This is a genomic window from Mesobacillus subterraneus (assembly GCF_003937825.1).
GTDB lineage: Bacteria > Bacillota > Bacilli > Bacillales > Cytobacillaceae > Mesobacillus > Mesobacillus subterraneus.
This window is the reverse complement of sequence record NZ_RSFW01000013.1, coordinates 173,014-288,356: the sequence shown is the minus strand read 5'-3', so window position 1 is coordinate 288,356 and position 115,343 is coordinate 173,014. Positions and strand designations below refer to the sequence as shown.

Sequence of the window (115,343 nt, the reverse complement as noted above, 5' to 3'; positions counted from 1 at the left end):
CGACGGCTTCATGCACATCGCGGAAAGCGACAACCAGTATGATGTCATCATGGTTGACTCCACTGAGCCAGTCGGTCCGGCCGTGAACCTGTTCACAAAAGGCTTCTACGCTGGAATCTCAAAGGCATTGAAGGAAGACGGCATTTTCGTTGCACAGTCTGACAACCCATGGTTCAAGGCGGACCTGATCCGCAATGTTCAGAAGGACGTAAGGGAAATCTTCCCAATCACTCGACTGTACACAGCGAACATCCCAACATACCCAAGCGGAATGTGGGCGTTCACACTTGGATCCAAGAAGTATGATCCACTTGAAGTGAGCGAGGACCGTTTCCACGAAATCGAAACAAAGTACTATACAAAAGAGCTTCACAAAGCGGCTTTCGTATTGCCTAAATTCGTAAGCGACCTTGTAAAATAAATCATTCTAGCTGAAGTATACAATACGGCTTCCCGGTAATTCCGGGGGCCATTTTAATGTAATGGCTGTGTTAAGTTTATACTATTGTTTTTTCCCCTGTTGATTGGAGTGGAAGGCGCGAAGACTCCTCCGAAAATGCTGCCGCATTTTCATCGTGCGTGGGCGAACTCGAAGAAGCCTATTCAATGTCCTGCGGGATATACGGACCAGGGGAGACCCCGCAGGAGCGAAGCGACGAGGAGGCTCCACGTCCCGCCTGGAACGAAAAACAACAGCCAAAGTTAACACAGCCAGTGTAAAATCATATGAAAGAGGTGCTTGATATGCGATTTGATGAAGCATATTCAGGAAATGTATTTATCGGCAGCCATTCTAACTATCAGGAAAGCAAAGCAGTATTATACGGCATGCCAATGGACTGGACTGTCAGCTACCGTCCGGGTTCACGCTTCGGCCCGACCCGCATCCGCGAGGTTTCTATTGGTCTTGAAGAGTACAGCCCGTATCTTGACCGCGAGATGGCGGACCTTAACTATTTTGACGCTGGAGACATCCCGCTGCCATTCGGTAATGCCCAGAAAAGCCTTGATTTGATCGAGGAATACGTGGACAAGCTTTTGGCTGAAGAGAAATTCCCGCTTGGAATGGGCGGAGAGCACCTGGTTTCATGGCCGGTCATGAAGGCATTTGCCAAGAAGTACGAAGACCTTGCCATCATCCATTTTGATGCGCATACGGACCTGCGCGAGCATTATGAGGGTGAGCCGCTTTCCCACTCAACGCCAATCCGCAAGATTGCTGAACACATCGGACCAAAAAACGTCTACTCTTTCGGAATCCGTTCCGGCATGAAAGAAGAGTTTGAATGGGCGAAAGAGGTGGGCATGCACATCTCCAAGTTCGAGGTTCTTGAACCTTTGAAGGAAGTATTGCCACAGCTTGCCGGTCGACCGGTCTATGTTACGATCGATATCGATGTCCTTGATCCAGCTCACGCGCCAGGAACAGGAACAGTCGACGCTGGCGGTATCACTTCCAAAGAATTGCTGGCATCCATCCACGCCATTGCCAATTCTGAAGTGAACGTTGTGGGCGCAGATTTGGTCGAAGTGGCACCAATCTACGATACATCGGAAATGACAGCAAACACAGCAAGCAAAATCATCCGTGAAATGATGCTTGGGTTTGTAAAATAATTTGAAGCCGTCTCAGATTGCAAGAGACGGCTTTTTTATGGGTTAAGTGGCGTTTAGGATGAGCTGATAAATACTATTTTAAAATTGAATATATTTATATCCTATTAGAAGGAATATTCATAATTATCTAGAAAGTATAATGATTATGTAAGTGACTACTAATAGGAGGTACAACAGGATGAAAATGCTCGTTTCATTTTTCAACCGCATCATGCAGCGGTACTTGCCTGATCCATTTCTTTTTGTCATTATCTTAACTTTTGTTGTTTTCGGATTAGGCCTTATTTTTACCGACAGCGGTCCGTACCAGATGGTCCAGCACTGGGGCGGCGGGTTCTGGGGCTTGCTGACGTTCTCGATGCAGATGGTGCTCGTCCTTGTGACAGGCCACGTACTCGCGAGCAGCAATATTTTTAAAAAAGGATTGGGCGCACTTGCCTCTCTCGCTAAGTCTCCGGGCCAGGCAATCGTGATTGTCACCATTGTATCGATGGCTGCTAGCCTGATTAACTGGGGCTTCGGGCTGGTCATTGGTGCTCTGTTTGCAAAGGAACTGGCGAAAAAGGTTAAAAATGTCGATTACAGACTATTAATTGCAAGCGCTTACAGCGGTTTCATTGTCTGGCACGGCGGCATATCGGGTTCGATTCCGCTGACGATTGCGACAGAAGGCCATTTTTCACAGGATTTGATTGGAATCATTTCAACAGATCAGACCATCTTCGCAAGTTTCAACCTGCTGATTATCTTGATCATGCTATTGGTTCTGCCGGTTGTGAACCGCCTGATGATGCCTTCAAAGGATCAGACGATCACAGTCGATCCGGTTTTGCTGGAGAATGATGTCCAGGCGGCTGCGCTTGAGCACGCAGAAATGACACCTGCAGAGAAGCTGGAAAACAGCACGATCATTTCAATGCTGACTGGTGTGTTCGGACTTGTATTCTTATTTTACTATTTTGCTACAAACGGATTTAAGCTGAACCTTGATATTGTTAACTTCCTGTTCCTGTTCCTTGGCATCTTGTTCCATGGAACGCCAAAGCGCTTCCTCGAGGCGGTGGTGAATGCGGTAAAAGGGGCAAGCGGCATCATTATCCAGTTCCCGTTCTATGCCGGAATCATGGGAATGATGACAGCATCAGGACTGGCAGCGGTCATGTCGGAAGGCTTCGTTTCCATCTCAAATGAATTCACCTTCCCGTTCTTCGCGTTCCTGAGCGCGGGCCTTGTCAACTTCTTCGTCCCTTCCGGAGGCGGACAGTGGGCAGTTCAGGCGCCAGTCATGCTGGAAGCAGCGCAGACACTGGGCGTATCCATCCCGAAAACAGCGATGGCCGTGGCCTGGGGTGATGCATGGACCAACCTGATCCAGCCATTCTGGGCATTGCCAGCACTGGCGATCGCTGGGCTCAAGGCCAAAGATATAATGGGATACTGTGTGCTAACCCTGGTTGTTTCTGGGATTGTTATTTCGATTGGAATGCTGTTTTTCTAAATAGAGGATTCTAGGAGGAGCTGATTGCTTCTCCTTTTTTAATGATTGTAATCCAAGGCAGTTTCTGTTTATATCAATGCACATTTTTCAGGTCAAAAATAAAAACAGGATGGCAAATCGCCATCCTGTCTCTCCTTACTCTTCGAATGTATCACAAATTGTTTCACGTTCATCATCAGCTTGTCTGCCTCTGTTAGCAACGACAAGAATCGAATCAGCCACACATTGGTCACCTTGAGCCCAGTATTTACAATTCTCTACTTCACATTTCACTTCAATTCTCATTCCGGCCACCTCCTTAAAAGGTTTTGATAATCAATACCCGCTTAGGAAGAAGGCTAATCCTAAAGGCTAATTTTCCCTGCTGAATTTACCCGGCTAATCCCTGCAAACCTTGCACTTTCAAAGGAGAATATTTATACTTATAAAGTTATAATAGGAAGTAGAATGGACAAGAAAAGGACGTGTTAACGGTGTCAACTGGACCCGCTGAACAGATTCCTGTAAAGGTTACGGTAAAAACGGTGATTTATAGTGGCAGCGAGAAGGAAACTTTTGAATTGACCACTTTTGGCCGATACTATAAAAAGGCGAACAGCTCGTACCTCCAATATGATGAAGTGATGGAGGAAGGGGATGTTCATACGACGGTGAAAATATCGGGGAATGAAGTGCTGATTATGCGCTCAGGTGCCATCAAGATGCGGCTTCATTTTCTGCTGAATAAAAAGACCCCTGGCAATTACAAGACACCTTATGGATTGCTGGAGACTTCGGCGCTCACGAAGAGGCTTGACCTTGGTTATAACGATGAAAAGCACGAGGGCCAGGTGGACTTGCTTTATGAAATGGCGATTCAGGGTGCGAATGCAGGTACATATCATTTGACGATCAATTTTAAGGAGGAAGGCAAATGAACATAGTAGAACAGGTTCAATTGAAGCTGAAAGAAGAAATCAAACAGGCAATCATCAAAGCGAATCTTGCTGAAGAAGCTCAGATTCCTGCGGTCATCCTTGAGACTCCTAAGGAAAAAGCGCACGGTGATTACTCGACGAACATGGCGATGCAGTTGGCACGGGTCGCAAAGAAGGCACCGCGCCAAATTGCGGAACAGCTGATCGAGAATTTCGATAACAGCAAGGCATCCATTGAAAAAATTGAGATCGCGGGACCAGGCTTCATCAATTTTTACATGGATAACAGCTACTTGACTGATTTGATTCCGGCAGTTCTTGAGGCAGGCGAAAAGTACGGTGAATCAAAGGTTGGCAATGGCCAGAAGATCCAGGTCGAGTTTGTTTCCGCCAATCCGACAGGCGACCTTCACCTTGGACATGCTCGCGGTGCGGCCGTTGGCGATTCTTTATGCAATGTGCTTGCTAAGGCTGGTTACGATGTTTCACGTGAGTACTACATCAATGATGCTGGAAACCAGATCAATAACCTAGCCCTATCTGTTGAGGCACGTTACTTCCAGGCGCTCGGCATGGACAAGCAGATGCCGGAGGATGGCTATCATGGTGAGGATATCATCGGAATCGGAAAGAAGCTTGCTGAAGAATTCGGCGACAAGTATGTAAATGTGCCTGACCAGGAACGCTTTGATGCTTTCCGTGAGTACGGTCTGAAATTTGAAATGGAAAAGCTTAAGCAGGACCTTGAGAATTTCCGCGTGAAATTTGACGTATGGTACTCTGAGACTTCCCTATACAACAATGGCAAAATCGATGTCGCACTGGATGCGCTCCGTGCAAATGGTCACATTTATGAGCAGGATGGCGCGACATGGTTCCGCTCCACTGAGCTTGGAGACGACAAGGACCGCGTGCTGATCAAGCAGGATGGCTCATACACTTACCTGCTGCCGGATATCGCTTACCATAAGGATAAGCTGGAGCGCGGTTTTGAAAAGCTGATCAATATTTGGGGAGCGGACCACCATGGGTACATCCCTCGTATGAAGGCGGCGATCGAGGCACTTGGCTATGGACGTGATGCACTTGAAGTCGAAATCATCCAGCTTGTTCACCTCTATAAGAACGGCGAGAAGATGAAGATGAGCAAGCGTACAGGTAAAGCTGTCACGATGCGTGACCTGATTGAAGAGGTAGGCCTGGACGCAGTTCGTTATTTCTTCGCAATGAGAAGTGCGGACACTCACATGGACTTCGACCTTGACCTGGCTGTATCCCAGTCAAACGAAAACCCTGTATTCTACGCACAGTATGCACATGCGCGTATTTCAAGCATCCTGCGTTCAGCTGAGGAACAAGGCTTCTCAGTTGCTAACGATGCTGACTACAAATTGATCGAGGCAGAAAAGGAAATCGACCTTCTGAAAAAGATTGGCGAATTCCCGCTTGCGGTAGCAGAGGCAGCTGAAAAACGCATGCCGCACCGCATCTCTAACTATATTTTCGAGCTGGCATCTGTATTCCACAGCTTCTACAATGCAGAAAAAGTATTGGATATGGAAAACAAAGAAAGAACCCAGGCCCGTCTCCTTCTGATCAAGTCAGCGCAAATCACGCTTAAGAATGCCCTTGCGTTGATTGGGGTATCTGCTCCTGAGAAGATGTAGTAAGAATTAAGACCCAGATATACTCAACTGGGTCTTTTTTTCGTCCATAAAATTGTCTTTAATGGACCTTCTTCGGTTATTGGTTTTATTGAATCTTTAAAAGTAAGGTTTATAATTTAAGCATAAAGTCCATATATTATAAAAAAAGAGATCCCGGCTGCAACCGAGATCTCGATACACAGCAAGTTGCTTGAAGTGCAGCGGCCAGTTCCGGATAGAAGTAATCTACTCACATTTGCGATGTGCAGGGTAGGTTACTTCTTTTTATTTGAAGAAATGCCTATAGGAATTACGGCAACGATCAATGTGGCAAAGCTCACCATCAAATTCATTGCTTCATACGTAACCATCAGCGGCACCCCCTTTCCTGAAGGATTGGGGACGGCCGCTGCTCACCCTGCATTTTACTGTGCTAGATAATTATTCCGTATAGACCTTTTGTTACCCAATTCAGTCTTCTCAAAATGATTGGCCATCTAACTAGTTTTCAGGATTAACAGCATATTTATTTCCACTCCAAAACAGCTCCGCCAATCCGTTTCACTCCGCGGATTTTAGCCAGATCCTCGATGAGCTTTAGCGCTGCTTTGTCTTTCTCCTTCGCTTCAATCATAAAATCGACATCCTGGCCGATGCTTTTCAAAATATCAATCAGCGGCAGCAGGAATTCCGGGTCGACGTAATCGGCATGAGAACGGTACGCTTTTTCGGATTTAGGGGAGGAGATATGGATCTTTGGCTTGAGGCCAGTCCGTTCCCAGGTTGCGAAACCGGCAGGGAGCAGTTTTTCCAGGGTTTCCTCACCCAGGTTCGCCATGTGATGATGATAATCAAACATGAAAGGTACGTCTTCCTTTAAGCAGGCAGAAAGTGTTTCTTCTGCATTGTAGGTTTTATCGTCGTTTTCAAGAGTGGTGATTTTTTTAATATGGGCAGGGAGTTTGGCGAAGTTTTCGTGGAAGCGCACGATCGTTTCTTCCTTGTTTCCATAAGCACCGCCGATATGAATATTGATGATCGCTTTGTTCTCCAGCGCCATTGCTTCGAGCATGCCATAATGATATTCCATGTCGATGATTGCGTTGGCAGTCACTTCCTCACGCGGTGAAGTGAACAGCGTGTATTGATTTGGATGAAAACTCGTCCGCATCTGGTGCTTCTTCACCAGGTCGCCTATTTCCAGCCATTTGTCCCGGAATGGAGTGACATAATCCCATTTCACCTCCGGGTGGGTGGCCAGCGGGGCAATCGAGCTGGAAAACCGGTACAAGGGGATATCATGGGCGATATTGTAGTGAATCATTCTTTCTGTGTTCACCAGGTTCTGGTAGGTGACAGAAAGGAGTTTTTCATAGCGCTCTTCTTTTGGCAGCTGTCCATAACGGGCAAAGGTGAGTGCTTTCGACGGGGAAGCATCCCACAGGCTGATGGCGGTGGAGACATATCCAAGCCGAATGATCATGGCGACACTCCTTCATTGCATTTGCCCGGCTTTATTTACAAGAAGTAAGAAATAGTCCGGGCTGTGGTTTCTTTTAGTGAAACAAGGACGCTGACCGGACTGAAATCCTCAACTGTTGCCTTTCGGGAATTAAGGAGATCCTCCGTCAGAATCGTTTTCACTTTTTTAATAAACTCCTTATCATAGATCAGGCAATTCAACTCATAATTCAGGAACATACTCCGCTTGTCAAAATTGGCCGTTCCCACATCACAGACAGAATCATCGACAACCAGGACCTTTGCATGGTAAAAGCCCTTCAAATACTGGTACACATCTGCGCCGTCTTTGATAAGGGTACGCAAGTAAGGGTGGGAAGCTTCTTTTACAAGGATATGGTCCGAAACGAGCGGGACGAGGATCGTGACGGATACGCCCCTTTTAATGGCAGCTCGCAATAATTCAAATACCCGTTTGCTCGGAATGAAATACGGTGTTCCGATAAAAATGGATTGGTTTGCGTTATTAATCAGATCTGACATCATATCCTCAAGAAGAAGGCCTTCGGTTGGTACAAGCTGCTGACGGCTCGAGCCTTTTTCCAGAGATGGAAAATATGCTTGATTTTGAAGCAGATTCACTTTCGCAGCCGCCTGCCAATCCTCAAGAAACTCAGATTGCAGATCTGTGACACCTTCGCCGGTCATTTTTAAATGGTAATCCCTCCAGGGCGAGAGCTTTGGATCCTGATTATTATATTCTTTCCCGATATTGAAGCCGCCGAGATAGGCGGTTTGGCCGTCAATCACAGTGATTTTACGGTGGTTTCGCACCTGCGAAGAATAAAACAGGAAAGGCAATTTAGGCATTTGGGAATAGGCAAACTCAACTCCTGCAGCCTTAAGGTCCTGGATTGTCTTGCGCTTCAAACCGTTGCCGACCCAATCGACCATAAGGCGCACCTCGACCCCAGCCTTAACCCGGTCTTTTAAAATCGAGAGGAACTCCTGGCTTATTTTATCATCCTGGACGATGTAAAACAGAATATGAATGTGCTCCTTCGCGTTCTTTAACTCGGAAAATAGGTCCTCGAACAATTTAGGCCCTTCGGCAAAAATGGCAAGATTGCTTTCCCGGACTGGAAGCGTATTGGTTTTGGCACTTGCCAGATGCTTTTTCCTGCCAAGCGTGAAGTCTGCATACACCCACAGGACAAGCGCTGCTATTATGGCAATCAAGATCGATCCTATTTCCATCACAATTCGGCTCCCTTAAAAAGTATTTTCTTTATTTTTGCCGAAATTGCTTCTTATATGTTAAATTCCTGTAAAAGGGGAAGTGTAAACAATTTTCTGAAATGATAGGAAATAAGTTGACTGAATGCTCATTCATTATATAATGGAGTTAAAGGTAAATTCAGAAAATTTATTGGGTTGAAAATTTTCGTCCAACAATCAGCATCGAAAGGGGTTAATGATTTATGAACGGTCTGCTTTGGATTAATCTTCTTGCGTTCTTGCTTGTAACCGCTTACGCAGTCAGCTTGTTCGTTTATGTGGTGAAAACGAGAATCGAATACATCAAGCTCGGCAAGAAGTCAGAGTTTGATGATGATGTCAAAGATCGCATGAGAAGAATCTGGGTCCATGTATTTGGCCAGAAAAGGCTTTTGAAAGACAAGAAAAGCGGAATTATCCATGTCATGTTTTTTTATGGATTCATCCTTGTCCAATTCGGGGCAATCGATTTTATCTGGAAGGGAATCAAGCCTGACTCCCATTTGCCGCTAGGTCCGCTCTATCCTGGCTTCACATTCTTCCAGGAAATCGTCACGCTGACGATTTTAGTGGCAGTCGTCTGGGCTTTTTACCGCCGTTATGTTGAAAAGCTTGTCCGTCTGAAGCGCGGATTTAAAAATGGGCTGGTATTGCTGTTCATCGGCGGATTGATGCTTTCCGTACTGCTTGGAAATGGAATGAGCATGATCTGGCATGGCCATGAAGGAACATGGACAGAACCAGTTGCATCCATGATCGCGGCTGCATTCAGCGGTATCCCACAGACAGCGGCCATTACTATTTTCTATATCGCATGGTGGGTTCACCTGCTGTTCCTGCTTGCATTCCTTGTATACGTGCCACAGTCCAAGCACGCACACTTGATTGCTGGACCAGCCAATGTCTATCTGACAAGGGTTGATTCCCCGGGGAAAATCACGAAGATTGATTTTGAAGATGAAACACAGGAAACATTCGGCGCCGGGAAGATCACTGATTTCTCCCACGAACAAATGATTGATTTCTATGCCTGTGTTGAATGTGGACGCTGTACGAATATGTGTCCGGCAACAGGAACTGGAAAAATGCTGTCACCAATGGACCTGATCGTCAAGCTGCGTGATCACTTGACACTTACCGGAGCGGCTGTCACATCTAAGCAGCCTTGGGTACCGACATTCGCTTTCTCCAACACAAAGGGCAACCAGATTGCTCTAGCAGCTGCTGGGCAGGGTGCGAATGAAGCGGCAGCAGGTCTTGCCTACAGCCCTAGCATGATCGGCGATGTCATCACAGAAGAGGAAATCTGGGCATGTACGACTTGCCGTAACTGTGAAGACCAGTGTCCGGTAATGAACGAACACGTTGACAAGATCATCGACCTTCGCCGTTACCTTGTACTGACAGAAGGAAAGATGGACGCTGACGCACAGCGTGCCATGACGAATATCGAGCGCCAGGGAAATCCATGGGGCTTGAACCGTAAGGAAAAAGAAAACTGGCGCGAGCTTCGCGACGATGTTGTAGTTCCGACGGTAAAAGAAATGAAGAAGGCAGACGAAGAATTCGAGTACTTATTCTGGGTTGGCGCGATGGGTTCATTTGACAACCGCAGCCAGAAAATTGCCCTGTCATTCGCGAAGCTTCTGAACGAAGCAGGCGTCAAGTTCGCGATCCTTGGAAACAAGGAAAAGAACTCCGGGGATACTCCTCGCCGACTGGGCAACGAGTTCTTGTTCCAGGAGCTTGCAACGAAGAATATCGAAGAATTCAAGAAAAATGAAGTAAAGAAGATCGTCACGATCGACCCTCACGCATACAATATCTTTAAGAACGAGTATCCTGATTTCGGCTTTGAAGGCGAGGTTTACCACCACACTGAACTTCTTGCGCAATTGGTGAAAGAAGGAAGGCTGACTCCAAAGCATGCAGTGAACGAAACGATCACATTCCATGATTCCTGCTACCTTGGACGCTATAACGAAGTGTATGACGCACCGCGTGATATCCTCAAAGCGATTCCTGGTGTGGACCTGAAGGAAATGGAACGCAATCGCGACACGGCGATGTGCTGCGGAGCCGGCGGCGGCTTGATGTGGATGGAAGAAGAAACTGGCCACAGGATCAACGTAGCCCGTACAGAGCAGGCACTCGCAGTGAACCCATCCGTCATCAGTTCCGGATGTCCATACTGCCTGACAATGCTATCCGATGGAACGAAAGCGAAAGAAGTAGAAGAAACCGTCGATACACTTGACGTAGCCGAACTTCTTGAGAAATCCGTCTTCGGAGAGATTAAACCGCTTGTTTCTTAACACAGATTAATACCTTAAACATGAATAGTAGAAGTTGACTCACCTTAAAAATTCGACATAAGACAGAATTTTTAGCAAAGTGTTTCAATTTCTACTATTTTTAAGATAAAATGAATATATTAATAAAGCGCTTACATTAAACTTCAGTCACACACCACGATCCACCCTCATGAAAACGCACCAGGTATATTTTTTTGGACCAGTTTCGAGCGAGCGTTCAGTCACTCAAACAGCTGGAAGCAATTCCATTATGAAAATTAATAGATTACAAGGGAGAGATGGCAATGGGAAAGACAGTCATTTTAGCAGGGGCAAGAACACCAATCGGCAAGATGGGAGGAGCGCTCAGCAGCTTCACGGCAAGCCAGCTTGGCGGAATCGCGATTAAAGAAGCACTAGCTCGTGCAGAAGTTAAACCGGAAGAAGTCGGCGAAGTCATCCTCGGCACCGTCCTGCAGGGAGGCCAGGGGCAGCTTCCTTCACGCCAGGCAGCAAGGGCAGCAGGAATCCCGTGGGAAGTGAAAACAGAAACCATCAACAAAGTTTGTGCATCCGGCATGCGCAGCCTGACACTTGGAGACCTGATGATCCGCGCAGGAGAAGAAGAAGTCATTGTAGCGGGCGGTATGGAGTCCATGAGCAACGCACCATATATATTGCCAAAAGCACGCTGGGGTTTCAGGATGGGCGATGGCCAGGTGAAGGATTTGATGATTCACGACGGACTCACTTGCAGCTTTAAGGGAGTTCACATGGGCACTTATGGAAATGAAGTGGCGAAGGAATTCGAAATCAGCCGCGAAGAACAAGACGAGTGGTCTTACCGCAGCCACCAGAAAGCGATTGAAGCCATTGAATCCGGGAAGCTTGCTGAGGAAATCGTTCCGGTTGAGGTACCGCAGCGCAAGGGAGAACCAATCCTTGTTGAGCATGATGAAGCACCAAGAAAGGATACCTCGCTTGAAAAGCTGGCGAAGCTCGGTCCTGTGTTCAATTCAGATGGCACGATCACTGCCGGAAACGCACCAGGTGTCAATGACGGTGCGGCTGCCCTCGTCTTGATGAGCGAAGAGCGAGCACAACGTGAAGGCAGGAAGCCGCAGGCTGTCATCCTTGCCCATGCGGCGATCGCCACAGAAGCGAAGGATTTCCCGAAAACTCCAGGAATTGTCATCAACGAACTGTTGAAGAAGACAGGCAAGTCACTTGAAGAGATCGATCTTTTTGAAATCAACGAAGCTTTTGCGGCAGTAGCGTTGACAAGCGGCCGCATTGCAAACCTTGATCCGGAAAAGATCAACGTGAATGGCGGTGCGGTTGCCCTCGGCCATCCAATCGGAGCGAGCGGAGCGCGCATCATCCTGACTTTGATGCACGAATTGAAGCGCCGCGGCGGCGGGGTCGGCATTGCGGCTATTTGTTCAGGCGGAGGCCAGGGGGATGCAGTGATGATTGAGGTACCTAAACAGTAAAAACTGAATTCAAAGGGGAGTGTAAGGAACTGCCCTCCACCTGAGAAGTTTTTTAATAACTAAGATTAGTGTCTAGCTCCAACGCCTAGCCCCTCGAGTCGCTTGTCTAGTTTCGCCTCCTGGAAACTCCGAAACTTCAACTCCGCCGGCAGAAGCAAAAAGCGCTTCTTTGTCGGAGTCTCCAGTTTCTGCGTTTCTGGGCAGTCGGCTATACATTTCGATTTCGGTCTGCCCAATGAAGTCAAAAAACGACTTCACTGGTCGGCCCTCCAGCGCTTGTCGGGGCTAACCAAGGCGCTTGCGCTTTTCAAATAGGAGGAGAAAGAATGAGTGTGAAAACAATTATGGTTATTGGCGCTGGACAAATGGGCTCAGGTATAGCCCAAGTGTGTGCGCATGCTGGATACAATGTGTTTTTGAATGATCTGAAGCCTGAATTCGTTGAACGCGGTTTGGCTGGAATCAAGAAAAACCTTAACCGCCAGGTAGACAAAGGCAGGATGACAGCTGAGCAGCTTGATGAAGTGGTGGGAAGGATCACGTCTTCATCCGATCTGCATGATGCTAAGAATGTGGATCTGGTAATTGAAGCAGCGGTTGAGAACATGGACATTAAAGCAAAAATCTTCGCCCAGCTCGATGAAATCGCACCGGCACATGCCATCCTTGCTTCCAACACATCCTCATTGCCAATCACTGAAATTGCAGCAGCGACAAAACGTCCGGAGAAAGTCATCGGCATGCACTTCATGAATCCGGTTCCAGTGATGAAGCTGGTTGAAATCATTCGCGGCCTTGCGACGGCCGATGAAGTGTATCAGACAATCGAAGACATCACGAAGACATTGAACAAAGTACCGGTTGAGGTGAACGATTTCCCAGGTTTCGTCTCCAACCGCATCCTGATGCCGATGATCAACGAAGCGATCTACACATTGTACGAGGGAGTCGCGACGAAAGAAGCGATTGACGAAGTCATGAAGCTTGGCATGAACCACCCGATGGGGCCACTGACACTTGCTGACTTCATTGGGCTGGATACTTGCCTTTATATCATGGAGACGCTTCACGAGGGCTTCGGCGATGATAAGTACCGCCCATGCCCGCTGTTAAGAAAGTATGTCAAAGCAGGCTGGCTTGGCAAAAAATCTGGCCGCGGCTTCTACACATACGAATAAAATCCGTGGAACATTCTGTCCATACATAACCGGTCTGGACATGGGAGGGTTATCAATGAATCTCAGATTTACAGAAGAGCAGGAAATGATGCGTAAAATGGTGCGTGATTTCGCGCAAACCGAAATCGCTCCGTTTGTTGAAAAAATGGAAGAGGGCGAGTTCCCGAGGGAGATTTTAAAGAAGATGGGCGAGCTCGGCCTGATGGGAATCCCAGTTCCTGAAGAGTATGGCGGATCGGAAATGGACTTCATCTCCTACATTATCGCCATACATGAAATCTCTAAGGTCAGCGCCACTGTCGGGGTCATTTTGTCGGTCCATACATCAGTCGGCACCAATCCAATCTTATATTTTGGTACTGAAGAACAGAAACAAAAATACGTTCCGAAGCTGGCATCAGGTGAATACCTCGGGGCATTCTGCCTTACGGAGCCGAGCGCAGGCTCTGACGCAGCCAGCCTGAAAACACGTGCTGTCAAAAAGGATGGCCATTATGTCCTGAACGGGTCCAAGGTGTTCATTACGAATGGCGGCGAAGCGGATGTGTATATCGTGTTTGCCTCCACTAATCCGGAAGCAGGTCCGAAAGGTGTATCCGCCTTTATCGTCGAAAAAGATACTCCTGGATTCATCGTCGGAAAAGATGAACACAAGATGGGGCTTTACGGCTCACGTACGGTGCAGCTTACATTCGAAGATATGAAGGTTCCGGAAGAAAACCTGCTTGGAAACGAAGGGGATGGCTTCAAGATTGCAATGAGCAACCTCGACTCTGGCCGCATCGGCATTGCCGCACAGGCACTCGGCATTGCAGAAGCAGCCTTAGAGGCCGCAACTGGCTACGCAAAAGAAAGAGTCCAATTCGGCAAACCAATTGCTGCCCAGCAAGGTGTCGGATTCAAACTGGCCGACATGGCAACGTCCGTCGAAGCTGCGAAGCTATTAATTTATCGAGCAGCCCAGCTAAGGTCAGAAGGCCAAAAATGCGGAATCGAAGCCTCAATGGCTAAGCTTTTCACCTCTAGAACAGCAGTAGAAGTCACCACAGAAGCCATCCAGGTATTCGGCGGCTACGGCTACACGAAAGAATACCCGGTAGAACGCTACTTCCGCGACGCCAAAGTAACCGAAATCTACGAAGGCACCAGCGAAATCCAGAAGATTGTTATTAGCAAGCAGTTGTGAAGCCCTCAACATTAGGTTGGCGGTCGAAAATAGGAAGATCGGATGATAAGGGCTCCAATCGGTTTTTAAAGCTAGTATAAAGCCTAAATATTTAAGGTGTTTATTAGAATATTGAGGTTTTTAAAACTGATTTTTAACAATGTTTTGGCATAAGTTGACTGGAACGGAAGATGCGAGACTCCTCCGAAAATGCTAACGCATTTTCATCGTGCGTGGGCAGTTTCGATGAAGCCAATTCAATGTCCTGCGGGATCAGCGGGACAGGTGAGACCCCACAGGCGCTAGCAGCGCAGAGGAGGCTCACCGCCCGCCCCGCGGAAAGCGAGCATCCTGGAGTGGAAGTCACAATTACTCTAATAGCAACAACAATATGAACGCAGCCTTAGACAAAAGAATATCAATTTAAAACGACAAGTAACGGAGGAATGAAAAATGAATTTCCGATTATCCGAAGAGCATGAAATGATCCGAAAAATGGTCCGTGATTTTGCAAAGAACGAAGTGGCTCCGACAGCTGCTGAGCGTGACGAAGAGGAACGCTTTGACCGTGAGATTTTTGACAAGATGGCAGAGCTTGGCCTGACAGGAATTCCATGGCCGGAAGAATACGGCGGAATTGGCAGTGACTATCTTGCTTACTGCATCGCCGTTGAAGAGCTTTCCCGCGTCTGCGCATCCACGGGTGTCATGCTTTCCGCTCATACTTCACTTGCCGGCTGGCCGATTTACAAGTTTGGCAGCGAAGAGCAGAAGCAAAAATACTTAAGGCCAATGGCTGAAGGAAAGAGCATTGGCGCTTATGGCTTGACTGAGCCTGGCAGTGGTTCTGATGCAGGTGCGATGAGAACGACTGCGAAAGAAGACGGCGACCACTATGTATTGAATGGTTCCAAGATTTTCATCACAAACGGCGGCGTGGCTGATATCTATGTTGTGTTCGCGCTGACTGATCCGTCTAGCAAGCATAAAGGAACCACAGCTTTTATCGTGGAAAACGACTTCCCTGGATTCTCCGTCGGCAAGAAGGAGAAGAAACTCGGCATCCGTTCATCTCCTACAACGGAAATCATTTTTGAAGACTGCCGCGTTCCAAAGGAAAACATCCTTGGTGAAGTTGGCGAAGGCTTCAAGATCGCGATGATGACGCTTGATGGCGGCCGTAACGGAATCGCTGCCCAGGCTGTCGGTATTGCCCAGGGTGCGCTGGATGCGGCTGTTGGTTATGCGAAAGAGCGCCAGCAATTCGGCAAGCCGATTGCGGCTAACCAGGGCATCGGCTTCAAGCTGGCTGACATGGCTACTTCCGTCGAAGCTTCAAGACTATTAACCTACCAGGCTGCATGGCTCGAGTCTGAGGGACTTCCTTACGGCAAGGAATCCGCGATGTCCAAGTTATTTGCCGGCGATACGGCAATGAAGGTGACAACGGAAGCTGTTCAGGTATTCGGCGGCTACGGCTACACGAAGGACTATCCGGTTGAGCGCTTCATGCGCGATGCAAAAATCACGCAGATTTACGAAGGTACTCAGGAAATCCAGCGTCTCGTCATCTCCAGGATGCTGACGAAATAAGGCGTAGGACAAGGCGGGTAGAAGAGAGATGAAAAAGCGAGAAGTGCAGGCGTCCGTAAAAGATGAGCGACTTGTGAAAAAGAGGCGCGACCAGATGATCAAAGGGGCCGTAACCCTCTTCAAAGAGAAGGGCTTCCATCGTACGACCACCAGAGAGATTGCCCGGGCTTCAGGCTTTAGCATCGGCACGCTTTATGAATATATCCGTACGAAGGAAGATGTGCTTTACCTTGTCTGCGACAGCATTTATGACGAGGTGCGAGACCGCCTTCAGGAAAACCTCGACCCGAACAAAGGGACACTCGAGGGACTGAAGGTCGGAATCGCCAACTATTTCAAGGTCATGGATGACCTCCAGGACGAAGTGCTTGTCATGTACCAGGAGGTCAAGTCGCTGACAAAGGACGCCCTTCCATACGTGCTGAAAAAGGAAATCGAAATGGTGGGGATGTTTGAGGACGTCATCCAGCGCTGCGTCGAAAATGGCGAGCTGGACCTGGATGAAAAACAGGTCAAAATCATCGCCCATGATATTTTCGTCCAGGGGCAGATGTGGGGATTCCGCCGCTGGGCACTAAGAAAGCTGTATACGCTCGAAGAGTATACCGAGCTGCAGACCGAACTGCTTTTTAAGGGGATAAAGGGGTCGGAAATGAAATTAGGAACAGGAGGAACAAAATGAGTATGCCGGAAATGTATAAGCCAAAGAACCATATTCGCTTTGTGACAGCTTCAAGCTTGTTTGACGGCCACGATGCCTCAATCAATATCATGCGCAGGATCCTCCAGTCATTAGGGGCTGAGGTCATCCACCTTGGACATAACCGTTCTGTTGAAGAGGTTGTAAATGCTGCGATCCAGGAAGACGCACAGGGAATTGCGATTTCTTCCTACCAGGGAGGACATGTCGAGTATTTTAAATATATGTATGACCTTCTGAAGGAGAAAGGATCTTCCCACATCCGCATTTACGGCGGAGGCGGAGGCGTCATCATTCCTCGGGAAATAAAAGAACTTCATGAATACGGCATCGCGAGGATTTTTTCGCCGGAAGACGGCAGGAAATACGGGCTTAATGGCATGATCGAGCAGATGATCAAGGAATGCGATTTCCCAACGGTCACAGCAGAGGGTGTTGAGGAAATCGAAAAGCTTGAAGCAGGTGACCCGAATGCGGTTGCCAAGCTGATCACGCTTGCCGAGCAGCATGTCGGTTCGGAAAAAGAAATAGCAGCTGCTGTGGAATCCTTGATGGAAAAAGTCAAGACGATGACAAAATCAGTTCCTGTAGTCGGAATCACAGGTACTGGCGGCTCTGGTAAAAGCTCATTGACGGATGAATTGATCCGACGCTTCATCAATGAAATTCCTGAAAAACGGGTAGCGATCCTGTCAGTTGATCCAACCAAGCAAAAAACAGGCGGAGCTCTCCTTGGAGACAGAATCCGCATGAACGCGATTTTCTCTCCTCGCGTATACATGCGCAGCCTTGCAACAAGAAAATCGAAATCGGAGCTTTCGCTGGCGATCAGAGATGCGATTGATGTGGTCAAAGCGGCTGGCTTTGATTTGGTCATCGTCGAAACGAGCGGAATCGGCCAGGGAGATGCAGGAATTACCGAGGTCTGCGATGTTTCAATGTATATAATGACGAGCGAATTCGGCGCTCCTTCACAGCTGGAAAAAATCGATATGATCGATTACGCTGACTTGATTGTCATCAATAAATTCGAGCGTAAAGGTTCTGAGGACGCAAAGCGCCAGGTACAGAAGCAGTATCAACGAAGTCATGTCCTTTTTGACAAAGACCTTGATGAAATGCCTGTATACGGCACCATTGCCAGCCAGTTCAATGACCCGGGTACGAACGCTTTGTTTGCAGCATTGGTCAACAAAATCAATCAAAAGGCCGGCACGGACTGGACAACATCCTTCTCGACAAATGCAGTAGTAGAGAAGCAAAATGTCATCATCCCGAATGACCGTCGTTATTATCTCCGTGAAATCTCGGAAACGGTTCGCGGCTACCATAAGCATGCAGCAGAGCAGGCAGAGCTTGCGCGCAGATTTTTCCAGATTGAAGGAACGATCGAGGCTGTAAAAGAACGTGAAACAAACAGCGAAGTGCTTTCCTCCCTTCAGGTACTAAAAGAAGAAGTCGAGAAGAAACTGACACCTGAATCGAAAAACATCATTGAAAACTGGGAAACATTGAAGGAAAAGTATAGTGCCGACCAATTTGTGACGAAGATCCGCGACAAGGAGATCGTCACTGAGCTAAGAACAAAGAGCTTGTCGGGTTTAAGCATCCCTAAAGTGGCATTGCCAAAGTATAAAGATTACGGCGAGATTTTGCGCTGGGTTTATCTTGAGAATGTACCAGGCAGCTTCCCGTATACAGCGGGAGTATTCCCTTTCAAGCGCGAGGGCGAGGATCCAAAGCGCCAGTTTGCAGGTGAAGGTACACCAGAACGGACAAACCGCCGTTTCCACTATTTGTCGAAGGATGATAACGCGAAGCGTCTCAGCACTGCGTTTGATTCGGTTACTTTATATGGTGAAGACCCAGATTACCGTCCGGATATTTATGGCAAGGTCGGCGAGAGCGGCGTCAGCGTTTGTTCGCTTGACGACATGAAAAAGCTGTATGCCGGTTTTGACCTTTGCCATCCGTCCACGTCTGTGTCGATGACCATCAATGGTCCGGCGCCAATCATCCTGGCCATGTTCATGAACACGGCAATCGAACAGCAGGTGGAAAAGAAGGAACAAGAGCTTGGCCGCAAGCTGAACGATCAAGAGTTTGCACAAGTGAAGGAAATGACGCTCCAGACCGTCCGCGGAACTGTACAGGCAGATATTTTAAAAGAGGACCAGGGACAAAATACGTGTATCTTCTCTACGGAATTCGCTCTCCGAATGATGGGCGACATCCAGCAGTATTTTATCGATGAGAAGGTGCGAAACTACTATTCTGTATCGATTTCCGGCTACCATATCGCAGAAGCAGGCGCGAACCCGATTTCCCAGCTGGCGTTCACGCTTTCCAACGGCTTCACATATGTAGAGTACTATTTGAGCAGAGGCATGAAGATCGATGACTTTGCACCGAATCTGAGCTTCTTCTTCTCAAATGGCCTTGATCCTGAGTATTCAGTGATCGGCCGTGTTGCTCGCAGAATTTGGGCGACAGTCATGAAGAACAAGTATGGTGCGAACGAGCGAAGCCAGAAGCTGAAGTACCATATCCAGACATCTGGCCGTTCCTTGCATGCACAGGAAATCGACTTCAATGATATCCGTACGACACTTCAGGCATTGATGGCACTGCATGATAACTGCAACTCGCTTCATACAAATGCCTATGACGAGGCAATAACTACACCGACAGAGGAATCTGTACGCCGTGCGATGGCGATTCAGATGATCATCACGAAGGAACATGGATTGACGAAAAACGAGAATCCGCTGCAAGGGGCGTTCATCATTGAAGAACTGACCGATCTTGTTGAAGAAGCAGTCCTTCAGGAATTCGAACGGATCAATGACCGCGGAGGCGTTCTTGGTGCAATGGAGACACAATACCAGCGCGGAAAAATCCAGGATGAATCCATGTACTATGAAATGAAGAAGCATTCAGGAGAACTGCCAATCATCGGCGTGAACACATACCTGAATCCAAATCCTCCATCCGAAGAGGAAATCGACAAGATGGAGCTTGCTCGTGCAACAACTGAGGAAAAAGAAACCCAGATCCGCAACCTTGAAACATTCAAGGATAAAAACAAGGATCAATCCGAAGAAGCACTTAAGCGCCTGAAAGAAACAGCAGTCAACGGTGGTAACATCTTCGCCGAACTCATGGAAACCGTAAAATACGCAAGCCTTGGCCAAATCACAAGAGCCCTTTACGAAGTAGGCGGCCAGTTCCGCAGGAATATGTAATGTGTTGATTATTAAGGAATAGTTATTTTAAATCTCTCGATTGTAGTGGAAGGCGCAAAGACTCCTCCAAAAGTGCTAACTCATTTCCATAGTGCGTGGGCGGATTCGAAGAAGCTGCTCAATGTCCTGCGGGAAGAGCAAGTCATGGAAGACCCGCAGGCGCGTTTAGCGCCGAAGAGGCTCCCAGACTGCCCGCGGAAAGCGAAGCGCCTGGAACGGAAATCAATAGTCTGCATATCCAGAGTTTAAAAAAACTGAGATGGTGTATATATGTAGAACGTGGCACCGAAATCCTTTGCAATTGGATCAAGATGCAAGATGGCTTATAGGCAACTATGAGCCATCTTGTTTTTATTGTTTTTTTCAAAAGGGGTTTGTAAAAGTGATTGTTGTTATTATACTTTGTTTATTGTAGTGGAAGGTGCGAAGACTCCTGCGGGAGCATGGGACAGGGGAGACCCCGCAGGCGGTATCAACGCCGAGGAGGCTCCCCGGGCCACCCCCGGAAAGCGAAGCACCTGGAACGAAAATAAAAGCCTTCCTGAACTAAAATAGACATTCTAGAAGAAGAAAACAGTCATAAAATTAATTTTTTCATATCTTTTTCCATATAATCTTTTATATAATCGAGTTATTACTTGATACATACGAACTACTTCAGGATGTGAAAATATTGAGATCGGTGTTGCTTACGGCTGTAGCTGTGATGGCGGCTGCAGCACTTTACTATTTGTATCAGCGTCAGCTTGGGGCGGTATCATTTTTCATCCTTTCCATCGTTTTCTTTTCCCTGGCTTACTTGCAGCTTTCAAAAAGAAAAAGGGCAGGCTCTGGAAAAGCTGGAAAGGGAAGCGAAAAAAGACGGGAAAACGGCAGATAAAACTAGCATAAAGGTTTAGAATTTGTTTATAATGTAGAATATGCATTCTGGGATATTTTCCTTGTTTTTCGGACGCAAGGCCAATATTGGCCTGGAATAGAGAAAGGAAGTGCGAAGGTTGAGCGTAAACCAATACTCAAAAGAAGAGCTTCAAGAGATGTCTATGATTGAAGTTGCCTATGAAATTTTAAAAGAGAAGAAGCAGGCGATCACTTTCCAAGAACTGATGGCAGAGATCAAGAGTGTCATGGAATTGGACGAGGCTGAAGCTACTGAAAAAATGGTTCAGTTTTATACAGATATAAACATAGATGGACGCTTCATGTCCCAGGGAGAAGGGCGCTGGGGACTTCGCGTCTGGTATCCTGTTGACCAGATCGAGGAAGACAATGTCACAACCGTCAAGCCTAAGAAGAAGAAGGCGAAGAAAGCGGTCGATGAGGATGATCTCGATCTTGACGAGTTCGATGAAATCGACGAGGAAGATCTGGATTACGATGATATCGATGACTTCGAGGAAGACGATGATGAAGATGATCTTCTCGATGACGATGATGATGATGATGAGGAAGAATTCGACGAAGACCTCGAAGATACAGAAGACTTTGATGAAGACGAGGAGCTTCTGGACGAAGAGGACGACGAAGAACTGCCGCTTGAAGATGAGGACCTGGACGAGGACGAAGAACTGTAATTACCGGCTTGACTTTTGCTAAGTCCGCCTGTAGAATACTTTTTGGGCTCCTTAAAAAAGGACAATTATGTAAAACATTAGCAAAACGCTCCCCATACGATGTATGCGGGGCGTTTTTTTATTTTGTGCAAATTGTTGAAAACCCCCGGTCAAAATGGCTTGCGGGCCAAGTGAACAGGTGAAAAATTTTATTAATAAATCAATTAAACAGGTACATATTGTACAAACTGTTTGATGAGGGGGATTACACAAATGGCAAAGTATATTTTTGTAACAGGCGGCGTCGTTTCGTCTCTAGGTAAAGGAATCACTGCAGCATCTCTTGGAAGATTGCTGAAGAACAGGGGCATGAATGTAACAATCCAGAAGTTCGACCCATATATCAACGTCGACCCGGGGACAATGAGCCCTTACCAGCACGGGGAAGTATTCGTGACAGACGATGGCGCTGAAACGGATCTTGACCTTGGCCACTACGAGCGCTTCATCGATATTAACCTGAACAAATACTCAAACGTGACAACAGGAAAAATCTATTCCACTGTCCTGAAAAAGGAACGCCGCGGCGACTACCTGGGCGGTACGGTACAGGTTATCCCGCATATCACGAATGAAATCAAAGACAAGGTTTTCCGTGCAGGCAAAGAAACAGGCGCAGACGTGGTCATCACGGAAATCGGCGGTACAGTAGGGGACATCGAATCTCTGCCGTTCCTTGAAGCGATCCGTCAGATCAAGAATGATGTCGGCCGTGACAATGTCATGTACATCCACTGTACATTGGTTCCTTACATCAAGGCAGCCGGCGAAATGAAGACAAAGCCAACCCAGCACAGCGTAAAAGAATTGCGCAGCCTGGGTATCCAGCCAAACATCATCGTTCTTCGTACAGAAATGCCAATTTCACAGGATATGAAGGACAAGATTGCTCTTTTCTGCGATATCGATAAGGAAGCAGTAATTGAAGCGGCAGATGCGGATACACTTTACTCGATTCCGCTTGCGCTTCAGGAGCAGAACATGGACCAGCTTGTTTGTGATCACTTCAAGCTTGATTGCGGTGAAGCAGACATGACCGAGTGGAATGCGCTTGTTGAAAAAGTAACACACCTTTCGGATAAAACAAGAATCGCGTTAGTCGGTAAATATGTTGAGCTTCAGGATGCTTACATTTCTGTTGTTGAATCTCTGAAGCACGCAGGATATGCATTTGACAGCGACATCGAAATCAAATGGGTCAACTCTGAGGAAGTAACGCAAGAAAACGTCGAGCAGCTTCTGAATGACGTGGATGGAATCCTTGTGCCGGGCGGCTTTGGCGACCGGGGAATCGAAGGGAAAATCCTTGCGACGAAATATGCGCGCGAGAACAAAGTGCCATTTTTCGGCATCTGCCTTGGCATGCAGCTTGCGACCGTTGAATTCGCACGCCACGTTCTTGGCCTGAAGGATGCTCACTCAGCAGAAATCCTGCCAGGAACGCCATACCCAATCATCGACCTTCTGCCAGAACAGAAGGACATCGAAGACCTTGGCGGAACGCTTCGCCTGGGACTATATCCATGTAAACTTGCTGAAGATACAAAAGCCTTCGCTGCTTACAATGACGATCTCATCTATGAGCGCCACCGCCATCGCTACGAGTTCAACAACGAATACCGTCAGGCAATGGAAAAAGAAGGCTTCATCTTCTCTGGGACAAGCCCGGATGGCCGTCTAGTCGAAATTATTGAACTGAAGGACCACCCTTGGTTCCTTGCATCCCAGTTCCACCCGGAATTCACATCAAGACCAACACGCCCACAGCCATTATTCAGGGACTTCATTGAAGCATCAATCAAGTCACGTAAGTAATTGGCTGGAAAACAGGAAAAAAGCCGGTGATAAGCACCGGCTTTTTTGCATTGTGAGAGAAAACTTATTTTGATTACAGGTCTGGACAATTAGTACTCCTCTAAAATTTCCTCAATCGTGAACTTCAAACCGAAGTACACATAAAGTGCAGCCATCGAAGTTGGGTAGCCGACTCTGTTCCCAGATTCGTCTGGAAGAAGTCCTTTCTTGATCCGCAAATCAATGTGGACATCGGCTAACCCATTCAGGCTGTCCGCCTTATCTTCATGCCGGACTGTGGAAATCGCTACAAATGGGATTCCATTTTCCTGTAACTGGCGCGCAATCCCTACAGCTTCTTCGTCATCATTGTAGCGGCTGACAATCAAGACACGATCTGCCGATTCCAGTTCAACTTCCCCTGTAAAAATAGCAGCAGCTTGCAGCGGTTCTTCGCCGTAAACGGCTTCAACTCCGACTGCCTGCATTTCTTTTGTCCCGAAAATATAAATCTTGCCTTGTCCGGCAGCAGCCTGTGCGAGCAGGCGCGCTCCATCCTCGATCGAGAATTCTTCTTTATCCTGGAGCCTGTTGAACAAGCCTGTCAATTGTGTCGAAAACATTTTTAACATAATAGCACCTCCGTCTTTGCCAATTCTGATTATAAAGTACTACAATGAAAATAAAAAAGCATCTGCCGAAAAATACTTTGAATATATGGCAGGAATTTCAAGATTTTTAACGAATAGTGTAAATGGTGATAAGACGAAAACCGTTTCCAGGACAAAAACATTTACCAATATACTACATTATTAGGGGGAAGAGGCGGCATGAAAGAAAAAATACTTATAGTTGACGACCAGTTTGGCATCAGAATTCTACTTAATGAAGTGCTGCAAAAAGAAGGTTATCAAACATATCAGGCTGCAAATGGCGTCCAGGCCCTGGAAATCGTTAAAAACATCCACCGGATCTGGTCCTTTTGGACATGAAGATTCCTGGAATGGATGGAATTGAAATATTAAAGAGAATGAAGGTCATCGATCCAGACATCCGCGTCATCATCATGACGGCTTATGGTGAGCTTGACATGATCCAGGAAGCCATGGATTTGGGTGCACTGACACACTTTGCCAAGCCGTTCGATATCGACGACATTCGTGCAGCGGTAAAAAAATATTCACAAACTGTATCCTAAATACATAAAAGCCCTCTCATTGTTTGGGAGGGTTTTTTCGACCGGAAAAGCGAGTTTCCAGACTAGTGAAACTATTGGTAGCGCTTGCTTTATAGCATTTTTATGACACTTGTAAAATCAGGGCCTGAACGATGGCAATTCTGATTTTCTTTTGGTATGATACATATGAATTCCAAAGGATCATTTCGTTTTGGCGAAAGCCTTCTCGGGTACATAATCAAAAGCAGAGAAGGAAAACCTTTAAAAGGGCAGTATAGTCAAAAGTAGTATGATCATAACGAAGGAGGAAAAACGATGCCTTTAGTTTCAATGACAGAAATGCTGAAAAAAGCGAATGCAGAAGGCTACGCTGTTGGGCAATTTAACTTAAATAACCTTGAGTTCACTCAAGCGATCCTTCAGGCTGCAGAAGCTGAGAAGTCACCAGTTATCCTTGGTGTTTCCGAAGGTGCTGCACGCTACATGGGCGGCTTCAAGACAGTTGTAAAAATGGTAGAAGGTTTGATGGAGGACTATAAAATCACAGTTCCTGTCGCAATCCACCTTGACCATGGTTCAAGCTTCGATAAGTGTAAAGAAGCAATCGACGCAGGCTTCACGTCTGTCATGATCGACGCTTCCCACGGTCCTTTCGAAGAGAACGTTGAAATTACTTCAAAAGTGGTAGAATACGCTCATTCAAAGGGTGTTTCTGTTGAAGCTGAATTAGGAGTAGTCGGCGGACAAGAAGATGACGTCGTTGCAGATGGTGTTATCTATGCTGATCCTCAAGAGTGTGAAGAACTTGTTAAGCGCACAGGTATTGACTGCCTTGCTCCAGCACTGGGATCTGTTCACGGCCCTTACAAAGGTGAACCAAACCTTGGTTTCAAAGAAATGGAAGAAATCAACAAAACTGCTGGCGTACCATTGGTATTGCACGGCGGAACTGGAATCCCAACAAAGGATATCCAGAAGTCCATCTCTTTCGGAACAGCTAAAATCAATGTTAATACTGAAAACCAAATTGCTTCAGCGAAGGTTGTCCGCCAGGTATTGGCTGAGAAGCCTAACGAGTATGACCCACGTAAATACCTTGGACCAGCTCGCGACGCAATCAAGGAAACTGTAATCGGCAAAATGCGCGAATTCGGTTCTTCCAACAAAGCGTAAAAGCAATAAAAGTTTGTTATAATAAAACCGCCTTAAATAAGGCGGTTTTTATCCATTTATAAAATTATGAATGTTTTAAATTCACTTAGAGAAGTGTCCAGCTTCAGCGCCTAGCCCCTCGAGTCGCTTCGGTCCGCCCAATGAAAGTCAAAGAACGACTTCACTGTTCGGCCCTCCACCGCTTGTCGGGGCTGACCAAGGCGCTTGCGCATTTCTTGATATGATTGAAAATTTTGTCGACTGGAGGCGTTTACAAATGAAGTTTTTTATCGATACTGCCAATATGGAGGAAATTCGCGAAGCATACTCCCTGGGAATCCTATCAGGTGTCACAACCAACCCATCCCTTGTGGCAAAAGAAAAGAATGTTAAGTTTGAAGACCGACTGAAAGAAATCACTGAGCTGGTACCTGGTTCCGTCAGTGCAGAAGTCATCGCGCTTGATGCAGAGGGAATGATCAAAGAGGGCAAGGAGCTAGCGGCAATCGCTCCAAACATTACCATCAAGGTTCCAATGACCCCAGACGGTCTCAAGGCTGTTTCCGCTTTTTCAAAAGAAGGAATCAAGACAAACGTAACCCTTGTATTCAGCGCCAACCAGGCATTGCTGGCAGCAAGAGCGGGAGCTACATTCGTATCTCCATTCCTTGGACGCCTGGATGACATCGGCCACAATGGACTCGACCTGATTTCAACGATCGCCGACATCTTCACGATCCACGGAATCGAAACAGAAATCATCGCTGCTTCCATTCGCCACCCGCAGCACGTCACAGACGCAGCACTAAGAGGCGCACACATCGCAACCGTGCCATACAAAGTCATCCAGCAAATGTTCAGCCACCCGCTCACAGACAAAGGAATCGAAGCCTTCCTAAAAGACTGGGAAACACGCGGACAGTAACTTTTTTACTATGCTAAAGAAATGCGCTATTGCATTGATCAGCGGCCTAGGTGAGACCCCGCAGGAGCAAAGCGACGAGGACGCTTACCGGTCGCCCCGCGGAAAGCGAGTACCCGGAGCGGAAAACAACGGTCATCTCAGGAAGTTTTCCCCAATTCAAACTTTTTTGCATTTTATTACATGAAATTGGGAATATCGTGTAAACTAGAGGAATAGAAAACTCCCGGAATCTGTCTATATTAAATGGAAAAATATGACTTTTATGATTTCGGTATAATTCAAATTAAAAGACGAGCCTATATCGGTCTTAGCTGTACATTGTTTGCATCTCCAGCTTGACCTTAATACATCACGGCTTAGAAGGGAGTCAAAAATGGAAAAGCTTAAGATTGCAGGCGGTTATCCTTTAAAAGGAACTGTTCGGGTCAGCGGCGCGAAAAACAGTGCCGTAGCCTTGATCCCCGCAACGATTTTAGCTGAATCGCCTGTAACCATAGAAGGTTTGCCGGATATTTCCGATGTTCATATGCTCAAGGACTTGATGGAGGAAATCGGCGGTTCTGTTGAATTCTCTAACAATGAAATGACGGTGGATCCGTCTTCCATGATTTCCATGCCTTTGCCGAATGGAAAAGTGAAAAAGCTGCGAGCTTCTTACTACTTGATGGGAGCGATGCTTGGCCGTTTCAAAAAGGCTGTCATTGGACTGCCAGGCGGCTGCCATTTGGGGCCAAGGCCGATCGACCAGCATATAAAAGGATTTGAAGCACTTGGTGCGAGTGTCACGAATGAGCAGGGCGCAATCTACCTGCGTGCAGATGAGCTCCGCGGCGCGCGCATTTACCTGGACGTCGTCAGCGTAGGGGCAACGATCAACATCATGCTTGCCGCTGTCCGCGCAAAAGGTCGCACGATCATTGAAAACGCGGCGAAGGAACCGGAAATCATTGATGTCGCAACTTTGCTTACCAATATGGGAGCTAAGATCAAAGGGGCGGGAACTGACGTTATCCGTATCGATGGCGTCGACGAGCTTCACGGCTGCCGCCACACGATCATCCCTGACCGTATCGAGGCGGGGACTTACTTAATTCTTGGTGCAGCGATTGGCGATGGGGTAACGATTGATAATGTCATCCCGCAGCATATTGAGTCACTTGTGGCCAAGCTGAAGGAAATGGGCGCCCGTATCGAAGCGAGTGACGAGCAAATCTATGTCGCACCTGCTGAGAAATATAAAGCTGTTGATATCAAAACGCTTGTTTATCCTGGTTTTCCGACAGACTTGCAGCAGCCGTTCACGTCACTGCTTACGAGGGCTGAAGGTTCCAGTGTCGTAACAGATACGATTTATGGAGCACGCTTCAAGCATATCGACGAGCTTAGAAGAATGAATGCCAATATCAAGGTGGAAGGCAGATCGGCGATTATCAGCGGACCTGTCAAACTGCAGGGAGCCAAAGTGAAGGCAAGCGACCTCCGTGCCGGAGCGGCATTGGTCATTGCTGGCCTGATGGCAGAGGGAGTCACTGAAATCACGGGTGTCGACCATATCGACCGAGGCTACAGCCATATCGTTGATAAGCTGAATGGGCTCGGTGCCACAATTTGGCGTGAAGATATGACATCTGAAGAGCAAGAAGAAGTAAAAAAATCATAAAAAGTATAGTACAATAGAGCTGTACAATACAAATAGTGGTGCTAATGCTTACCGAAATCGTAGAATGGTATAACCTATTTGATTATCAAGCCGTTGACTTCGGCTGTATCAAAGCTTCACTTCCTAATCAGTTCGGGACTTAAACGGCAGCGAGGAGAATGCTGATTTATGATAGGACTGTATACGAAGCGAATGAGAGGTATACCTTTTTCGGCAGACATTAGCCCTTTCATGATTAGGGGATGATCATATGGAACGTAGCTTAACGATGGAGCTTGTCCGCGTGACAGAGGCGGCCGCGCTTGCTTCAGCCCGCTGGATGGGCCGCGGGAAAAAAGATGAAGCTGATGATGCGGCAACGTCGGCAATGAGAGATGTGTTTGACACCATCCCGATGAAAGGTACAGTCGTGATCGGTGAAGGAGAAATGGATGAAGCGCCGATGCTGTATATCGGCGAAAAGCTTGGGACAGGCTATGGCCCTCGCCTTGATGTGGCGGTCGATCCTCTGGAAGGAACGAACATTGTCGCGTCTGGCGGCTGGAATGCCCTTGCAGTCCTTGCAGTTGCAGATAATGGCAACCTGCTTCACGCGCCGGATATGTACATGGATAAACTTGCGGTAGGTCCGGAGGCGGTAGGAATGGTTGATATCAATGCTTCCGTTCTTGATAATCTGAAGGCTGTGGCAAAAGCGAAGAACAAGGACATTGAAGATGTAGTGGCAACAGTATTGAATCGTCCTCGCCATGAACACATCATTGCCCAGCTTCGCGATGCAGGAGCAAGAATCAAGTTGATCAATGACGGCGATGTCGCTGGCGCAATCAACACAGCGTTTGATTTTACTGGCGTGGATATCCTGTTCGGTTCAGGCGGAGCACCTGAGGGTGTAATCGCAGCAGTTGCTTTAAAAAGCCTCGGCGGCGAAATCCAGGGTAAATTGCTTCCACAAAATGAGGCAGAACTTGAGCGCTGCAAAAAGATGGGCATCGATGTCAATAAAGTCCTTCTTATGGAAGACTTCGTCCGCGGAGATGACGCGATTTTCGCAGCAACCGGCGTAACAGATGGCGAATTGCTCAAGGGAGTCCAGTTCAAAGGCTCTTACGGCTCTACACACTCTGTTGTCATGCGCGCAAAATCAGGCACAGTCCGCTTCATTGAAGGCCAGCACAGCCTGAAGAAAAAGCCGCATTTGGTCATGAAATCATAATGTTTTTTTAAAACTGCATGCAAACCCTTACAAATCAGCTTCCTTTATCGCATTCTGTAGATAAAGGGAGCTGATTAAAAATAGATTGATTATTTTTCCTGTTTAAGGGTAAAATGAGAATTTGAAAGCACACTTAACGTAAACCTTCATTAAATCCTTCTTACATCCTTCAAAGGAAACTCATTTCTTCTTTTTCCATCCATACGCTAGAAATCTTAATACTTTTTATGGGGGAAATCGAAATATTTTAAGGCGTGGTGACATTATGGAAGTAAATATTTCAAGCTTAGAAAATATGAAATTAAAAGAGCTTTATGAACTCGCAAAGGAATATAAAGTTTCTTACTACAGCAAATTGTCGAAAAAAGAACTCATTTTTGCGATTTTAAAAGCGCGTGCGGAACAACAGGGTTATTTTTTCATGGAAGGTGTCCTGGAAATCATCCAGTCGGAGGGCTTTGGCTTCCTGCGCCCGATCAACTACTCACCGAGTTCTGAGGACATTTACATCTCGGCATCGCAGATTCGCCGCTTTGATCTGAGGAACGGTGACAAGGTTTCAGGGAAAGTTCGTCCTCCTAAGGAAAATGAACGCTATTTCGGCCTGCTTCAAGTAGAGGCAGTCAATGGGGATGACCCTGAATCGGCGAAGGAAAGGGTTCACTTCCCGGGCTTGACGCCATTGTATCCTGACCGCCAGATGAAGCTGGAAACCACACACAACAAAGTTTCCACAAGAATCATGGATGTCCTGGCACCTGTCGGCTTCGGTCAGCGCGGGTTGATCGTCGCTCCGCCAAAGGCCGGTAAGACGATGCTGATCAAAGAAATTGCCAACAGCATCACGACGAACCATCCTGAAGCGGAACTGATTGTCCTGCTGATCGATGAGCGTCCGGAAGAAGTAACCGATATCGAGCGTTCTGTTGCCGGCGATGTCGTCAGCTCGACGTTTGATGAAGTGCCTGAAAACCATATCAAGGTCGCGGAGCTTGTACTTGAGCGCGCGATGCGCCTTGTCGAGCATAAGCGCGATGTCATCATCCTGATGGACAGCATCACTCGTCTCGCTCGAGCCTACAACCTTGTCATCCCGCCAAGCGGACGTACTTTGTCCGGCGGTATCGACCCTGCGGCGTTCCACCGTCCAAAGCGCTTCTTCGGTGCGGCGCGTAACATCGAGGAAGGCGGCAGTCTGACCATCCTTGCGACAGCACTAGTGGATACAGGTTCCCGTATGGACGATGTCATTTATGAAGAATTCAAGGGAACAGGCAACATGGAGCTTCACCTTGACCGTTCACTTGCTGAGAGAAGGATCTTCCCGGCAATCGACATCCGTCGCTCTGGAACACGCAAAGAGGAGCTGCTCATTCCGAAGGATCATCTGGACAAGCTCTGGGCAATCCGAAAATCGATGTCCGATTCACCGGATTTCGCGGAAAAGTTCCTGCGTAAGCTGAGACAGTCCAAGTCCAACGAAGACTTCTTCGCTGTTCTTGGTGAGGAAATGAAGGGCAATGCCAAGCGCCAGTAATTTCCTTTTTGTGGAATAGAAAACAAGCTTGAAAAATATAAGAACAGTTGTTATACTATGTACAGTGTGTTTTTACAAAAACGGTATGAACATGGTTCGCCGTTGATTATAACTCTGTTTCGAATGATTCAGGGCGGAAGGAGATGAAAAGAATGAAATCAGGAATTCATCCAAACTACAAAACAGTTAAGGTGACTTGCGCTTGCGGAAACGAATTTGAAACTGGTTCTGTAAAGAACGAGATCAAAGTTGAAACTTGCTCTGAGTGCCACCCATTCTATACTGGACGTCAAAAGTTTGCTGAAGCTGGCGGACGTGTTGACCGCTTCAACAAAAAGTACGGTCTTAAAAACAACCAGTAATATAAGAAATCCTAAAACAGGCAAGAAGCTTTGTGACTTGCCTGTTTTTTATTTTGACTCTTTTTGAGAATGATATAGGGTACATAAATCCGAAAAATTTAATTTTATGAACTTTATTTTTGTATCTGGATTCAGCGTCGTTTTTTGTTATAATGGAAAAAGCTGAAAAAAAGTGTCGACTTTTTGCCCAGGCTTTTTTCGTACCTTTATGGCATGAAGAAGCCGTAACTCTACGAAAGCAGCTTTTTGTTTAAAGCCCCGTTCCCGCGCCAAAAGCGCTTGAGCGATTCATTTTTTCCAAGCGAGGAAGGAGAGGCCGACCATGTACGTTATGAAACAAAGCGGTTGGATCGAACTGATCTGCGGCAGCATGTTTTCCGGAAAATCCGAGGAACTGATCCGCCGCGTACGCAGAACGCAATTTGCCAAGCAAAAAATTGCTGTTTTCAAGCCTGCGATTGATAACCGCTACAGCGAAGAATCGGTTGTATCACACAACGGAACTGCAGTTACTGCAAAGCCTATTGCCAACTCTACTGATATTTTCAAGCATATCACCCCAGAAATCGATGTGATTGCCATCGATGAAGTCCAATTCTTTGACAATGAAATCCTTCCGGTCGTCCAGCACCTGGCGGACAGCGGATACCGCGTGATCGTCGCCGGTCTTGATCAGGATTTCCGCGGCGAGCCATTCGGGCAGATGCCGGCATTGATGGCTGTTGCTGAAAATGTGACCAAGCTCCAGGCTGTTTGTGCCGTTTGCGGATCGCCTGCAAGCCGTACACAGCGCCTGATCAACGGTAAGCCAGCCTCTTATGATGATCCCGTCATACTCGTTGGTGCGTCAGAAGCATATGAACCACGCTGCAGGCACCATCACGAAGTCCCAAAGTCACCAAACGAACTGAAAATCGAGAAAACGACAGAAAGCTTAACATAAATGAAGGAATCCTCCCGTAATGGGGGGATTTTTTTGTGGGAATTTACAGCTGGCAAAATTATTCTTTTAATAAAGCAGGTTATTTGCACGAACATAGGCCATAATTGCACAAAACAAGTTTGGATTCTCTCGATAATCCACAATAATTGCACGAAACTCCTGCATAATTGCGTCTTCATCCAAAAATAGGAAATAGAAACCTCCTTCAGCCTTCCGCATGCAGTGCAGAAAAAAGGGCAAGCTAACAACGGGAGGTGCCATAATTTGAAAAAATTAATGATGTTCCTTATGTTAGCGATGCTGTTTGTTTCAGGATGTGTGCAGGATAACGATGAGTCGGTTTATGACAAGGGTGAGGACCAGGCGGGTATGGACTTGAACAGGGAAAATGACGGTGTCCGCCGTGGAGATGGACCGAACTTTGCCCGCGACCTGAATGACGGTATGACGATGGGCGATCAAAACCCTAATTTGCTGAATACCGACAACGAGAACCACCACAGTTTTTCCCAGGATGTCCAGAAAGCGAAGGATGTTATTTCCGAGGCGGGCTATGAGCCGGAGCAAATATGGATCAACGGTGGGGCCATGAATATAACGGCCAGGCCGGAAGAGCGCGTGGCGAGAAAAGAACGGAATCGTGCCGAGAAACTGTTGCAATCCAAGCTGACACAAGCATTGCCGCGCTATGAAATTAACTTGAATGTTGAGTATTAATTGCAATGACAAAAGCATGCACTGGCATGCTTTTTCTATTTGGCTTTGACTGAGGGTAGCTCCTATACTATAATTAGAATGTTATGCTGTGCAGAATTTAGAGCCTGAACAGGCCAGTTTTTATAAAATTGTATGCAAGGATATGAAAATAGAGGTGAGTGTCCGTGTTTGATCGTCTTCAAGCAGTTGAGGATCGTTATGAAAGATTGAATGAGCTGTTGAGTGACCCGGAAATTGTCAATGATTCGAAAAAACTCCGCGAGTATTCGAAGGAGCAGTCTGACATCCAGGAAACGGTCATGGCTTATCGTGAATATAAGGAAGTAAAAGAGCAATTGTCAGAAGCGAAAGCGATGCTCGAGGATAAGCTCGATGCAGATATGCGCGAAATGGTAAAAGAAGAAATCTCCGAGCTTGAGCCGCGTCTTGAAGAGCTTGAAGCTCGCATTAAAATTCTTCTGATTCCAAAGGACCCTAATGATGACAAGAACGTAATCATGGAAATCCGCGGTGCTGCTGGCGGTGACGAGGCTGCCCTGTTTGCCGGCGACCTTTACAGAATGTACAGCCGCTACGCGGAATCGCAGGGCTGGAAAACGGAAGTCATCGACGCTTCAACTACTGGAGTGGGCGGCTTCAAGGAAATCATTTTCATGATCAACGGAAATGGCGCGTATTCAAAATTGAAGTTCGAAAATGGTGCGCACCGAGTCCAGCGTGTTCCTGAAACAGAATCAGGCGGCCGGATCCACACGTCCACTGCGACTGTAGCGTGCCTTCCTGAAGCAGAAGAAGTGGAAATCGAGCTGCATGACAAAGACATTCGCTTTGATGCATTTGCATCAAGTGGTGCCGGCGGCCAGTCCGTTAACACGACGATGTCAGCTGTCCGTCTGACTCACATTCCAACAGGGATCGTGGTATCCTGCCAGGATGAAAAATCCCAGCACAAGAACAAAGACAAGGCGATGAAGGTACTTCGCGCGCGTGTTTACGACAAGTTCCAGCAGGAAGCACAGGCAGAGTACGACCAGGTGCGTAAATCGGCCGTTGGTACTGGTGACCGATCCGAGCGTATCCGTACGTACAACTTCCCGCAAAACCGTGTGACCGACCACCGCATCGGCCTGACCATCCAAAAGCTTGACCAGATTCTTCAGGGCAAGATGGATGAAATCATCGACGCATTGATTTTAGAAGACCAGTCTCAACGACTTGAGAGTGCGAACAATGAGTAATCTCAAAATGTATGAAGCCCTCAATTGGGCTTCTTCTTTTTTAAAAGAGAATAATCGGGAAGAGTTCGCCGGCGAGCTCCTGCTTCGCCACTATTCAGGGTTGTCCCGCACGTCGATGCTGGCGATGATGCGCGATGAACTTGATCCGGATGTCTGGATTGAGTTTCAGGCAGCAGTAAAAAGGCATGCGGAAGGTGAACCGATCCAATATATCATCGGCTCTGAGGAGTTTTACGGCCGCTGCTTTGAGGTGAATGAGTATGTGCTGATTCCAAGGCCGGAGACTGAAGAGCTTGTTTATGGCACGCTTCAGCGGCTGGAAAAGCTTTTTCCAGGAAGAAATGATATCGAGCTGGTCGATGTCGGCACTGGCAGCGGAGCGATTTCAGTGACCTTGAAGCTGGAAAATCCGGAATTGAAGGTAAGTGCTACCGACCTTTCAGAGGATGCACTGGGGATGGCGCGGAAAAACGCCAGCAAGCTCGGCGCGGAAATCTCGTTTCTCCAGGGCGACCTATTGCAGCCGCTGCTTTTACAAAAGAAGAAAGTCGATGCAGTCATCTCGAATCCGCCGTATATCCCGATTGCCGACCAGGAGTGGATGTCGGACGTCGTCACCGAGCATGAGCCGCATTTGGCGCTGTTTGCCGGGGAAGATGGTCTCGACCTTTATCGCCGGTTCATGGACGAGCTGCCGCTTGTGTTGAAGGAAAAGGCACTCGTCGGCTTTGAAATCGGGGCCGGCCAGGGTGAAGCGGTTCGTGCGCTTCTGGAAAAAACCTTCCCACATGCAAAGGTGGAAATTGTGTTTGATATCAATGGCAAGGACCGGATGGTATTTGCTGAAATGGACTCCTGATAAAAAAGGAGTCCATTTTTTTTCAAAATTACTAGTTTAAGAATCTATCAAACTGTCCACACTGTGACTAGTGAAGGGATGGTGCGAAAGATGATGATGAAAAAATCAGCAGCAATCATATATATACTCCTATTATGTGCAGGTACGATGTTAAGTTTATATACACCTAAAAATGAAGTGACTGCGAAGGAAGCAATGGTGATCCCGAACGAGGCAATCAGGCTGAGGATCCTCGCGGAAAGCGACCTGGAAAAAGACCAGGAGATCAAGAGACTTGTCCGTGATGCGGTAAACGCGGAAATCACGAAATGGGTCCAGGACCTGACATCGATCGAAGCGGCAAGAGACGTGATCAAATCAAAGCTGCCGGAAATCCAGGCAATTGCGGAAGAGGTTGTAGCTGCCCAGGGTTCGAACCAATCAGTAAAAACGGAATTTGACAAAGTGCAGTTCCCGACGAAACTATACGGCCAGTTCTTATACCCGGCAGGAGAGTATGAAGCCATCCTGATCACACTGGGCGAAGGGGAAGGGGCCAACTGGTGGTGTGTGCTCTATCCGCCGCTATGCTTCCTCGATTTCTCAAACGGCGAAGCAACAAGTGAAGGCTTCGATGAGAACGAAAGCAAAGGCGATGTAAAAGTAGATGCAGAAGAGGAAGAAGCAGACCGTGAAAAAGATGCAAAAAAAGCTAAAAAAGATAAAAAACCAGTCTATGAAGGCAGCGAGGAAGAAGAAGTAGAAGTTTCATTCTTCCTGGTGGAGATTTGGAACAGGATTTTCGGTTAAAAAATGCCCCTGCGGTATCCGCAGGGGCATTTTACGTCTCGTTTTCAGCGAATCTAAAAATATATCGACCACATTATCAAATATATCAGCGGATTTTAAATTATATCGACCACATTATCAAATATATCAGCGGATTTTTGAATATATCGACCACATTTTCAAATATATCAGCGGATTTTTAAATATATCGACCAGATCCATGTAGATATCGACCAGGCTGGATTTTATGGGTGAAGAATCAGCAAGCAAACTTCTTAAATATTCTGCGCATACCTGTCATCCGGAATCTTGTTGAGCATCACGTATAGAGTGACAGGCTCGGACCCGGTGTTTTTATAGGCAAGCTCTTCGCTGCCGCTCACATGGACGGTTTCGTTCGCCGCAGCAGCTATTTCCTCTCCATTGATGGTAAAAGTGCCTTCACCCTGCATCGTTAAAATGAACACTTCTGTGCCGGGATGGGTGTGCTTTGGAAGCTCCTGGCCTGGCATGAAGTTTAATAGAAAGACGGTACTTTCTCCTTTTTTAAAGACGATGCGCTTCGTAAAACGTTCCTCACTGAATTCCTGATATTGGGTTAGCGATTGTTTTTCCATGTTAAGCTCCTCCTTATGGTCTGTTGATCATGATCGGTGCAATCTGGCTCAGGCGCTCGAATAAGGCTTTACCTCCCTCGGTCTTGATCAATCCAGTCTCTGTCAATGTTTCTTGCATCAGCTTCAGCCATGTCTGGGCGCGAACCGGAGTGATTTCGAATGGCATATGCCTGGCCCTCATATTGGGCGGCCCGAATTCCTCGCTGTACAGAGCACCGCCGCCGGTCAGCTGCGTCAGGAACATCCATTGTTTCCTTTTGATTTCATCGATATCCCCTTCAAACAATGGACTGAGTTCTTCATTTTCATATACCTTTGGATAAAATGTATCGACAATTTTGCGGATGGATGCATCTCCGCCAATCTTTTCGTAAATTGTGGTTATTTCCATGACGGTCCTCCTTCTTGAGAAAGGTTTTCATTTAATTGGTTTTATTATAACCATACTTATCAGGCGGGATAGTGACCTAAATCACTCACTTATGAAATTTTCACTATGAGAAGCTAGGAAACATTAGCTAGCTTCTCTTAAGAAAAACATGGAAACAAAGGAAAAACGCCCGTCTAAATTACCAAATTTATTACAATGTTTAGACAAGCAGATTACATTCCCTTGTTTCTAGTTTCATGGGGCCGAAACCCGGATATTCAAGGTAGTGTAACATCGACACTAAGATTTCAAGAGGAGGATGAGTAAAATGGCTAACAAAAACAATAACAATAATGGTAAGATGTCACGTGAAGAACGAGGACGCATGGGCGGCGAAGCAACAAGCCAGAACCATGGCAGCGACTTCTATCAGGAAATCGGCCGTAAAGGCGGCGAAGCAACTTCCAACAACCACGACAAAGACTTTTATCAGGAAATTGGCCGCAAAGGCGGAGAGGCTACTGCCGAGAGCCATGACAGCGAATTCTACCAGGAAATCGGACGTAAGGGTGGCGAAGCAACATCAGAAAGCCACGATAAGGACTTCTATCAGGAAATCGGCCGCAAAGGCGGAGAAGCGACTTCCAACAACCATGACCGAAGCTTCTATGAAGAAATCGGTGAAAAAGGCGGCAATGCCCGCAATAACAATAACAACAACAACAACAGTAATAACAACAAATAATTACGCTTAAAGAAGCAAGGATCCACGGCAGCTATCATCTTCAAATGATGGCTGCCGTGTTTTCGTTTCTTCCTCTTTTTCAAGGTTCTACTTTTTTCAAACCTCTCATATCAATCTACTAGAATCTTATTTTTGAGGTGAAAGAGATGACGTGGAAAATCAGAAGTGCAAATAGAGAGGACCTTCCCAGGCTGGAGGCATTTTTAACAGAGGCGGGTGTAAGCCCGGAAGGATTGAGTGAGTCAATCGAGAACTTTTCGCTTATGGAAAATACGGCAGGAGAATTGAAGGCGTGCCTTGGAGTCGAGCCTGTCGGCAAAGCAGGATTGCTGCGCTCGTTTGTTGTGTCGCCGCAAATTGCCCAGCCGGATTTGATGCTCCTTTTTAAACGGGCTTTTCTTACAGCTAAAAATCAAGAACTCGATGAATTGTATTTAGTGACGAATAAGATGAGCGCGGTGTCCTTTTTCGGGAGCCTTGGATTTGAGATGGTCAATCAGTCAGAACTTCCAGAGGAACTTCTGGAGCATAGCCATTTAAAACAAGTGCTAACTGTGGATAACTCCGCAATTATGAAAATTATTTTGTGAATTGTGGATTAATCCACAAAGTTATCCACTGATTCCCGTAGTTTATGCACATTTTGTGGATAAAAACTTGTGTTCGCCTTGTTCTTCTTTTATACTTTCATAGAAATAGACTAGTATAGCTTAGAAATAAAAGGTGGATGGACATGCAAACACAAATGTGGACAGTGGATAAGAATGTGGATAATTTAAAAACATATCCACATATCATCGAAGCCGCACAAAAACTGAAGCAAAATGAAGTCGTCGCTTTTCCGACTGAAACGGTTTATGGACTTGGAGGCAACGCGGAAAATGATGATGCCGTCTTAAAAATATTCGAAGCAAAAGGAAGACCTGGGGATAACCCGCTGATCATCCATATCGCGGACCGTGAACAGGTTTTTTCCTTTGTAAAAGAAATTCCTGAACAGGCTTCACGATTAATGGACGCATTTTGGCCGGGACCGCTGACCCTGATTCTGAACAAAAAGGATGGCGTGCTTTCAGAAAAAGCAACGGCACGACTTTCAACAGTGGCGGTAAGGATGCCTGACCATCCGGTTGCCCTCGCGTTGGTTGAAGCATCCGGATTGCCGCTCGCGGCGCCAAGTGCGAACTTGTCAGGCAAGCCGAGTCCGACAACCGCGGCTCATGTTGCTGATGACCTGACAGGCAGGATTGCCGGGATTGTTGATGGCGGAGCGACTGGTGTCGGCCTGGAATCGACTGTAGTTGATTGTACCGGGGAAATTCCAGCGATTTTAAGACCGGGCGGGGTAACGAAGGAACAGCTTGAGGAAATCGTTGGCGAGGTACTGGTCGACCCGGCACTGAAGGACGCGAAGCAGGCGCCGAAGTCTCCAGGGATGAAATACCGTCATTACGCACCGAATGCCCCTTTCTATCTGGTGAATGGTACAAAGGAAGAAATCCAGCAGCTGGTGAATGAAAAACGGAACGAGGGTATGAAAGTCGGCGTCATGACCACAAAGGAAAACAAGGCTTTCTATGATTCCGATGTGGTCATTGCCTGCGGAGAACGGATGAAGCTGGAAACTGTAGCTGAGTCACTTTATGACACACTCCGCGCCTTCAACCAGCAGGATCTCGACCTCATTTACGGGGAAATTTTTCCGGAGGAAGGCGTCGGCCAGGCAATCATGAACAGGCTGACCAAAGCATCAGGATTGCCGGTTATTGAAAAATAAAGGTTGATTGAAAAGCGCGTCGATTAGTCGGTGCGCTTTTTTCGTTTTACGAACAAGCCATGCTTCTAAATCCATTTGGACGTGCATATGCTGAATTAGCAAGTCCGAGGGGGCGAAGACATGGCAGCAATAGCCGGTGAATTACTAACATTGATATTGATGGCATTCGCGTTGGGAATGGATGCTTTTTCGGTAGGTCTTGGAATGGGCATGTTCCGTCTGACTAAAAGGCATATTTTCAAGATTGGCGTCACCATTGGCTTGTTCCATGTGTGGATGCCGCTGCTGGGGATGGTGGCCGGCAGATTTTTGTCCGAGCAGTTCGGGGCCATCGCCGGATATATCGGCGGCCTGCTTTTGATTGTGCTCGGTGTACAGATGATTTGGGCAAGCTTTAAAGAAGACGAGACAAGTTTGATCACTCCGGTCGGGAAAGGCTTATTTATTTTTGCCCTGAGTGTCAGCCTGGATAGCTTCTCGGTCGGTCTTACCCTGGGGATATATGGAGCCAGGACGCTGCTCGTACTCGTATGCTTTGGTGTCGCGGCGATGGTCCTCACCTGGGCAGGCCTCCTGGTAGGCAAAAGAGTCCAGGGGTGGATGGGTACATACAGCGAAGCGCTGGGAGGAAGCATTTTGCTCGCATTCGGGATTAAATTGCTCCTTCCTTTATAAAACGTTTGTGCACCTGTTCGGCAGGTGTATTTTTTTATGGAAAAATTAAAGATTATCTTATAATGGAGAAAAAGTTCTTCACAGGAGGGAAAGGCATGGCACGCATCTTATTCGTCTGCACCGGAAATACATGCAGGAGCCCGATGGCGGAAGCAATTTTAAAAAGCAAGGAAATACCCGGAGTTGAAGTGAAATCAGCAGGGGTTTACGCTCCAAATGGGGCGGAGGCATCCTTGAACGCGAAAATCGTGCTTGAGGAGAACAACATCAGCCATGATCATCGCTCCTCGACATTGACGAAGGAACAAATCGAATGGGCGACCTTGGTCCTGACGATGACACAGAGCCATAAGCAGCTGATTTTAAGCCAGTATCCGCAAGCTGCCGATAAAACTTTTACCCTGAAAGAGTTTGCTGAAGTGAAGGAAAACCTAGATGTCGCAGATCCATTCGGCGGGAACGAACAAATTTATCGCGAAGCTTTTCAAGAAATTCAGGAAAGTATCGAAAGAATCCTTGATAAAATCCGATAATACCTTAGAGGAGTTCTAATACTTTTTCAGGGGGATTATCAGTGGGGTCTAAACGCAGCTACAAAATGGGATTAAGAAAGAAAATGGTCATGCTGACGACGGTGTTGGCGATCATCACTTATTCAACAAGCGCATTCTTTATTTATTTCCTTCAGCCTTATGTAAAACAATTCACCGAAATCAATTCGGTTGTCTACAATGTGGCGGTCCTGGGGATGGGGATTTTCTGGTCAGGCTTGCTTGCCTATATGGCAGCAGGATTGATCATCAAGCCGTTGCAAAAATTGGAGCAATCAGCGCTGAAAGCCGCACAGGGTGAGATTGGTGAGGATGCTGAGGTTTCAAAGTCGGACGATGAAATCCGTTCGCTTGGACTAGCTTTCAACAATATGCTTGCCAATCTGCGCGAGATGGTCAGCCAGATTGACTCGAACTTCAAAGAAACAAATGAAAAGGTCATCCAGATTTCCGGCCAATCAAAGGCTGCATCGGAACAGGCAGCGATTATCTCGACAACCATCAAGGAAATTGCTTCAGGTGCAGACCAGTCGGCATTTTCGACGCAAACCACAGCTGAGTCAGTGGATGAAGTCATCCGCATTGCCGAGGACGTCCAGGAAAAAGCGCGGGTGTCAGAAGGGATTTCAGTTGAAATGGTCAAAGACCTTCAGGAATCCAAGAATGCCATCCACTCGCTGATTTCCGGGATTGAAAGACTGGCGAATGATAATCGTGAATCGCTGGGCACTGTCAAACGTCTGGAAGAAAACGCAACAAAAGTGGAGCAGATCATCCAGCTCGTCGGCGATATCGCGGCACAAACCAACCTGCTGGCTTTGAATGCTTCGATTGAGGCAGCGCGTGCCGGAGAACATGGAAAAGGATTCGCGGTCGTGGCCGAGGAAGTCAGGAAGCTAGCCGACCAGAGTGCGGACGCCGTCCAGGGGATTTCGGAATTGATCCAGAACATCCAGTCAGAGGTCCAGAACGTCGTTGGCCAGATCAGCAGACAGGTAGAAACGGCGAACAGCGAAGCGAAGAAAGGCGAGAAAACGAACCAGGTCATCGATGAAATGACGAACACCATCCACGAGATGGCCGAAGTCATCCACACGATTACCGGACTCGTCGAAACGCAGATGAACACGATCCAGCATACATCCACACAATCACAGGAAATGGCTGCAATCGCCGAAGAAACCTCAGCCGGTGCCCTGAGCGTCGCGTCTGCAGCGGAACAGCAGGCTGAAGTTATCGGTAATGTTGAAGAACTGGCCGTCGTACTGCGGGATCAGGCGGAAAAATTAAAGAACACGATCACGAAGTTTTCATTATAGGATGCGAAACCACAGCTGAGGCTGTGGTTTTTTGCTGCTGGAAAAAATCGCGTAGAATTTCCAGTTCGCTATAAAAAAGAAGATTTCGCTATTAAAATTTTGTTTTCGCTATAAAAATAATTTTTTCGCTATTAAAAGTTGATTTTCGCTATAATAAATTTTTTTCTCTGCTAAAAAAATCTTTTCGTATGAAAAATTCGTTGTTCTCTACACCAATCAAAGGGTTCAGTTATAAAACTCGTATTCAGATTCACCAATGTTCGATTTCTTTATAAAATCGAGGGAATATGAGAAAATAAACGGTAGAAATCATCGCCCCGGACAGCCGGGAATACATAGGAGGATTTTACAATGAAGGTTGCTATTGCTTCAGATCATGGCGGAGTGAACATCCGCGAGGAAATTAAGAATTTGATGGACGAAATGAAGATTGAATACGAAGATTTCGGCTGCGAATGCGGCACATCTGTTGATTATCCAGACTATGCTCTTCCGGTTGCTGAAAAAGTGGCGAACGGTGAGTTTGACAAGGGAATCCTGATTTGCGGAACGGGTATTGGCATGAGCATTGCCGCGAACAAGGTAAAAGGCATCCGTTGCGCACTTGTGCACGATGTATTCAGCGCGAAGGCGACACGCCAGCATAATGACAGCAATGTGCTCGCAATGGGTGAGCGCGTCATCGGGCCAGGACTTGCCCGTGAAATCGCAGCAGCCTGGCTGTCCACAGAATTCGAAGGCGGACGCCACGAAAACCGCGTCGGAAAAATTAAAGAATACGAAAGCAGATAAGAAAACCGAAGCGACTCCAGGGGCTAGGCGCTGGACATTTCTCGAAGTAAAAAAATATACTTTCTAATCACGTAAAAATCAGGCCGGAGCGTTTCCGGCTTTTTTAGGACGCTTTTTCATAAGTCGCTTTAAACAAAAAAAGGAGGCGTTGACACTGGCGATTGAACAATGGGAAGCAGAATTGAACTCCATCCTTACTGAATTCAATGAACAGGTGCAGCTGAAAAAGGGGCATGTGCTCGTGGTCGGTTGCAGCACGAGTGAAATCATCGGGCAGAAAATCGGCACGGCCGGAACGGAAGAGGTCGCGGAGATGGTATTCCGCCAGCTTCGTGAACTGCAGGCAACAACTGGTGTCCAGCTGGCTTTCCAGTGCTGCGAGCATTTGAACCGGGCCATTGTCGTCGAGCGGGGAACGGCGGAACAGAAGAGGCTGGATGAAGTCACGGTCATTCCGGTAAGGAACGCAGGCGGCGCGATGGCGGCCTATGCCTACCAAAATCTCCAGGATGCCGTGGTCGTCGAATTCATTAAGGCAGATGCCGGCATCGATATCGGCGACACATTAATTGGCATGCAATTGAAGCATGTGGCAGTGCCAGTCCGAGTCGCGCAGAGAAGCATTGGGCATGCGCACGTCACGCTCGCAAAAACAAGGCCGAAGCTGATCGGCGGCGTTCGGGCGGTTTACGAGAAAACGAACGAAAATGAATCTTGCTGACTTGATTAAGTTAACAGGCTTTACTTATAGGGGAAGGCAACGGAGGAAAAAGCAGGTCAGATATTCAGAGCTTCTTGTGCCTTCGTCCTTTCCTTTCATTATAATATCGGCTAAAATAAGAATGAATTTTCTAATAACGGAACTACGCAATACATATTAGAGGGGGAACTTAAGTGAAGCACTTGTCACAGCAGGACAGCCAGCTATTTGCAGCAATGCAGGATGAATTGAAGCGCCAGCGCACGAAAATCGAACTGATTGCATCTGAGAACTTTGTCAGCGAAGCCGTCATGGAGGCACAGGGTTCTGTGCTTACGAATAAGTACGCAGAAGGCTATCCAGGCCGCCGTTATTATGGCGGATGCGAACACGTCGATGTTGCCGAAAACATTGCCCGCGACCGCGCGAAGGAAATCTTCGGTGCCGAACACGTAAACGTCCAGCCGCACTCCGGTGCCCAGGCGAACATGGCGGTTTACTTTACCATCCTTGAACAGGGTGACACGGTCCTAGGGATGAATCTTTCCCACGGCGGACACTTGACGCACGGAAGCCCGGTCAACTTCAGCGGCATTCAGTATAATTTCGTTGAGTATGGTGTCGACGAAGAAACACATGTTATCGATTATGATGTTGTTCTTGAGAAAGCGCGCGAGCATAAGCCGAAACTGATCGTTGCTGGTGCAAGTGCGTACCCAAGAGCGATCGACTTCAAGCGTTTCCGCGAAATCGCAGATGAAGTGGGCGCATACCTGATGGTCGACATGGCGCACATCGCCGGATTGGTTGCAGCCGGCCTGCACCAGAACCCGGTTCCATACGCTGATTTCGTCACGACGACTACCCATAAGACCCTTCGCGGACCGCGCGGCGGGATGATCCTTTGCAGAGAAGAATTCGCGAAGAAAATCGACAAGTCGATCTTCCCTGGCATTCAGGGCGGACCGCTTATGCACGTCATCGCTGCTAAAGCAGTAGCTTTTGGCGAAGCGCTGCAGGATTCTTTTAAAGAGTACGCGAAAAATATTATTTCGAATGCCAACCGCCTTGCAGAAGGCTTGAATAAAGAAGGCATCGATCTGGTTTCAGGCGGAACAGACAACCACTTGCTGCTTGTTGACCTGCGTTCACTTGGCCTGACAGGGAAAGTAGCGGAGAAGGTGCTTGACGAGGTTGGCATCACCGTCAATAAAAACACGATTCCATTCGATCCTGAAAGCCCATTCGTAACTAGCGGAATTCGCATCGGTACAGCAGCCGTCACAAGCCGCGGCTTTGGCCATGAAGAGATGGACGAAATCGCATCACTGATCGCGTTCACTCTGAAAAATCACGAAGACGAAGCGAAGCTTGAAGAAGCACGCCAGCGCGTCGAAGCTTTGACAGGAAAATTCGAATTATATCCGGAGCTATAAGAGTTTTTACCAGCTAAGAATGAAGACAGCGGCCCTCAAGGAATGAGGGCCGTTTTTTCATAAAAATTGAAATTGTTTATTTCACTCTGGGAAATGTCCAGCTCCAGCGCCTAGCCAGTTTTCATCTTTGAAATTCATCCATGAGTATCTTGCGAGAAGCGTTAGCTTTGAGCAGCTCGAGACGCTTGTCCAGTGTCGCCTCCTAGAAACTCCGAAACTTCGACTCCGCCGGCAGAAGCAAAAAGCGCTTCTTTGTCGGTGTCTCCAGTTTCTGTGTTTCTGAGCAGTCGGCTATACATTTCAATTTCGGTCCGCCCGATGAAGTCAAAGAACGACTTCACCTTTCGGCCCTCCAGCGATTGTCGGGGCTGACCAAGGCGCTTTCGCTTTTCCAACAAAAATCATTATGCTGAGCGGTTGCTTGTATGGGTGTTTTTCTGTAAAATTATACGAAGTGTGATTTAACAGACCTTACATAAACAGACAGGTGTTCACAACTCATTTACCTTTAAAAGGAGCGATACACATGGCAAAAGTATACGTATTTGACCATCCATTGATCCAGCATAAACTTACTTATATCCGCGACAAGAGCACGGGCACGAAGGAATTCCGCGAGCTTGTGGACGAAGTCGCGACGCTGATGGCTTTCGAAATCACGCGTGATATGCCTCTTGAGGAAATTGAAATTGAAACACCAGTCGAAAAGACAAAATCGAAAGTACTATCAGGCAAGAAGCTTGGGATCATCCCGATTCTTCGAGCAGGCATCGGAATGGTTGACGGCATCTTGAAATTGATCCCGGCAGCGAAGGTTGGACACATTGGACTATACCGCGACCCGGAAACCCTAATGCCGGTTGAATACTACGTAAAGCTTCCTAGCGACGTTGAAGAGCGCGATTTCATCGTAGTCGATCCAATGCTTGCAACAGGCGGTTCCGCTGTTGAAGCTATCAACTCCCTGAAAAAGCGCGGCGCGAAGCACATCAAATTCATGTGTTTAATTGCAGCTCCAGAAGGCGTAGAAACGGTAAAAGAAGCCCACCCTGACGTAGATATCTACATTGCTGCACTGGATGAAAAGCTGAACGACCACGGATACATCGTTCCAGGCCTGGGAGACGCAGGCGATCGTTTATTCGGGACGAAATAAGGAGTGTTTAAGATGAACCAGCCAATTAAGGTCATGACGATTTTCGGGACACGTCCTGAAGCGATTAAAATGGCCCCGCTTGTCCTGGAATTGCAGAAACACCCAGAGCATTTTGAATCGATTGTAACCGTCACTGCCCAGCATCGCCAAATGCTGGACCAGGTATTGAATATTTTTAACATCACCCCGAATTACGACCTTAATATCATGAAGGACCGCCAGACACTGATTGATGTGACGACCAGAGGTTTGGAAGGTCTAGATAAGGTCATGAAGGAAGTCAAACCAGATATCGTCCTTGTGCACGGGGATACAACGACCACATTCGTGGCCAGTCTTGCGGCATACTACAACCAGATTGTCGTCGGACATGTTGAAGCGGGTTTAAGAACGTGGAATAAGTACTCCCCGTTCCCGGAAGAAATGAACCGCCAGCTGACGGGAGTTATGGCAGACCTGCATTTTGCGCCAACTTCTAAGTCTGCGGCAAATCTTCTTGAGGAAAATAAAAAGGAAGAAAACATCTTCATCACGGGTAATACGGCAATCGACGCCCTGAAAACAACAGTTAAGGATAGTTACCAGCATGAAGTGCTCGACAAGCTTGGCGATGATCGCTTGATCCTGATGACGGCACATCGCCGCGAAAATCTTGGTGAGCCGATGCGCAATATGTTCCGCGCCATCAAGCGCCTAGTTGATGAACAGCGTGATGTGCAGGTCGTTTATCCTGTCCATCTGAATCCGGTAGTCCGTGAGCTTGCCGATGAAGTGCTGGGCAATGACCCGCGCATCCATTTGATCGAGCCGCTCGATGTAATTGACTTCCATAACTTTGCGTCACGTGCTCATTTGATTTTGACTGATTCTGGCGGCGTACAGGAAGAGGCTCCATCGCTTGGTGTGCCAGTGCTTGTATTGCGCGATACAACCGAGCGTCCGGAAGGGATTGAGGCTGGAACATTAAAGCTTGCCGGAAACGAAGAACAGCCGATTTATGAAATGGCGACAGAGCTTCTTACCGACTCTGAAGCATATGAAGAAATGGCCAAAGCTTCTAATCCATATGGAGATGGACGTGCATCCGAACGAATTTGTGAAGCCATCCGTTATTACTTCAAAAAAACAGAAAATCGCCCTGAACAATATAAATAATTGAACTTAGACACCTCTTTTTCTGATAAAAGGGGTGTTTTTTTCTGTTTAAGCGGCCGCCCTCGCAATAGAATGTGGGCAAAATGCTTACTGGTAAAATTTTAAAATTAATAAGTTGTGTTAATTGCGTAAAACAAACTGATAATTTCGTACTCAACTACAATAATTGCGCAGAAAACAGGAATAATTGCGTAATTAACCGCACTAATTGCACCGTCATCCTAATTTTGGGAATAAACTACCTAAAAATGATATCCCCCTTGCATACTTACCACCCACATTTGAAAGGCTAACGGAAAAAGGGGGAGTCTGTTTTGTTTAAGCGTTCAATTCTGTTGTTTTTTCCGATAATGCTGGTACTTGCTGCCTTTCAGCCACAAAAACTACAGCATCCTCCCATCCCGGAGGAGAATCCTCGCAATGAAAAAATCGCCATCGTGTTGACGGAGAAACCGTTCCCAGAATCTGAAATCAACCGCCAGCTTAGTACGCTTAAAAACACCAAGCTCCGTCGTATCTTCCGCCATGCTGTGCAGGGCTACTCTGTACAGGGGCCGTTTTCAGAGCTGAGGCAGCTGGAAGAATACAATGAGATCAAGCTTGTATCAGAAGTGAATACTTATAAAACAGAGAACCCGCACCAGCCAGCCAGATTCAAGCCGAGTACCTCTTTTATCGATAATTTCGAACTGATCGGGACGGAAAAAGTTCGCGGCATTCTTGATGACAATGGGAACCGCCTCACAGGAAAAGGTGTGACGATTGGGGTCATCGATACGGGGATTGATTATGAGCATCCGGATTTAAGGAGGAATTTTGCAGGAGGCCATGACCTCGTTGATGGGGATGATGACCCGATGGAAACGAAGGGTGTTGGACTGCGGAGCACACTGCACGGGACGCATGTGGCCGGGGTCATCGCCGCAAACGGAAGGATGCGCGGTATGGCGCCGGATGCGAAAATCGTTGCCTATCGGGCGCTTGGGCCAGGAGGCAGCGGTACGACCGAGCAGGTGATTGCGGCGATCGATGAGGCGATCAAGGACAAGGTGGATGTCCTGAACCTTTCGCTCGGAAACGATGTCAACGGGCCAGACCTTCCAATCAGCCTGGCGCTCAACAAGGCGGTGGAAAAGGGAATCGTCGCAGTGACTTCCTCAGGAAATTCGGGGCCGAACCGCTGGACAGTCGGGTCACCCGGAACCGCATCAAAAGCCATTTCCGTAGGCGCATCAACTCCGCCGATGAAGGTGCCGTACTTATCAGCTCCAGGCATCCGTGAAAAAATCAGGCTCGAGCTGCTTCAGGGTTCGGACAATTGGAACTTTACGCGAAGTGAAAACATCGTTTTCGCGGGGCTGGGCAGCAATGAAGAAATGAAGGATGTCCGGGATAAGATTGTGTTAGTTGAGCGGGGAAAGCTTACTTTTACCGAAAAAGCGAAAAATGCCCTGGATGCGGGAGCGAAGGCCGTCATCATCTACAACAACACGAAGGGCACGTTTTTTGGAAACCTCGAGGAGAGTTTGCTAATTCCGGTTGCGTCCATAAGCAAAAAGGAAGGAATGGCGATTCAAAAGCAAGTTGAAAACGGTCCTACCCTCGTCAGGATGGAATCAATAGAAGAAAAAGATATCCTTGCCGATTTCAGCTCGCGCGGACCTGTGACTGTTACATGGGAAATCAAGCCGGATATCGTCGCGCCTGGTGTCGCAATCAACAGCACCGTACCTGGAGGCTACCTTCCTTTGCAGGGAACAAGCATGGCCTCGCCCCATGTGGCAGGAGCAGCAGCTCTCATTAAACAGGCGCATCCTGATTGGAATCCAGCCGAAATCAAGGCTGCGCTCATGAACACCGCGAAGGAGATTACGGGTCGCGATGGAAAGCCTTACCGGACGTTTGAGCAGGGAGCCGGTCGAATCCAGATAGAAGACGCAATCAAAGTGGAGACACTTGTAATACCGGGATCGCTGCAGTTTGGGAAATTCCAGCTCAGCGATAATATGCACCGGCACAGTGCCAGGATTGAAGTCAAAAATACGAGCAGCAGCACGAAAACGTACTCCTTCGAGATGCCGAAACGGGAAAATGGAATGGAGTGGGAACTGCCATTCAGCTTCACATTGGAGCCCAATGAACAGAAAACGATTGAGGTTGCGATGAAAGCCAGTCCTGAGCATTTAAAAGATAAAATCCATGATGGGGCACTAGTGTTGAATGACGGGAAAAGTAGAATCCGGATTCCATACCTGTATGTACTGGAAGAACCGGATTACCCCCGCGTGATGGGGTTCGATTTTGCTCCGGCAGACAATGGCGAGGCTTATCGCTATGAAGTCTATCTGCCGGGGGGAGCGGATGAATTCGGCATTGCCCTGTTTGATCCGGACCAATACCGGTTTGTTGGATACCTTGATTGGGGAAGAAAGCTGAATAAAGGGATGGCGGGCAAGGAAATCCCGCTGGAAAACCTGCCGCCGGATGGGGTGTATTTGGCTAAGGTCTTCGCGAAAAAAGCAGGACGCGAAAGCATGATTGAAGCGGTGATTGCGATTGAGAAAAATCAAACCGAAAAAAGGGCCGGAAGAAGGTGATCTTCTTTCCGGCCCTGTTCATTTTAGGAAAGGTTTTTTCCTCAGGAAGGACCCCTTGAAAATATCCTTCTATAATATATTTGCAGCATAGGGATTATGGTATATATTCACAGTGAAAACTTTGTGAATTTTTTCACCCCAATGGATTGACATTGACATTTGCCTATTGTATGCTTACAAAGGGCATAAAATGATAAGGTTTTCAATGTTGATATGCAAGCTTTTTTTAGTGAAAATATTGTTTTTTCGGAAAATAAATTTTCACCCCCTGAAGCTCCCATTCTCAAAAGTGAGGATGCGTTTTTTATGCGCCGAAACAACCGCCACCCTTTTCAAGCGATGGCACTCATGTCCGCTATACTATCTCAATTGGTAGGCTCGATTTTAATTGGCATTTTTTCCGGAAGATGGCTGGATCGTACCCTAGGTACAGAGCCACTTTTCTTAATATTCGGATTGCTGATCGGATTGGCGGCAGGTGTGTATGCCATGCTCCGCCTTGTCCAACACTTCTTTTCGGGAGACTGAGCCATCAATGGAAATCAAGGACCTGTTCACTCGCCACCGCAAATACATATTCACTCTGTTGTCTCTATATGTACTAGGGTACGGCTTCACAAGCTATCAATCTGTTTTTGCCGGGTTGATCTTTGGTACAAGCCTTAGCCTTTTTAATTTATGGCTGCTTGCGAGAAAGATGAACAATTTCGGGGATTCGGTTGTGCAGGGGAAGAAGGTGCGCTCGCTCGGCTCGATGTCGAGGCTTGCAACCGGAGCGCTTGCCGTAATCGTTGCGATGGAATATCCAGATCGCATAAACCTTGTATTTACGATTTTGGGATTAATGACAGCTTACATTGTCATTATGATAGATTTTTTTGTCCAGTCTTTTCAATCACGTAGATAGCGGGGAAGAGAGGTGAATAATTGATGCATCATGAAGCTCCATTAAGAGAAATATTTGGGCTTACTTTTAACTTAGCAAATTTGCTGATGATCACAATAGCGACTGCTCTTGTATTCATCATTGCAGTTCTTTCCACTCGTAAACTGGCGATGAAGCCGACAGGAATCCAGAACTTCATGGAATGGATTATGGATTTCGTCAAAGGAATCATCAACAGCACGATGGACTGGAAGGATGGGGGAAGGTTCCACGTCCTCGGGATCACATTGCTGATGTATGTATTTGTTTCAAACATGCTGGGACTGCCATTCGCGGTCGTTTACGACAATGTCCTATGGTGGAAATCACCAACAGCTGACCCGGTCATCACATTGACTCTTGCAGTCATGGTGGTAGGACTATCCCATTATTATGGCGTCAAACTCAAAGGGACTGCCGAATACGGCAAGGAATTCTTCAAGCCGTTCTGGTTCATGTTCCCGATCAAGATCATCGAAGAGTTCGCGAATACGCTCACTCTTGGTCTTCGTCTTTACGGTAACATCTACGCAGGTGAGATCCTGTTGGGTCTGCTTGCAGCCAGCCTCGCTACGGATGCTGTCGGACACTTAGCCGCAGCCGTTCCAATGCTTGTGTGGCAAGGATTCTCGATTTTCGTCGGGGCAATCCAGGCGTTCATCTTCACAATGTTAACGATGGTTTATCTCTCTCATAAAGTGAGCCATGACCATTAATATATACCTGTTCATTATATGAACAAAACTAAAAAACTATATTTTTCTATACAATAAGGAGGAACTTAATAATGGGTCTATTAGCAGCAGCAATCGCAATCGGTTTGGCAGCACTTGGTGCAGGTATTGGTAACGGTTTGATCGTATCACGTACAGTTGAAGGTATCGCTCGTCAGCCAGAAGCTCGCGGTATGCTTCAAACAACAATGTTCATCGGGGTTGCATTGGTTGAAGCGATTCCTATCATCGCAGTTGTTATCGCGTTCATGGTTATCGGTGGTTAATTCATAATAATAATTTAAAATGGCGAAGATCATTCCGCGCGAACCTTCGCCATTCTATTATGTCGGCTCTGTGCCGGTCCAAAACCGGCGGAGGGCAGGCCTGAATTTGAATGCAAGCAATCGTTTGAAATAAAATAGGGCAAGCCCCTGGGCGGCCCGGGCGTATGGCATGAAGCCAGATGACGCTTGTTGGACCTTTTAATCATGGTACAACTCTTGAAGGGAGTGAATCGAGGGTGTTAACAATGAATTATGTATTGGGAGCGGCAGCCGGCCTGAATACTGGAGATATCATATTCCAGCTCGTTATGTTCCTTATTTTGTTAGCATTGCTTAAAAAGTTCGCTTGGGGTCCATTGATGGGCATCATGAAGGAACGTGAAGAGCATATTGCTGGCGAAATCGGAGCGGCTGAAAAGAGCCGTGCCGAAGCGCAAAAACTTATGGAAGAACAGCGTGAAATGCTTAAGCAGGCACGCACTGAAGCACAGGGCCTTATTGAAAACGCGAAGAAACAGGGCGATGTACAGCGTGATGAAATCATTGCACTGGCACGCACTGAATCTGAAAGAATCAAGGAATCTGCAAAGCTTGAAATCGAGCAGCAGAAGGAGCAGGCTGTTGCGGCTATCCGCGAGCAAGTTGCTTCACTATCTGTATTGATCGCTTCTAAGGTGATCGAGAAGGAAATCTCTGCAGCTGACCAGGAAAAGCTGATCAATGAGTACATTCAAGAGGCGGGTAATGCCCGATGAGCAACTCGACAGTAGCAAAACGCTATGCCCTGGCACTTTTTCAGCTTGCTTCTGAAAAGCAGGTTCTTGCTCAAGTCGAGGAAGAACTGCGCACAGTAAAAGAGGTAGTTGTGAACAATCCTGAACTGATGGCTTTTTTAAAGTCTCCAAAGCTTCCAAACGAGAAGAAGAAAGAGGTTTTGACAAATGCTTTCGGATTGGTGAGCACATATGTCCTTAACACTCTGATGATTTTGGTTGACCGCCACCGCGAAGACCAGATCACAGACGTAGCGGATCAGTTCATTGCCCTTGCGAATGACGCAAAAGGCATTGCTGAAGCTAAAGTATACAGTGTCCAGCCGCTGACGGCTGAGCAGGCTGGAGCCCTTTCAGCTGCTTTCGCTCCTCAGGTTGGCAAATCGGCACTTCAAATCGAAAACATTGTAGATTCCAATTTGCTTGGAGGCGTCAAGCTTCGCATTGGAAACCGCATTTTTGACGGAAGCTTGCAAGGCAAGCTGGATCGTCTTGAACGTAAATTGCTAGGCTAAGATTCGTAGATAGGGGTGAAACTCATGAGCATCAAAGCTGAAGAAATCAGTGCGCTGATAAAATCGCAAATCGAAAATTATCAGTCGGAAATTCAAGTGAGTGATGTGGGTACAGTTATCAGTGTTGGTGACGGTATCGCCCGTGCTCATGGCCTCGACAATGTCATGGCTGGAGAACTTGTTGAATTTTCAAACGGCGTTATGGGTATGGCACAAAACCTTGAAGAAAATAACGTCGGTATCATCATCCTTGGACCTTTCACGGACATCCGCGAAGGTGACGAGGTTCGCCGTACAGGCCGCATCATGGAAGTTCCTGTTGGGGAACAATTGATTGGCCGCGTAGTAAACCCGCTTGGACAGCCAGTTGACGGCATGGGTCCAATCAACACAACAAAAACTCGCCCGATCGAGTATAATGCACCGGGCGTAATGGACCGTAAATCTGTTCATGAGCCGCTTCAGACTGGTATCAAGGCGATCGACGCTCTTGTTCCAATCGGACGCGGACAGCGTGAATTGATCATCGGTGACCGCCAGACAGGTAAAACGTCTGTAGCGATCGATACAATCCTTAACCAAAAAGGCCAGGACATGATCTGTATCTACGTTGCAATCGGACAGAAGGAATCAACTGTACGTAACGCAGTTGAAACTCTCCGTAAGCACGGCGCGTTAGAGTACTCTATCGTTGTTACAGCTTCTGCTTCCCAGCCTGCTCCACTCTTATACCTGGCTCCTTACGCTGGTGTAACAATGGGTGAAGAATTCATGTACAATGGCAAGCACGTGCTTGTAGTATATGATGATCTTTCTAAACAAGCGGCAGCATACCGTGAACTTTCCTTGCTACTTCGCCGTCCTCCAGGCCGCGAAGCTTACCCAGGGGATGTATTCTACTTGCACTCACGCTTACTAGAGCGTGCTGCGAAATTGAGCGACGCTAAAGGCGCAGGTTCAATCACAGCACTTCCGTTCATTGAAACACAGGCAGGCGACGTTTCTGCTTACATTCCAACGAACGTTATCTCAATCACAGACGGACAGATCTTCTTGCAGTCTGACCTATTCTTCTCTGGCGTACGTCCAGCGATCAACGCAGGTCTTTCTGTATCCCGTGTAGGTGGATCCGCTCAAATCAAAGCGATGAAGAAGGTATCTGGTACACTTCGTCTTGACCTTGCTTCTTACCGTGAATTGGAAGCATTCGCACAGTTCGGTTCTGACCTTGACAAAGCGACTCAGGCAAAACTTAACCGCGGTGCCCGTACGGTAGAGGTTCTTAAACAAGATCTTAACAAGCCGCTTGCTGTTGAAAAGCAAGTAGCGATTCTATATGCCCTTACTCGCGGCTTCCTAGACGATATTCCATTGCAGGATATCCGCCGCTTCGAAGGTGAATTCCTTTCATGGTTAGACCACAACCATACAGAAGTGTTAGACCATATCCGCACTACGAAGGAACTTCCTTCCGACGACGATATGGCTGCTGCAATCAACGCCTTCAAAAAGACGTTTGCAGTATCTGAGTAATTTTAACTGATTAGCAGCGCCAGCACTCCTTTTAAAAAAAGGAACTGGCTCCTGCTTACACTTGGACTAACAATCTTTGTAAAAGGGTGGTGAGAACCGAAATGGCATCTTTGCGCGATATAAAAAACCGTATTACTTCGACTAAGAAGACGAGCCAGATTACCAAGGCAATGGAGATGGTATCTGCTGCAAAATGGAACCGTGGAGTGATGAACGCGAAAGCATTCGTTCCTTACATGGAAAAAATCCAGGAAGTAACAGCTTCCATCGCAATGGGCAGCAAGGATTCAAATCATCCGATGCTGAACAGCCGTCCAGTCAAGAAAACGGGATATCTAGTGATAACATCAGATCGTGGTCTAGCAGGGGCTTACAACAGTAACGTCCTTCGCCAGTTATACCAGACGATCCAGCAACGCCATAAATCAAATGATGAGTTTGCGATCATCGCGATCGGGCGTGTCGGCCGTGACTTTTTCCAAAGCCGTGGCATGAACGTTGTCCTTGACATCGTCGGCATTGCTGACCAGCCGTCCTTCTCTGAAATCCAGGATATCGCCAGCAACACAGTTGGCATGTTCTCGGACGGAACATTTGACGAATTATATATTTACTACAGCCATTACATCAGCGCGATTTCACAGGAAGTAACCGAGAAGAAGCTTCTGCCGCTAACGGACATTAGCGCTGCTTCAACAAAGCTTACATCTTATGAATTCGAACCAAACGCTGAGGAGATCCTGGAAGTTCTCTTGCCGCAATATGCAGAAAGCTTGATTTACGGAGCATTGCTTGACAGTAAAGCAAGTGAGCACGCTGCTCGTATGACAGCCATGAGAAACGCAACGGACAACGCGAAAGAGCTGATCAATTCACTCAGCTTGAGCTACAACCGTGCGCGTCAGGCTGCGATTACCCAGGAAATCACGGAAATCGTTGGCGGAGCTTCAGCGCTCGAATAGATATGATCATTGGCAACAGCCCAATGATATCTTGATTACAATCGGGGATGTGGCATGGTGTCCACATCCCATCATGATGTATATATTTGAACAAGTACGTTAGGAGGGAACAAGATGAACAAGGGACGCGTTCTCCAGGTTATGGGTCCGGTTGTTGACGTAAAGTTTGAAAGCGGCAATCTTCCTGAGATCTATAACGCTTTGAAAATTGTAACTAGCGATGCGGATGTTAAAATCGAACTAACTCTTGAAGTAGCCCTTCACTTAGGCGATGACACTGTTCGTACAATCGCGATGTCTTCCACAGACGGACTTAAGCGTGGAGTGGAAGTATTAGACACGGGTGCTGCAATCTCCGTTCCAGTTGGGGATGTAACACTAGGCCGTGTATTCAACGTATTGGGTGAGTCAATCGACCTTGACGCTCCAATCGCTGCAGATTCACGCCGCGATTCAATCCACAGGGAAGCTCCAACTTTCGAACAGCTTTCTACTGAGGTTGAAATCCTTGAGACAGGTATTAAGGTAGTTGACCTTCTTGCTCCATATATCAAGGGTGGTAAGATCGGATTGTTCGGTGGTGCCGGTGTAGGTAAAACTGTATTAATCCAGGAATTGATCAACAACATCGCTCAAGAGCACAGCGGGATCTCCGTATTCGCAGGTGTAGGTGAGCGTACACGTGAAGGTAACGACCTTTACCACGAAATGACTGATTCTGGCGTTATCAAGCAAACTGCGATGGTATTCGGCCAGATGAACGAGCCGCCAGGAGCACGTATGCGTGTTGCCCTGACTGGTCTTACAATGGCAGAATACTTCCGTGATGAGCAAGGACAGGACGTTCTTTTCTTCATGGATAACATCTTCCGTTTCACGCAAGCAGGTTCCGAGGTTTCCGCGCTACTTGGCCGTATGCCATCTGCGGTAGGTTACCAGCCGACTCTTGCAACTGAAATGGGTAAATTACAGGAACGTATCACATCTACTAACGTAGGTTCTGTTACTTCCATCCAGGCGATCTATGTACCGGCCGATGACTACACTGACCCGGCTCCGGCTACAACTTTCGCCCACTTGGATGCAACAACAAACCTTGAGCGTAAGCTTTCTGAAATGGGTATTTACCCAGCGGTGGATCCACTTGCTTCGACTTCACGTGCATTGACACCTGAAATCGTTGGTGAAGACCACTACAATGTAGCGCGTCGCGTTCAGCAGACATTGCAGCGTTACAGAGAACTTCAGGACATCATCGCGATCCTTGGTATGGACGAGCTTTCTGACGAAGATAAGCTAGTTGTACACCGCGCTCGCCGTGTCCAGTTCTTCCTATCTCAAAACTTCCACGTAGCCGAGCAGTTCACTGGACAGCCAGGTTCTTACGTACCAGTTAAAGAAACAGTTAAAGGATTCACTGAGATCCTTGACGGCAAATATGACCACCTTCCAGAAGATGCATTCCGCCTAGTTGGCCGTATCGAAGAAGTTATCGAGAATGCAAAACGTATGGGTGTAGAGGTCTAATAACGGACCAGGAGGGTAAAAAATGAAGACGATTAAAGTCAGTGTTGTTACTCCCGATGGGCCGGTGTATGAATCAGATGTTGAAATGGTAAGCACCAAAGCAAGCACAGGCGAGCTTGGAATCTTGCCAGGCCACATTCCAATGGTTGCACCGCTACAAATTGGCGCTGTCCGTTTGAAAAATGGCAGCAATACTGAGTTCATCGCGGTAAGCGGCGGCTTCCTCGAAGTCCGTCCAGACAAGGTAACCATCCTTGCTCAATCCGCTGAACAATCATCTGAAATCGACCTTGAACGTGCACTGAGAGCAAAAGAACGCGCTGAACAGCGCCTGCATGAAAGAAAGCAGGAGAACATCGACTTCAAGCGTGCAGAACTTGCACTTCAACGCGCGATCAACCGTATTTCAGTTGCGGAACGCAGAATTTAATGACGAACACCCTCCGGCTGATGCTGGAGGGTGTTTTTTATATAAAGACACAGTGAATTTACCCTTGAAAAATTGGGAGGAGATTCCGTTTCGACAATAATGTTGTGAACTTCGCCAATATATTTTAATTTTCGCCAATAAAATTATTTTTCCGCCAATAAAACGCGATTTTCGCCAATAAAAGTGTGAACTTCGCCAATAAATCAATTCCCCCCTCACAATTTTTCAAGCAACGCAGCTAGCTAGCTATCTTTTTCACAACAATTCACCTTGATCTCCCATAATCATAAAATTATCGCTCTAAAACATCCAAATCAGCCTGCTTAATCGCAGGAAATGTTGACAAACGTCACTGACAACTAAAACCAATTTGGTTTTTAATATAGAATGTAACCGATTGCCTTGTTTTAGGAGCAGCGCGAACAAAAACTGGAGCTGCACACTCCGAAACACCGTGTTCCCACAATCAGCAAACGCTTGTACAAAAGAAGTTGCATAATTTTCCTTTCGAACAACTAAGTATGGAAGGGAACGACTCTTCCTGGCTGTCACCAGGCACACAATTTCACATTCTATTTTTCTAGAAAAAAGGCTTGGCAGAACGTTGCCAGTTTGTTCAAAGCCTTGTCGACACACTATTGTAACAATGGTATAATTGTTATCGGTTACAAGTTTAAAAAGTATGAAAATTTCACAACAATGGAGGGATGGGCATGGAACAGTTGAATCTATATCAAAATAACTATTTGATAGTCTTTGTGTTCCTATGTCTCGGGGTCTTGCTTCCGATCGTTGCTCTGTTTGCGGCAAAGCTTTTGCGGCCGAAGTACAAGCAGGATGAGCGGAAATACACGACCTATGAGAGCGGAATGGTGCCGTTCAGCGATGCACGGGTACAATTTAACGTCCGTTACTATGTGTTTGCCCTTATGTTCGTTATTTTTGATGTAGAAACAGTGTTTTTGTATCCATGGGCTGTCGCCTATGAGAAACTCGGAATCTTTGCGTTGATTGAAATGCTGATTTTCGTCGTGATGCTTCTCATCGGACTCATCTACGCATGGAAAAAGAAGGTGCTAAAATGGATTTAAAATTGGAAGATATCTCACCAGAAGAAATGGCAGAACTCCAAAGGAATGTTTTCGTCACTTCCCTTGAGCAGGTAAAAGGCTGGGCGCGAAGCAACTCGCTTTGGCCAATGACATTCGGTCTTGCATGCTGTGCGATCGAAATGATGGCTTCCAGTTCGGCTCACTACGACCTTGACCGTTTCGGGACATTCTACCGCAACTCGCCGCGTCAATCCGATGTCATGATCGTGTCAGGAACGGTTACGAAGAAAATGGCTCCGACAGTGCGCAGGCTGTATGATCAGCTGGCTGAACCAAAATGGGTCATCGCAATGGGTTCATGCGCGACTGCAGGGGGACCATATGTAAAATCATACTCAGTTGTAAAAGGGGTCGACCAGATCGTGCCAGTCGATGTTTACATACCGGGTTGCCCGCCGAATCCAGCAGCATTGATTTACGGGATTAATAAATTGAAAGAGAAAATCCGTTATGAGGCGAAAACCGGGAAGAAGGTGATCTAACCGATGAGCGGGGAAAAGGATTTAGAGCAGATAAAGAGAGAAGCCGCAGCAAAGGCGAAGGAGCTTGCGAAGCAGCGCCAGGCGGCAAAACAGGCAGGGGAAGGAAACGACCCGAAAGAGGTTGCCGACAAAGTCGCAGAACCTGAACTGAAAGAAAACCAGGCTCCGGCAACAAGTGATGATGCCGAACTGGCAAAGAAGAAAGCCGCCGCAGCAGCGAAGGCAAAGGCAGCTGCCATGGCGAAGATGAAAGCGAATGGGCAGGCTGCTGAAGCACCAGAAGGCAAGGAAGAGGTTTCGGCACCGGTTGAAGGTCAAGACGCTGAATTAGCCAAGAAAAAAGCAGCGGCAGCAGCAAAAGCGAAAGCAGCCGCACTGGCAAAAATGAAGGCAACAGGCCAGGCAGAAGCAAATGCTGATACAGAAGCACCAGCAGCTGCTTCATCGGATGACGATGATCTGGCGAAAAAGAAAGCCGCAGCCGTTGCGAAGGCGAAGGCAGCAGCGGCAGCGAAATTGAAAGCAAAGGCTGAAGCAGGCGAAGCTGCAGAAGCTCCAGCAGGCGATGACGACGACCTGGCGAAGAAGAAAGCCGCGGCCGTAGCGAAGGCAAAAGCAGCCGCAGCAGCAAAAAGAAAAGCCCAGGAAGCAGCAGGCGGCGGAGCGGATGCTTCATCAGACGATGATGATCTGGCGAAAAAGAAAGCCGCAGCTGTAGCGAAGGCAAAAGCAGCCGCAGCAGCAAAGGCGAAAGCGGCAGCAGGCGGTGGATCGGCTGACGACGAAAAAGCGAAAGCGATTGCCGCAGCAAAGGCAAAAGCAGCAGCGGCAGCTAAAGCGAAGTCAGCAGCTGGCGCCAAAGCAGGAGCTGAAGAACCTGTTGAAGAGAAGAAGCCTTCTCCGAATCAGCCATATCTAGATAAATATGTAAAAGCAATCACCGACAATCTTGGTGATGACATTCTGGAAGATTCATATATTAATCCACTTTCAAAGGATGTTCCAACGCTAGTCGCCAGGAAAGAATCGTATTATCGACTGGCCGAATTCCTGAAATACAATGAATTGCTCGGCTTCGATTATCTATCAGAGCTTCATGGCACTGATTTCCAAACACATATGGAAGTGTATGTTCACTTGTACTCATACAAAAACAGGCAGTCTGTTGCCTTGAAGGTCAAGCTTGACCGCGAGGACCCTGTCATCCAGTCGGTGCAGCCTTTATGGGCGGGTGCGGACTGGCCGGAGTGTGAGACATACGACTTGCTTGGCATCAAATTCACAGGCCATCCAAATCTCCATCGCATCATGCTTGGTGAAGACTGGGTCGGCCACCCGTTAAGAAAAGACTATGAACCGTATGATGTGGAGGTGTAGCCCGTGATACGCACAGAAGAAATGCTCTTGAACGTGGGCCCACAGCACCCTAGTACACACGGTGTATTCCGCCTCGTTCTGAAAATTGACGGTGAAATCATCGTTGAAGCAAAACCGGTTATCGGTTATTTGCACCGCGGGACTGAAAAGCTCGCCGAAAACCTGCAATACACACAAATCATCCCTTATACGGACCGGATGGACTATGTTTCTGCGATGACGAACAACTATGTCATCGTCCATGCCGTGGAAACGATGATGGGGCTCCAGGTTCCGGAACGGGCTGAGTACCTGAGAATCCTGGCAATGGAATTGAACCGGGTTGCCAGCCACTTGCTATGGTGGGGAACATTCATCCTCGACTTTGGTGCGACAAGCCCATTGCTGTACGCATTCCGTGACCGTGAAATGATCCTAAACCTGCTGAATGAACTTTCAGGAGCGCGCCTGACATTCAACTACATGCGTGTTGGCGGCGTGAAGTGGGATGCTCCGGAAGGCTGGCTTGAAAAGGTCGCTGAATTCGTTCCTTACCTGAGAGGGCAGCTGAAGGGCTATCACCAGCTTGTATCAGGGAATGAAATCTTCCTTAACCGTACAAAAGGAATCGGTACATATACGAAGGAAGACGCAATCAATTACTCATTGAGCGGACCAAACCTTCGCAGCACCGGCGTCAAATGGGATCTGCGCAAGGACGAACCGTATTCAATCTATGACCGCTTCGACTTTGACGTTGTCACACGCGAAGAAGGCGATGCGCTAGCCCGTTACTATGTAAGGATGGGCGAAATCGAAGAATCATTGAAAATCATTGAACAGGCTGTGGAGCAATTCCCGAAGGACGGAGAGATCATGGCCAAGGTTCCAAAAATCATCAAGGCTCCAAAAGGGGAAGCGTTTGTCCGGATCGAAGGCTCCAGAGGCGAAATCGGCTGCTACATTTCCAGCGATGGCAAAAAAGAGCCATACCGTCTCAAGTTCAGAAGACCAAGCTTCTACAACCTGCAAATACTTCCTAAACTGCTCGAAGGAGAAAGTATCTCAAATCTGATTGCGATTTTAGGAGCGGTTGATATCGTTCTTGGGGAGGTAGACGGTTAATGGTTCAGGATCTTCTCGAATCAAGCGCAGGCCTTTTGAATTTCAGTATTTTCTTTGCCCTTGCTGTCGTCCTGCTGTTGGTCATCCTTGGTTTCGTAACAATGGCGATCCTGGCAGAGCGGAAAGTGCTGGGCTTCATGCAGGGCCGTTATGGTCCAGCATATGTCGGCGGCAAGTGGGGACTTTTACAGTCCGTAGCCGACGTTGTCAAGCTTCTTGTAAAAGAGGACTTAATCCCAAAAGCAGCGGATAAGCCGCTGTTCATTATCGCACCTGTCATCGCGTTCGCGCCGTCCTTCATGGTCATGGCGACGATTCCGCTGACAGACAAACTGCAATTCGCTGACTTGAATGTCGGCTTTCTGTACTACATCGCAATTTCAGGGTTGACCATCGTCGGCATGCTGATGGCAGGCTGGGCATCAAACAATAAATACTCTTTGCTTGGCGGTATGCGTGCCGCGGCACAGATGATTTCCTACGAAATTCCGCTTGTCATGAGCGTGCTTGGGATCGTCCTGCTGGCAGGCAGCCTGAACCTTAACGAGATCGTTGCTGTTCAGGGCGAAAGCGGCTGGTTCATCCTGTGGCAGCCGATCGCGTTCATCGTGTTCTTCATCGCGGCTACGGCCGAACTGAATAGGGTGCCATTCGACCTTGCTGAAGCGGAAAACGAGCTTGTCGCCGGTTTCCATACTGAGTATTCAGGCTTTCGCTGGGCGATGTTCATGCTTGCTGAGTATGTGTATATGTTCGCAATGTCAGCCTTGATCACTGTGTTGTTCCTTGGCGGATGGCTGCCGCTGCCGTTCCTGGGCTTCATTCCTGGAGCTGTATGGTTCGCGCTTAAGTTCAGCCTGGTTGTTTACATCCTGATTTGGTTCCGTGCTACGTTCCCGCGTATCCGCGCTGACCAATTGATGGAATTCGCATGGAAAGTGCTTCTGCCGGTAGCGCTGGCAAACATCTTCCTTACTGCGTTAATTAAAGAATTTTTTCTAAAATAGGAATGGAAGCACCTTGCTTCCTGCATTAAAGGGGTGAATTACGTGCTAGGATGGACTAAAGGATTAGCTTATACCCTTAAACAATTGACTCGTGAAAAGCTTACTTATGATTATCCGAACAAACCGATTCCGCTGCCGGACCGGTTCCGCGGGATCCAGAAGTTTTATCCTGAAAAATGCATCGTCTGCAACCAGTGTGCCAATATATGCCCGACAGATTGCATTAACTTGACTGGTAAGAAGCATCCTGATCCAACGAAAAAAGGCAAGATCATCGATACGTATGATATCAACTTCGAGCTTTGCATTCTCTGTGACCTATGCACAGAAGTCTGCCCGACTGAAGCGATCATCATGACGAATAACTTCGAGCTTGCTGAATACAGCCGGGATGATTTATTCAAGAACCTGGAGTGGCTTGACGAAAATGATGAGAATATACGGAAGGTGAATAAAGCATGACGTTAACAGGCGAATTTTTTGCGTTTATGTCACTTGCTTTAGTGGCGGTAATCGGCGGCGTGCTTTTATTGAACCTTACCAAGGTCGTCCACATGGTCGTTGCGCTCGTCTTTACATTCGTCAGTATTGCAGGTATTTATGTGTTGCTGTCCGCTGAATTTCTGGCGGTGGTCCAGGTAATGATCTATTCCGGTGCCATCACTATCATGATGCTGTTCGGAATCATGCTTACCCGCCACCATGGCGACGAGGCTGAGCCAAAAGGCGGCACCCTTCGCAGGCTTTTCCTGCTTGTCGGCGTCCTGGGCTTCGGCGCAGCAGTCTATTTTGGAATTTATGACCTGGATTTCGAGGCAGTTCCAAATACATTGCATGAAAACAATACAGAACAAATCGGGATTTCACTGTTCTCTCACTATATCATCCCGTTTGAACTGACATCCGTCATCCTGCTCGCTGCCCTTGTCGGTGCGATCGTACTGGCACGCAGGGATGATGAAAAGGAGGGTGATCAGGAATGAGTTCTGTTCCGGTTTCAGCCTATCTCGCTCTGGCACTGATCTTGTTTTGCATCGGTCTGTATGGAGCCCTGACAAAAAAGAACACGGTTATCGTATTGATTTCGATTGAATTGATGCTGAATGCCGTCAATATCAATCTGGTAACCTTCAGTAAATACGGAGCGAATCCTTCCATCACTGGCCAGGTGTTCGCGCTGTTTTCCATCGCGGTGGCTGCAGCTGAGGTAGCTGTTGGTCTGGCGATTCTGATATCGCTTTACCGCAACCGCAGGTCGGTCAATATCGACGAAGTGAATCAGCTGAAGAACTAGTTTGATAGAACCATGTACCATATGCGGCACACTGCCGCTGGCATTAGATAAAAAATTCTTGTAGCTGGACTGCCCCGTGAAATGCGGGCCTCAATCTGACGGGCGTACACATGATCGATCACGCGCGCGTTCAAAAAAGGGGATTGTGATATTAATGGAGAATGCTTGGCTCATTCCGCTGTTCCCGCTTGTATCCTTTCTGTTCCTTCTGCTGTTCGGCAAAAGGCTTAAAGAAGCGAGTGCATTCGTCGGCATCCTGGCGACGCTTGCCTCTCTTGTCTACTCCATCCTTGTGCTCCTCGAGCGCCTGGAGAGCCCGACACATAAAGCTGAAGCCGTCTGGCTGACTATTGGGAACCTGGAACTTACTGCGGGTTTTGAAGTAAATCAATTAAACGCATTGATGCTGGTGATCGTCTCTCTTGTCAGCTTCCTTGTACATACCTACTCAAAAGGCTATATGCATGGTGATGAGCGATTCCCGGTCTTCTATGCTTATCTCGGACTATTTACTTTTGCAATGCTTGGACTCGTAATCTCGCCGAACCTTCTTCAGACTTATATTTTCTGGGAATTGGTCGGTGTAGGTTCATTCCTGTTGATCGGATTTTATTTTTACAAAGAAAGCGCCAAAGCGGCTGCGAAAAAAGCCTTCATCATGACTCGTATTGGGGATGTCGGGCTGCTGATCGGGATGATCTTATTATTCTGGCAAACTGGCAGCTTCGAATATGATGAAATTTTTGCAGCAGTAGAAGAAGGCGCGATTTCTGGAACGATGATTACCCTTACGGCGATCCTGATTTTCATCGGAGCCGTTGGTAAATCGGGTCAGTTCCCGCTTCACACATGGCTTCCGGACGCGATGGAAGGTCCGACGCCAGTTTCTGCGTTAATCCACGCAGCGACGATGGTTGCGGCCGGTGTCTATCTTGTTGCATCATTGTTCCCACTGTTCAATGCGAGTGAAACAGCGATGCTTACTGTAGCGATCATCGGTGCATTCACGGCGATTTTCGCCGCTTCGATCGGCCTTGTGCAGAACGACATCAAACGCGTTCTCGCGTACTCGACGGTCAGCCAGCTTGGTTACATGATGCTGGCATTGGGTTCTGCCGGTTATGTTGCCGGTGTGTTCCACCTGATGACCCACGCTTTCTTCAAAGCGTTATTGTTCCTTGCAGCAGGTAGCGTCATCCATGCTGTACATACACAGGATATTGAAAAAATGGGCGGGCTTTGGAAAAAGCTTACGTTCACTGGTCCATTGTTCCTGATCGGGACTCTGGCCATCAGCGGTGTTCCGCTATTCTCAGGGTTCTTCAGTAAAGATGAAATCCTGATCGCTGCATGGGCGCATGGCAATTACGGCCTGTTCTGGCTTGCTGTCATCGCGGCATTCTTCACGGCATTCTACATGTTCCGCCTGTTTTTCATGGTCTTCACCGGTGAAGCACGCAGCGAAATGAAGAATGTCCATGAGTCGCCATCTGTGATGACATTGCCGATGCTTGTTCTTGCTGTGCTGGCTGTTGTAGCCGGTTATGTCAATACACCTTGGTTCGGTGCGTTCCTTGGTGACTGGCTGGTAGAAGGCAATGAAGCGCTTGGCCACGGCCATATTGCCGGACCTGGCTGGATCATGATTGTCGCTACCGCTGTATCCCTGCTCGGCATTCTGCTGGCATGGATGATGTACAGCAAGAATTCGATCTCCCGCGACTGGCTCAGCAGCAGAGCGCCAATTGCTTATGGGGTCGTAAAAAATAAGTACTATATCGATGAAATTTATAACCAGTCCGTTGTGTTCGCAACGAAAGCGATCAGCTTATTCCTGCGGTTCATTGAGCTCTTCGTTGTGGAAGGACTAGTGAAGCTGACAACGGCTACGGTCCAGGCGCTTGGCAAGACTGGCGCTAAAATCCAGAACGGACAGGTACAGACATACGGCACTATCGCATTTGTCGGACTTGCCGTCCTGATGGTCATCTATGCGTTAACAGGGGGGTATTTGTAATGGAATTCAATTATTTTCTTTCCTTGCTGGTATTCTCCCCGTTACTAGGTATCCTGCTATTGGCATTCATGCCAAAGACGAATGAATCAGGCATCAAGATGCTTGGTGTGCTGGCGACACTGCCATCTTTGGTCCTTGCACTGCTCGCATATTTCTCGTACCGCGGCGGCAGCGACCTGGCGAATTTTTCGGAAAAATTCCGCTGGATCCAGTTTGGCGGCCAGGGTGCCGAGCAATCCGGCATGTTCACCGTGAACTATGAGCTTGGCATCGACGGCTTCGGTCTCGTGATGGTCGTGCTGACTGCAGTCATCGCTACACTGGCGGCAATCGCTTCCTTCCATATCAAAAAAGAATGGAAAGGCTACTACATGCTGTTCCTGCTTCTCGAAATCGGGATGCTGGGAGTGTTCACGGCACAGAACTTGATTTTGTTCTTCCTTTTCTTTGAAATCACGCTCATTCCGATGTTTTTCCTGATTGGAAAATGGGGCTATTATGAAAAAGAAAAGGCTGCATACAGCTTCTTGATTTATAACGGCCTTGGATCAGCTGTTTTGCTGATCGTCATCATGGTGTTATTTTCAAGAACAGGCACGTCAAACATTGATATGCTTAGAGTCATTTTAAACACAGAAAACGCGCCAATGTTCGCGCCGATTTCCGAGTCGCTGAAGATGGGCTTGCTGGTTGCATTGCTTGTCGCCTTTGGCGTTAAGCTGCCAATCTTCCCGCTTCACAGCTGGATGCTGCGTGTTCACGTTGAGGCGCCGCCATCAATCGTCATGATTCACTCCGGAATTCTATTGAAGATTGGTGCTTTCGGTCTGATTCGCTTCGGAATGGGGATTTTCCCGGAACAGTTCGCTGACCTGGCAGTGCTGCTTGCAGTGCTTGGAGTCATCAACCTTCTGTATGGAGCATTCCTGGCGTTCATCCAGACAGATTTCAAGATGGTGCTAGCGTACTCTTCTATTTCCCACATGGGGATCGTTTTAATCGGACTTGGCGCATTAAATGAAGCTGGGATTCAGGGCGCCATCTTCCAGGTCGTTTCACACGGCTTGATTTCAGCATTATTGTTCTTCCTTGTTGGTGTGCTTTATGAGCGCACACATACGACGACGCTTGCCAACCTTGGCGGCATGGCAAAAGGAATGCCGCTCGCATCAGGCTTCCTGCTTGCAGGCGCGATGGCATCACTCGGTCTGCCGGGCATGTCCGGATTTGTCAGTGAATTCATGGCCTTCCTTGGATTGTTCGAGGAAATGCCTGTCCTTGCAGCGGTCGGTGCACTCGGCATCATCATGACAGCCGTTTACCTGCTGCGCGCAGTGCTTGCGATCACGTATGGCAAAGCTGAGCGTGAATTTGTCGGGGTTTCGGATATCCGCTCATTCGAATGGGCACCGGTCCTGGTACTGATTGGCCTGATCGTTCTGATCGGTGTATATCCTGCTGTTCTTAGTGAACCGCTTCAAGCAACTTTAGAGACTATCTTGATGGGAATAGGGGGGTGATGAAGGATGGATTTAGAGACGCTTCTATCATTTGATTGGGGGACGATGACTCCGGAATTCATCATCCTTGGCTTCATTGCCATTTTATCAGTAGCAGATTTGTTCATGCCAAAGCATGTTGACCGTAAAATCCTTGGATGGGTCGGCTTCGCGGGTGTAGTACTTGCCCTGGCATCACTAGTTTCGCTGATAGGCACAGATACAACTTCGATTTTGTACGATACGTTCAGATTGGATTCATTCGCGATTGCCTTCAAGCTGATCCTGCTTCTTGGTGCAGCGCTTGTCATGCTTTTAGCGATTGACTACAAACACAATGACGGACTCGAAGACAATAAAGGGGAATTTTTCTACCTGTTCCTGTCTGCTGTTCTTGGAACCATGTTCATGGCTTCAAGCGGCGACTTGATCACATTGTTCGTCGGTCTTGAATTGCTGTCGATTCCTTCATATATTCTTGCGGGCATGCGCAAGCGGAATATGAAATCCAACGAATCTGCGATGAAATATGTGCTGAACGGCGGTATTTCTTCCGCGATCACATTGTTCGGTATGAGCTATGTGTTCGGAATCGCTGGCACAACGAATTTAAAAGGAATTGCAACTGTGTTCGGCGGTCTTACTGACCCTCAGCACATCTATATTCTTGGACTGGCATTCTTCATGATTTTCGTCGGCTTGTCATTCAAGCTGGCATCCGCTCCATTCCATATGTGGGCACCGGATGTTTATGAAGGAGCTCCGACTCCAGTGACTGCGTTCTTGGGCGCCGTCTCAAAAACAGCTGGATTCGTGATCATCCTCCGCATCCTTTTATCGATTTTCGGTTATGTTCCTGTCGCGCAGGAGGACGGACAGCCAATTCCGCTTCTGTTCGCAATGCAGGATTACATTGCATTCCTTGCGGGAGCAACGATGATCATCGGTAACGTCATCGCCTTGAGACAGCGCAACATCAAGCGCCTGTTCGCGTACTCAAGTATTGCGCACGCCGGTTACATCCTTGTCGCGCTCACAGCGATGTCATTCATTACATTCGATGCAATCTGGTTCTACCTGCTTGCATACGTATTGATGAACCTTGGAGCATTCGCGATCATTCAGGTCATCACAATGAAAAATGGTTCAGAGGATATCAGCCACTTTGCTGGCCTGTATCGCCGCTCACCGCTATTGGCAGTCGGCATGGGAATCTTCATCCTGTCCCTCGCAGGAATCCCTGGTACAGCAGGCTTCATCGGTAAGCTGAACATCTTCATGGGAGCGTTGATGGTCGACCAGGCACATTACGTACTTGTATCAATCATGATTGCCACAACCGTCGTATCGTATTTCTATTACTTTGGAATCATGACGCAAATGTTCTTCCGCCCGGCATCAAGCGAGGAAAAAATCCAGCTGCCAATGGGAACTCTCGTCGTCATCCTGGTAACAGCAGTCGGAACGATCCTGTTTGGAATTATGCCCAATCTGGCAATTGACTTCCTCCACACGAACTTCAATCAGTTCATGGACTTCATGAGATAAGCCTGCTGCTTTTAAAATTTGGTGAAGCCTCAATGAAGAGACCATGTAAGAAAAGCATCACCATGTATGGGTTTTGGGGAAAATCTATTCATTCATCATAGGGGTAAATACAGCTGGCCTTGCGGAATTTCGCAGGCCAGTTTTTTATTGGACAAAAAAATTAAGGTGTGAAAATGAATGCGCTTTTGTACTCAAGGTCCAACCTCTAACCCTCAGTAACAATGTACTGCATCCTCACGGTTCCTCTTATGCCTGCTCGGGCTAACCAGTGCGCCTGCACATTTTTTTGAAACTTTTTCGCAGTTGAAACGTCTATTAATATGGTGCATACACCTATATGATAAAATGAGTAGGTAAAGGGGGAAGGTTTATGATGACAGGATTTGGCGGCTTTGCACTGACCAGCATTCTCTTGCATCTAGTGTTCATTGCTGTATCCTGGTGGGCGCTACAGGCTCTCCAATTTGAAAAGCTGCTCAGGGCAAACCATGTACTTCAAGCCCGGATTTTATATATTCTCGCTTCCATCGCACTAGGGTCGACAGTCAGCAACTTCTTTTTGAATTACCTCCAATGGTCACAGCAGCTTCCGATGATTTTTCAGCAATGAATTCAACTATTGTTAAAATTGGTAAAAAATTAGGTCTTCATACATGTTTCCAAAATGCAGTTTTTTAAGTACAATACTCATTGTGTTTGTTTTTATGGAGAAGTATGTTTAATTTTTCACATAAAGTGAACACCCGGCTGAGTTGGCAGCCAGAATGATGTCAAAAAGTGACGAGAATTCCCACGTATGTGATTCGCTCTCCTGGTAAGAATGGTAGTAAGGGGAGAGTGACAGACATATGAAGAAAATTTCGTTTATTTTATCAATTATTGGCATTATTGGTTTTATTGTGCTCCAAGCTGGGAATAAGACGACTGTAGCTGACGCAGATCATGAACTTAAAACTCTGGCCTCAGTTTTGCAGGACGAAAATATTATGATCACTGGCTGGTCAATGTATGCAAGGGAAACGATGGAAAAAGAAAATGCAAATGATCTGGTGAACGATTTAAAAGCGAAGCTTCCAAATTGGACATGGACTGGCGGCGACAATCTCAACCATGGTGAGATCACGGCTGTAACCAGGTCTGGAGGACTTGAGGAAAAAATCAAGTTTGTTTCGACCGACACAAACGGCCGTTTACATACGTATGTGATGTATGAGGTCAGAGGTCAGTACTGGAATAAAAATACAGAAGTATTTTTAAACAAAAATTTACCAGGCAGAATATTTGACATTTTTCGAGGAAATGCCACAACTTTCTCTTGTGTAGAAGGCGAATTTGATGATAAGATAAACTCGGCTTTACCTGTTTATAAAACTAAATTGTTAAAAGCCTTCAATGCCAAGGAAGTCGAAGGAATGGAAGAGGAATCATTCTTATCCGTATCAGCCGTTTCACCTTTATTCGACAAGTCCTTAAGCAAAGAACATGACATGAATATGCAGCTTGGATTACGGAAAACTGACCGATTGGGCGCAAAGACTACCCTCGTAGTTGGCACACCCATCATAACGATTGAATATTAATATAGAGAAATTGGACGCGGAGGGGAATACACTTGGAAAAAATCATCGTCCGCGGCGGACAAAGGCTAAGCGGTTCTGTAAAGGTTGAAGGAGCTAAGAATGCCGTCTTGCCTGTTATCGCTGCAACATTATTAGCAAGTGACGGAAAAAGCGTAATTCGTGATGTGCCAACTCTCTCCGATGTATATACCATCAACGAAGTATTACGTTCTTTAAACGCCGTAGTGGAGTTTGAAAATAACACAATTACAGTAGATGCATCCAGAGAGTTAAAAATAGAAGCACCTTTTGAGTATGTTCGTAAAATGCGTGCTTCTGTATTAGTAATGGGATCCCTGCTTGCCAGGAATGGCCGTGCGCGTGTTGCATTGCCAGGCGGCTGCGCAATCGGTTCCCGTCCTATCGACCAGCACCTTAAAGGCTTTGAAGCAATGGGTGCGACTGTCAAGGTAGGAAACGGTTTTATCGAAGCCGAAGCAGTCAATGGTTTGCACGGAGCTAAAATATATCTTGATTTCCCTAGCGTTGGCGCTACGGAAAATATTATGATGGCCGCAGTCCTTGCAAAAGGCACAACGATCATCGAAAACGTCGCAAAAGAACCAGAAATCGTCGACCTTGCAAACTTCCTGAACAAGATGGGAGCAAAGGTAAAAGGCGCAGGAACTGGCACAATCAAGATCGAAGGCGTGGAAGTACTGTTCGGTGCTGACCACAACATCATTCCTGACCGTATCGAAGCAGGTACATTCATGGTTGCATCCGCAATCACTGGCGGAGACGTCCTTGTAAAAGGCGCTGTACCTGAGCATCTTTCTTCATTGGTAGCGAAGATGGAAGAAATGGGCGTTACCATCATTGAAGAAGAAGAAGGCCTTCGTGTCATCGGGCCTGAAAAATTGAAAGCAGTCGACATCAAGACAATGCCGCACCCTGGCTTCCCGACGGATATGCAATCCCAGATGATGGCCTTGCTACTGCGCGCCCAGGGAACAAGCATGATCACAGAAACTGTTTTCGAAAACCGCTTCATGCACGTGGAAGAATTCCGCCGCATGAACGCAAACATCAAAATCGATGGCCGCTCTGTCATCATGAACGGACCATCCAACCTGCAAGGAGCAGAAGTAGCAGCAACCGATCTGCGTGCCGCTGCATCCCTGATTCTGACTGGCCTTGTGGCTGACGGAGTAACACGCGTAACAGAGCTTTACCATCTGGACCGCGGCTACGTCAACTTCCACAATAAACTTGCAGCACTAGGCGCTGATATCGAACGCATCAGCGAAGTAGAAGAACAGCCAGTAACCGAAAAATTAGTCTCAGACATGAACGCATAAATAACCTACTCAATAAACCGGAGAATTGTGCATTAACGTATAGTTCTGCGGTTTTTTGATTTTTAATGCAGTGTATATTGAGGACCTGTTGATTGATTCAATCGAGACTTGATTTTAAAAGGGCGGATTGAGCCCGAAAATTTATGTCCAATTTCGTGAATTGATTTTGCCCGACTTATTATGAGACTTTCGGCAAACGTTTATGCATTTTCGATTTCTGTCATAAAAGCTTGTCCGCCTCCATATGAATGAAATGAGACGGTTTACGACCGTAATAATTTCATAATGGAGGCTTTTTTATGTTAAAATTCAAACCAATCATCCTACTAGCTGCAATCCTTTTCGCTGTCACACTCCTGATCCCATCGCTGCTCGTCCTCCCTTTTATGGAAGAAAAGGCAGGCGGAAAGCTAGGGGAAGAGCTCCAGACAGAGGCGAAGGATGCCGCTGCGGTCCCGACAGCAGACTCCGCGGTCGAGGTAGCCGTATACCGGACAGCATTGTCAAAGACAGAGAAGCTTCCGCTTGATGAATACTTAATTGGCGTCGTTGCCGCCGAAATGCCTGCTGAGTTCGAACTGGAAGCACTGAAGGCGCAGGCGCTGTCGGCAAGGACTTACTATGTAAAACAAATGCTGAGCCCAAATAAGGTTGGCGTCCCCGAGGGGGCACAGCTAAATGATACGGAAATCCATCAGGTTTTTAAAAATAAAGAAGAATTGAAAAAGCAGTGGGGCGTCGATTATAAATGGAAGACCAAGAAAATCGCCGAGGCTGTGAAAGCAACTGACGGCCAGGTTCTCACTTACGATGGAGCGCCGATCGATGCGACGTTCTTCTCGACATCCAACGGCTTCACCGAAAACTCAGAGGAATACTGGTCCAACTCCCTGCCGTACCTGCGCAGCGTCGAGAGTCCGTGGGACCTGCAATCACCGAAGTTTCGCAGCCAGACTGTCATGACGGTCGCTGACGTCGAAGCCAAGCTTGGCGTCAAGCTGCCGAGCTCAGCGACCATCGGCAAGGTCATCTCGAGGACATCCGGGAATCGCGTAGCCAAGATCGACATCGGCGGTAAAGTGCTCACTGGTAAAGAAGTCCGTGAGAAGCTCAGCCTCCGCTCCAGCGACTTCACCTGGGAGCTCAAAGGCGGCAATGTCGTCATCACGACCGAAGGCTTCGGCCACGGCGTCGGCATGAGCCAATACGGCGCCAACGGCATGGCCACCGAAGGAAAAACCTATCAAGACATCGTCAAGCACTACTACAAAGGCGTGGAGATCAGCGAAGCCGACAGCATGCTGACGAAGGTGATGGCGAGGAAATAATTCAAATTGTATCCGCTGCAGCGTTAAACCGAATAATGACATGGCCAGGGCAAACACCGCCCTGGCTTTTTAGCGCGACTGGGTTTTGCCTCGGTAACTACTATTTTTTCGCGAGATGAAAGAATGTTTCGATGTCTGGCGGCATGTGGTAGATGCGGCCTTTTTTGGAGCCGGTGTGGGTGAGGTGCATGGATGATAGGAGGTCACTGGCCGTCTTGAATGTAATCCCGGGACAAAACTCTCTGCATGATTGATTATTTATGGAAGGATTGATAAGAAGGAAAAACTCTTTTAACGATTTATGATGCGCCGTCTTGGACTTATGGCCACATAAAGGGCATTGCCAGACCCACCTTTCACGTTTCATACCAAAAGTTGAACAAGAGGGGCATTGAACTCCTTTTTGAAGGTCGTCGTGGGTAAGAGAATATGGTTTTAATACGTCAGGATAGTGGGGAGTATGCTTCTTTATCAGTAATTTTGATAACCTTCTTACATCTTTTTCGGTGAAGATGACGCTTTGAGTAAACTCATCGATCTCGAGCACACGATTCAGTAACACATCGCCTTTTACTATTACCTTATTAAGTGGGCGGTCATTTGTCTTAATAATGGTGGAAGAGTTGCTGACTACCACAAGATGATAAATGGGGGGTACATCGAATTTGTATTGTTTAAGCCATCTTTTTAGGTGCCATGCTTGCATTTTAACTTGAATAAGTGGGTGATCAAATGATTTTTCCTTTTCATCTTTCGTTTGGATCATTTGTTCAGAATCTTTATCGAAGTAGAGCGTGCCTTTGTGGTTTTTTGTTTCTATAAGAAGGATATAGCGAATCGTTAAGATGAGGGTATCGATTTGGAAGTGCCATTCTCCATCAGTAAGGCGTAGATCTCGAAAAATATGGAACCCCTTTTCAGGCAAGAAACTTAAACGGTAATCGGTTTGCAGTTCCCCTTTGTATCCAGAGCGCCAGGCTTTGTAATCTTGCTCAATAAATGGGAGTTTAGGATGGTTTGGTAGGATTCGATTCATTAAAGCTTCATATTTCCTAAGCCGAATCGGGTATGTTCTTTCTTTTTCTATCAAATTGATCACTTCCTTTATCATTTTGTATATGAATTCTTCGGCCAGTTGAAAAATACCTATTAAAGTATCTAGTTTTTTGTGAAATATGTATGTCCGTTACATAAATTAATGGATTTTCACGGTTGGGAGCAATTTATTAACGGTTGCAGAAGTTTTATTCACGGTTGGAAGGGTTATTTTAACGGTTGGCTCCATTTTATTCACGGTTGAAGTAATATCCGCTAAATTTAACCCTGAAAAGAGGTGATTTGAAATAATATTACATAAAAGCAGTCGTAAAAAATAAAAGCCAGCCTCGATTCCAAGACCAGCCGCTAAAAAACCGTAATTAATCCCTTTATCCCCGCACTCGCTCCTCGAACCCCTGCAAAACCTTTCCAAGCCGCTTAAACTTGCCGCTGAAGTATGCGTGATGAATGAAGTGGGATGCCGCCAAAATCCCAATGACGTCTTTTACAAAATCAATCACAGTTGCAGATCGGTACGGAACGAAGCTTTGGTGAACCTCGTCGAGCAGGCCGTACAGGATCGCCACGCCCATGAACGTGAAGCTGAGCACTGGGGTGAAGCGCCCGGTCGTCAACGCAGCCAGGACGAGCAGCACATACAGTACCCCGAACTCAACAAGATGGAGGGACTCTTTTATAAACCGGTCAATTCCCTGGTTTGGCAGTTCCACCAGAGCATCTGCCGGATGGCTGGACATGACCCAGATCGCCGCCATATAGGCGATGGGAAGAATTCTTAAAAACCATACTAGTAACTTTCTCATGGTAAAACCTCACTTTATAGTAATAACCAGACCCGGGCAGGAAACGAATTTTAATAAAACGGAGGGGGACACAAACTCTAAAAAGTAATGACTTAAACGCAGCAGAATACCAGATTTCCAAAAAGATAACCCACCAAAAAACTTTTTTGCATAAAAATCTGACCTTTGTCGAAAAATAAGCAGTAAAAATTTTTTAAACTCTATGTATATATTTTTTCGCTTCTGTTCAGACTGATTGCTGAGGTGATGAAAATGAGAGAGGAAGAAAAAAGATCTTCTCAAGACAAAAGCAAGAACAGCTTTTTCAAGAAGCGGTGGGTGTATCCAACAGTTTATATTGCTAGTGCCGCAATCATTCTAACTGGTGTCCTTTGGTATCAAAACAGCGGTGGCAACAACGTTGATCAATCCGAGTACAAAGCGACTGACATGCCTGGCAAAAAGATGAATGAACAGCCAGCAGTTGAAGTCAACCGCGCGATGGAGAACTTCGTAATGCCAGTGGTGAATGAAGATGATGCTGTCGTCCAAATGGGATTCTATGACAATGACAGCGATGCAGCCGAGCAGGAAGCAGCTCTAGTGTTCTATAATAATACGTACCACCCGAACACTGGAATCAACATTGCTTCAAAAGATGGCAAGGAATTCGACGTAATCGCGTCACTTAGCGGTACCGTCACAGATGTCAGAAAAGATGAGATGCTAGGAAACGTCATCGAAATCGAACATGACAAAGGTATTGTAACACAATATCAGTCCGTGAAAGACTTCCAGGTAAAAGTTGGCGACCAGGTTGAACAAGGCCAGGTGATTGCGAAATCCGGTACTAGCCAGATCAATGAAAAAGCTGGAAACCATGTCCACTTTGAAATCCGCAAGGACAATGTCCCTGTCAATCCGCATGAGTACTTCAACAAGCCGCTGAGCTCGTTGCAGGAAGCGAATGTGACCGAGGAAAAAGCTTCATCTGATGCAGATGCAGGTAAATCTGAAGATGCTGCAGAAGAAGATGCTGAGGGAACATCTCCGGTGGAAGACAAGCCAGCTGAAGACGGCTCAGATAAAAAAGACGCTGATCAGGACGAAGATAAGGACGCAGGCGAAGACAAAGATTCTTCCACTGATTCCGAAACTTCAACAAACTCTTAATAAAAACGAACATTTTGGAACCCGCCTATCTAAAAAGGCGGGTTTTTTCATGGGAATAATAAGGAATTCGCTCCATTTAAATAAAATGTGAATCTATGGTAAAATCAGACAGGAGGAGGGATACATATGAAACGAGCCATATTCATGATCATGTTGGTCTTCGCAGCGGCAATCATTTCAGGCTGCAGCAAGGAACCGACTCCCGAAGAACGGTTTTCCCAGTATGTGAAGCTGTGGAATGAGCAGAAGTTTGAGGAGATGTACGAGTTTTTATCAGAGAAAGCGAAGGATTCCATCACGAAGGAGGAATTCGTCAATCGTTATAATAAAATTTATCAGGATTTGGAGATTGACCAGCTGAAGGTCAGCTACAAACAGTCTGAGGAAGAAAAGGAATATGAGGAGAATGCAGAGCTGCCTTTTTCCGCTAAAATGGCCAGTGCGGCAGGACCAATCGAGTTCGATCATACCGCTACTCTTGTAAAAGAAGAACGGGAAGACAACACAAATTGGTTTATTGACTGGAACACCACCTACATTTTTCCGGAGCTGGGGGACGGGGATAAAATCAGCTTTAAAAATGTACAGGCCGAGCGCGGCAGCATCCTTGACCGTGCAGGGAACGGGCTGGCGATCAACGGTACGGCTGTCCAGGTCGGAGTTGTTCCGGGACAGATGGGTGACAAGAAAGATGAGACAATCGCCAAGCTTGCCGAACTGCTCGATATGACCGAGGAACAGATCAATAAGGCAATGAATGCGGGCTGGGTGAAGCCAGACCTGTTCGTGCCGCTTAAAAAAGTTTCGAAAACAGATAAGGCCCTTCATGAAAAACTGTTTGCACTCGATGGCGTGACGAACCAGATGGTGGGAGCGAGGGAATATCCTTACGGGGAGGCGCTGTCCCATTTGCTTGGCTATATCGGCCCGGTCACAGCGGATGACCTCGAAAAATTGGAGGGCAAAGGCTATATGAGCACAGACCTGATTGGCCGCCGCGGCCTTGAACAGGTTCTGGAGGAACAGTTAAAAGGAGAGAACGGGGTCAGGATTTCGATTGCAAAAGAAGATGGCACCGTCAAGACCCTGGCAGAAAAGCCGGTCAAAAACGGTGAGGATGTCCAGCTGACGATCGATGTCGTTGCCCAGCAGCAGCTGTACGATCAGCTAAAAGGAAAAGCCGGCATGGCCTCTGCAATCAACCCGGAAACCGGGGAAACGCTGGCGCTCGTCAGCGCACCTGGATTCGATCCGAATGAGATGACACTTGGAATCTCGCAGAATAAACGAAAAATGCTAGAGGAAGATCCGCTTCAGCCATTCCTTAACCGATTCAAGCTGACGTATGCGCCAGGCTCTGTCATCAAACCGATCACAGCGGCGATTGGGCTGGAAAATGACAAGCTGAAGCTTGATACCGCATTTGATATCAACGAAAAGCAATGGCAGAAGGATGCATCATGGGGCAACTACAAAGTCACAAGATACTCGGATGTAAAGGGAAGCATCAACCTCGAGAAGGCGCTCGTTTATTCCGACAATATCTATTTCGCACGGGCAGCGCTCGGCATGGGAACAGATACGTTTACAGCAGGCTTGAAGAAGTTCGGCTTCGAAGACCAGCCTGAATACCTGTATCCAATCGAGCCGTCGCAAATCGGCAAGATTGACAACGAGATTCGCCTGGCAGACTCCGCGTATGGACAGGGACAGGTGGAGATGAATGTCCTTCATCTTGCGACAGCTTACTCACCATTGGTGAACAAAGGCAATATGGTGAAGCCGATCCTGAAACAGGACGAAGAGAAGAGCCAGGTGTGGCAGGAAGGGCTGATCACTCCTGAACATGCCGCCGCACTCAACGGAATGCTGACAAAGGTCATTTCCGACCCGAACGGAACTGCACACAATGGCCGGATTGCCAACTATCACCTCGCCGGCAAAACAGGCACGGCTGAAATTAAGCAAAAGCAGGGCGAAAAAGGCCGGGAGCTCGGCTGGTTCGTCGCCTACAACCCGAATTCCTCTGACATGATCGTCGCGATGATGATCGAGGATTCCGGTTCGAAGGACGTTGTAACACGAGTGAAGCAGTTTTATGAAATGAGATTGGATTCAGGATTATAAAGGAATGCTCAGCCGATTTGGCTGGGCGTTTTTTTAAAGAAGATAAGAAAGTATAAATTTCACTTTGAGAATTGTCCAGCTCCAGCGCCTAGCCCCTCGAGTCGCTTCGGTCCGCCCAATGAAGTCAAAAAGCGACTTCACCGGTCGGCCCTCCAGCGCTTGTCGGGGCTGATCAATGCACTTGCGCTTTTCTTATGAATTTTTATTTAGAATTTTCAGGCTCTTTGGTATACTATTTCGTAAGACGAAAAAATACTAGGGGGAATCAGAATGTCTTTGCATACATATCCATATTCGTCGCAGAGGATGGCGGCGGTGGCGCGCAACGGGATGGTGGCTACTTCTCAGCCGCTTGCTGCGCAGGCTGGGCTTGATATTTTAAAAAAGGGCGGGAATGCGATTGATGCGGCGATTGCGACTGCGGCGTGCCTGACAGTAGTGGAGCCGACTTCGAACGGAATTGGCGGCGATGCGTTTGCGCTTGTCTGGGTAAAAGACAAGCTCTATGGTCTGAATGCGAGCGGACCGGCACCGCAAGCGATTTCGATTGATAAAGTGAAGGATCTGGGCCATGAAAAAATGCCTTCGCATGGCTGGATTCCGGTCACCGTTCCGGGAGCACCGTCGGCATGGGCGGAGCTATCGAAAAAGTTCGGGCGTCTGCCGCTTACAGAGGTACTGCAGCCGGCAATCGACTATGCACGAAATGGCTACCCGCTGACTCCAATTCTCGCAAAATACTGGAAGGGTGCATTCAAAGCTTACAAGAATCGTTTCCAGGGTGCAGAGTATGATGAATGGTTCCGCGTCTTCACGCCAGAAGGCAGAGCTCCGGAAGCGGGGGAAATGTGGAAATCAGAAGACCATGCGAACACGCTTCAGGAGATTGCGGAAACGAATGGAGAGAGCTTTTACAGAGGGACGCTGGCTGATAGAATCGCGGAAGCCTCGGAAAAAGCGGGCGGCTTCCTCAGGAAAGAAGATCTTGAAAACTATCATCCTGAATGGGTAGAACCGATTTCTGTATCCTACCGCGGCCATGAAGTGTGGGAGATTCCGCCGAACGGCCAGGGAATCGTCGCCTTGATGGCACTGAATATTTTAAAAGGCTACGAGTTTACCCATCGCGAGGACGTGGAAGGTGTCCATCTCCAGTTGGAAGCGATGAAGCAGGCCTTCACGGATGGCAAGGAATATGTCACGGATCCGAAAACGATGCAGGCAAAGGTCGAGACCTTGTTGTCAGACCAGTACGGTGAAGAGGCTCGCGCTAAAATCAATCACGAAGCGATGATGCCGGAACCGGGCTCGCTGCCAAAGGGCGGGACGGTCTACCTGGCTACCGCGGATGGGGAAGGGAATATGGTTTCTTTTATCCAGAGTAACTATATGGGCTTTGGCTCTGGCGTTGTGGTTCCAGGGACGGGGATTGGGCTGCAGAACCGCGGCCACGATTTCTCACTTGACCATAATCATGCGAATGCCCTTGCTCCTGGGAAAAAGACGTACCATACGATCATTCCGGGATTCATTACGAAAAACGGCCAGGCGGTAGGTCCTTTTGGCGTGATGGGCGGCTATATGCAGCCGCAGGGACATGTCCAGGTGGCGATGAACATGATCGACTTCGGCTTGAATCCGCAGTCTGCACTTGATGCTCCGCGCTGGCAGTGGATAGAAGGCAAGCAGATTGAAGTGGAGCACAACTTCCCGAACCACATCGTTCAGCAGCTGGCGGCACGCGGGCACCAGATGAAGGTCGCCTATGATGGCGGTGGCTTTGGCCGCGGTCAGGTCATTGTCCGCAATCCGGAAACAGGCGTGTTGACCGGGGGAACAGAAATGAGGACCGACGGAGCGGTTGCGTGCTGGTAAACTATATTCATAGAAGGAACACTCGATTATGAGTGTTCCTTTTACTATTCTGTAAAATCATTACAAGCACTCCAATACTATGGAAATCATCTGAAAATTTTTTTCGACAAACATATCTTCCCTATAGCCCCCTCAATCCCTTACCATTACTGACGAAAATGCCACGGCTGTCCATTTGTCGACATAGTAAGCGATTACATTTTTTAAAGATAGAAACTTGACCTGCCTGGACATTATATGGATAATAAAATTAAAATTTTCTAAAGATTTAGTTAAATTGGAGGAATACAAAATTGATTATCTTAATTGGTCTGCTGGTCATAACAGCCATCAGCCTGTACATGGCCTTCAAGAAAAATAAACTGATTTTCCTTACCGTTCCTTTCCTTAGCATTTTTCTTTATTTCCTCATTCAGATTCTCATGGTCCCGGCTCCGTTTTTCGAAACGATTAAATTTATCTTCAGCCTGAGTTAATTCTAGACTAGCAGCAGTATCAACTTTGCCTGGCGCAAAGTTCATATACCAATACCATTTTTTTATAAAGGAGTGGGGAAAGCTTTTTCGTGTAAAACTGTGTCCGTTTCTATGGGGATTATACAAAGGGGATTAGCAAACACAAAGGGGTGTAAATGTGAAGAAAATTGATAAGTCAGTTGCTGACGCTTATTTTCGAGAAAAAAACCGTAACATGATCATTTATTTCGCGATCTGGTTCCTCGTTTCGTTCGGAGCAGTGTTGATTGCCGAACCGCTGAGCGAGCTTTCGATCGGAGGCTTCCCGTTCCATTATTTCATGGGCGCACAGGGAGCGGTAGTGACCTTCATCATCCTGCTGTTCGTCAATGCGAAGGTCAGCGATGGCATCGATAAGAAGTATGGCATTGATGAAGCAAAGAACGTCAAGCTGAGTGAAGGAAAAAGCCTGGACCACTAGGGTAAGGGGAATAAAAAGAGCTTATGAATAAAGGGGGAGAACTTTGGATACACAATTCTTGGTCTCATTATCTATTATTTTAGCAACATTCGGTTTGTATATCGGGATCGCGATCTACAATACGGCGAAGCAAACATCCGATTTCTACGTGGCAAGCCGTGGCGTTCCGCCGGTCTTCAACGGAATGGCCATCGGCGCTGACTGGATGAGTGCCGCTTCCTTCATCGGGATGGCCGGTACAATCATGCTTCTCGGCTATGACGGCCTTGCTTATATCATGGGCTGGACGGGCGGCTACCTGCTCCTGACCTTCCTGCTTGCTCCGCAGCTGCGGAAATATGGGCGATACACGGTTCCTGAATTCATCGGCGACCGTTTCAACAGCCACCCAGCCCGCGTTATTGCGGCAATCTCGACGATCATCATCAGCTTCACCTATTCAATCGGCCAGCTTTCCGGTTCCGGCGTGGTAATCGGGCGACTGTTCGAAATTGATGCTAAGCTTGGAACGATGATCGGGGTTGTTCTGATTGCGACATACGCAGCGTTCGGCGGTATGAAGGGGATTACCTGGACACAGGTTGCGCAGTACATTATTTTAATCATTGCTTATCTGATTCCGGTCATCTTCATGTCCTTGCAAATTACGAATAACCCGCTTCCATGGCTATCTTACGGGGAGCTTGTCGGAAAGATGGGGGAGCTTGACCGTGAGCTCGGCATTTCGGAATATTTCGCACCGTTCACGAACGGGACGAAGTGGCAATTCCTTGCCCTTATGTTCACATTGATGGCCGGTACGGCGGGCCTTCCGCACGTAATCGTCCGCTTTTATACCGTATCGACGATGAAGGCTGCGCGCTGGTCTGGCGCATGGGCGCTTCTGTTCATCGGTTTGCTTTACCTGTCTGCACCTGCATATGCAGCGTTCTCACGTTTCATTTTAATGACGAAGGTTGCCGGCAGCAAAATCAGCGAGCTGCCTGCCTGGACGAAGACCTGGGTAGATACCGGCAAGCTTCAAGTTGCTGACGGTAATGGCGATGGAATCCTGCAGTGGAGTGAATTGATCATCTCCAACGATATCGTCGTTATGGCAACACCTGAAATCGCAAACCTTGGCGTATTCGTCATCGGCCTTGTAGCGGCAGGCGCTATGGCTGCGGCCCTTTCAACTGCCGGCGGCTTGATGATCGCGATTTCATCTGCTTTTGCACACGATATATATTACCGTGTCATGAAGCCAAACGCTACGGAAAAAACTCGCCTGAATGTTGCGCGCCTATCGATTGTTGCGGCTACATTGCTTGCAGGAATTATTGCACTTAACCCTCCTGGAGCGATCACGCAAATCGTTGCCTGGGCATTTGCTCTTGCCAGCGGAACGTTCTTTCCTGCGCTCATCCTCGGTGTCTGGTGGAAGCGCTCCAATGCGCAAGGCGTTATCGCCGGAATGCTTGTTGGCCTAGCGGTAACATTAGGGTATATCTTTGCGGCAAAATACGGCGGCTACACGATCCTCGGCATCATCGACACAGGTGCAGGTGTGTTCGGAGCAACTGCCGCGTTCATTGCCAACATCGTTGTTTCCCTTGCGACTCCGGCACCATCGCAAAAAATTCAGGAGGAAGTCCTCGACCTTCGTTATCCTGAACAGATGGTCTACAAGAACGGCGAAGTTTGGATGAATGATGATGCAACCAAATCAGTATAAGGAAATTTGGAAGGCTGTGCAGTTCCACCCTCTCTTTCAGGGAGTGGAGGAACGCACGGCCCTTTCCCTTGTCGAGGAATGTGAATATCTTTCCTATGGAAAAAGAGAAATGATGCTCCAGGCAGATACAAAGCGCCAGGGGCTTTTGCTGGTTTTACAGGGAATTGCCGAAGTGTTCGTGAAAAATGCCGAAGGCCTTGATGAAGTGCTCGAGGTCATCCAAAAAGGGGAGATTATCGGGTTTTCGAGCCTTGCGGAGTTCCTGGGCTTTTCTAAACCGGAAAAATCCCAGCCGACAGTCGAGGTCCGCGCAGTCGAAGAGGTTCAGGCTCTGCTTATTCCTTTTACCGTCCTTGCTAAAAGATGGGACGACCAGGGGGTGCATGACTATCTGCTGTCCCAGGTGTCCATCAGACTGAAGGATGTGTATGGATCGCTTGCCGAACAGGTTAAAATGGCGAAGGGGATTGGTGAAGGGGAAACCATCCTGGCCAGGGTCCAGGATTTGATGTCGGAAAATGTGGCTGCCGTTCATCCGGAGACGAGCATTCAGGAAGCGGCAAAGAAAATGTCAGCGCATAAGACCAGTTCGGTGCTGGTTGTCGAAGACGGTCAGCTGAAAGGAATCATCACCGAGAGGGATATAGTTGGCCGGGTGGTGGCCAGGGGATTATCATTTGAGCAGCATGCAAGAATGGCGATGACAGAAAATCCTGTGACGATTTCGCGGTTTGCCTACTACTACGATGCCTTCTCCGAAATTTTACTGAAGGGCGTCAAGCATCTGCCGGTCGTCGATCAGGGGAAAATCTCTGGTATTGTCACACTGACGGACTTGCTGCGGAAAAAGAATGACAGCGTAATGAAGACGATCAAAAAAATCGAGGAGGCAGATGAAGCAAGCCTTTCTGAGGTGAAAACGGCGATTTTTGAAATCACGGAAACACTGCTCAAGGACCGGGTGCCCGCATTTGTATTGCTTGAAATTGTCACGAAGCTTTATGATCGCCTGATTGCCCGCACGGTCGAGCTGTCCGTAGCGGCGCTCCGCAAGCATAAATTAGAACCGCCTGTTCCATTTGCGTTTTACTTAATGGGTTCAAGCGGCCGTGGCGAGCAGTTCATGCTGACCGATCAGGATCATTTCCTTGTCTACGCTGAAACCGATAAGCATGCGTATTTTGAGAAGCTTGGCGAGGAAATCACTTCAATGCTTGAAAAAGCCGGATATGCACGCTGCAAGGGCTTGATGATGTCGAGTGAAGCTCAGTGGCGGGGGACGGTGCTGCAATGGCAGGACAGAGTGCGGAGGTGGATGATGCAGTCGACCAATGAAAATATCCTGCTGGCGCAGAATTTCTTCGCGTATCGGTTTGCGGCAGGCAGCAAGGAAGTCCATGAGGCATTCGAAGAAGGAATTGCCCAGCTGCTGGACCGCTCAAAAATCTTCCTTTACCGGATGGTCCAAATGGAAAAGGAGCAGGAAATCCCGACACTGGATGAACCAATCAGGGCACTGTTCAAGCTCGGCCGCAAAAGCATCGACATGAAAAAGGAGATCTTATTTCCCTTCCATCACAGCCTGCAAATCCTCGCACTTTATTATGGTGGGATACCCGGGACACCCGTCGAGAAAATTGCTGCTTTAAAGGAGAAGGGAGTCTTCACAGAGGCTTTCTCGCAGGATTTGAACGAAGCATTCGGACATGTACTTGAACTTTACATCAGACAAAGGTGGGCAAATAATGGGGGCAGTCCGGTTCTCACCTTTGCCACCATGTCGACAAGGCAAAAAGACGAACTTATCCTGAGTCTTCGTACCCTCCGCGAATTGCAGGGGATGGTGTTCGCGCGATTCTCTGTTTAGCTTTAGTATCGCGTGACAGGTACGGCAGTTAAAAACGTGCTATTTCACACATTTTTATGCTTTAGGAATTGCAGAATAACGAGAGGAGGATGGCATGTTTTTTCAACGGAAGAGTATTTCCTGCCCGCTTATTTACGATAAAATTCCTTTATCGACTCCAATCGATGATTTGACGTTTATTGTTTTCGACACGGAAACGACCGGTTTTCAGGTCGCAACAACAGACCGCCTCATCGAAATCGGCGCTGTTGCAGTCAAAGGGCTGAAGGTGATGGAAAATGACCGATTTCAGACGTATGTGAATCCGATGCGACAAATTTCTCGGGAAATAATTGAGCTAACCTCCATCACGAATGAGCTGGCTGCAGAAGCGCCGATTGCTTCAGAAGCGATTCCGGAGTTTTTTGAATATGTGGGAGCGCATGAAGCGGTTTGCCTTGTTGGGCATTATGTCGGTTTCGATCACCTCGTGCTGAAAAGTGAACTGAAACGGGAAAAGCTGGCACTGAAAAAGCTGTTCACCATCGATACGCTTGATCTGATTGGCTTCATTGCCCCCTCATACGACATGCGTGATCTTGAACGATATGCGATGGCATTCGGAACGCGTATTTATGACCGCCACAGCGCTATGGGAGACGCTATGACAACAGCCTATCTATTCATAGAGCTTCTTCAGCAGTTCAGGGACCGAGGCTACTCCACATGGGGTGAGCTGATCAAGGCGACGGACAGCCAGATGCGGTCGATGCAGTTTTAAGGGAAGTGCACAATAAAAAATCCGCGGCATATCGAGCCGCGGGTTTTCCTTTACTGTATATTAATTAACGCACCATTCTTATAAGCAACAAGCAGTGTCTGTCCAGCCAGGTTTTGATACTCTCTCGCAGTCCCGTAAGATACCTTCAGCGGAATCGCATGGCCTTCTGTCTCAAATTCAACCGTGAAATTATCGGCTGCACCGACGACTTTGGCTTCCATGACCTCAATTTCCCCCGGAATATCCAGCTTTTGGCCGATCAGCACCATGTCTTGCTTCAGACCGTTTGCTTTTTTCAATTCCTGCAGGCTGATGCCGAAGCGCTGTGAGATATTGAACAATGTATCTCCTGGATTGACAACATACACGCCTTCTTGTGGGTCGTAAGCGTGAGTCGGCACGGAAAGGGCTTGTCCAATATAAATGGATTCAGTGGTCAATCGATTTTCCGTCATTAAATCCTTCACGGTCACTCCGTATTTTTTTGCCAGCGAAAACAGTGTATCGCCTTTTTTAACCGTATAGATCCCTGCTTCATCATGAGGCGGAACTTCCAGCTGCTGCCCCGCTTTTATCTGATCAGAAGGCAGTTCGTTCACTTGCTGCAGCAACTCTACCGATGTATCGAAATACTTCGCCAGGCTGTATAGCGTATCGCCTTTTTTGACGGTATAGATGGATCCACATGCTTCTGCTTTCTTTTGTGACACTCCCAGCATCAGTCCGGCAGCCACCGAACCAGCCACAGCGGCTCCAATGATCGTTCTTCTGCGCTTTAAAGCAATTTTGCGTTTTTGCGCTCTGATTCTTTGTTTTCTAGTCTGTCTGTAGGTAATCAAGTCTTTCTCCCCCAATGAAAAATAAACTCCTTCACAGAGATTCGCTTCGTAAAAGGTTTTTATGTACATAAAAATGGGTATATAGGAAAGTTTTTCTTTAATAATTAAGTGAATTTTCCAAAAAACTTCACAATACCTTGTCCCTATTGCTTTTTTCGTGCATATATCCTCAACCAAGCTAATAAAATGTTACAAACCTGACAAAGAGAGTGTTTGAGGTGAGGAATCGTTTGAACAATATGAGGATTCAGCCGGGGACATGATTAATCATAGTAATTTCCAGAAGGACCACCCTTCTGCCGCAAGTGATCAAATTTTGCGGAAAGCAGTATTAGCCGATAAAAGCGAGTCTCATTTCACACTTCTCACATCCAATTTAGGGAGGGCGAGTGGTGTGCACGATTACATCAAAGAGAGAACAATCAAGATTGGAAAGTATATCGTGGAGACGAAAAAAACAGTTCGCGTCATAGCGAAGGAGTTTGGCGTGTCCAAAAGTACAGTCCATAAAGACCTGACAGAAAGATTGCCTGAGATCAACCCTGACCTTGCCAATGAAGTAAAAGAAATACTGGATTATCATAAATCGATCCGCCACCTGCGCGGGGGAGAAGCAACCAAGATGAAATACCGCAAAGAGGAAAGGGAAGAAGAACCGGTCAAGTGAAAAATAGTTGAGACTAACCGATTGGAGGGACCGTAATTCAGCTGTGGAATTTTTACCGACATAACGCATAATGCCCAGCTTCGATTTGGAAAAGCCGGGCATCGCCACTAAAGGCGTGTAAGATTCTGCTTTAAACATAGCGGAGGCTGCCGCCTTTTTATTATGCACAGAGGGACGGTTCTTGTGTTTCAATAAAACACAAGAACCGTCCCTCTGTTTTACTTCATTCGTGCTTCTTTCAGCTTTGCTTCCCTCTCGGCCGCTGCTTTTTCGGCGGCGGCACGTTCTGCTGCTTCGCGTGCTTCTTCTTCCCGCCTGATTTGCTCCGCTGCTGATGTAATATCAGAGCTTAAGTGAAAGAGAAGCGTCTGCAGCTCGGAGACTTCCCTGCTGATGCTGTTGATGGCATTGTTGATATAGGCCACTTCCGTTGCCTGCCACCCGCTGTTCAGATTCCCCTTGAAGTCCTGCAGCCTGCTTTTGATATCGTTCAGATCCTGGGCATACCCACTGATCCTGCCAGCCTGCGAATATGCCTGGCCCACATTCACCTTCATTGAGATCACCTGCACTTATTTGGATTCTGTGATTGATTATAAAACGATGTTGAAAAAATTTCCATCATAAACGTATGGTGTAATGTTGGAAAATAGACCGCCCTTATAGGAAGGAACATACTCTTTTACATAAAAATGGGTTTTGAATGATTTGTTTCGGGTAAAAAGAACTATATTTGGATGAAACTCTGTAGAAATAAGACCTAAAATTTACAACTAACAATAATTAAACAAGGAAGTATTAGGACCAATATCCCTATTTTTCCAGTTATGGGGGTAATTAGTTGACTGAAATTACTGATATTGTAAGATGTTTATATATTTAGGAATGCATCAAAGGTATGATGTAAAATTACACTTTTTGAGTTAAAATGGTAAAAAATATCAAGTAAACATTATCAATACTATGAAAATATGGAAATATACGGTGGGGAGTGAGTGGGTTGATTCTCACACTTTTTGACAGGAACCAGGCATTCGACCTGGTGTTGCCAGATAGGGTAACTGGAAGATACATACTGAAAACAGAAGATCAGGAACACAATCCAACTGAAATGCTTGCTGTAGAAGGGGAAGAGGGCCAGTGGTATTTGAAGTCCAATAAACTGGCATTCTTGAAGAACACCGCCAACGAAATACAATCAAAGGTCCTCATTGAACCATTCAAAACATACACGATCCACCGCAACGATGATCAATCCGCGCTGCTTTACGTCGAGCCACAGACTGCCGACCGCAATGAATTCACAAAACATATCGCTACAGCCAATGTCATAAAAATCGGACGCTCACAGGACAGCCAGATTTGTTTTTCAAATAAATTGGTTTCCGGTTCCCATTGTGTCATTGAATACCGCAGCAATGGCGAGGCTGTCATCAAAGACTTTAACAGTTCGAACGGTACATATGTAAATGGGAAGCGAATCAAGGAAAAGACCCTCTCTGTAGGGGATGTCATTTTCATCATGGGCCTGAAAATCATTTATAACGGGCGCCTGCTATCACTGAATAACCCTCATAAATCAGTCTTCCTTGACCGCAATGCCTTCAACCCATTCGTCGCCGAAAAGCCGATAGTGGAGGAAGAAATTGATCTGGATGAAATCCATGTTGAAGAGGAAAACGACCAGCTCTTTTACCGGTCGCCGCGCTTCAAGCGGGATATTGAACATACAACCATTAAAATCGACCCGCCACCACAGCAGCAAAACCCCGACGAAACACCGCTGATGCTGCTGTTGGGACCGTCGATCACCATGGGGATGGCTTCGCTGTTCACCGGTTTGTTGGTGCTGCAGAATGTGATGAATACAGACGGGGACATCATGAGGGCAATGCCAACACTTGTCATGTCAATCAGCATGATGATTGGGACCGTGCTTTGGCCGATCCTGACAAAGAAATATGAGAAGAAGCGCCGCATCAAGATGGAAGGCATCCGCCAGGAAAAATACAAGAAGTATCTTGCGGAAATGCAGCAGGTCATCGTCGATGAAGGCAAGCGCCAGAGTGAGATACTATTCGAGAACCATGTCACGCTGGAAAACTGTCTGACGCGGATCAAGCGCCGTCAGCGCAACCTGTGGGAGCGCGGCATCGGCCAGAATGATTTCCTGAAAGTGCGACTAGGTATCGGCGATCTTCCGCTAAACGCAGAAATCAAATATCCGGAAAAACGCTTTATGCTTGAGGATGACAATCTGCAGGATGAACTGTATCAGATTGTAGAGAAGCCACAGATTCTAAAGGAAGTGCCAGTAACGGTTGACCTGACAGAAGAACGGATCAGCGGAATCATCGGCAGACGGGAAGAAGTGAAGAGCTTCGTCCAGGGAATGATTTTTCAACTGACAGCATTACATAGTTATGATGAGCTGAAGCTTGTATTCATTTACGATGAGCACGAGCATGATACATGGAACTTTGTGAAGTGGCTGCCGCATGTTTGGGATGACGGCAGGACGATTCGCTTTGTTGCGACGGATGCGAATGAGATCAAGGAGCTTTCCGCTTATTTTGAAAAAGAAATCGCTGCGCGCCAGACACTGGCGGAGGAAGATCTTGCAGAGGTCAACCAGCATTATATCGTGTTCTCGATGAGCAAGAACCTCGCTTCAAAGGCGGAAATGGTCAATCAGCTTCTAAAAGAAAAGAAGAATATCAAATTCAGCCTGATTGCCCTTTATGACGAGCTGAAAAACCTGCCGAAGGAATGTACCAACGTCATCGAACTCGACAAGAGTTTTTCGAAAATCTATGACAAAGATGATATTTCGGGGAAATATGTAGGCTTCAACGCTGACACTTATCTGGAGGAAGACGCGGAAGAACTGGCGGTAAAATTGGCCAATATCCAGCTAAATACCTCACAGAAGGCTTATACCCTGCCAGATATGCTCACATTCCTGGAAATGTTTGGCGTCGGGAAGATCGAGCACCTCAATGCGCTGACGAGATGGAAAGAGAACAATCCAGTCCATTCCATCCAGACGCAGATCGGTGTCGATACGACGGGTGAGTCATTCATGCTTGATCTGCATGAGAAATACCACGGGCCTCACGGTCTGGTCGCAGGGATGACCGGTTCCGGTAAAAGTGAATTTATCATGACGTTCATTTTATCGCTTGCGGTCAATTACCATCCGGACGAAGTCGCGTTCATCCTGATTGATTACAAGGGCGGCGGCATGGCGAATGCGTTCGAGGAACTGCCGCATCTTGCCGGTGCGATCACCAACCTTGACGGAGCCGCGGTGAACCGCTCGCTGATCTCGATCCAGAGTGAACTGAAGCGCCGCCAGGCCATTTTTAGCGAAACGAGCCGTAAGGTTGACCAGAGTAATATCGACATCTATAAATATCAAAAACTGTATCGTGAAGGCATGGTGAAAGAGCCATTACAGCATCTGTTCATCATTTCCGACGAGTTTGCAGAGCTGAAGGCACAGCAGCCTGAGTTCATGGACCAGCTAGTCAGCGCCGCGCGAATCGGCCGAAGTCTTGGTGTTCACTTGATCCTGGCGACACAAAAGCCTTCTGGTGTAGTAGACGACCAGATTTGGAGCAACAGTAAATTCCGCATCAGCTTGAAGGTGCAGGAAAAAGCGGACAGCATGGAGGTCATCAAGCGTCCTGATGCCGCGGAACTGAAGCAAACCGGACGTTTCTACCTCCAGGTCGGCTTCAATGAATTGTTCGAGATGGGCCAGTCCGCTTGGGCGGGCGCGCCGTACTATCCATCCGACAAGGTCGAAAAACATAAGGATGACAGCGTCGTTGTTATCGATGATCTCGGGCGCGTCATTAAAAATGCCCGCATCGACAAGCGTAAGTCGGCAATCAAGAATCCGCCGAAGCAAATCGATCAGATTACAGAATATCTGGCGAAAATGGCCCAGCAGGAGAATATCAAGGTCCGCCAGCTATGGCTGGAGCCTATCCGAGAATTGATTTATGTAGATCAGCTGAAGAAGAAATACAGAGTGGATCAACAGAGCTTCGAGCTGAACCCAATCATAGGGGAATACGATGATCCGGCGAACCAGAGGCAGATGGTCATGCGAATGCCGATTACTCAAGAGGGCAATTCGGTCATTTACGGCATTGCGGGCAGCGGAAAAACAACCTTCCTGACAACGATGCTATACTCGCTAATGGAAGAGCACACGCCAAACGAAGTGAATTTTTACCTGCTTGACTTCGGCTCGGAAACGATGACCTGGTTCCGTGAAGCGCCGCATGTTGGTGATGTGATGCTGTCGCACGAAAGCGAGAAGATCCACAATCTGTTCAAGATGCTGACAAGCGAGATCGAGCGCAGGAAAAAGCTGCTTGCGAATTACGGCGGCGATTTTATCACCTACAACCAGATGTCAGGGGAAACACTGCCATCGATCATGGTCGCAATCCACAATTACGCGGCGTTCTCTGAAATGTTCGAGGACCTCGAGGAGGGTGTCTCCTTCCTGACGCGTGAAGGATTGAAATATGGTATTTACTTCATCGTAACATCAATAAACACGGGGGCGATCCGCTACAGGCTGCTGCAGAACTTCAAGCAAATGTATGTGCTCCAGCTGAATGACCAGAGCGAATACTCGGGCGTGCTTGGAAATACCGATGGAGTCTATCCATCGAAATCGAAGGGCCGCGGCATTTATAAAACCGATGCCACATATGAGTTCCAGACTGCCCATATCACAAGCGATATAGACAATATGTACGCCTTCATCAACGATTACTGCAAAGGCCAGCGGGAAGCATGGACGGGGCCGGCCGCAATGCGTGTGCCGATCCTTCCGGAAAAAGTAGACCTGAACTATCTGCGTGATGAGGCGAGGAATATGAACAGCAACAAAGTGCCGGTCGGCATTGAGAAAAACTCGCTGAAGGTTTCGCATTTCGATTTCCTTGGCTCCTACGTCAATGTCGTCACTGCGCTTCAGAATGACCAGTGCTCCGGCTTCATGCAGGGAGTGGCTGAAATGTTTGCCGCTACCGAAGGCAGGGAGCTGATCGTCATCGATCCTAACGAGCACTTCGCGGCCGGCCGCACGCAGGATTACAAGTATATTTACGAGCCATCTCAACTCGAAGACACAATCGTCTACCTGTTCAACACGCTCGTTCACCGCAACAATACAACGAAGGATGCGATCGAAGCAGGCGGACAGCCGCCGGTATTCGGCAACATCACCTGCATCATCGATTCCTTCACCGATGTGATGATGTACCTGTCGCCGGATGGCCAGGATAAACTCAAGGTTTTCCTTGAAAAAGGAAATGGCCTCAATGTCAACCTGATCATCTCCGACAGCGCCGATAAACTGAGTTCGGTTTCCTTCGAAGCCTGGTTCAAGCAGAACGTATCGCTAAGCGATTTCATCTGGGCAGGCAACGGCATCACCGACCAGTACGTCATGAAGCTCGGCAAAGTCACAAACGATATGTACCAGGAAATCCCGCCAGGATTCGGCTACGTCGTCAAAAAAGGAAAAGCAACACTCGTGAAGCTGTTAACGTCAGTCGAAAGCCAGCAAGAGGAGGTAGCGTACCATGGATAAAGTACTCGTCGAAGTCTTCATCCCCGCCTCCGAAAAATCATACGACGTCTTCCTGCCGCTCGAAAGCAAACTGCACGAAGTCGTCCACCTGCTCGCCGGCACCATGACCGAACTATCACAAGGATACTTCACAGCAACACACGACACCATCCTATGCGACCGCAAAACCGGCACCATCCTCAACATCAACCAAACCGTAGAAGAAACCGGGCTCATGAACGGCGCCAAGCTGATGTTGATTTAGGTGCAGAGGGGCGGTTCTTGTGAAACAGGGGGACGGTTCTCCTGTTTTTGGAAAACGGTGTGGGACATATGGACGTTTCTTGTGTTTCGCAGGACTGCAACAAAAGACCATGGGGGACGGTTTTATAAACCGAACCGTTCCTGTTTTTAGTATGGAGGTGTGGAAAGTGAAAAAATGTATCATGTTGATTGCGGCAACTTTATTCGTGACTATGGGATGTGCGGGGTGTATGAGTTCGGAGAGTAAGGTTCTTGCAAAATTGGAAGAGAAGTATAACCAGAAATTTACTGTCGAGGGCGTGAAGGAAGGCAGCAAGATTTTTGCCCAGATGTACGGGAAGGATCGGCTGACGGTTCATCCGGAAGGAAATCCGGAGGTAGTTTTCCTGGCTCAAGAGGATAAAGATGACAAGGAAGTTGTGAATGATAATTATGTCCTAGCTAAGTGGGCTGAAGATTTGAAAGCAAAGCTAGCTGGTCAAATCGAGAAGGAACTGCCGCCGGGGACGCCATACAAAGTACTATTACGAATTGCGCCAGATAAATATGATAAATCAATGGTTAATATGTCATTTGAGAATTATTTAGAAGAGAGTGACAAAGATTTCTCGGTTGTTCTGGTTGCAGGAATCAACACAGCTTATAAACCAGACCTTAGTACATATAAAGAAAGTATTTATAACTTATTCAAGTTAATGAAGGGTGTTGGCTCAGAGAGATACACTGTTTCAATAGGATTTGTTGGAGAAGATGTCTCTGATTATGTTCGAACTTCACTAGTAAATAATATTGCTTGGACAAATTTAAAAGCAAAGGTATACGGTGAGGTGAATATTGACAACCAATTCGATGGTGAGAATCCTGGTGCAGATGCTAATCCTTCATTGATTATAAAGAGTCCAGACGATGTCCCGAAACATTATGAATCCATAGAGAATAATGAAATGGGCAAATAGGGACTGTTATCGTCACATAGTTTTTAAACGTAAGTCCAAGGGGACGGTTAAAAAAACCGCACTGTCCCTGTTTTTAAAATGGAAGGTGTGGAGAACTTGAAGAAGTGGATCAAGCTGACTGCGGTAATTTTATTCATGTCTATGGGAGGTGCGGGGTGTATGAGTTCAGAGAGTAAGGTAATGGAGCATTTAGAAGAGAAGTATGGTGAGAAGTTTGAAGTAGAAGATGTGGATAAAGCAAGTGCGCTATTCCCCTCTACTTCTGGAAAAGACAAGATTTTTGCCTATCCAGAGGGGAACCCTGAGCAAATATTCGTAGCGGGTGAAAGCAAGAACAGTGAGGGGGAAATATACGATACTTATGTACTGGCTAAATGGGGAGAAGAGCTGGAAAAGACTATGGAGCAGGAAGTGAAAAAACAAATCCCTGATGTTAGCGACTTTAAGTTTTATCTACGTATAGCAGATAGTAAATACAATGAGGGTATGATGGATACTTCCATATATGATTACCTAAGAAATATTAATAAGGAAGCTGAAGTTGTACTGGTTGCTGCCATAAAAACCTCTGGACAACCGGACATTAAGACCTACAATGAAGGATTATTCAATTTGTACCAGAAGTTAAAGAGCTTAAATACAGATTTTTATACACTCTCAGTCGGGTTTGTAGAAAACTCCATGAATAGCGATGACTATATTAGGACTTCCAATGTGAACAATACTCCATGGTCTAATTTAAAGGGCGTATATGGAGCTGTAGTTGTAAACGATAGCTTTCAAATAAGTAAACCAGGGGATATGAGTGGATATTACGAGGTATATGAGGAGCAATAAGTAAATTAACTGATTATGAAAAGAATTTACTATTGCGCTTGTCATACTTGGATTTACCTAAAGATTTTACTATTGATCCAAAGAATCCACCGGAATTAAAGAGAATTATTAGTCAAATTGAAATGACTGCAGGCAATGATAAGAATGAGACTGTTGAGGAAATTAAAAGTTACTTAGGCAATCCGAATAATAATTTATCAAGTCTTAAATTAACTGGTTATGAAAACAATAATCCGAGTTTATCCAATTTGTTTGGCCTGAAATCAAATTCTGGTTTTGTAGGGTATGCCTTTGAAGATAATCAAGGGAATGGTACGGCTGTCTTTAGAGGAAGTGAACCAATATACCGTCCAGATCACTTTCTGTCTGACTGGATATCCAATATTGAAGCAGCAATGGGCATTTCGATTAACCAACATAAAGAAGCGAATGCTTTTTACGAAAAGCATTTAGCTGCTGTACAAGGTGAAAGATTGTTAATGGGGCATTCAAAAGGCGGGAATATAACTCAGACGGTATTTGTAAATAATCTAGATGACAACACCAAAGCTTATGTTGTAAATGGTGCCCCTATTTATTGGTGGGACTTGACAGATGAGCAAAAGAAAGAATTGATGAGTAATAGGCATGATTTTATAGTCTATGAAAATGATGTTGTATCGCAGCTTGGATATGCACCTTACGTGAAAAAGACTGTCGAAACTATAGAGCCTTTTAGCATTAAGAATCCAATATATCCTCATGAATTAACTAGTGCTGGTTTCAATGAATTCGGAGAGTTCGAAAATTGGCATGGAGGAGGCTCCTTTGCCAGATATTATGCCAATAAAGAAGTCTCAGACTTGATTTATGGCACTTCACAATCAGGGCCAGCCTTAGCATACAAAACTCAATACGTAGTTTCAAATGCTATCATGAGTATCCTGGTTGAGAATGTGAAGGGAAGAATCGAGGATGCGAAATATATAGCAAATCAAACTGGGAAACTGATTGGGAAAATACAGCAGTTATCAAAAGACATTGAATCAAAGGTAAAATCCTTCCTGGTTGGCGTTGCAGTTAAAACAGCTATAAGTGTTACTAAGTTTATTAATTCAATGAACGGCAACAATTTCCCAGTCGAGCCCTACATTAAAGTGAACATCCCGAGGCTTTTCTATTACGCCAACAGGCTCCGTGCCGTGCAGAAGCGTGTCGCTCAAATGAACGACATGATTGATGACCTGTACTGGGAAGCGGGTGTTTTGGGGCTTGATGAGGTCCTCGCGGCGGATATCGCCTCCTCGTTCGATGTACGGATCCCGGAAAGCATCAATTATCTGAACCGGACGGCGGAGCTTTTACAGAGGAACGAAACGTATCTCGCCGGAAAAGCCGGTTCAATCAGGGGGTAAAACATGGACCCGAAAGTGAGAAGCAAGATTAACAGAATTGCGGCAGAAGCCAATGCCATCGCCCGGGAGCTAGAGGATATCTCGAATGGTCTCACCCATGAGTTCAAAGGAATCGGTTCGGTAAAAGCAGCTTCAGGCCTGCGCCGCTCAGCGGAAAAATACCGCTATGTAAGCTACAAGTTACGAAGAATATAACTCTATTAAAATGACTTGAAGGGAGGTGAAAAACATGGCGAGATCAATCACAGTTGAACCAGCGAAGCTTGAGACAACTGCAAACAAAATTGACCAGCAGGCAGCTGACTACGAAAGAACCTACAAGGCTCTTTTCAGCGAAGTCGAAGGCATGGCTGCAGCTTGGCAGGGTGCTGATAACCAGGCTTACACTGCACAAATCAAAGGCTTCATGGATGACTTCCAGAAGATGACTCAGTTGATGCGACAATACTCTGAGTTCCTGAAAATGAGCGCGAAGACATACCGCGATACGCAAAGCGAAGTCATTAACCAGGCTAAGAGATTGAGCAACTAATCCTTAACATAACGCAGGAGGTGAAATACATTGGCAGGAGATGGAATCAAAATCTCGCTTGGCGAGGTTAGCAAAACCGCGGGCCAAATCCGCAACCTGAACCAGCAATTATCCACTAGATTAGAAGAAATCAAGAAGGACATGAACGCACTTTCGTCGGCATGGAACTCTGACGCTTCCAACACAATCCGCGGCAACTTCAATTCACTGGCACCACGATTTGAAGAATATCGCCAGGTCGTCGACAGCTACGCCAAATTCTTGGATAACACTGTCACAAACTACAACACCGCAGAAACTACAATCAACAATAACGCAAGCTCTTTCAAGTAATCACTTTTTACAAGGGTAAGGGGCAAGCCGCGCGTGCAGTTTGCCCTTCTGTAAAAAAAGAAGAAAATACCTGGTTGGGGCTCGATGCGATTGTGTGAATGAAGTGGATTCAGCCAGGGGTAAAACGGTCTCATCTGGAAATGAAAGTTCTTCAACTGGAGATAAAGGGGCTCCAACTGGAGATAAAATCTTCTCAACTGGAGATAAAAGTTCTCTAACTGGAGATAAAATCTTCTCAACTGGAGATAAAAGTTCTTCCACGGCAAAAAAAGTCATTTTGTCCCCCAAAAAAGAGGTTCGGTGAACCAACACCATACATAAATTCAAAATTGGAGTCGAAGCGCAATGATCAAACAGGTGGAATTTAAATTGGAAAGCTACGGAATCTCGAAATTCCTTTATTATCATGCTGGCAGCAAGATGGACATCGATGGCGGCCAGGTGGAGCTGCTGCGTACGAGCCGCATCGCGGGGATCCTGCCGTGTGCAGCGATTTTAGAGGGCGACAATTGCTTTCTTCGCTATGACATGATTTCCGACCATACGCTGGAGATGCTGAATTCCACGCCAGCGACGAAGGAGCAGCTGTACAATAGCTTCCTGAACATTGCGGAAACACTGGCAGATGCGCAGGAAATCGGCCTGGATCTCGAAAATTTCGTGTTCAGCCAGCGCGACATCTTTATTGATAATTTTTCAAACAGATTAGTTTTTATCTACCTCCCTGTAAAAAATAATATTTTTGAAAAGGTATCACTTAGAGAGTTCCTCCGTGAACTGATGCTTGCGGCTCCTTTTGATGAAACCGATGATGCGTTATTTTTCATCAAACTCCATAATTTTTTGGTCGAAAAAGAGGACGTCACACCAGAAAATCTCCTCGAAAAATTGAATGAACTGGCCGGGGAGGAAACGATCACGCGCAAGCCTTATAAAGTTCCGATGAAGCACGAGGCAGCTGCTGCGGCAGAGAGTGAACTGGAATCATCAGAACTCGAAATCCCGGCGATCAACCCGAATTTTTACAGCCCGGGCAGCGAGGTTCATTCAGTGAAAACGAGTGTGGATAACGGTGTCCTCACCTCCGAATACACGAGCCAGAAGAAGGATGTCAAAACGGGCCGCAAGCTTGAGATCGAGGAAGAGGTCAATTACAAGCGGATCACCCGGGCGGAGCTTGGCGAGAATCACGCTTTGCTAAAAGAGGCATCAAAATTGGGCGGTGGCACATCGATCAATATCCAGCCGGCACTGGCTCAACAGGAACCAGAGCACGAGGGCACGACGGTGCTTGGAGTCGTTCCCGATGCGGACGAAGATGAGGGCACGACAACCCTTGGGCACTCCACAAGGAAACCATTCCTGATGGCAGTCGCTAAAAGTGAAAAGATCACGATTGCTAAGGACTTTTTCAAAATTGGTCGCGATCCGATGCGGGCGGATTTTGCTTCAGAAAATAAAGTAATAGGGCGTGTACACGCGCATGTAATCTCCACGAACGGAGAGTATTTCTTCGAGGACAATCATTCGACTAATGGCAGTTTCGTCAACGGCGTCAAGGTGTCTCCGAAGGAAAGAGTCAAAATCAAGCACGAGGACAGGATCAAACTAGCAAACGAGGAGTACATTTTTAGGCTCTATTAAAGACGTAGAATAATTGGGGGTACCAGAGATGGCATTTCAAGTGGCATACCATACGGACATTGGAATCAAGAAGAAAACGAACCAGGACGGACTGCTGTTGAAGTCGGCGAAGACACCTGAGGGGGAAGTCGGCCTGTTCATCATCTGTGATGGCATGGGCGGCCTTTCGCACGGGGAGCTGGCAAGCGCGACGGTAATCAGGGGGATGTCAGACTGGTTCGACAATGAACTTCCGGAGCTGCTGGAATTGGCCAATTTTGAAAAAGAGATTCCCTCAAAGCTTGAGGACCGTGTCCGGGAACTGAACACAAAGATCCTTCAATACGGGGAATCTTCAAAAATAAAGCTCGGCACGACCATCACGGCATTGCTCATCCTGTACAAACAGTATTTCATTCTACAGATCGGCGACAGCCGGGCATACAGCATCCATGACCAGTTTGTAAAATTGACCGAAGACCAGACACTCGTCGAACGCGAGCTGCAGCGCGGCAATATCACCGCCGAACAGGCAAGAATCGACCCGCGCCGCAATGTATTGCTCCAATGCGTCGGTGCAACAAAAGACATCAAAGTCGTCATCACCAAAGGCGAAGTGCAACAAGGAACCATGTACATGCTCTGCACAGACGGCTTTTACCATGAAATCACCGACCAAGAAATGCACACACACCTCAACCCGCTCCATTTTACAGAAGAAACAACCATGAAAAACAAACTAGAACAACTCGTCGAACTCGCAAAAAACCGCCAGGAAACAGACAACATCTCAGTCCTGCTGGCAAAAGTAATATGAAACACAGGGACGGTTCTCGTGTTTTAACAAGACCGGATTTAAAACAGAAGAACCGTCCCCGTGTTTGGGAGGAATGGCCTTGATACAGATTGGCACGATTATTGATGATCGATATGAAATATTGAAGGAGATTGGGCGCGGCGGGATGAGTGTTGTCTACCTGGCGATGGACAACCGGCTGAACAAGTCGCTTGTGGTTAAGGATATCCGCAAGCGCAGCAACAGCAACAATGAGCTGTTGATCAACAGCCTGGTCGTCGAGGCGAACATGCTGAAGAAGCTAGACCACGGCTCGCTGCCGAAAATTTATGACATCATCGAGTCCGAGGGCGATATCTACGTGGTGATGGATTATATCGAAGGCGAGTCGCTCAAGGAACGTCTCAAGCGCGAAGGAAAAATTCCGGCTGCAGAGGCCATCGAGTGGGCGAAGCAGCTGAGCGATGTGCTCGGATACCTGCACACCCGCAAGCCGTACCCGATCATCTACCGCGACATGAAGCCGGACAACGTCATGCTCACACCGGAGGGTAAAATCAAGCTGATTGACTTCGGAATCGCACGTGAATTTAAAACCGAGAATCTATCCGATACGACGAACCTGGGGACGAAAGGGTACGCCGCTCCGGAGCAGATTTCCGGCCGGCAGACGGATGCGAAAACGGATATTTATAGTTTGGGCATCACGCTGTACCATCTTGTCACCGGGAAAAGTCTGAGCGAACCGCCGTTTGAAATCCGGCCGATCCGCGAGTGGGACTCATCGCTCCCGGAAGGTCTGGAACATATTCTAAAAAAATGCACGCAGTCCGAGCCGGCAAACCGCTATCAGAACTGCGAGGAGCTCAGCTATGACCTGGAGAACATCAACAGGCTGACGAAGGGCTACAAGAACATGCTCATCAAAAAGCTGGCGATGTTCGTGGTACCGGCGGTGCTGTTCCTGGCGTTCTCCACGACATCTGCACTTGGCTATAAAGGCATGAAGAACGAGCAATTCCAGGATTATATGAATCTTGTGAATCAGGCGAGCATTGCGCTGATGGATGGTGAGCAGACCGAGGCGATCAAGCTTCTCGAAAGTGCCACCCGCGTTGACAAAGAGAGCCCGGAGGCCTACATCAATTTGCTTGATTTATATATTAATCGAAACCAGACAGATGAGGGGCTCGCCAAGCTGGAATCATACATACAGGACAAATACGGCGGAGTCCACAAGAGTAACGATGTCCTTTTCAAAATGGGTATGACCTATTTCGATGTAAAAAGGGACTACAACAATGCACTGAAATACTTCCAGCAGGTTGATGAAAAAGAACGGCCGGACGCGCAGTACTACAAGGCGCTTTCCACCACTATGAGCAGCCTGAACATTGACTATACGCAGTTTGCCAGCGACCTTCAGCAGTTCCACCAGTACAATGACGGTCTGGCGAACGACAGCAAAAAAATCGATAACTATAATTCTCTTGCGAATATCTACATTTCTTATAAAAGCCAAATCCCAGATTCGAACACCCAGGCGATCGAGATTGTCCAGAAAGCGAAGGAGCTTCTGGCCAAACTCGAAGATGAGCAGCTGCAATTTAAGTACGAAATGGAATTCGAACAGAAGCTGGCGCAGGCATTTTACAGCCGCGGAGTAAACTCCGAGGACAAGGCGAGCGCCCGCGAAGATTTCGAACAGGCAATCGAGCACTATAACAACCTGCTTGACCTGAACGTCGCCGACCAGGAAGACGTCAACGTCAAAATCGGCGTCATCTACCAGGAAATGGGCGAATTCTCCCGTTCCGCAGAGCACTTCAAAAGAACGCTGGCTAAGTATCCCGAGAGCATCAATGCCCACGTAAAACTAGGCAACCTGCTCCTCGACATCGAACATAACAAAGAAGAAGGCAAACGAAACTACACCGAAGCCAAAAAAATCTACGAAAAAGCAGGCACCCTCCCAGGCGCCAAAGAAGACGAAGCATACAAAAAACTCACCCGACGCATGGAAAACCTGAATATACTCTGACCACAAGGGCCCTGAAACAGGGGGACGGTTCTCCTGATTTTGGAAAAACAGAGGAAAACAGGGGGACAGTTATCCTGATTTTGGAAAACTGGAGTGAAGCAGAGAGACGTTACTCCCGTGCGAAAAAGCGAAAACACAAGAACCGTCCTCGTGTTTTAAAGGAAGGCTGTGAATAGATTGGCATACCAGATTATGTTTTATGGGGGGCTGGCGGGTGCGTTGATTTGCATTACGCTGGCGATCCTTGCTTATGTGAGGCTTAATATTGCTCAGGTTCTTACTGATCTGACTGGCCGGAATTTTCCTGGTGCTGGCAGGAAGGCGAGGAAGAGGAGCAAGGCTGAGGATACAGTCACTAAGCCGATTACGAAGGAAATCCATGTCCGTAAAAACGTCGAGAAGGAAGTGGCGGTTGGCGAATATGTGGAGCCTACTGAAAAAATGGCGAGTGGTCCGGTCGCTTCGACTGCACTGTTGAACCATGATTCCGTGGCTCCAACCGCGCTCCTCAGCCAGGAAAGCTTTAAACAGACAGCCTTCCTTAACGAGGGAGAACTCGATCCGACAGCGCTTCTCAATGATGGCGGCCAAACGGCTGAGAGTCTTCGCCAGGCAGCAGCCTCAGCCGCACGACAATTAAGCGGCACCACTCTGCTAGCTGACGCACCAACTGAAACTACGATTCTATCAGACTGGAATGAGACAACCGTCCTGACAGCAGACGCGGATGAAACGACACTATTGGACGACATGGACGAAACAACTTTGCTGACAGAAGAGGAACCGCGATTCCAGAAACAAGTGGATATCATGATTGTCCACTCAAATACCATAATCTAAAAGGAGAATTTAGAGATGCTTGAACCAAGGAAAAAGAAAAAAGTCCGCAAAAAGTGGCCAGTCGTTCTTCCGATTTTGCTGGTGCTAATCTCTTCAGTTTTAATTTTAAATGGGAAAGTTCTATCGGAGCAGACTGATCCAAAAAGGTATATTTCTTTTGAAGACCAACGGTGGGAGATGAAATCCCAGCCAGGTGAGATATGGACTAACAAAGAGAACATTTCCTTTGTTGTCGATTTAGAAGATGATTATGGGAGAATCAAGGAAGAGACTGTTATTAATCCCGCTGAGGATAACCCTCTTACTGTAACGGCAGAACTAGAAGGAAATCCTGTAGGGGAAATAGCAGTATCTCCGCAAGGAACAGGTGAAGCTTTTACAGGAGTGTACAATGTTGCTTTCCCGCTGAGTGCTGATGGAGCTGTGAAAATCGATGTTGACGTAAAGCAACTGGAAAAATGGCAGAACCCTGCATCGGCAACTTCATTTACCGTACATCGTGACATTACAAAACCAACAGCAGAGTTAAAAGGTCCTGATGGCCTCGTTAATGATAATTTTTACACAAAAGATGTTACGTTAACGGCAGAAGTAAATGAAGCTAACCTCGCACCGAACTCTATAAAGATTTACAAGAAAAAGAATGATGAAGCGGCAGAAGTATTCACTGCAGATGCTGCTGAAAATGGAAAGTATACGAAGGACCTGCTTTTTAAAGAAAACGGCAATTATGAAGTTACTATTGCAGCAACGGACAAAGCAGGAAACGAAGTATCCGAAACCTTCCATTTGACAGTATCAAAGCCAGGGAATGAACCAAAAGTATCTGTGTTGAACATGACTGATGGAGGAAAAGCCATCAAGGATTATGCAATTGCACAGCGAATTGGCGTCAAAGTGGATAGTGAGATTCTGATTGGGGAGGCAACGCTTGTCATTGAAAAAGATGGTAAGCAGTTTTTCGAAGGCCTAATGGAGACGAAAAAAAGGACTACGGAAACATATCAATATGATTTAACAAAAGACGGCACGGTTGACCCAGACGGAAGTTATCAGGTCTTCGTAACAGTAAAGGACCACCATAAAAACGGAAAGCTTCATGACCCTGTCTCATATTCTTTTGTAGTCGACAACACAAAGCCGAAATTCACTTATAACGTCGAGAATGATAAGGCCTATAGCTTGCAAAAGAATGAGAACATGGAAGTAGAGATTGAATTGGATGAGGATAACATACAATCCTCCAATGTAACGGTGACTTTGCAGTATCCTAATGAGGAAGAAAAGGACGTCTCAACAAGGTCTAGAAATGGAAAAACAACATTCACAGCGTCTGAAGAAGGGGAATATACGATTCAGGCAAATGCTATCGACAAAGCTGGCAATGAAGTGACCGAGACTACTAAGTTTAAGGTCGATAAAGAATCAGGCCCGGTCATCTCCATGAAGACGGGAAGTCTTGAGAATGAACAGCTCGAGGGCAAGTATTTCAACAAGGATACGCAAATAGATTTCTACGTCACGGATTTAACCCTGATTGATAAGTCTTTAACGATAAAAAAGGATGGAGTAAAGGTTGAACACAATCCATTCACTCAATTTTTATTCACAGCTCATACTAAGCATATTTTTAAAGATGATGGCCAATACAGTGTTGAAGCAACAGCAAATGATTTATTCAACAACTCGAGCTCTAAAGGTCCATTCACTTTTACCATTGACCAAACACCTCCAGTGCTGGAGATTCAGGACCTGAATGAAAGTGAAGAGTATGGTGGAAAACAGGAGTTCACCATCAAGGTGACTGACAAGAACTTTGATTTTGACAACACTAAAATCACTGTCTTGCGTGATGGTCAGGACCTAGAGGCTAAACCGGTCATCGAGAAGATTAAAGACGGCGACATCGAAGGCGCACTTTATAAGTATAGCTACGATGTGGACGGAAACTATGAAATCCGTTTTGACATCCAGGACAAAGCAACAAATAGTCCTGTGAATGCTTTGCCAATCTTTTTCACGATCGACCAGGATGAGCCTAAGTTGACGGTGAAAAATCTTTCCCAAAATGGCCATTATCCAGGGTTGAAGGATGCGACCTTCATCATCGAGGACCTGACCCTTGATCTGCGCAAGTCGCTTTTAAAAGTCACGAAAGAAGACGGAACAATTATTGAATATGACAAATGGTCAAAAGAAGATAAAGGCAGACTGAAGACAGCCTATCAGGTACTTTCCTTTGAAGATGAAGGAGACTACAAGCTAGAATTCGAAGGCTATGACAAAAAGGGGAATAGCTATGCCATCAAGCCAATCAACTTCACGATTGATAAAACCAATCCTGAGCTTGCTTTTACCGGCATAAAAGAAGGGGACTTTGTAAAAGGCGGAAACTCAATCAACGTCGAGATTGATGAGCACAACCATGAATTCATGAAAGTAGACGTCTATTACAAGGTGAATGGCGGAGAGAGAAAAGATCTTGCCTGGACTGATAAAGGTGAGAAAACTACAAATAGCTATCCATTCAAAGGCGACGGAGACTATGAATTTACCGTAGTTGCAACAGATAAAGCAGGGAACCAGTCAACCATGAAAAAGACATTCACTGTTGACGATACTCAGCCGAAAATTAAAATTACCGGCGCTGAACATAATTCCTACAATAACAAAGACCGGGAGATCAAAATCCAGGTTAACGAACGCAACTTTGAAAATAATAAAGTGGAAATTCAATTCAAAGTGGATGGGGATAAAGTAAAATACCCGGTTAAGTGGGAAAACGTTGATCAAGAAACGATGATTAAGCATAAGTTTGAAGCGGATGGCGACTATGAGATCATCGTCAAATCAGAAGATGCAGCCGGCAACCCCGCTGAGGCGAAAACGCTCAAGTTCACGATTGATAAGACAGAGCCAAAAGTAGACCTTGTGACAGAAATTGAAGATGGTCTCAACTATAGAAAAAACATGCTCGTCAAAATGAAGGTTGAAGACCGAAATATCAATCTTTCAAACACAGAGCTGAAGGTTGAGAAAAATGGCAAGCCGTTTAATGTTGGCCAATTGAAGCTGCTTGCGGATTCAAAAACAGTGGCTGTAAACAGCTATACTTTCTTTGAGGAAGGTCAGTACGTAATCAACCTGAAATCAACAGATAAAGCAGGCAATACAAAGAAACATGAACAACTCTCGTTCATCATCGACAAGACCAATCCAGTCGTAAACATTGATGGGGTCGAGAACAACTCCTTCAATCCTGAAGGTAAAAACGTAACCATCTCGGTTGACGAGCTGAATTACGACACTAATAATGTCAGCATTTCTGCAACGAAGGACGGTGCCCCATTCAGCATCGGCACCTGGAAAAACACCAGCAAGCTGTCAAAGCTGGGCTACAATTTTAACCGTGATGGCTTATACACAATCATGGCACAAGCCCAGGACAAAGCTGGGAATGGCCCGATTTCGAAGAGAATGACATTCACTGTGGATACGGTGAAGCCAGCCATCGACATCACGGGTGTGGAGAATAATGCCTATTACAATGTTGATAAACCAGTTAACGTCACAATCAAGGATATCAACCTGGATATCAATAAGATCAACGTGACCAGGAATGGCGCGTCTTATAACGCCGGCGGTTTCTCAGTGAATGGTGATCTTGCTTCATTCCGCCACAACTTCAGTGCTGAAGGGGAATATAACATCGTCGTTGATGCGACTGACAAGGCTGGCAACAGCTTCAGCAAGACAATGAAATTCACGATCGACAAGACGAAACCTGTCATCACACCGAAATTCAAAGGCCAAAACCGGGTTATCAAAAATGGTGAATACATCAATGAAGTATTCACACCAGAGTTTGCACTGGATGAAGCGGAGGATATGATTATTTCCGCTACTCTGAACAATGGCGCAAACCTCGGCAAAAACATTCCTGTGGCAGCAAGGGAAATGAAATACATTTACAAGGTCCTCGCTCGCGACAAGGCAGGAAATGAGTCAACCCTGGAAATCAGCTTCACGCTTGATACGACAAAGCCGATGCTGAATATCACAGGAGTTCTTGATGGATTTTTCAACAAAGATATCGCACCGCAGGTAACGTATTCTGATATCCATCTTGACCAGAGCAAGTCGTCAGTCACGCTTAATGGCAAGCCGTTTGTGAACGGAACAAAGCTTGAATACGAACAGGATTACATTTTAAAAGCGGTCGTAACAGACCTGGCGAACAATGTTTCATCACGCACAATTGTGTTTACGATTGATAAAACATCGCCGGTTATTAAGTTTAAAGAGCCGATTTCCAATAAGTACTTCAACACCGACCTGCTGCCACAGCTTTTGATTGAGGACATGAGCTCCTACGACATCATCGCGATGTTGCTTAACGGCAAGCCGTATGAAGCCGGGGAGCCGATCAAGGAAGAAGGCAAGCATGTCATGTTCTTCGAAGTCAAGGACAAAGCAGGCAACATCCAACAGTTGAGCGTCGAGTTCATCATTGACAAAACAGCTCCTAAGGTCGTTTATGAAGGTGTGAAAAATAAGGGCAAATACTACGATCCAGTTGACATCTCCATCCGTCTGGATAACCCGAAGGACACACTAAAATCCGTTATGATCAACGGAGAAATGTTCGATGGCGATGTGATCGAAGAAAACGGCTATAAAGTCATCAAAACAACATTAGCTAAAATTCAACCATACGAAATTGAAGTAACAGCGTATGACGAAGCAGGCAATGAAAAAACAACCGTCATCCTATTCGAAATCGTCGAAAAAGGAGCACTGGTAAAGTTCTACGAAAATAAACCATTACTCGGCGGAACCATCGCCGGCCTCCTAGGACTAATAGGCGCAGCCACAACATACCTAGTCCGCAGAAAAAGAACAAAGGTAGAGGAAGAATAATAGGAAACGAATCCAAAGAGCATTAAACTCGCTCTTTGGATTCTCCTTTATAAAGGTTATCCTAATAGCAAGGATGTGAATGACATGAAACAAAGTTTTTCCGCACAAAGGAATGAACTCATCGCAGAGTTGAACAGGATCTCCAGGGAATTACAACTCGCAGCCGATGATTTGCGGAAATGTAAAGGCATTGGTGCAGAGAACTGCTCAGCCAAGCTGCATCAACTCTCCGGAAAATACCAAAGGATAAAACACAAGCTATACCAAGTTTAATAGTCTAGGAGTGGGAAGATGAGAAAAATGCAGAAGGTGGTGCTTATAGTTATGGGTATTTTCTCAATGATTCTTGCATCAGCATGCGGAGATCAGGACAAAGCCGCAGTAGAAAAAATCGAGCAATCACTAAAAGAGAAGTACGGCGAAGAGTTCACAGTTAAAAAAATAGGCGGCGGCTATGGGACCGTGACTACCAATACACTGAAGGCTATTGTTTCGCCAAAGTCGGCGCCAGAGAAAGAGTTTGACGTGGAGATCACGAAGGATTTGAATGAGGTTTGGGATAAATACATGAATGTGGTTATGGCTGAAAAAATGGATGAAGTTGCAAATGAAATGGCTAACTCCTTATTTGGAAAAGAAGTCTGGGTTAAGAGTCATTTTACATCAAGAGGATTGTTGTTCCCAGACAATAGTTTAAATGATAAAACTTTGAATATAGAAGATTATATTAAGTTGAATCCCGACATGGATGTAATGTTAGATGTTTTTGTAAAGTCCGATACAGCGGTGGATATTGATAAACAGGCGCAATTAATTGATCAGATGGCAGATGAACTTTTAAAAGAGGGAGTAAAATACGGAGGAGTTTCCGCTTACTATGTAAAACCGGATACTTTTAATAATATGAAAACAGAATATGCAAAGGCTGAGGCTGGAAGTGAACTTGGATCAGTTATTGAGTATTTTTCCAGTGACGAAAGAAGCTTCAATGATTCATATGTTTTTATTACAGAGTATAAAAAAGATCAATCGCTAGAAGAAATTAAGACGAATCTGCAGCGAAATTGATAAAGATAGGTGAGAATTATGTCTTCAACAATCACTGAAAATGATCATAAGATTCTTGCAGACCTGGCATACCTGGATATCCCTAAAAATTCTCAGCTTGAAAGGGATTATCTTGATGGAAAGCTGACTATTGGCCAGCTAGCAACTTATCATTCACAAAGGTTAGAAACAGATACTGGCTCTGTTAAAGAACGTTTTAGAAGTGAAGAAGATTATAAGCAGTATCAAGAAACAGTTCTTAGTTTGACACAATCTACTTCTAAATATAATGACTGGAAAATTGACAACTATACCAATAATAATAATTCTACTGGTTTTGTGGCCTATACCTTCGTTCCTAAACAGGGAGAAGCAGTCATTGCTTTTCGAGGTAGTGAAGCGATGGATGATCCACGGCATTTAAACACGGACTGGGATAATAATGGAACAACACTGTATAAGGCCGAGACAGTCCAACAAGCAGAAGCTATCCAATACCTTAATAAAGTAGGAGACAAATATAGCTCTTTATCAGTTACAGGTCATTCATTGGGAGGCAACATCTCACTAGCCGGATCCCTCTTAGCCAATGATGACATCAGGGATAAAATTTGGACAGTGCGCACTTTTAATGCTCCAGGATTCAATAGAGAATTCATAAATGCCAACGATCAAAGAATTGCGGAGATGAGCGGGAGGATCTACGAATTTCAAAACGAAGACGACCTCGTAAGCTCGATTATGTTCAATCCTACAGATCCTATAATTATTGAAACCAATATGAAAACATCTGACTGGAAGACGAGACTCCTAGACCCTTTATTAAAGCTTACGGACAGTCATTCACTTCGCCATATGTCTGCAGATGAAGACGGGAACTTGATCAGAAAAGAGTACCAGTTGAAAAACCCCACTAATCACTTTGTAGCAAACCTTACTCAAGGTTTGCAAATGCTCCCTAACTCAATGCTGGGTGGGTTCGTCGATACAACCTTCGCCTTTATAAACGGTCGGGCGAACCTGGACGGCTTAATGAAGGGTGCGCTTGTATTAACAGCTATTTCACCGGTAGCCGCTTTAACGGTTGGAATGGTTACGATTAAAACGGTCGTGACTGCTGCAGCAATCATACTGCTAGTTACAGCAGCAATGACGATGCGCGATTATGCCTTTATGGCTGTGGAACAATTCAGTAAGAAGGTATATGAAAAAGTCACAGAAACAATGGATGTACTTTTTGCGAGAATGGTAGTAGAAGGTGTAAAGCTTGCTATTAGCATTAATGAATTTAAAAATATGGTAAAAGAGCAGGTGAGTGGTTTTTTATCCAGAACAGCGGATGCCCTCAAAAGTTGGTGGAAATCTGTCAGTGGAGGAGACAGTGGGGTGATTGAGGTGAACACTGGTCATCTAAGGTCTGTGGCTGCCAGGCTCTCCAGCCTCCAGCAAAGGATTGACCGTGTCGACAGCGGACTCAACTCACTTAGAAAATTAGCCCAGCTCGATGATAAAATCTCCATCGCCATGCTCGACTTCAGAGTAGGATATGACCACGAACTGAAGAATATAATCAACTATCTAAACCATACAGCTTCTAAAGTAGATGAATTAGAAAGAACATTATCCTGGAAGGCAAGAGGAATATAATCAAAACAGAGGGACGGTTCTTGTGTTTCAGAAAACACAAGAACCGTCCCTCTGTTTCAATCTCCGTCATCGGCATCGTCGCCTTTATCTCCGATGCTGTCGGGTGCTGAGGATGGGTTGCTGATGTCTGGTGCGTCGCCTCTGCGTGAGGATTCGCGGAGGTTTTTGATGATGATGTAAAAGATAAATAAGATGACAACTACTGCTGCTGCTAAGACACCCATGTTATTCCTCCGTTCTATATTTGCCTCTATTTTTACCATTTTACAAAAAGTTGTTTGCGAATATGACAAATTTCTGCAAAACATGGCAAATTTATTGTCTGTTGGTTACTTATTTATGACAAATGTGATAAAATAAACAATTAGGGTAGAAGAAAGGTTCGCAGATTGCGGCAGCGTCTGTGTATTCTCGGACATCGCGATCTATTGTACATAGATAAGACATTACGAAACTTGAGAAAACGAGGCTTGATCAGCCGCAGCCAGCTATTTGTCAAGGAGGATAAAAGTAGAATGTTTGCTAGGGATATTGGGATTGACCTTGGTACTGCCAATGTGTTGATTCATGTAAAAGGCCGAGGAATTGTATTGAATGAGCCGTCTGTGGTAGCAATTGACAAGAACACAAACAGGGTTTTAGCTGTTGGGGAAGAAGCGCGTAAAATGGTTGGGCGTACACCTGGCAATATCGTCGCGATCCGCCCGTTGAAGGATGGAGTCATCGCTGACTTTGACGTCACTGAATCCATGCTAAAACATTTTATCAATAAATTGAACGTTAAAGGCTTCTTATCCAAGCCAAGAATCCTGATCTGCTGTCCAACGAACATCACGAGCGTTGAGCAAAAAGCGATCAAGGAAGCCGCGGAAAAGAGCGGCGGCAAGAAGGTTTATCTTGAAGAAGAGCCAAAGGTTGCGGCGATCGGCGCTGGCATGGACATCTTCCAGCCAAGCGGGAACATGGTCGTTGACATCGGTGGCGGTACGACAGACGTTGCTGTGCTTTCCATGGGCGACATCGTTACGTCACAGTCGATCAAAATGGCCGGCGACAAATTTGACGCTGAAATTCTGAATTATATCAAACGTGAATACAAGCTGTTGATCGGTGAACGCACAGCTGAAAACATTAAAATTCAAATTGCTACTGTCTTCCCAGGCAGCCGCAGTGAAGAAATGGAAATCCGCGGCCGCGATATGGTTTCCGGTCTTCCAAGAACGATTACGGTTCGTTCCGAAGAAATCGAAAAGGCATTAAGGGAATCTGTGGCAGTCATCGTTCAAGCTGCGAAAACAGTCCTTGAAAAAACTCCACCTGAATTATCAGCTGACATCATCGACCGCGGTGTCATCCTGACAGGCGGCGGCGCGTTGCTGCACGGCATCGACCAGCTGATGATGGAAGAATTGAAGGTACCTGTACTGATTGCCGACAACCCAATGGATTGCGTGGCGATTGGAACAGGAATCATGCTCGATAACATCGATAAGATTGCTGGACGCCGCAGAATCGTTTAATAAAATGTAAATCTGGAATCACATGATTCCAGATTTTTTTACTTTTTACCCAATTTTTTTGGAATAAAACCCAAAATCCTACATTTTCCTGCAAATTTTTAATGTTTCCTGCCGATATATTTCTTATAATAGAAAGTAGTGAAAAAATTCCAAAGGGATTTTTCAAATAGAGGTGGAAGAATGTTTAAAGGATTTTACACGGTGGCTTCCGGTATGCTTGCCCAGCAGCGGAGGACGGAAATGCTGACGAACAATATGTCGAACGCCAATACACCAGGCTATAAAGCAGATCAGTCCGCGATGAGGGCGTTCCCGGAAATGCTTCTGCAGCGGTTTGACAAGCAGCAGGTCCCAACGGAAAATGGATTGAATCTTCCTTTCAATAAGGAAATCGGCACCATCAATACTGGTGTATATATGCAGGAAGCGATCCCGAAGTTCATTCAGGGCGACTTGCGCGAAACGGGCAGGAAGACGGATGTGGCTTTACTGGATGTTAATATGCCTGAAAACGGTTCTGTCTTTTTTACGGTCCGCAATACAGATGGAACAGTTCGTTATACGAGGAACGGGAATTTCACGATTGATGCGCAGGGCTACCTGACGACTGGCAGCGGCCATTATGTGCTGAATTCTGCCGGACAGCAGATCCAGCTTTCCAGCGACCGCTTTACAATAAACGAAGGCGGCGTCCTGACGGGTGAAAATGGCGAGACAGCAACACTGGGTGTAGCTTATTCGAACAATCCGCTCCGGATGGTAAAAGAAGGCGATGGCCTGTTCCGGACGGAAGATGGTGCACCGCTGCCGACCGCTTTTGGCGCAGCTGGCGTGCAGTTCAGGACCCAGCAGGGATTCCTTGAGCAATCGAACGTGGATGTAAGCAAAACGATGACCGATATGATGACGGCGTACCGTGCCTTTGAAGCCAACCAGAAAATCCTTCAGGCGTATGATAAGAGCATGGAGAAAGCGGCAAATGAAATCGGAAGGCTGTAGACTCTTGGATTTTATAACATTGAGGTATAAAATATGAACAGAACAATGATTACCGCCACAAATACATTATCCCAGCTGCAAAAGCAGATGGACATGATCGGCCACAACCTGGCGAATGTCGACACGGCTGGGTACAAGCGCCGGGAAGCTTCTTTTACCGACCTGCTTGTCCAGCAATACCGTAACCAGCCGAATAATGCCCTTGAGCCGCAGAACAGGATGACACCTTTTCATATCCGCCAGGGAAATGGTGCGCGGCTCGGACAGGTGCAGTTGGTGCTATCACAGGGCAGCCTGAAAACAACCGATCGCTCACTTGATACGGCTTTTACGACAGAAGGCCAATTTTACCGTGTGATGGTCCAGAATGAAGATGGCTCATCGGCGATGCGCCTGACACGGAACGGTGCTTTTTACCTGACGCCATTGTCTGAAAATGAAACGATGCTGGTCAACAGCGACGGCCATGCGATTCTGGATGAAAACAATCAGCCAATCACGATTTCAGGGAATGTGAAAAATTTTAAAATCGATGAGACTGGTCGTTTTACAGCAGAAATGTACAATGGGGCAAGCCAAGAATTCAATCTTGGTGTAGTATTGGTAGAGAAGCCGCAATTTTTGGAGCAAAAAGGCGGCAATTTACTCGGATTGCCAGATAATCTGGATGAGCTTGGCGTTCAAGAAGCCGACATCCTGACAAGCCTGACCGGCCAATTAAGGAATCAGGTTTCCATTCAGCAAGGAGTCCTTGAGCAGTCAAATGTAGATATGAGCAAAGAAATGACAGATTTAATCAATGTGCAGCGCAGTTATCAATTCCATGCAAAATCGATTACGCTGGCTGACCAGATGCTCGGGCTTGTAAACGGAATCCGTTAAGAGGGGAAGAACAAAATGGCTTTAAACAAGAATAATTCAGAAGCAGCAACGCGTGAAGAAGTGAAGAAGGAAAAGAAGAAAACACGCGAAAAAAAGAAAAGAATCCGGGTTCGCCTTATTCCGATCTGGCTTCGGATTATCATTGTCATCATCCTTTTAGCAGCAAGCATCGTGCTCGGCGCCATGTTCGGTTACGCCATCATGGGCAACGGCAAAGCGAAAGATATATTTGAAAAATCGACCTGGACTCATATTTTGGATCTAGTGGAAAAAGAATAAATTTTTCAAGGAAGGGAGAATTCCCTTCCTTTTTATTTGGGTTTTTTAGTACAATGGTTAGTAAGTATTAGTAGGAGGTACTAAATTATGATGGATATCACTCAAATCAAAGAAATCATCCCGCACCGCTACCCGTTTCTGCTCGTTGATAAAATTCTCGAAATTGAAGAAGGAAAGCGCGCAGTCGGCATCAAAAATGTGACAGCGAACGAAGAGTTCTTTAACGGCCACTTCCCGGATTATCCTGTTATGCCAGGCGTATTGATCGTTGAAGCACTGGCACAGGTAGGAGCAGTAGCCGTCCTGAAGCTCGAAGAAAACCGCGGCAAAATCGGCTTCTTCGCCGGCATTGACAACTGCCGTTTTAAAAGACAAGTAAAACCAGGCGACCAGCTACGGTTGGAAGTCGAAATGATCAAACTCCGCGGGCCAATCGGCAAAGGGAAGGCTATTGCCACTGTTGACGGAGAGCTTGCTTGTGAAGCTGAGATTACGTTTGCGATAAAATAAGGAGGACCCGGATGGATTCCGGGTTTTTTTGTGCAACAGGGCTTGGAGTGTAATTCGAATTTTTGCGTAAAATGCAGGATCCGGGGATGTAATTCGGGTAACTTGCGTAAAAAAGCAGGATTCAGGTGTGTAGTCTGAGTCCTGTTTTTTACATTATTAGGGAAACGGTGCAATTCTGAAGAGTTTCTGTGCAATTACGGATGTTGATCACGCAATTAGAGGTTACGATTGCGTAATTAACTCGATCGTTCGTGCAATTATCTTATCTGATTAAGAGAATAATTTTTCAAGTTGGTCAAATCGCTATGAGTACAGCAGGATTTACCTTTATAAATGGCAGTTTCTCCGAATTGATAATGATAAAAATCAAATTTAATCACCGGCCTAGGCCTAGATTCTATTTTTAACAAAAAAAGACAAAAAACTATGCAAGTTTTTTTCATTGGTGGGCAACATAACAGCAGACCCGTGCAACAGGTCTCAAAAATTCCTACTAATTGAAAGGGGCTTTTACTCATGAAGAAAAAGCTATTGATGTTAATCGGTGGCTCATTGCTATCGGCTATGTTCCTTGCAGGTTGTGCGAACGACCAGGATCCGCCTCCGAATGATGATGTGGATGTTGAGAATCCTGCCGACCAAAATGGCGACATGAACGGCGAGAATAACGACATCAACACAGATAATGACGGCGATATGATGGAGGATGACAACACGCCTGGTGAAGATGCTGTCGAGGACAACCTTGATATGCAGGATGAAGACGAGCAGGATCGCTAATATGAAAACGGGCAGGATTTGATTCCTGTCCTTTTTTTGCGAACAAAAAGCTCCAGCTTAATTAGCGGGAGCTTTCTTTGGCTGCAGGATCTGCGGCCTGGTTATGATTTTATCCTTGAACTCTGATAGCAATTCTTCACCAGTATATCCTTTGTCTAGGAGATATTCCAGCAGCTTCTCCGGATAGTCGCTCTTTGGCTTTGTCAGCTTTCCTGTTAGAAGGATGCTGGCGTGCTTTTTCAGCTTTTTCACACAGCAAACCTTTGTGATGAAAGCAGCCGGATCGTTCTCTCGTTTGGTGATGACGACTTGGACGATGATTTCTTTGTCGTTGTCGCAAGCATCCTGGAAGTAAGGAATGTATTTATGGTCGGTAAAAACCTCAACCAGCCACGTTCCTTTCTCATCCTCTTTATTGATAATCAGGCCGTCTTCTATCTCGATATCCACTAAAGC

Annotated in this window: 108 protein-coding genes and 1 pseudogene (2 of these 109 only partly in view); 96 read left to right on the top strand and 13 right to left on the bottom strand. The window is 46.8% G+C overall.

Annotated features, from left to right (window positions below; all coding sequences use genetic code 11):
- The 3 genes from speE to EJA10_RS11585 all read left to right on the top strand — a co-directional run.
- A protein-coding gene (gene speE / locus EJA10_RS11595) for a spermidine synthase (protein ID WP_125480167.1) crosses the window boundary here: on the top strand, positions 1-421 show its 3' portion. It extends 407 nt beyond the left edge of the window; only the last 421 of its 828 coding nucleotides appear in the window; its start codon lies beyond the left edge, outside the window; the stop codon is at positions 419-421.
- Between the two features lie 323 nt (positions 422-744).
- The gene (gene speB / locus EJA10_RS11590; RefSeq protein WP_125480166.1) at positions 745-1,617 is read left to right on the top strand and encodes an agmatinase; all 873 of its coding nucleotides are present in this window, start codon (positions 745-747) and stop codon (positions 1,615-1,617) included.
- A gap of 178 nt (positions 1,618-1,795) precedes the next feature.
- Positions 1,796-3,115, top strand: a complete 1,320-nt coding sequence (locus EJA10_RS11585; RefSeq protein ID WP_125480165.1) for a short-chain fatty acid transporter — start codon at positions 1,796-1,798, stop codon at positions 3,113-3,115.
- A gap of 135 nt (positions 3,116-3,250) precedes the next feature.
- On the opposite strand, the gene EJA10_RS11580 is transcribed toward EJA10_RS11585, so the two are convergent.
- Positions 3,251-3,400 carry a DUF1540 domain-containing protein gene (locus EJA10_RS11580; RefSeq protein WP_125480164.1) on the bottom strand — a complete coding sequence of 50 codons (150 nt, stop codon included), beginning with the start codon at positions 3,398-3,400 and terminating at the stop codon, positions 3,251-3,253.
- Positions 3,401-3,588: 188 nt separating this feature from the next.
- On the opposite strand from EJA10_RS11580, the gene EJA10_RS11575 reads away from it, so the two are divergent.
- Both EJA10_RS11575 and argS read left to right on the top strand, forming a co-directional pair.
- Positions 3,589-4,032: a YwiB family protein gene (locus EJA10_RS11575; protein WP_125480163.1), complete on the top strand. Its 444-nt coding sequence runs from the start codon at positions 3,589-3,591 to the stop codon at positions 4,030-4,032.
- Entirely contained in the window at positions 4,029-5,699 is a 1,671-nt protein-coding gene (gene argS / locus EJA10_RS11570; RefSeq protein WP_125480162.1) for an arginine--tRNA ligase, read from the top strand. The genes EJA10_RS11575 and argS overlap by 4 nt, the downstream gene beginning before the upstream one ends.
- Positions 5,700-5,953: 254 nt before the next feature.
- Here the strand turns inward: argS and EJA10_RS23780 are convergent, their stop codons facing one another.
- The 3 genes from EJA10_RS23780 to cls all read right to left on the bottom strand — a co-directional run bounded on the left by EJA10_RS23780 (position 5,954) and on the right by cls (position 8,396).
- Positions 5,954-6,049 carry a putative holin-like toxin gene (locus EJA10_RS23780; protein ID WP_246017759.1) on the bottom strand — a complete coding sequence of 32 codons (96 nt, stop codon included), beginning with the start codon at positions 6,047-6,049 and terminating at the stop codon, positions 5,954-5,956.
- Between the two features lie 155 nt (positions 6,050-6,204).
- Positions 6,205-7,161 carry a UV DNA damage repair endonuclease UvsE gene (gene uvsE / locus EJA10_RS11565; protein ID WP_125480161.1) on the bottom strand — a complete coding sequence of 319 codons (957 nt, stop codon included), beginning with the start codon at positions 7,159-7,161 and terminating at the stop codon, positions 6,205-6,207.
- Between the two features lie 35 nt (positions 7,162-7,196).
- On the bottom strand, positions 7,197-8,396 hold the full coding sequence (gene cls / locus EJA10_RS11560) for a cardiolipin synthase (RefSeq protein ID WP_125480160.1): 1,200 nt from the start codon (positions 8,394-8,396) through the stop codon (positions 7,197-7,199).
- A 224-nt stretch (positions 8,397-8,620) separates the two neighbouring features.
- Between cls and EJA10_RS11555 the strand changes: the two genes are divergently transcribed.
- The 10 genes from EJA10_RS11555 (at position 8,621) to EJA10_RS11510 (ending at position 23,513) form a co-directional block, all read left to right on the top strand.
- A complete protein-coding gene (locus tag EJA10_RS11555) occupies positions 8,621-10,732 on the top strand; it encodes a (Fe-S)-binding protein (RefSeq protein ID WP_125480159.1) in 2,112 nt (703 codons plus the stop codon).
- A 284-nt stretch (positions 10,733-11,016) separates the two neighbouring features.
- Positions 11,017-12,204 (top strand): acetyl-CoA C-acetyltransferase, encoded by a 1,188-nt coding sequence (locus EJA10_RS11550; RefSeq protein WP_125480158.1) that lies wholly within the window; start codon positions 11,017-11,019, stop codon positions 12,202-12,204.
- A gap of 326 nt (positions 12,205-12,530) precedes the next feature.
- Positions 12,531-13,382 carry a 3-hydroxybutyryl-CoA dehydrogenase gene (locus EJA10_RS11545; protein ID WP_125480157.1) on the top strand — a complete coding sequence of 284 codons (852 nt, stop codon included), beginning with the start codon at positions 12,531-12,533 and terminating at the stop codon, positions 13,380-13,382.
- Positions 13,383-13,437: 55 nt separating this feature from the next.
- The gene (locus EJA10_RS11540) at positions 13,438-14,568 is read left to right on the top strand and encodes an acyl-CoA dehydrogenase (RefSeq protein ID WP_125480156.1); all 1,131 of its coding nucleotides are present in this window, start codon (positions 13,438-13,440) and stop codon (positions 14,566-14,568) included.
- Between the two features lie 432 nt (positions 14,569-15,000).
- A complete protein-coding gene (locus tag EJA10_RS11535; protein ID WP_125480155.1) occupies positions 15,001-16,140 on the top strand; it encodes an acyl-CoA dehydrogenase in 1,140 nt (379 codons plus the stop codon).
- 28 nt (positions 16,141-16,168) lie between these two features.
- Positions 16,169-16,822, top strand: a complete 654-nt coding sequence (locus EJA10_RS11530) for a TetR/AcrR family transcriptional regulator (protein ID WP_125480154.1) — start codon at positions 16,169-16,171, stop codon at positions 16,820-16,822.
- 2 nt (positions 16,823-16,824) lie between these two features.
- Complete coding sequence (gene icmF, locus EJA10_RS11525) at positions 16,825-20,085, top strand: fused isobutyryl-CoA mutase/GTPase IcmF (RefSeq protein WP_125480256.1); 3,261 nt, start codon at positions 16,825-16,827, stop codon at positions 20,083-20,085.
- 682 nt (positions 20,086-20,767) lie between these two features.
- Positions 20,768-20,965: a hypothetical protein gene (locus EJA10_RS11520; protein ID WP_246017769.1), complete on the top strand. Its 198-nt coding sequence runs from the start codon at positions 20,768-20,770 to the stop codon at positions 20,963-20,965.
- A 118-nt stretch (positions 20,966-21,083) separates the two neighbouring features.
- Complete coding sequence (gene rpoE / locus EJA10_RS11515) at positions 21,084-21,659, top strand: DNA-directed RNA polymerase subunit delta (protein WP_125480152.1); 576 nt, start codon at positions 21,084-21,086, stop codon at positions 21,657-21,659.
- A gap of 252 nt (positions 21,660-21,911) precedes the next feature.
- Positions 21,912-23,513, top strand: coding sequence for a CTP synthase (locus tag EJA10_RS11510; protein WP_125480151.1), 1,602 nt, complete (start codon positions 21,912-21,914; stop codon positions 23,511-23,513).
- An 89-nt stretch (positions 23,514-23,602) separates the two neighbouring features.
- On the opposite strand, the gene EJA10_RS11505 is transcribed toward EJA10_RS11510, so the two are convergent.
- A complete protein-coding gene (locus EJA10_RS11505) occupies positions 23,603-24,124 on the bottom strand; it encodes a DUF2529 domain-containing protein (RefSeq protein ID WP_125480150.1) in 522 nt (173 codons plus the stop codon).
- Between the two features lie 198 nt (positions 24,125-24,322).
- Here EJA10_RS11505 and EJA10_RS11500 point away from each other — a divergent pair.
- The 12 genes and pseudogenes from EJA10_RS11500 (at position 24,323) to spoIIR (ending at position 36,067) form a co-directional block, all read left to right on the top strand.
- A pseudogene (locus EJA10_RS11500) lies at positions 24,323-24,690 on the top strand (response regulator).
- A gap of 294 nt (positions 24,691-24,984) precedes the next feature.
- Positions 24,985-25,842, top strand: a complete 858-nt coding sequence (locus tag EJA10_RS11495; protein ID WP_125480149.1) for a class II fructose-bisphosphate aldolase — start codon at positions 24,985-24,987, stop codon at positions 25,840-25,842.
- 256 nt (positions 25,843-26,098) lie between these two features.
- Positions 26,099-26,746 (top strand): fructose-6-phosphate aldolase, encoded by a 648-nt coding sequence (gene fsa / locus EJA10_RS11490; protein WP_125480148.1) that lies wholly within the window; start codon positions 26,099-26,101, stop codon positions 26,744-26,746.
- A 373-nt stretch (positions 26,747-27,119) separates the two neighbouring features.
- On the top strand, positions 27,120-28,406 hold the full coding sequence (locus EJA10_RS11485) for a UDP-N-acetylglucosamine 1-carboxyvinyltransferase (protein WP_125480147.1): 1,287 nt from the start codon (positions 27,120-27,122) through the stop codon (positions 28,404-28,406).
- A 250-nt stretch (positions 28,407-28,656) separates the two neighbouring features.
- Complete coding sequence (glpX, locus tag EJA10_RS11480; protein ID WP_125480146.1) at positions 28,657-29,622, top strand: class II fructose-bisphosphatase; 966 nt, start codon at positions 28,657-28,659, stop codon at positions 29,620-29,622.
- A 265-nt stretch (positions 29,623-29,887) separates the two neighbouring features.
- Positions 29,888-31,159, top strand: coding sequence for a transcription termination factor Rho (gene rho, locus EJA10_RS11475; protein WP_125480145.1), 1,272 nt, complete (start codon positions 29,888-29,890; stop codon positions 31,157-31,159).
- Between the two features lie 152 nt (positions 31,160-31,311).
- Positions 31,312-31,521 (top strand): 50S ribosomal protein L31, encoded by a 210-nt coding sequence (gene rpmE / locus EJA10_RS11470; RefSeq protein ID WP_125480144.1) that lies wholly within the window; start codon positions 31,312-31,314, stop codon positions 31,519-31,521.
- Positions 31,522-31,843: 322 nt separating this feature from the next.
- Complete coding sequence (locus tag EJA10_RS11465) at positions 31,844-32,464, top strand: thymidine kinase (protein ID WP_125480143.1); 621 nt, start codon at positions 31,844-31,846, stop codon at positions 32,462-32,464.
- 264 nt (positions 32,465-32,728) lie between these two features.
- Positions 32,729-33,181 (top strand): hypothetical protein, encoded by a 453-nt coding sequence (locus EJA10_RS11460; RefSeq protein ID WP_125480142.1) that lies wholly within the window; start codon positions 32,729-32,731, stop codon positions 33,179-33,181.
- Positions 33,182-33,345: 164 nt separating this feature from the next.
- Positions 33,346-34,419: a peptide chain release factor 1 gene (gene prfA / locus EJA10_RS11455; protein ID WP_125480141.1), complete on the top strand. Its 1,074-nt coding sequence runs from the start codon at positions 33,346-33,348 to the stop codon at positions 34,417-34,419.
- Complete coding sequence (gene prmC / locus EJA10_RS11450; RefSeq protein ID WP_125480140.1) at positions 34,412-35,278, top strand: peptide chain release factor N(5)-glutamine methyltransferase; 867 nt, start codon at positions 34,412-34,414, stop codon at positions 35,276-35,278. Before prfA ends, prmC begins: the two co-directional genes overlap by 8 nt.
- 93 nt (positions 35,279-35,371) lie before the next feature.
- Positions 35,372-36,067: a stage II sporulation protein R gene (spoIIR, locus tag EJA10_RS11445; RefSeq protein ID WP_246017768.1), complete on the top strand. Its 696-nt coding sequence runs from the start codon at positions 35,372-35,374 to the stop codon at positions 36,065-36,067.
- 254 nt (positions 36,068-36,321) lie between these two features.
- Here spoIIR and EJA10_RS11440 read toward each other — a convergent pair whose 3' ends face one another.
- Together EJA10_RS11440 and EJA10_RS11435 are read right to left on the bottom strand one after the other, a co-directional pair.
- Positions 36,322-36,663, bottom strand: a complete 342-nt coding sequence (locus EJA10_RS11440; protein ID WP_125480138.1) for a cupin domain-containing protein — start codon at positions 36,661-36,663, stop codon at positions 36,322-36,324.
- A 13-nt stretch (positions 36,664-36,676) separates the two neighbouring features.
- Entirely contained in the window at positions 36,677-37,054 is a 378-nt protein-coding gene (locus EJA10_RS11435; RefSeq protein ID WP_125480137.1) for a globin domain-containing protein, read from the bottom strand.
- Positions 37,055-37,361: 307 nt separating this feature from the next.
- Here EJA10_RS11435 and EJA10_RS11430 point away from each other — a divergent pair, with 307 nt between their 5' ends.
- The 37 genes from EJA10_RS11430 (at position 37,362) to spoIID (ending at position 73,289) form a co-directional block, all read left to right on the top strand.
- On the top strand, positions 37,362-37,778 hold the full coding sequence (locus EJA10_RS11430) for a KGG domain-containing protein (protein ID WP_125480136.1): 417 nt from the start codon (positions 37,362-37,364) through the stop codon (positions 37,776-37,778).
- Positions 37,779-37,924: 146 nt separating this feature from the next.
- Positions 37,925-38,368: a GNAT family N-acetyltransferase gene (locus EJA10_RS11425; RefSeq protein ID WP_125480135.1), complete on the top strand. Its 444-nt coding sequence runs from the start codon at positions 37,925-37,927 to the stop codon at positions 38,366-38,368.
- A gap of 143 nt (positions 38,369-38,511) precedes the next feature.
- Positions 38,512-39,555 (top strand): L-threonylcarbamoyladenylate synthase, encoded by a 1,044-nt coding sequence (locus EJA10_RS11420; RefSeq protein WP_125480134.1) that lies wholly within the window; start codon positions 38,512-38,514, stop codon positions 39,553-39,555.
- 120 nt (positions 39,556-39,675) lie between these two features.
- Positions 39,676-40,230, top strand: a complete 555-nt coding sequence (locus EJA10_RS11415) for a manganese efflux pump MntP (RefSeq protein ID WP_125480133.1) — start codon at positions 39,676-39,678, stop codon at positions 40,228-40,230.
- Between the two features lie 95 nt (positions 40,231-40,325).
- Positions 40,326-40,763, top strand: a complete 438-nt coding sequence (locus tag EJA10_RS11410) for a low molecular weight protein arginine phosphatase (RefSeq protein ID WP_125480132.1) — start codon at positions 40,326-40,328, stop codon at positions 40,761-40,763.
- A 41-nt stretch (positions 40,764-40,804) separates the two neighbouring features.
- Entirely contained in the window at positions 40,805-42,100 is a 1,296-nt protein-coding gene (locus EJA10_RS11405; protein WP_125480131.1) for a methyl-accepting chemotaxis protein, read from the top strand.
- 351 nt (positions 42,101-42,451) lie between these two features.
- Positions 42,452-42,892 (top strand): ribose 5-phosphate isomerase B, encoded by a 441-nt coding sequence (gene rpiB, locus EJA10_RS11400; protein WP_125480130.1) that lies wholly within the window; start codon positions 42,452-42,454, stop codon positions 42,890-42,892.
- A 148-nt stretch (positions 42,893-43,040) separates the two neighbouring features.
- A complete protein-coding gene (locus EJA10_RS11395; protein WP_125480129.1) occupies positions 43,041-43,613 on the top strand; it encodes a TIGR01440 family protein in 573 nt (190 codons plus the stop codon).
- Positions 43,614-43,786: 173 nt separating this feature from the next.
- On the top strand, positions 43,787-45,028 hold the full coding sequence (locus EJA10_RS11390) for a serine hydroxymethyltransferase (RefSeq protein WP_125480128.1): 1,242 nt from the start codon (positions 43,787-43,789) through the stop codon (positions 45,026-45,028).
- Positions 45,029-45,554: 526 nt separating this feature from the next.
- Positions 45,555-46,184, top strand: coding sequence for a uracil phosphoribosyltransferase (gene upp, locus EJA10_RS11385; RefSeq protein WP_125480127.1), 630 nt, complete (start codon positions 45,555-45,557; stop codon positions 46,182-46,184).
- A 12-nt stretch (positions 46,185-46,196) separates the two neighbouring features.
- Positions 46,197-47,339, top strand: a complete 1,143-nt coding sequence (gene wecB, locus EJA10_RS11380) for a non-hydrolyzing UDP-N-acetylglucosamine 2-epimerase (protein ID WP_125480126.1) — start codon at positions 46,197-46,199, stop codon at positions 47,337-47,339.
- Between the two features lie 350 nt (positions 47,340-47,689).
- Positions 47,690-49,936 (top strand): S8 family serine peptidase, encoded by a 2,247-nt coding sequence (locus tag EJA10_RS11375; RefSeq protein ID WP_125480255.1) that lies wholly within the window; start codon positions 47,690-47,692, stop codon positions 49,934-49,936.
- Between the two features lie 306 nt (positions 49,937-50,242).
- Complete coding sequence (locus tag EJA10_RS11370; protein WP_125480125.1) at positions 50,243-50,464, top strand: AtpZ/AtpI family protein; 222 nt, start codon at positions 50,243-50,245, stop codon at positions 50,462-50,464.
- A 7-nt stretch (positions 50,465-50,471) separates the two neighbouring features.
- Positions 50,472-50,843 (top strand): ATP synthase subunit I, encoded by a 372-nt coding sequence (locus EJA10_RS11365; RefSeq protein WP_125480124.1) that lies wholly within the window; start codon positions 50,472-50,474, stop codon positions 50,841-50,843.
- A 23-nt stretch (positions 50,844-50,866) separates the two neighbouring features.
- A complete protein-coding gene (atpB, locus tag EJA10_RS11360; RefSeq protein ID WP_125480123.1) occupies positions 50,867-51,577 on the top strand; it encodes a F0F1 ATP synthase subunit A in 711 nt (236 codons plus the stop codon).
- Positions 51,578-51,648: 71 nt separating this feature from the next.
- On the top strand, positions 51,649-51,861 hold the full coding sequence (gene atpE, locus EJA10_RS11355) for a F0F1 ATP synthase subunit C (RefSeq protein ID WP_023613579.1): 213 nt from the start codon (positions 51,649-51,651) through the stop codon (positions 51,859-51,861).
- Between the two features lie 236 nt (positions 51,862-52,097).
- Positions 52,098-52,616: a F0F1 ATP synthase subunit B gene (locus EJA10_RS11350; protein ID WP_125480122.1), complete on the top strand. Its 519-nt coding sequence runs from the start codon at positions 52,098-52,100 to the stop codon at positions 52,614-52,616.
- Positions 52,613-53,149 carry a F0F1 ATP synthase subunit delta gene (locus EJA10_RS11345; protein ID WP_125480121.1) on the top strand — a complete coding sequence of 179 codons (537 nt, stop codon included), beginning with the start codon at positions 52,613-52,615 and terminating at the stop codon, positions 53,147-53,149. The genes EJA10_RS11350 and EJA10_RS11345 overlap by 4 nt, the downstream gene beginning before the upstream one ends.
- Before the next feature lie 24 nt (positions 53,150-53,173).
- On the top strand, positions 53,174-54,682 hold the full coding sequence (atpA, locus tag EJA10_RS11340; protein ID WP_125480120.1) for a F0F1 ATP synthase subunit alpha: 1,509 nt from the start codon (positions 53,174-53,176) through the stop codon (positions 54,680-54,682).
- A gap of 101 nt (positions 54,683-54,783) precedes the next feature.
- A complete protein-coding gene (locus tag EJA10_RS11335; protein ID WP_125480119.1) occupies positions 54,784-55,644 on the top strand; it encodes a F0F1 ATP synthase subunit gamma in 861 nt (286 codons plus the stop codon).
- A 114-nt stretch (positions 55,645-55,758) separates the two neighbouring features.
- On the top strand, positions 55,759-57,171 hold the full coding sequence (gene atpD / locus EJA10_RS11330) for a F0F1 ATP synthase subunit beta (RefSeq protein ID WP_125480118.1): 1,413 nt from the start codon (positions 55,759-55,761) through the stop codon (positions 57,169-57,171).
- A 22-nt stretch (positions 57,172-57,193) separates the two neighbouring features.
- Positions 57,194-57,601 (top strand): F0F1 ATP synthase subunit epsilon, encoded by a 408-nt coding sequence (locus tag EJA10_RS11325; protein ID WP_125480117.1) that lies wholly within the window; start codon positions 57,194-57,196, stop codon positions 57,599-57,601.
- Positions 57,602-58,314: 713 nt separating this feature from the next.
- Entirely contained in the window at positions 58,315-58,692 is a 378-nt protein-coding gene (locus EJA10_RS11320; RefSeq protein WP_125480116.1) for an NADH-quinone oxidoreductase subunit A, read from the top strand.
- The gene (locus tag EJA10_RS11315) at positions 58,683-59,195 is read left to right on the top strand and encodes a NuoB/complex I 20 kDa subunit family protein (RefSeq protein WP_125480115.1); all 513 of its coding nucleotides are present in this window, start codon (positions 58,683-58,685) and stop codon (positions 59,193-59,195) included. Before EJA10_RS11320 ends, EJA10_RS11315 begins: the two co-directional genes overlap by 10 nt.
- 3 nt (positions 59,196-59,198) lie before the next feature.
- A complete protein-coding gene (locus tag EJA10_RS11310) occupies positions 59,199-60,572 on the top strand; it encodes an NADH-quinone oxidoreductase subunit C (RefSeq protein WP_125480114.1) in 1,374 nt (457 codons plus the stop codon).
- A gap of 3 nt (positions 60,573-60,575) precedes the next feature.
- Positions 60,576-61,676: an NADH-quinone oxidoreductase subunit D gene (locus EJA10_RS11305; protein WP_125480113.1), complete on the top strand. Its 1,101-nt coding sequence runs from the start codon at positions 60,576-60,578 to the stop codon at positions 61,674-61,676.
- Positions 61,676-62,683: an NADH-quinone oxidoreductase subunit NuoH gene (gene nuoH / locus EJA10_RS11300; protein ID WP_125480112.1), complete on the top strand. Its 1,008-nt coding sequence runs from the start codon at positions 61,676-61,678 to the stop codon at positions 62,681-62,683. The genes EJA10_RS11305 and nuoH overlap by 1 nt, the downstream gene beginning before the upstream one ends.
- Positions 62,684-62,725: 42 nt before the next feature.
- Positions 62,726-63,145, top strand: a complete 420-nt coding sequence (gene nuoI / locus EJA10_RS11295) for an NADH-quinone oxidoreductase subunit NuoI (RefSeq protein ID WP_125480111.1) — start codon at positions 62,726-62,728, stop codon at positions 63,143-63,145.
- Complete coding sequence (locus tag EJA10_RS11290; RefSeq protein WP_125480110.1) at positions 63,142-63,666, top strand: NADH-quinone oxidoreductase subunit J; 525 nt, start codon at positions 63,142-63,144, stop codon at positions 63,664-63,666. The genes nuoI and EJA10_RS11290 overlap by 4 nt, the downstream gene beginning before the upstream one ends.
- On the top strand, positions 63,663-63,977 hold the full coding sequence (nuoK, locus tag EJA10_RS11285; RefSeq protein ID WP_125480109.1) for an NADH-quinone oxidoreductase subunit NuoK: 315 nt from the start codon (positions 63,663-63,665) through the stop codon (positions 63,975-63,977). Before EJA10_RS11290 ends, nuoK begins: the two co-directional genes overlap by 4 nt.
- A 154-nt stretch (positions 63,978-64,131) precedes the next feature.
- On the top strand, positions 64,132-65,994 hold the full coding sequence (gene nuoL / locus EJA10_RS11280) for an NADH-quinone oxidoreductase subunit L (RefSeq protein WP_125480108.1): 1,863 nt from the start codon (positions 64,132-64,134) through the stop codon (positions 65,992-65,994).
- Positions 65,994-67,514: an NADH-quinone oxidoreductase subunit M gene (locus EJA10_RS11275; RefSeq protein ID WP_125480107.1), complete on the top strand. Its 1,521-nt coding sequence runs from the start codon at positions 65,994-65,996 to the stop codon at positions 67,512-67,514. Before nuoL ends, EJA10_RS11275 begins: the two co-directional genes overlap by 1 nt.
- 6 nt (positions 67,515-67,520) lie before the next feature.
- Entirely contained in the window at positions 67,521-69,041 is a 1,521-nt protein-coding gene (gene nuoN / locus EJA10_RS11270; RefSeq protein WP_125480106.1) for an NADH-quinone oxidoreductase subunit NuoN, read from the top strand.
- A gap of 370 nt (positions 69,042-69,411) precedes the next feature.
- Complete coding sequence (locus tag EJA10_RS11265; RefSeq protein WP_125480105.1) at positions 69,412-69,651, top strand: DUF1146 family protein; 240 nt, start codon at positions 69,412-69,414, stop codon at positions 69,649-69,651.
- 238 nt (positions 69,652-69,889) lie between these two features.
- A complete protein-coding gene (locus tag EJA10_RS11260; RefSeq protein ID WP_125480104.1) occupies positions 69,890-70,621 on the top strand; it encodes a YwmB family TATA-box binding protein in 732 nt (243 codons plus the stop codon).
- Positions 70,622-70,653: 32 nt separating this feature from the next.
- Positions 70,654-71,961 (top strand): UDP-N-acetylglucosamine 1-carboxyvinyltransferase, encoded by a 1,308-nt coding sequence (gene murA / locus EJA10_RS11255; protein ID WP_125480103.1) that lies wholly within the window; start codon positions 70,654-70,656, stop codon positions 71,959-71,961.
- 299 nt (positions 71,962-72,260) lie between these two features.
- Positions 72,261-73,289 (top strand): stage II sporulation protein D, encoded by a 1,029-nt coding sequence (gene spoIID, locus EJA10_RS11250; protein WP_125480102.1) that lies wholly within the window; start codon positions 72,261-72,263, stop codon positions 73,287-73,289.
- Positions 73,290-73,389: 100 nt separating this feature from the next.
- Here spoIID and EJA10_RS11245 read toward each other — a convergent pair whose 3' ends face one another.
- Both EJA10_RS11245 and EJA10_RS11240 read right to left on the bottom strand, forming a co-directional pair.
- A complete protein-coding gene (locus EJA10_RS11245; protein WP_170169118.1) occupies positions 73,390-74,379 on the bottom strand; it encodes an NERD domain-containing protein in 990 nt (329 codons plus the stop codon).
- A gap of 337 nt (positions 74,380-74,716) precedes the next feature.
- A complete protein-coding gene (locus EJA10_RS11240; RefSeq protein ID WP_125480100.1) occupies positions 74,717-75,151 on the bottom strand; it encodes a VanZ family protein in 435 nt (144 codons plus the stop codon).
- 252 nt (positions 75,152-75,403) lie between these two features.
- Between EJA10_RS11240 and spoIIQ the strand changes: the two genes are divergently transcribed.
- From spoIIQ to EJA10_RS11200, 8 genes are all read left to right on the top strand, one after another.
- Positions 75,404-76,303, top strand: coding sequence for a stage II sporulation protein SpoIIQ (spoIIQ, locus tag EJA10_RS11235; protein ID WP_125480099.1), 900 nt, complete (start codon positions 75,404-75,406; stop codon positions 76,301-76,303).
- A gap of 126 nt (positions 76,304-76,429) precedes the next feature.
- Entirely contained in the window at positions 76,430-78,430 is a 2,001-nt protein-coding gene (locus EJA10_RS11230; protein ID WP_125480098.1) for a penicillin-binding transpeptidase domain-containing protein, read from the top strand.
- Positions 78,431-78,700: 270 nt separating this feature from the next.
- Positions 78,701-80,305, top strand: a complete 1,605-nt coding sequence (gene ggt / locus EJA10_RS11225) for a gamma-glutamyltransferase (protein WP_211340555.1) — start codon at positions 78,701-78,703, stop codon at positions 80,303-80,305.
- A 293-nt stretch (positions 80,306-80,598) separates the two neighbouring features.
- Positions 80,599-80,781 carry a hypothetical protein gene (locus EJA10_RS11220; RefSeq protein WP_125480097.1) on the top strand — a complete coding sequence of 61 codons (183 nt, stop codon included), beginning with the start codon at positions 80,599-80,601 and terminating at the stop codon, positions 80,779-80,781.
- A gap of 157 nt (positions 80,782-80,938) precedes the next feature.
- Positions 80,939-81,241 (top strand): DUF4212 domain-containing protein, encoded by a 303-nt coding sequence (locus EJA10_RS11215; protein ID WP_125480096.1) that lies wholly within the window; start codon positions 80,939-80,941, stop codon positions 81,239-81,241.
- A gap of 43 nt (positions 81,242-81,284) precedes the next feature.
- Positions 81,285-82,955 (top strand): sodium:solute symporter family protein, encoded by a 1,671-nt coding sequence (locus tag EJA10_RS11210; protein ID WP_125480095.1) that lies wholly within the window; start codon positions 81,285-81,287, stop codon positions 82,953-82,955.
- Entirely contained in the window at positions 82,930-84,822 is a 1,893-nt protein-coding gene (locus EJA10_RS11205) for a DUF294 nucleotidyltransferase-like domain-containing protein (RefSeq protein ID WP_342773909.1), read from the top strand. Before EJA10_RS11210 ends, EJA10_RS11205 begins: the two co-directional genes overlap by 26 nt.
- Positions 84,823-84,916: 94 nt before the next feature.
- On the top strand, positions 84,917-85,582 hold the full coding sequence (locus tag EJA10_RS11200) for a 3'-5' exonuclease (protein ID WP_125480094.1): 666 nt from the start codon (positions 84,917-84,919) through the stop codon (positions 85,580-85,582).
- A gap of 50 nt (positions 85,583-85,632) precedes the next feature.
- Here the strand turns inward: EJA10_RS11200 and EJA10_RS11195 are convergent, their stop codons facing one another.
- A complete protein-coding gene (locus tag EJA10_RS11195) occupies positions 85,633-86,421 on the bottom strand; it encodes a muramidase family protein (protein ID WP_246017758.1) in 789 nt (262 codons plus the stop codon).
- Positions 86,422-86,815: 394 nt separating this feature from the next.
- Here EJA10_RS11195 and spoIIID point away from each other — a divergent pair, with 394 nt between their 5' ends.
- A complete protein-coding gene (spoIIID, locus tag EJA10_RS11190; protein WP_125480092.1) occupies positions 86,816-87,088 on the top strand; it encodes a sporulation transcriptional regulator SpoIIID in 273 nt (90 codons plus the stop codon).
- A gap of 218 nt (positions 87,089-87,306) precedes the next feature.
- On the opposite strand, the gene EJA10_RS11185 is transcribed toward spoIIID, so the two are convergent.
- Positions 87,307-87,645: a WXG100 family type VII secretion target gene (locus EJA10_RS11185; protein WP_125480091.1), complete on the bottom strand. Its 339-nt coding sequence runs from the start codon at positions 87,643-87,645 to the stop codon at positions 87,307-87,309.
- Positions 87,646-88,088: 443 nt separating this feature from the next.
- Between EJA10_RS11185 and essC the strand changes: the two genes are divergently transcribed.
- From essC to EJA10_RS11100, 17 genes are all read left to right on the top strand, one after another.
- The gene (gene essC, locus EJA10_RS11180; protein ID WP_125480090.1) at positions 88,089-92,708 is read left to right on the top strand and encodes a type VII secretion protein EssC; all 4,620 of its coding nucleotides are present in this window, start codon (positions 88,089-88,091) and stop codon (positions 92,706-92,708) included.
- Positions 92,701-92,952: a methyltransferase gene (locus EJA10_RS11175; RefSeq protein WP_125480089.1), complete on the top strand. Its 252-nt coding sequence runs from the start codon at positions 92,701-92,703 to the stop codon at positions 92,950-92,952. The genes essC and EJA10_RS11175 overlap by 8 nt, the downstream gene beginning before the upstream one ends.
- A 19-nt stretch (positions 92,953-92,971) precedes the next feature.
- Positions 92,972-93,907 (top strand): hypothetical protein, encoded by a 936-nt coding sequence (locus tag EJA10_RS11170; protein ID WP_125480088.1) that lies wholly within the window; start codon positions 92,972-92,974, stop codon positions 93,905-93,907.
- A gap of 96 nt (positions 93,908-94,003) precedes the next feature.
- Positions 94,004-94,744, top strand: a complete 741-nt coding sequence (locus tag EJA10_RS11165) for a hypothetical protein (protein WP_125480087.1) — start codon at positions 94,004-94,006, stop codon at positions 94,742-94,744.
- Between the two features lie 32 nt (positions 94,745-94,776).
- Entirely contained in the window at positions 94,777-96,138 is a 1,362-nt protein-coding gene (locus EJA10_RS11160) for a DUF6792 domain-containing protein (RefSeq protein WP_125480086.1), read from the top strand.
- Positions 96,139-96,141: 3 nt separating this feature from the next.
- Positions 96,142-96,333, top strand: coding sequence for a hypothetical protein (locus EJA10_RS11155; RefSeq protein ID WP_125480085.1), 192 nt, complete (start codon positions 96,142-96,144; stop codon positions 96,331-96,333).
- 34 nt (positions 96,334-96,367) lie between these two features.
- Positions 96,368-96,670 (top strand): WXG100 family type VII secretion target, encoded by a 303-nt coding sequence (locus EJA10_RS11150; RefSeq protein WP_125480084.1) that lies wholly within the window; start codon positions 96,368-96,370, stop codon positions 96,668-96,670.
- A 30-nt stretch (positions 96,671-96,700) separates the two neighbouring features.
- Complete coding sequence (locus EJA10_RS11145) at positions 96,701-97,003, top strand: pore-forming ESAT-6 family protein (protein WP_125480083.1); 303 nt, start codon at positions 96,701-96,703, stop codon at positions 97,001-97,003.
- A gap of 94 nt (positions 97,004-97,097) precedes the next feature.
- Entirely contained in the window at positions 97,098-97,307 is a 210-nt protein-coding gene (locus EJA10_RS11140) for a hypothetical protein (protein ID WP_125480082.1), read from the top strand.
- Between the two features lie 41 nt (positions 97,308-97,348).
- Positions 97,349-98,647, top strand: coding sequence for an FHA domain-containing protein (locus EJA10_RS11135; RefSeq protein WP_125480081.1), 1,299 nt, complete (start codon positions 97,349-97,351; stop codon positions 98,645-98,647).
- A gap of 28 nt (positions 98,648-98,675) precedes the next feature.
- On the top strand, positions 98,676-99,443 hold the full coding sequence (locus tag EJA10_RS11130; RefSeq protein ID WP_125480080.1) for a PP2C family protein-serine/threonine phosphatase: 768 nt from the start codon (positions 98,676-98,678) through the stop codon (positions 99,441-99,443).
- 73 nt (positions 99,444-99,516) lie between these two features.
- Positions 99,517-101,463, top strand: coding sequence for a protein kinase domain-containing protein (locus EJA10_RS11125; protein ID WP_342773908.1), 1,947 nt, complete (start codon positions 99,517-99,519; stop codon positions 101,461-101,463).
- Between the two features lie 177 nt (positions 101,464-101,640).
- Positions 101,641-102,303: a hypothetical protein gene (locus EJA10_RS11120; protein ID WP_125480078.1), complete on the top strand. Its 663-nt coding sequence runs from the start codon at positions 101,641-101,643 to the stop codon at positions 102,301-102,303.
- A 15-nt stretch (positions 102,304-102,318) separates the two neighbouring features.
- Positions 102,319-107,223: an Ig-like domain-containing protein gene (locus EJA10_RS11115; protein WP_125480077.1), complete on the top strand. Its 4,905-nt coding sequence runs from the start codon at positions 102,319-102,321 to the stop codon at positions 107,221-107,223.
- Positions 107,224-107,307: 84 nt separating this feature from the next.
- Complete coding sequence (locus tag EJA10_RS11110) at positions 107,308-107,496, top strand: hypothetical protein (protein ID WP_125480076.1); 189 nt, start codon at positions 107,308-107,310, stop codon at positions 107,494-107,496.
- 18 nt (positions 107,497-107,514) lie between these two features.
- On the top strand, positions 107,515-108,291 hold the full coding sequence (locus tag EJA10_RS11105) for a hypothetical protein (protein WP_125480075.1): 777 nt from the start codon (positions 107,515-107,517) through the stop codon (positions 108,289-108,291).
- Between the two features lie 18 nt (positions 108,292-108,309).
- Positions 108,310-109,917, top strand: coding sequence for an Mbeg1-like protein (locus EJA10_RS11100; protein WP_125480074.1), 1,608 nt, complete (start codon positions 108,310-108,312; stop codon positions 109,915-109,917).
- Positions 109,918-109,973: 56 nt separating this feature from the next.
- Here EJA10_RS11100 and EJA10_RS23350 read toward each other — a convergent pair whose 3' ends face one another.
- Positions 109,974-110,141 (bottom strand): hypothetical protein, encoded by a 168-nt coding sequence (locus tag EJA10_RS23350; protein ID WP_170169117.1) that lies wholly within the window; start codon positions 110,139-110,141, stop codon positions 109,974-109,976.
- A gap of 291 nt (positions 110,142-110,432) precedes the next feature.
- On the opposite strand from EJA10_RS23350, the gene mreB reads away from it, so the two are divergent.
- The 6 genes from mreB to EJA10_RS11070 all read left to right on the top strand — a co-directional run bounded on the left by mreB (position 110,433) and on the right by EJA10_RS11070 (position 114,887).
- Positions 110,433-111,437, top strand: a complete 1,005-nt coding sequence (gene mreB / locus EJA10_RS11095) for a rod shape-determining protein (protein WP_125480073.1) — start codon at positions 110,433-110,435, stop codon at positions 111,435-111,437.
- 180 nt (positions 111,438-111,617) lie between these two features.
- A complete protein-coding gene (locus EJA10_RS11090) occupies positions 111,618-112,436 on the top strand; it encodes a flagellar hook-basal body protein (RefSeq protein WP_125480072.1) in 819 nt (272 codons plus the stop codon).
- 33 nt (positions 112,437-112,469) lie between these two features.
- Positions 112,470-113,318, top strand: coding sequence for a flagellar hook-basal body protein (locus EJA10_RS11085; protein WP_125480071.1), 849 nt, complete (start codon positions 112,470-112,472; stop codon positions 113,316-113,318).
- A 15-nt stretch (positions 113,319-113,333) separates the two neighbouring features.
- Positions 113,334-113,597, top strand: a complete 264-nt coding sequence (locus EJA10_RS11080) for a DNA-directed RNA polymerase subunit beta (protein WP_125480070.1) — start codon at positions 113,334-113,336, stop codon at positions 113,595-113,597.
- 87 nt (positions 113,598-113,684) lie between these two features.
- Positions 113,685-114,107, top strand: coding sequence for a 3-hydroxyacyl-ACP dehydratase FabZ (gene fabZ / locus EJA10_RS11075; RefSeq protein WP_125480069.1), 423 nt, complete (start codon positions 113,685-113,687; stop codon positions 114,105-114,107).
- Positions 114,108-114,623: 516 nt separating this feature from the next.
- The gene (locus tag EJA10_RS11070; protein WP_125480068.1) at positions 114,624-114,887 is read left to right on the top strand and encodes a midas domain-containing protein; all 264 of its coding nucleotides are present in this window, start codon (positions 114,624-114,626) and stop codon (positions 114,885-114,887) included.
- A 57-nt stretch (positions 114,888-114,944) separates the two neighbouring features.
- Here EJA10_RS11070 and EJA10_RS11065 read toward each other — a convergent pair whose 3' ends face one another.
- Positions 114,945-115,343, bottom strand: the 3' portion of a protein-coding gene (locus EJA10_RS11065) for a YwpF family protein (protein ID WP_125480067.1). 45 nt of this gene lie beyond the right edge of the window; 399 of the gene's 444 nt are visible here — the last part of the coding sequence; the start codon falls outside the window, past its right edge; the stop codon is at positions 114,945-114,947.

Excerpts from the sequence above, each read along its gene's own strand:
- speB (WP_125480166.1), top strand. The coding sequence starts at position 745 with ATGCGATTTGATGAAGCATATTCAGGAAATGTATTTATCGGCAGCCAT.
- EJA10_RS11585 (WP_125480165.1), top strand. The coding sequence starts at position 1,796 with ATGAAAATGCTCGTTTCATTTTTCAACCGCATCATGCAGCGGTACTTG.
- EJA10_RS11580 (WP_125480164.1), bottom strand. The coding sequence starts at position 3,400 with ATGAGAATTGAAGTGAAATGTGAAGTAGAGAATTGTAAATACTGGGCT.
- argS (WP_125480162.1), top strand. The coding sequence starts at position 4,029 with ATGAACATAGTAGAACAGGTTCAATTGAAGCTGAAAGAAGAAATCAAA.
- EJA10_RS23780 (WP_246017759.1), bottom strand. The coding sequence starts at position 6,049 with ATGGTTACGTATGAAGCAATGAATTTGATGGTGAGCTTTGCCACATTG.
- uvsE (WP_125480161.1), bottom strand. The coding sequence starts at position 7,161 with ATGATCATTCGGCTTGGATATGTCTCCACCGCCATCAGCCTGTGGGAT.
- cls (WP_125480160.1), bottom strand. The coding sequence starts at position 8,396 with ATGGAAATAGGATCGATCTTGATTGCCATAATAGCAGCGCTTGTCCTG.
- EJA10_RS11555 (WP_125480159.1), top strand. The coding sequence starts at position 8,621 with ATGAACGGTCTGCTTTGGATTAATCTTCTTGCGTTCTTGCTTGTAACC.
- EJA10_RS11550 (WP_125480158.1), top strand. The coding sequence starts at position 11,017 with ATGGGAAAGACAGTCATTTTAGCAGGGGCAAGAACACCAATCGGCAAG.
- EJA10_RS11545 (WP_125480157.1), top strand. The coding sequence starts at position 12,531 with ATGAGTGTGAAAACAATTATGGTTATTGGCGCTGGACAAATGGGCTCA.
- EJA10_RS11540 (WP_125480156.1), top strand. The coding sequence starts at position 13,438 with ATGAATCTCAGATTTACAGAAGAGCAGGAAATGATGCGTAAAATGGTG.
- EJA10_RS11535 (WP_125480155.1), top strand. The coding sequence starts at position 15,001 with ATGAATTTCCGATTATCCGAAGAGCATGAAATGATCCGAAAAATGGTC.
- EJA10_RS11530 (WP_125480154.1), top strand. The coding sequence starts at position 16,169 with ATGAAAAAGCGAGAAGTGCAGGCGTCCGTAAAAGATGAGCGACTTGTG.
- icmF (WP_125480256.1), top strand. The coding sequence starts at position 16,825 with ATGCCGGAAATGTATAAGCCAAAGAACCATATTCGCTTTGTGACAGCT.
- EJA10_RS11510 (WP_125480151.1), top strand. The coding sequence starts at position 21,912 with ATGGCAAAGTATATTTTTGTAACAGGCGGCGTCGTTTCGTCTCTAGGT.
- EJA10_RS11505 (WP_125480150.1), bottom strand. The coding sequence starts at position 24,124 with ATGTTAAAAATGTTTTCGACACAATTGACAGGCTTGTTCAACAGGCTC.
- EJA10_RS11495 (WP_125480149.1), top strand. The coding sequence starts at position 24,985 with ATGCCTTTAGTTTCAATGACAGAAATGCTGAAAAAAGCGAATGCAGAA.
- fsa (WP_125480148.1), top strand. The coding sequence starts at position 26,099 with ATGAAGTTTTTTATCGATACTGCCAATATGGAGGAAATTCGCGAAGCA.
- EJA10_RS11485 (WP_125480147.1), top strand. The coding sequence starts at position 27,120 with ATGGAAAAGCTTAAGATTGCAGGCGGTTATCCTTTAAAAGGAACTGTT.
- glpX (WP_125480146.1), top strand. The coding sequence starts at position 28,657 with ATGGAACGTAGCTTAACGATGGAGCTTGTCCGCGTGACAGAGGCGGCC.
- rho (WP_125480145.1), top strand. The coding sequence starts at position 29,888 with ATGGAAGTAAATATTTCAAGCTTAGAAAATATGAAATTAAAAGAGCTT.
- rpmE (WP_125480144.1), top strand. The coding sequence starts at position 31,312 with ATGAAATCAGGAATTCATCCAAACTACAAAACAGTTAAGGTGACTTGC.
- EJA10_RS11465 (WP_125480143.1), top strand. The coding sequence starts at position 31,844 with ATGTACGTTATGAAACAAAGCGGTTGGATCGAACTGATCTGCGGCAGC.
- prmC (WP_125480140.1), top strand. The coding sequence starts at position 34,412 with ATGAGTAATCTCAAAATGTATGAAGCCCTCAATTGGGCTTCTTCTTTT.
- spoIIR (WP_246017768.1), top strand. The coding sequence starts at position 35,372 with ATGATGAAAAAATCAGCAGCAATCATATATATACTCCTATTATGTGCA.
- EJA10_RS11440 (WP_125480138.1), bottom strand. The coding sequence starts at position 36,663 with ATGGAAAAACAATCGCTAACCCAATATCAGGAATTCAGTGAGGAACGT.
- EJA10_RS11435 (WP_125480137.1), bottom strand. The coding sequence starts at position 37,054 with ATGGAAATAACCACAATTTACGAAAAGATTGGCGGAGATGCATCCATC.
- EJA10_RS11430 (WP_125480136.1), top strand. The coding sequence starts at position 37,362 with ATGGCTAACAAAAACAATAACAATAATGGTAAGATGTCACGTGAAGAA.
- EJA10_RS11425 (WP_125480135.1), top strand. The coding sequence starts at position 37,925 with ATGACGTGGAAAATCAGAAGTGCAAATAGAGAGGACCTTCCCAGGCTG.
- EJA10_RS11420 (WP_125480134.1), top strand. The coding sequence starts at position 38,512 with ATGCAAACACAAATGTGGACAGTGGATAAGAATGTGGATAATTTAAAA.
- EJA10_RS11415 (WP_125480133.1), top strand. The coding sequence starts at position 39,676 with ATGGCAGCAATAGCCGGTGAATTACTAACATTGATATTGATGGCATTC.
- EJA10_RS11410 (WP_125480132.1), top strand. The coding sequence starts at position 40,326 with ATGGCACGCATCTTATTCGTCTGCACCGGAAATACATGCAGGAGCCCG.
- rpiB (WP_125480130.1), top strand. The coding sequence starts at position 42,452 with ATGAAGGTTGCTATTGCTTCAGATCATGGCGGAGTGAACATCCGCGAG.
- upp (WP_125480127.1), top strand. The coding sequence starts at position 45,555 with ATGGCAAAAGTATACGTATTTGACCATCCATTGATCCAGCATAAACTT.
- wecB (WP_125480126.1), top strand. The coding sequence starts at position 46,197 with ATGAACCAGCCAATTAAGGTCATGACGATTTTCGGGACACGTCCTGAA.
- EJA10_RS11375 (WP_125480255.1), top strand. The coding sequence starts at position 47,690 with ATGCTGGTACTTGCTGCCTTTCAGCCACAAAAACTACAGCATCCTCCC.
- EJA10_RS11370 (WP_125480125.1), top strand. The coding sequence starts at position 50,243 with ATGCGCCGAAACAACCGCCACCCTTTTCAAGCGATGGCACTCATGTCC.
- EJA10_RS11365 (WP_125480124.1), top strand. The coding sequence starts at position 50,472 with ATGGAAATCAAGGACCTGTTCACTCGCCACCGCAAATACATATTCACT.
- atpB (WP_125480123.1), top strand. The coding sequence starts at position 50,867 with ATGCATCATGAAGCTCCATTAAGAGAAATATTTGGGCTTACTTTTAAC.
- atpE (WP_023613579.1), top strand. The coding sequence starts at position 51,649 with ATGGGTCTATTAGCAGCAGCAATCGCAATCGGTTTGGCAGCACTTGGT.
- EJA10_RS11345 (WP_125480121.1), top strand. The coding sequence starts at position 52,613 with ATGAGCAACTCGACAGTAGCAAAACGCTATGCCCTGGCACTTTTTCAG.
- atpA (WP_125480120.1), top strand. The coding sequence starts at position 53,174 with ATGAGCATCAAAGCTGAAGAAATCAGTGCGCTGATAAAATCGCAAATC.
- EJA10_RS11335 (WP_125480119.1), top strand. The coding sequence starts at position 54,784 with ATGGCATCTTTGCGCGATATAAAAAACCGTATTACTTCGACTAAGAAG.
- atpD (WP_125480118.1), top strand. The coding sequence starts at position 55,759 with ATGAACAAGGGACGCGTTCTCCAGGTTATGGGTCCGGTTGTTGACGTA.
- EJA10_RS11325 (WP_125480117.1), top strand. The coding sequence starts at position 57,194 with ATGAAGACGATTAAAGTCAGTGTTGTTACTCCCGATGGGCCGGTGTAT.
- EJA10_RS11320 (WP_125480116.1), top strand. The coding sequence starts at position 58,315 with ATGGAACAGTTGAATCTATATCAAAATAACTATTTGATAGTCTTTGTG.
- EJA10_RS11315 (WP_125480115.1), top strand. The coding sequence starts at position 58,683 with ATGGATTTAAAATTGGAAGATATCTCACCAGAAGAAATGGCAGAACTC.
- EJA10_RS11310 (WP_125480114.1), top strand. The coding sequence starts at position 59,199 with ATGAGCGGGGAAAAGGATTTAGAGCAGATAAAGAGAGAAGCCGCAGCA.
- nuoH (WP_125480112.1), top strand. The coding sequence starts at position 61,676 with ATGGTTCAGGATCTTCTCGAATCAAGCGCAGGCCTTTTGAATTTCAGT.
- EJA10_RS11290 (WP_125480110.1), top strand. The coding sequence starts at position 63,142 with ATGACGTTAACAGGCGAATTTTTTGCGTTTATGTCACTTGCTTTAGTG.
- nuoK (WP_125480109.1), top strand. The coding sequence starts at position 63,663 with ATGAGTTCTGTTCCGGTTTCAGCCTATCTCGCTCTGGCACTGATCTTG.
- nuoL (WP_125480108.1), top strand. The coding sequence starts at position 64,132 with ATGGAGAATGCTTGGCTCATTCCGCTGTTCCCGCTTGTATCCTTTCTG.
- EJA10_RS11275 (WP_125480107.1), top strand. The coding sequence starts at position 65,994 with ATGGAATTCAATTATTTTCTTTCCTTGCTGGTATTCTCCCCGTTACTA.
- nuoN (WP_125480106.1), top strand. The coding sequence starts at position 67,521 with ATGGATTTAGAGACGCTTCTATCATTTGATTGGGGGACGATGACTCCG.
- EJA10_RS11265 (WP_125480105.1), top strand. The coding sequence starts at position 69,412 with ATGATGACAGGATTTGGCGGCTTTGCACTGACCAGCATTCTCTTGCAT.
- EJA10_RS11260 (WP_125480104.1), top strand. The coding sequence starts at position 69,890 with ATGAAGAAAATTTCGTTTATTTTATCAATTATTGGCATTATTGGTTTT.
- spoIID (WP_125480102.1), top strand. The coding sequence starts at position 72,261 with ATGTTAAAATTCAAACCAATCATCCTACTAGCTGCAATCCTTTTCGCT.
- EJA10_RS11240 (WP_125480100.1), bottom strand. The coding sequence starts at position 75,151 with ATGAGAAAGTTACTAGTATGGTTTTTAAGAATTCTTCCCATCGCCTAT.
- spoIIQ (WP_125480099.1), top strand. The coding sequence starts at position 75,404 with ATGAGAGAGGAAGAAAAAAGATCTTCTCAAGACAAAAGCAAGAACAGC.
- EJA10_RS11230 (WP_125480098.1), top strand. The coding sequence starts at position 76,430 with ATGAAACGAGCCATATTCATGATCATGTTGGTCTTCGCAGCGGCAATC.
- ggt (WP_211340555.1), top strand. The coding sequence starts at position 78,701 with ATGTCTTTGCATACATATCCATATTCGTCGCAGAGGATGGCGGCGGTG.
- EJA10_RS11205 (WP_342773909.1), top strand. The coding sequence starts at position 82,930 with ATGATGATGCAACCAAATCAGTATAAGGAAATTTGGAAGGCTGTGCAG.
- EJA10_RS11200 (WP_125480094.1), top strand. The coding sequence starts at position 84,917 with ATGTTTTTTCAACGGAAGAGTATTTCCTGCCCGCTTATTTACGATAAA.
- EJA10_RS11185 (WP_125480091.1), bottom strand. The coding sequence starts at position 87,645 with ATGAAGGTGAATGTGGGCCAGGCATATTCGCAGGCTGGCAGGATCAGT.
- EJA10_RS11175 (WP_125480089.1), top strand. The coding sequence starts at position 92,701 with ATGGATAAAGTACTCGTCGAAGTCTTCATCCCCGCCTCCGAAAAATCA.
- EJA10_RS11155 (WP_125480085.1), top strand. The coding sequence starts at position 96,142 with ATGGACCCGAAAGTGAGAAGCAAGATTAACAGAATTGCGGCAGAAGCC.
- EJA10_RS11150 (WP_125480084.1), top strand. The coding sequence starts at position 96,368 with ATGGCGAGATCAATCACAGTTGAACCAGCGAAGCTTGAGACAACTGCA.
- EJA10_RS11135 (WP_125480081.1), top strand. The coding sequence starts at position 97,349 with ATGATCAAACAGGTGGAATTTAAATTGGAAAGCTACGGAATCTCGAAA.
- EJA10_RS11130 (WP_125480080.1), top strand. The coding sequence starts at position 98,676 with ATGGCATTTCAAGTGGCATACCATACGGACATTGGAATCAAGAAGAAA.
- EJA10_RS11125 (WP_342773908.1), top strand. The coding sequence starts at position 99,517 with ATGGCCTTGATACAGATTGGCACGATTATTGATGATCGATATGAAATA.
- EJA10_RS11115 (WP_125480077.1), top strand. The coding sequence starts at position 102,319 with ATGCTTGAACCAAGGAAAAAGAAAAAAGTCCGCAAAAAGTGGCCAGTC.
- EJA10_RS11110 (WP_125480076.1), top strand. The coding sequence starts at position 107,308 with ATGAAACAAAGTTTTTCCGCACAAAGGAATGAACTCATCGCAGAGTTG.
- EJA10_RS11105 (WP_125480075.1), top strand. The coding sequence starts at position 107,515 with ATGAGAAAAATGCAGAAGGTGGTGCTTATAGTTATGGGTATTTTCTCA.
- EJA10_RS11100 (WP_125480074.1), top strand. The coding sequence starts at position 108,310 with ATGTCTTCAACAATCACTGAAAATGATCATAAGATTCTTGCAGACCTG.
- EJA10_RS23350 (WP_170169117.1), bottom strand. The coding sequence starts at position 110,141 with ATGGGTGTCTTAGCAGCAGCAGTAGTTGTCATCTTATTTATCTTTTAC.
- mreB (WP_125480073.1), top strand. The coding sequence starts at position 110,433 with ATGTTTGCTAGGGATATTGGGATTGACCTTGGTACTGCCAATGTGTTG.
- EJA10_RS11090 (WP_125480072.1), top strand. The coding sequence starts at position 111,618 with ATGTTTAAAGGATTTTACACGGTGGCTTCCGGTATGCTTGCCCAGCAG.
- EJA10_RS11085 (WP_125480071.1), top strand. The coding sequence starts at position 112,470 with ATGAACAGAACAATGATTACCGCCACAAATACATTATCCCAGCTGCAA.
- EJA10_RS11080 (WP_125480070.1), top strand. The coding sequence starts at position 113,334 with ATGGCTTTAAACAAGAATAATTCAGAAGCAGCAACGCGTGAAGAAGTG.
- fabZ (WP_125480069.1), top strand. The coding sequence starts at position 113,685 with ATGATGGATATCACTCAAATCAAAGAAATCATCCCGCACCGCTACCCG.
- EJA10_RS11070 (WP_125480068.1), top strand. The coding sequence starts at position 114,624 with ATGAAGAAAAAGCTATTGATGTTAATCGGTGGCTCATTGCTATCGGCT.